The sequence below is a fragment of the Hymenobacter citatus genome, assembly GCF_014333615.1.
GTDB lineage: Bacteria > Bacteroidota > Bacteroidia > Cytophagales > Hymenobacteraceae > Hymenobacter > Hymenobacter citatus.
The window spans coordinates 1-114,509 of sequence record NZ_JACSCY010000002.1; the positions used below are offsets into that span (position 1 = coordinate 1).

The 114,509-nt window shown below is 58.6% G+C and carries 101 protein-coding genes and 1 tRNA gene; 56 read left to right on the top strand and 46 right to left on the bottom strand.

Features of this window, described 5'->3' with window-relative positions:
* The first annotated feature begins 160 nt into the window (after positions 1 to 160).
* From H8B15_RS02310 to H8B15_RS02340, 7 genes are all read left to right on the top strand, one after another.
* A complete protein-coding gene (locus H8B15_RS02310; protein WP_187318056.1) occupies positions 161 to 928 on the top strand; it encodes a TatD family hydrolase in 768 nt (255 codons plus the stop codon).
* 148 nt (positions 929 to 1,076) lie between these two features.
* Complete coding sequence (locus tag H8B15_RS02315; RefSeq protein ID WP_246455293.1) at positions 1,077 to 2,156, top strand: asparaginase; 1,080 nt, start codon at positions 1,077 to 1,079, stop codon at positions 2,154 to 2,156.
* A 106-nt stretch (positions 2,157 to 2,262) separates the two neighbouring features.
* Positions 2,263 to 2,350: transfer RNA gene (locus H8B15_RS02320), tRNA-Ser, on the top strand.
* Positions 2,351 to 2,707: 357 nt separating this feature from the next.
* Positions 2,708 to 3,457, top strand: a complete 750-nt coding sequence (locus H8B15_RS02325) for a hypothetical protein (protein ID WP_187318057.1) — start codon at positions 2,708 to 2,710, stop codon at positions 3,455 to 3,457.
* Complete coding sequence (locus H8B15_RS02330) at positions 3,454 to 3,864, top strand: hypothetical protein (protein ID WP_187318058.1); 411 nt, start codon at positions 3,454 to 3,456, stop codon at positions 3,862 to 3,864. The genes H8B15_RS02325 and H8B15_RS02330 overlap by 4 nt, the downstream gene beginning before the upstream one ends.
* An 80-nt stretch (positions 3,865 to 3,944) precedes the next feature.
* A complete protein-coding gene (locus H8B15_RS21225) occupies positions 3,945 to 4,886 on the top strand; it encodes a histidine kinase (protein WP_187318059.1) in 942 nt (313 codons plus the stop codon).
* A 6-nt stretch (positions 4,887 to 4,892) separates the two neighbouring features.
* Entirely contained in the window at positions 4,893 to 5,585 is a 693-nt protein-coding gene (locus tag H8B15_RS02340; protein ID WP_187318060.1) for a LytR/AlgR family response regulator transcription factor, read from the top strand.
* 95 nt (positions 5,586 to 5,680) lie between these two features.
* Here the strand turns inward: H8B15_RS02340 and H8B15_RS02345 are convergent, their stop codons facing one another.
* The 3 genes from H8B15_RS02345 to H8B15_RS02355 form a co-directional block, all read right to left on the bottom strand.
* Positions 5,681 to 6,007 (bottom strand): HesB/IscA family protein, encoded by a 327-nt coding sequence (locus H8B15_RS02345; protein WP_185280586.1) that lies wholly within the window; start codon positions 6,005 to 6,007, stop codon positions 5,681 to 5,683.
* Positions 6,008 to 6,186: 179 nt separating this feature from the next.
* Positions 6,187 to 6,603, bottom strand: coding sequence for a Fe-S cluster assembly scaffold IscU (iscU, locus tag H8B15_RS02350; protein ID WP_187318061.1), 417 nt, complete (start codon positions 6,601 to 6,603; stop codon positions 6,187 to 6,189).
* A 114-nt stretch (positions 6,604 to 6,717) separates the two neighbouring features.
* Entirely contained in the window at positions 6,718 to 7,932 is a 1,215-nt protein-coding gene (locus H8B15_RS02355; RefSeq protein ID WP_187318062.1) for an IscS subfamily cysteine desulfurase, read from the bottom strand.
* Between the two features lie 146 nt (positions 7,933 to 8,078).
* On the opposite strand from H8B15_RS02355, the gene mce reads away from it, so the two are divergent.
* Positions 8,079 to 8,489 carry a methylmalonyl-CoA epimerase gene (gene mce, locus H8B15_RS02360; protein WP_187318424.1) on the top strand — a complete coding sequence of 137 codons (411 nt, stop codon included), beginning with the start codon at positions 8,079 to 8,081 and terminating at the stop codon, positions 8,487 to 8,489.
* 34 nt (positions 8,490 to 8,523) lie between these two features.
* Here mce and H8B15_RS02365 read toward each other — a convergent pair whose 3' ends face one another.
* The gene (locus H8B15_RS02365; RefSeq protein ID WP_187318063.1) at positions 8,524 to 9,909 is read right to left on the bottom strand and encodes an ArnT family glycosyltransferase; all 1,386 of its coding nucleotides are present in this window, start codon (positions 9,907 to 9,909) and stop codon (positions 8,524 to 8,526) included.
* Between the two features lie 326 nt (positions 9,910 to 10,235).
* Here H8B15_RS02365 and H8B15_RS02370 point away from each other — a divergent pair, with 326 nt between their 5' ends.
* The 3 genes from H8B15_RS02370 (at position 10,236) to H8B15_RS02380 (ending at position 12,719) form a co-directional block, all read left to right on the top strand.
* Positions 10,236 to 10,808, top strand: coding sequence for an L-threonylcarbamoyladenylate synthase (locus H8B15_RS02370; RefSeq protein WP_187318064.1), 573 nt, complete (start codon positions 10,236 to 10,238; stop codon positions 10,806 to 10,808).
* Positions 10,809 to 10,904: 96 nt separating this feature from the next.
* Complete coding sequence (locus H8B15_RS02375) at positions 10,905 to 11,174, top strand: hypothetical protein (RefSeq protein WP_187318065.1); 270 nt, start codon at positions 10,905 to 10,907, stop codon at positions 11,172 to 11,174.
* 126 nt (positions 11,175 to 11,300) lie between these two features.
* A complete protein-coding gene (locus H8B15_RS02380) occupies positions 11,301 to 12,719 on the top strand; it encodes a CCA tRNA nucleotidyltransferase (RefSeq protein WP_187318066.1) in 1,419 nt (472 codons plus the stop codon).
* Between the two features lie 327 nt (positions 12,720 to 13,046).
* On the opposite strand, the gene H8B15_RS02385 is transcribed toward H8B15_RS02380, so the two are convergent.
* Complete coding sequence (locus tag H8B15_RS02385; RefSeq protein ID WP_187318067.1) at positions 13,047 to 15,743, bottom strand: GIN domain-containing protein; 2,697 nt, start codon at positions 15,741 to 15,743, stop codon at positions 13,047 to 13,049.
* 51 nt (positions 15,744 to 15,794) lie between these two features.
* Positions 15,795 to 16,148 carry a PadR family transcriptional regulator gene (locus H8B15_RS02390; protein WP_187318068.1) on the bottom strand — a complete coding sequence of 118 codons (354 nt, stop codon included), beginning with the start codon at positions 16,146 to 16,148 and terminating at the stop codon, positions 15,795 to 15,797.
* Between the two features lie 305 nt (positions 16,149 to 16,453).
* Here H8B15_RS02390 and H8B15_RS02395 point away from each other — a divergent pair, with 305 nt between their 5' ends.
* Entirely contained in the window at positions 16,454 to 17,557 is a 1,104-nt protein-coding gene (locus H8B15_RS02395; RefSeq protein WP_187318069.1) for a putative type IX sorting system protein PorV2, read from the top strand.
* Positions 17,558 to 17,606: 49 nt separating this feature from the next.
* Positions 17,607 to 22,121 (top strand): putative type IX secretion system sortase PorU2, encoded by a 4,515-nt coding sequence (gene porU2, locus H8B15_RS02400; protein ID WP_187318070.1) that lies wholly within the window; start codon positions 17,607 to 17,609, stop codon positions 22,119 to 22,121.
* A gap of 196 nt (positions 22,122 to 22,317) precedes the next feature.
* On the opposite strand, the gene H8B15_RS02405 is transcribed toward porU2, so the two are convergent.
* The 3 genes from H8B15_RS02405 to H8B15_RS02415 all read right to left on the bottom strand — a co-directional run bounded on the left by H8B15_RS02405 (position 22,318) and on the right by H8B15_RS02415 (position 25,193).
* Positions 22,318 to 22,803, bottom strand: a complete 486-nt coding sequence (locus tag H8B15_RS02405; RefSeq protein ID WP_187318071.1) for a dihydrofolate reductase — start codon at positions 22,801 to 22,803, stop codon at positions 22,318 to 22,320.
* Between the two features lie 111 nt (positions 22,804 to 22,914).
* The gene (gene fmt / locus H8B15_RS02410; protein WP_187318072.1) at positions 22,915 to 23,877 is read right to left on the bottom strand and encodes a methionyl-tRNA formyltransferase; all 963 of its coding nucleotides are present in this window, start codon (positions 23,875 to 23,877) and stop codon (positions 22,915 to 22,917) included.
* 95 nt (positions 23,878 to 23,972) lie between these two features.
* Positions 23,973 to 25,193: an exo-beta-N-acetylmuramidase NamZ family protein gene (locus H8B15_RS02415; protein WP_187318073.1), complete on the bottom strand. Its 1,221-nt coding sequence runs from the start codon at positions 25,191 to 25,193 to the stop codon at positions 23,973 to 23,975.
* Between the two features lie 50 nt (positions 25,194 to 25,243).
* Here H8B15_RS02415 and H8B15_RS21230 point away from each other — a divergent pair, with 50 nt between their 5' ends.
* On the top strand, positions 25,244 to 26,461 hold the full coding sequence (locus tag H8B15_RS21230; protein ID WP_187318074.1) for an FtsX-like permease family protein: 1,218 nt from the start codon (positions 25,244 to 25,246) through the stop codon (positions 26,459 to 26,461).
* 113 nt (positions 26,462 to 26,574) lie between these two features.
* On the opposite strand, the gene H8B15_RS02425 is transcribed toward H8B15_RS21230, so the two are convergent.
* Both H8B15_RS02425 and H8B15_RS02430 read right to left on the bottom strand, forming a co-directional pair.
* The gene (locus H8B15_RS02425; protein ID WP_187318075.1) at positions 26,575 to 26,973 is read right to left on the bottom strand and encodes a GxxExxY protein; all 399 of its coding nucleotides are present in this window, start codon (positions 26,971 to 26,973) and stop codon (positions 26,575 to 26,577) included.
* 57 nt (positions 26,974 to 27,030) lie between these two features.
* Entirely contained in the window at positions 27,031 to 27,732 is a 702-nt protein-coding gene (locus H8B15_RS02430; RefSeq protein WP_187318076.1) for a peptidoglycan DD-metalloendopeptidase family protein, read from the bottom strand.
* Positions 27,733 to 27,940: 208 nt separating this feature from the next.
* On the opposite strand from H8B15_RS02430, the gene H8B15_RS02435 reads away from it, so the two are divergent.
* The 5 genes from H8B15_RS02435 to thiL all read left to right on the top strand — a co-directional run bounded on the left by H8B15_RS02435 (position 27,941) and on the right by thiL (position 33,757).
* A complete protein-coding gene (locus tag H8B15_RS02435; RefSeq protein WP_187318077.1) occupies positions 27,941 to 29,050 on the top strand; it encodes a ferredoxin--NADP reductase in 1,110 nt (369 codons plus the stop codon).
* 31 nt (positions 29,051 to 29,081) lie between these two features.
* Entirely contained in the window at positions 29,082 to 29,720 is a 639-nt protein-coding gene (locus H8B15_RS02440) for an NUDIX hydrolase (protein WP_187318078.1), read from the top strand.
* Positions 29,721 to 29,812: 92 nt separating this feature from the next.
* Complete coding sequence (locus H8B15_RS02445; protein WP_187318079.1) at positions 29,813 to 31,555, top strand: M3 family oligoendopeptidase; 1,743 nt, start codon at positions 29,813 to 29,815, stop codon at positions 31,553 to 31,555.
* Between the two features lie 266 nt (positions 31,556 to 31,821).
* Complete coding sequence (locus H8B15_RS02450; RefSeq protein ID WP_187318080.1) at positions 31,822 to 32,496, top strand: LEA/WHy family protein; 675 nt, start codon at positions 31,822 to 31,824, stop codon at positions 32,494 to 32,496.
* Positions 32,497 to 32,728: 232 nt separating this feature from the next.
* Positions 32,729 to 33,757 (top strand): thiamine-phosphate kinase, encoded by a 1,029-nt coding sequence (gene thiL, locus H8B15_RS02455; RefSeq protein WP_187318081.1) that lies wholly within the window; start codon positions 32,729 to 32,731, stop codon positions 33,755 to 33,757.
* Between the two features lie 85 nt (positions 33,758 to 33,842).
* Here thiL and H8B15_RS02460 read toward each other — a convergent pair whose 3' ends face one another.
* Positions 33,843 to 36,047 (bottom strand): PAS domain-containing sensor histidine kinase, encoded by a 2,205-nt coding sequence (locus H8B15_RS02460; protein WP_187318082.1) that lies wholly within the window; start codon positions 36,045 to 36,047, stop codon positions 33,843 to 33,845.
* Positions 36,048 to 36,228: 181 nt separating this feature from the next.
* On the opposite strand from H8B15_RS02460, the gene H8B15_RS02465 reads away from it, so the two are divergent.
* The 6 genes from H8B15_RS02465 (at position 36,229) to H8B15_RS02490 (ending at position 42,458) form a co-directional block, all read left to right on the top strand.
* On the top strand, positions 36,229 to 36,888 hold the full coding sequence (locus H8B15_RS02465) for an MBL fold metallo-hydrolase (RefSeq protein WP_187318083.1): 660 nt from the start codon (positions 36,229 to 36,231) through the stop codon (positions 36,886 to 36,888).
* A gap of 255 nt (positions 36,889 to 37,143) precedes the next feature.
* Positions 37,144 to 38,742: a protein adenylyltransferase SelO gene (locus H8B15_RS02470; protein ID WP_187318084.1), complete on the top strand. Its 1,599-nt coding sequence runs from the start codon at positions 37,144 to 37,146 to the stop codon at positions 38,740 to 38,742.
* A gap of 599 nt (positions 38,743 to 39,341) precedes the next feature.
* On the top strand, positions 39,342 to 40,142 hold the full coding sequence (locus H8B15_RS02475; RefSeq protein WP_187318085.1) for a HipA family kinase: 801 nt from the start codon (positions 39,342 to 39,344) through the stop codon (positions 40,140 to 40,142).
* Positions 40,120 to 40,506, top strand: coding sequence for a DUF3037 domain-containing protein (locus H8B15_RS02480; protein WP_187318086.1), 387 nt, complete (start codon positions 40,120 to 40,122; stop codon positions 40,504 to 40,506). Before H8B15_RS02475 ends, H8B15_RS02480 begins: the two co-directional genes overlap by 23 nt.
* Positions 40,507 to 40,542: 36 nt before the next feature.
* On the top strand, positions 40,543 to 41,118 hold the full coding sequence (locus tag H8B15_RS02485) for a DUF416 family protein (RefSeq protein ID WP_187318087.1): 576 nt from the start codon (positions 40,543 to 40,545) through the stop codon (positions 41,116 to 41,118).
* A gap of 20 nt (positions 41,119 to 41,138) precedes the next feature.
* A complete protein-coding gene (locus tag H8B15_RS02490; RefSeq protein WP_187318088.1) occupies positions 41,139 to 42,458 on the top strand; it encodes a leucine-rich repeat-containing protein kinase family protein in 1,320 nt (439 codons plus the stop codon).
* 212 nt (positions 42,459 to 42,670) lie between these two features.
* Here the strand turns inward: H8B15_RS02490 and H8B15_RS02495 are convergent, their stop codons facing one another.
* Positions 42,671 to 43,375 (bottom strand): SGNH/GDSL hydrolase family protein, encoded by a 705-nt coding sequence (locus tag H8B15_RS02495; RefSeq protein WP_187318089.1) that lies wholly within the window; start codon positions 43,373 to 43,375, stop codon positions 42,671 to 42,673.
* 249 nt (positions 43,376 to 43,624) lie between these two features.
* Here H8B15_RS02495 and H8B15_RS02500 point away from each other — a divergent pair, with 249 nt between their 5' ends.
* The 3 genes from H8B15_RS02500 to msrB all read left to right on the top strand — a co-directional run bounded on the left by H8B15_RS02500 (position 43,625) and on the right by msrB (position 45,384).
* On the top strand, positions 43,625 to 44,614 hold the full coding sequence (locus H8B15_RS02500) for an ABC transporter ATP-binding protein (protein WP_187318090.1): 990 nt from the start codon (positions 43,625 to 43,627) through the stop codon (positions 44,612 to 44,614).
* 106 nt (positions 44,615 to 44,720) lie between these two features.
* Entirely contained in the window at positions 44,721 to 44,861 is a 141-nt protein-coding gene (locus H8B15_RS02505; protein ID WP_187318091.1) for a hypothetical protein, read from the top strand.
* A gap of 13 nt (positions 44,862 to 44,874) precedes the next feature.
* Positions 44,875 to 45,384 (top strand): peptide-methionine (R)-S-oxide reductase MsrB, encoded by a 510-nt coding sequence (msrB, locus tag H8B15_RS02510; RefSeq protein WP_187318092.1) that lies wholly within the window; start codon positions 44,875 to 44,877, stop codon positions 45,382 to 45,384.
* Here the strand turns inward: msrB and H8B15_RS02515 are convergent.
* Positions 45,332 to 45,859, bottom strand: coding sequence for a DUF421 domain-containing protein (locus tag H8B15_RS02515; RefSeq protein WP_187318093.1), 528 nt, complete (start codon positions 45,857 to 45,859; stop codon positions 45,332 to 45,334). The genes msrB and H8B15_RS02515 overlap by 53 nt on opposite strands.
* Positions 45,860 to 46,109: 250 nt before the next feature.
* Here H8B15_RS02515 and H8B15_RS02520 point away from each other — a divergent pair, with 250 nt between their 5' ends.
* On the top strand, positions 46,110 to 46,823 hold the full coding sequence (locus H8B15_RS02520) for a GAF domain-containing protein (RefSeq protein WP_187318094.1): 714 nt from the start codon (positions 46,110 to 46,112) through the stop codon (positions 46,821 to 46,823).
* A gap of 4 nt (positions 46,824 to 46,827) precedes the next feature.
* Here the strand turns inward: H8B15_RS02520 and H8B15_RS02525 are convergent, their stop codons facing one another.
* A complete protein-coding gene (locus H8B15_RS02525) occupies positions 46,828 to 47,388 on the bottom strand; it encodes an O-acetyl-ADP-ribose deacetylase (protein WP_187318095.1) in 561 nt (186 codons plus the stop codon).
* Between the two features lie 157 nt (positions 47,389 to 47,545).
* On the opposite strand from H8B15_RS02525, the gene H8B15_RS02530 reads away from it, so the two are divergent.
* From H8B15_RS02530 to H8B15_RS02555, 6 genes are all read left to right on the top strand, one after another.
* Entirely contained in the window at positions 47,546 to 47,821 is a 276-nt protein-coding gene (locus H8B15_RS02530) for a 2TM domain-containing protein (RefSeq protein WP_187318096.1), read from the top strand.
* 242 nt (positions 47,822 to 48,063) lie between these two features.
* Complete coding sequence (locus H8B15_RS02535) at positions 48,064 to 48,528, top strand: ATP-dependent zinc protease family protein (protein ID WP_187318097.1); 465 nt, start codon at positions 48,064 to 48,066, stop codon at positions 48,526 to 48,528.
* 71 nt (positions 48,529 to 48,599) lie between these two features.
* The gene (gene rimK, locus H8B15_RS02540; protein ID WP_187318098.1) at positions 48,600 to 49,532 is read left to right on the top strand and encodes a 30S ribosomal protein S6--L-glutamate ligase; all 933 of its coding nucleotides are present in this window, start codon (positions 48,600 to 48,602) and stop codon (positions 49,530 to 49,532) included.
* Between the two features lie 109 nt (positions 49,533 to 49,641).
* Positions 49,642 to 50,625: a succinylglutamate desuccinylase/aspartoacylase family protein gene (locus tag H8B15_RS02545; protein ID WP_246455294.1), complete on the top strand. Its 984-nt coding sequence runs from the start codon at positions 49,642 to 49,644 to the stop codon at positions 50,623 to 50,625.
* A 239-nt stretch (positions 50,626 to 50,864) separates the two neighbouring features.
* Positions 50,865 to 51,512: an OmpH/Skp family outer membrane protein gene (locus H8B15_RS02550; protein ID WP_187318099.1), complete on the top strand. Its 648-nt coding sequence runs from the start codon at positions 50,865 to 50,867 to the stop codon at positions 51,510 to 51,512.
* A gap of 181 nt (positions 51,513 to 51,693) precedes the next feature.
* Complete coding sequence (locus H8B15_RS02555) at positions 51,694 to 52,092, top strand: hypothetical protein (RefSeq protein ID WP_187318100.1); 399 nt, start codon at positions 51,694 to 51,696, stop codon at positions 52,090 to 52,092.
* Between the two features lie 181 nt (positions 52,093 to 52,273).
* Here H8B15_RS02555 and H8B15_RS02560 read toward each other — a convergent pair whose 3' ends face one another.
* The 4 genes from H8B15_RS02560 to H8B15_RS02575 form a co-directional block, all read right to left on the bottom strand.
* Positions 52,274 to 53,290 carry a LacI family DNA-binding transcriptional regulator gene (locus tag H8B15_RS02560; protein ID WP_187318101.1) on the bottom strand — a complete coding sequence of 339 codons (1,017 nt, stop codon included), beginning with the start codon at positions 53,288 to 53,290 and terminating at the stop codon, positions 52,274 to 52,276.
* A 183-nt stretch (positions 53,291 to 53,473) separates the two neighbouring features.
* Positions 53,474 to 54,520 (bottom strand): DUF6807 domain-containing protein, encoded by a 1,047-nt coding sequence (locus H8B15_RS02565; protein WP_187318102.1) that lies wholly within the window; start codon positions 54,518 to 54,520, stop codon positions 53,474 to 53,476.
* A gap of 215 nt (positions 54,521 to 54,735) precedes the next feature.
* Positions 54,736 to 56,091 (bottom strand): Gfo/Idh/MocA family protein, encoded by a 1,356-nt coding sequence (locus H8B15_RS02570; protein WP_187318103.1) that lies wholly within the window; start codon positions 56,089 to 56,091, stop codon positions 54,736 to 54,738.
* Between the two features lie 38 nt (positions 56,092 to 56,129).
* Positions 56,130 to 57,509, bottom strand: a complete 1,380-nt coding sequence (locus H8B15_RS02575) for a 3-keto-disaccharide hydrolase (RefSeq protein WP_246455295.1) — start codon at positions 57,507 to 57,509, stop codon at positions 56,130 to 56,132.
* A gap of 436 nt (positions 57,510 to 57,945) precedes the next feature.
* On the opposite strand from H8B15_RS02575, the gene H8B15_RS02580 reads away from it, so the two are divergent.
* The 4 genes from H8B15_RS02580 (at position 57,946) to uxuA (ending at position 62,598) form a co-directional block, all read left to right on the top strand.
* On the top strand, positions 57,946 to 58,947 hold the full coding sequence (locus tag H8B15_RS02580) for an FAD:protein FMN transferase (RefSeq protein WP_216859057.1): 1,002 nt from the start codon (positions 57,946 to 57,948) through the stop codon (positions 58,945 to 58,947).
* Positions 58,944 to 60,161 carry a Gfo/Idh/MocA family protein gene (locus H8B15_RS02585; RefSeq protein ID WP_187318104.1) on the top strand — a complete coding sequence of 406 codons (1,218 nt, stop codon included), beginning with the start codon at positions 58,944 to 58,946 and terminating at the stop codon, positions 60,159 to 60,161. Before H8B15_RS02580 ends, H8B15_RS02585 begins: the two co-directional genes overlap by 4 nt.
* A 179-nt stretch (positions 60,162 to 60,340) precedes the next feature.
* On the top strand, positions 60,341 to 61,156 hold the full coding sequence (locus H8B15_RS02590; protein WP_187318105.1) for an SDR family oxidoreductase: 816 nt from the start codon (positions 60,341 to 60,343) through the stop codon (positions 61,154 to 61,156).
* A 260-nt stretch (positions 61,157 to 61,416) separates the two neighbouring features.
* Positions 61,417 to 62,598, top strand: coding sequence for a mannonate dehydratase (uxuA, locus tag H8B15_RS02595; RefSeq protein ID WP_216859058.1), 1,182 nt, complete (start codon positions 61,417 to 61,419; stop codon positions 62,596 to 62,598).
* Between the two features lie 480 nt (positions 62,599 to 63,078).
* Here uxuA and H8B15_RS02600 read toward each other — a convergent pair whose 3' ends face one another.
* The gene (locus H8B15_RS02600) at positions 63,079 to 63,909 is read right to left on the bottom strand and encodes a CvfB family protein (protein WP_187318106.1); all 831 of its coding nucleotides are present in this window, start codon (positions 63,907 to 63,909) and stop codon (positions 63,079 to 63,081) included.
* Between the two features lie 414 nt (positions 63,910 to 64,323).
* Entirely contained in the window at positions 64,324 to 66,219 is a 1,896-nt protein-coding gene (locus H8B15_RS02605; RefSeq protein ID WP_187318107.1) for a BamA/TamA family outer membrane protein, read from the bottom strand.
* Between the two features lie 403 nt (positions 66,220 to 66,622).
* Between H8B15_RS02605 and H8B15_RS02610 the strand changes: the two genes are divergently transcribed.
* The 3 genes from H8B15_RS02610 to H8B15_RS02620 all read left to right on the top strand — a co-directional run bounded on the left by H8B15_RS02610 (position 66,623) and on the right by H8B15_RS02620 (position 69,120).
* Positions 66,623 to 67,888, top strand: a complete 1,266-nt coding sequence (locus tag H8B15_RS02610; protein WP_187318108.1) for a putative DNA modification/repair radical SAM protein — start codon at positions 66,623 to 66,625, stop codon at positions 67,886 to 67,888.
* A gap of 152 nt (positions 67,889 to 68,040) precedes the next feature.
* Positions 68,041 to 68,214 carry a hypothetical protein gene (locus tag H8B15_RS02615; RefSeq protein WP_187318109.1) on the top strand — a complete coding sequence of 58 codons (174 nt, stop codon included), beginning with the start codon at positions 68,041 to 68,043 and terminating at the stop codon, positions 68,212 to 68,214.
* A gap of 45 nt (positions 68,215 to 68,259) precedes the next feature.
* A complete protein-coding gene (locus tag H8B15_RS02620; RefSeq protein WP_187318110.1) occupies positions 68,260 to 69,120 on the top strand; it encodes an alpha/beta fold hydrolase in 861 nt (286 codons plus the stop codon).
* 11 nt (positions 69,121 to 69,131) lie between these two features.
* Here the strand turns inward: H8B15_RS02620 and H8B15_RS02625 are convergent, their stop codons facing one another.
* Positions 69,132 to 69,572, bottom strand: coding sequence for a response regulator (locus tag H8B15_RS02625; RefSeq protein WP_187318111.1), 441 nt, complete (start codon positions 69,570 to 69,572; stop codon positions 69,132 to 69,134).
* Positions 69,573 to 69,767: 195 nt separating this feature from the next.
* On the opposite strand from H8B15_RS02625, the gene H8B15_RS02630 reads away from it, so the two are divergent.
* Positions 69,768 to 70,613, top strand: a complete 846-nt coding sequence (locus H8B15_RS02630; protein ID WP_187318112.1) for a TIGR03915 family putative DNA repair protein — start codon at positions 69,768 to 69,770, stop codon at positions 70,611 to 70,613.
* Positions 70,614 to 70,843: 230 nt separating this feature from the next.
* Entirely contained in the window at positions 70,844 to 71,695 is an 852-nt protein-coding gene (gene rfbD / locus H8B15_RS02635; RefSeq protein WP_187318113.1) for a dTDP-4-dehydrorhamnose reductase, read from the top strand.
* 144 nt (positions 71,696 to 71,839) lie between these two features.
* Here the strand turns inward: rfbD and H8B15_RS02640 are convergent, their stop codons facing one another.
* Positions 71,840 to 72,307, bottom strand: a complete 468-nt coding sequence (locus tag H8B15_RS02640; RefSeq protein ID WP_187318114.1) for a VOC family protein — start codon at positions 72,305 to 72,307, stop codon at positions 71,840 to 71,842.
* A 440-nt stretch (positions 72,308 to 72,747) separates the two neighbouring features.
* On the opposite strand from H8B15_RS02640, the gene uvrA reads away from it, so the two are divergent.
* The 4 genes from uvrA to H8B15_RS02660 all read left to right on the top strand — a co-directional run bounded on the left by uvrA (position 72,748) and on the right by H8B15_RS02660 (position 76,846).
* The gene (uvrA, locus tag H8B15_RS02645; RefSeq protein WP_187318115.1) at positions 72,748 to 75,306 is read left to right on the top strand and encodes an excinuclease ABC subunit UvrA; all 2,559 of its coding nucleotides are present in this window, start codon (positions 72,748 to 72,750) and stop codon (positions 75,304 to 75,306) included.
* A gap of 211 nt (positions 75,307 to 75,517) precedes the next feature.
* On the top strand, positions 75,518 to 76,057 hold the full coding sequence (locus tag H8B15_RS02650; protein WP_187318116.1) for a YfiT family bacillithiol transferase: 540 nt from the start codon (positions 75,518 to 75,520) through the stop codon (positions 76,055 to 76,057).
* A 113-nt stretch (positions 76,058 to 76,170) separates the two neighbouring features.
* On the top strand, positions 76,171 to 76,476 hold the full coding sequence (locus tag H8B15_RS02655; protein WP_187318117.1) for a hypothetical protein: 306 nt from the start codon (positions 76,171 to 76,173) through the stop codon (positions 76,474 to 76,476).
* A complete protein-coding gene (locus tag H8B15_RS02660; RefSeq protein ID WP_187318118.1) occupies positions 76,454 to 76,846 on the top strand; it encodes a hypothetical protein in 393 nt (130 codons plus the stop codon). The genes H8B15_RS02655 and H8B15_RS02660 overlap by 23 nt, the downstream gene beginning before the upstream one ends.
* Here the strand turns inward: H8B15_RS02660 and H8B15_RS02665 are convergent.
* The 5 genes from H8B15_RS02665 to purU all read right to left on the bottom strand — a co-directional run bounded on the left by H8B15_RS02665 (position 76,843) and on the right by purU (position 84,459).
* Positions 76,843 to 77,529, bottom strand: a complete 687-nt coding sequence (locus H8B15_RS02665; protein ID WP_187318119.1) for a haloacid dehalogenase type II — start codon at positions 77,527 to 77,529, stop codon at positions 76,843 to 76,845. The two genes, H8B15_RS02660 and H8B15_RS02665, sit on opposite strands and share 4 nt — an antisense overlap.
* 245 nt (positions 77,530 to 77,774) lie before the next feature.
* Entirely contained in the window at positions 77,775 to 78,794 is a 1,020-nt protein-coding gene (locus H8B15_RS02670) for a type IV toxin-antitoxin system AbiEi family antitoxin (RefSeq protein ID WP_187318120.1), read from the bottom strand.
* A gap of 156 nt (positions 78,795 to 78,950) precedes the next feature.
* Entirely contained in the window at positions 78,951 to 80,468 is a 1,518-nt protein-coding gene (locus tag H8B15_RS02675; protein ID WP_187318121.1) for a T9SS C-terminal target domain-containing protein, read from the bottom strand.
* A gap of 58 nt (positions 80,469 to 80,526) precedes the next feature.
* Positions 80,527 to 83,370: a TonB-dependent receptor gene (locus H8B15_RS02680; protein ID WP_187318122.1), complete on the bottom strand. Its 2,844-nt coding sequence runs from the start codon at positions 83,368 to 83,370 to the stop codon at positions 80,527 to 80,529.
* Between the two features lie 255 nt (positions 83,371 to 83,625).
* Positions 83,626 to 84,459 (bottom strand): formyltetrahydrofolate deformylase, encoded by an 834-nt coding sequence (purU, locus tag H8B15_RS02685; RefSeq protein WP_187318123.1) that lies wholly within the window; start codon positions 84,457 to 84,459, stop codon positions 83,626 to 83,628.
* A gap of 335 nt (positions 84,460 to 84,794) precedes the next feature.
* Here purU and H8B15_RS02690 point away from each other — a divergent pair, with 335 nt between their 5' ends.
* On the top strand, positions 84,795 to 85,805 hold the full coding sequence (locus tag H8B15_RS02690; RefSeq protein ID WP_187318124.1) for an SDR family oxidoreductase: 1,011 nt from the start codon (positions 84,795 to 84,797) through the stop codon (positions 85,803 to 85,805).
* A 105-nt stretch (positions 85,806 to 85,910) separates the two neighbouring features.
* Here H8B15_RS02690 and H8B15_RS02695 read toward each other — a convergent pair whose 3' ends face one another.
* Together H8B15_RS02695 and H8B15_RS02700 are read right to left on the bottom strand one after the other, a co-directional pair.
* The gene (locus tag H8B15_RS02695) at positions 85,911 to 86,801 is read right to left on the bottom strand and encodes an SDR family oxidoreductase (RefSeq protein WP_187318125.1); all 891 of its coding nucleotides are present in this window, start codon (positions 86,799 to 86,801) and stop codon (positions 85,911 to 85,913) included.
* 135 nt (positions 86,802 to 86,936) lie between these two features.
* Positions 86,937 to 87,866, bottom strand: a complete 930-nt coding sequence (locus H8B15_RS02700; RefSeq protein WP_187318126.1) for a helix-turn-helix domain-containing protein — start codon at positions 87,864 to 87,866, stop codon at positions 86,937 to 86,939.
* 64 nt (positions 87,867 to 87,930) lie between these two features.
* Between H8B15_RS02700 and H8B15_RS02705 the strand changes: the two genes are divergently transcribed.
* Genes H8B15_RS02705 through H8B15_RS21165 form a run of 3 tightly spaced genes read left to right on the top strand, consistent with a single transcriptional unit; the run spans position 87,931 to position 88,822 of the window.
* Complete coding sequence (locus tag H8B15_RS02705; protein WP_246455296.1) at positions 87,931 to 88,194, top strand: inositol monophosphatase family protein; 264 nt, start codon at positions 87,931 to 87,933, stop codon at positions 88,192 to 88,194.
* Positions 88,195 to 88,205: 11 nt separating this feature from the next.
* A complete protein-coding gene (locus H8B15_RS02710) occupies positions 88,206 to 88,712 on the top strand; it encodes an NAD(P)-dependent oxidoreductase (RefSeq protein ID WP_187318128.1) in 507 nt (168 codons plus the stop codon).
* Entirely contained in the window at positions 88,697 to 88,822 is a 126-nt protein-coding gene (locus H8B15_RS21165; RefSeq protein ID WP_281383867.1) for a hypothetical protein, read from the top strand. The genes H8B15_RS02710 and H8B15_RS21165 overlap by 16 nt, the downstream gene beginning before the upstream one ends.
* Before the next feature lie 376 nt (positions 88,823 to 89,198).
* On the opposite strand, the gene bla is transcribed toward H8B15_RS21165, so the two are convergent.
* The 3 genes from bla to H8B15_RS02725 all read right to left on the bottom strand — a co-directional run bounded on the left by bla (position 89,199) and on the right by H8B15_RS02725 (position 91,396).
* Entirely contained in the window at positions 89,199 to 89,948 is a 750-nt protein-coding gene (gene bla / locus H8B15_RS02715) for a subclass B1 metallo-beta-lactamase (protein WP_187318129.1), read from the bottom strand.
* Between the two features lie 502 nt (positions 89,949 to 90,450).
* On the bottom strand, positions 90,451 to 90,804 hold the full coding sequence (locus tag H8B15_RS02720; RefSeq protein WP_187318130.1) for a hypothetical protein: 354 nt from the start codon (positions 90,802 to 90,804) through the stop codon (positions 90,451 to 90,453).
* Positions 90,761 to 91,396: a pyridoxamine 5'-phosphate oxidase family protein gene (locus H8B15_RS02725; RefSeq protein ID WP_343069124.1), complete on the bottom strand. Its 636-nt coding sequence runs from the start codon at positions 91,394 to 91,396 to the stop codon at positions 90,761 to 90,763. The genes H8B15_RS02720 and H8B15_RS02725 overlap by 44 nt, the downstream gene beginning before the upstream one ends.
* A gap of 153 nt (positions 91,397 to 91,549) precedes the next feature.
* Between H8B15_RS02725 and H8B15_RS02730 the strand changes: the two genes are divergently transcribed.
* Positions 91,550 to 92,500 carry a DUF2971 domain-containing protein gene (locus tag H8B15_RS02730; RefSeq protein WP_187318131.1) on the top strand — a complete coding sequence of 317 codons (951 nt, stop codon included), beginning with the start codon at positions 91,550 to 91,552 and terminating at the stop codon, positions 92,498 to 92,500.
* A gap of 262 nt (positions 92,501 to 92,762) precedes the next feature.
* Here H8B15_RS02730 and H8B15_RS02735 read toward each other — a convergent pair whose 3' ends face one another.
* The 10 genes from H8B15_RS02735 to H8B15_RS02780 all read right to left on the bottom strand — a co-directional run bounded on the left by H8B15_RS02735 (position 92,763) and on the right by H8B15_RS02780 (position 105,442).
* Complete coding sequence (locus tag H8B15_RS02735; protein WP_425489780.1) at positions 92,763 to 93,863, bottom strand: Fic family protein; 1,101 nt, start codon at positions 93,861 to 93,863, stop codon at positions 92,763 to 92,765.
* Positions 93,864 to 94,210: 347 nt separating this feature from the next.
* Positions 94,211 to 94,612 carry a DUF3592 domain-containing protein gene (locus H8B15_RS02740; RefSeq protein ID WP_187318133.1) on the bottom strand — a complete coding sequence of 134 codons (402 nt, stop codon included), beginning with the start codon at positions 94,610 to 94,612 and terminating at the stop codon, positions 94,211 to 94,213.
* Between the two features lie 3 nt (positions 94,613 to 94,615).
* Positions 94,616 to 99,718, bottom strand: coding sequence for a DNA repair ATPase (locus H8B15_RS02745; RefSeq protein WP_187318134.1), 5,103 nt, complete (start codon positions 99,716 to 99,718; stop codon positions 94,616 to 94,618).
* A 98-nt stretch (positions 99,719 to 99,816) separates the two neighbouring features.
* The gene (locus H8B15_RS02750; RefSeq protein WP_187318135.1) at positions 99,817 to 100,197 is read right to left on the bottom strand and encodes an endonuclease domain-containing protein; all 381 of its coding nucleotides are present in this window, start codon (positions 100,195 to 100,197) and stop codon (positions 99,817 to 99,819) included.
* Between the two features lie 195 nt (positions 100,198 to 100,392).
* A complete protein-coding gene (locus H8B15_RS02755; RefSeq protein ID WP_187318136.1) occupies positions 100,393 to 102,567 on the bottom strand; it encodes a flotillin family protein in 2,175 nt (724 codons plus the stop codon).
* 142 nt (positions 102,568 to 102,709) lie between these two features.
* Positions 102,710 to 103,129, bottom strand: coding sequence for a PH domain-containing protein (locus H8B15_RS02760; RefSeq protein WP_187318137.1), 420 nt, complete (start codon positions 103,127 to 103,129; stop codon positions 102,710 to 102,712).
* Positions 103,130 to 103,141: 12 nt separating this feature from the next.
* Entirely contained in the window at positions 103,142 to 103,804 is a 663-nt protein-coding gene (locus H8B15_RS02765; protein ID WP_187318138.1) for a hypothetical protein, read from the bottom strand.
* 83 nt (positions 103,805 to 103,887) lie between these two features.
* Complete coding sequence (locus H8B15_RS02770; RefSeq protein ID WP_187318139.1) at positions 103,888 to 104,109, bottom strand: hypothetical protein; 222 nt, start codon at positions 104,107 to 104,109, stop codon at positions 103,888 to 103,890.
* A 58-nt stretch (positions 104,110 to 104,167) separates the two neighbouring features.
* Entirely contained in the window at positions 104,168 to 104,875 is a 708-nt protein-coding gene (locus H8B15_RS02775) for a PspA/IM30 family protein (RefSeq protein ID WP_187318140.1), read from the bottom strand.
* A gap of 168 nt (positions 104,876 to 105,043) precedes the next feature.
* Positions 105,044 to 105,442, bottom strand: coding sequence for a YbjN domain-containing protein (locus H8B15_RS02780; RefSeq protein ID WP_187318141.1), 399 nt, complete (start codon positions 105,440 to 105,442; stop codon positions 105,044 to 105,046).
* Between the two features lie 209 nt (positions 105,443 to 105,651).
* Between H8B15_RS02780 and H8B15_RS02785 the strand changes: the two genes are divergently transcribed.
* The gene (locus H8B15_RS02785; RefSeq protein WP_187318142.1) at positions 105,652 to 106,428 is read left to right on the top strand and encodes an XRE family transcriptional regulator; all 777 of its coding nucleotides are present in this window, start codon (positions 105,652 to 105,654) and stop codon (positions 106,426 to 106,428) included.
* 99 nt (positions 106,429 to 106,527) lie between these two features.
* Here the strand turns inward: H8B15_RS02785 and H8B15_RS02790 are convergent, their stop codons facing one another.
* The 3 genes from H8B15_RS02790 to H8B15_RS02800 all read right to left on the bottom strand — a co-directional run bounded on the left by H8B15_RS02790 (position 106,528) and on the right by H8B15_RS02800 (position 109,414).
* Positions 106,528 to 107,316 (bottom strand): TerC family protein, encoded by a 789-nt coding sequence (locus tag H8B15_RS02790; protein WP_187318143.1) that lies wholly within the window; start codon positions 107,314 to 107,316, stop codon positions 106,528 to 106,530.
* Between the two features lie 48 nt (positions 107,317 to 107,364).
* Positions 107,365 to 108,294: a J domain-containing protein gene (locus tag H8B15_RS02795; protein WP_187318144.1), complete on the bottom strand. Its 930-nt coding sequence runs from the start codon at positions 108,292 to 108,294 to the stop codon at positions 107,365 to 107,367.
* Positions 108,295 to 108,511: 217 nt separating this feature from the next.
* The gene (locus H8B15_RS02800; RefSeq protein WP_187318145.1) at positions 108,512 to 109,414 is read right to left on the bottom strand and encodes a histone deacetylase family protein; all 903 of its coding nucleotides are present in this window, start codon (positions 109,412 to 109,414) and stop codon (positions 108,512 to 108,514) included.
* An 845-nt stretch (positions 109,415 to 110,259) separates the two neighbouring features.
* On the opposite strand from H8B15_RS02800, the gene H8B15_RS02805 reads away from it, so the two are divergent.
* Both H8B15_RS02805 and H8B15_RS02810 read left to right on the top strand, forming a co-directional pair.
* Complete coding sequence (locus tag H8B15_RS02805; RefSeq protein WP_187318146.1) at positions 110,260 to 111,789, top strand: TROVE domain-containing protein; 1,530 nt, start codon at positions 110,260 to 110,262, stop codon at positions 111,787 to 111,789.
* Positions 111,790 to 112,860: 1,071 nt separating this feature from the next.
* Positions 112,861 to 114,264, top strand: a complete 1,404-nt coding sequence (locus H8B15_RS02810; protein WP_187318147.1) for an RtcB family protein — start codon at positions 112,861 to 112,863, stop codon at positions 114,262 to 114,264.
* Positions 114,265 to 114,509 lie beyond the last annotated feature (245 nt).

Here is a 114,509-nt window from a genome sequence, read left to right on the forward strand (position 1 = left end):
AGTGAGTGAGTGAGTGAGTGAGTGAGTGAGTGAGTGAGTGAGTGAGTGAGTGAGTGAGTGAGTGAGTGAGTGAGTGAATCGGGGGTAGGAGGGTGCCATAACGGGATGCCTTACCTTTGCACCTCGCTTTTGCCTTTCCACGCTTTACACTTCTCTCCTCGTGCACCTCACCGATTCTCATGCCCATGTCTACTCCGAGCAGTTCAAGCCTGACCGCGACGAGATGCTGCACCGGGCCTTTGAAGCAGGCGTGACGACCATCGTCATGCCCGCCATCGACCACACTACCCTCGATAGCATGCTCGAAACGGAAGCCCGGTTTCCGCAGCAATGCTTTGCCATGATGGGGCTGCATCCTACCTCTGTAAATCAGCATTTTGAGCGGGAGCTGTACGCCGTGGAGGAGTGGTTAGGGAAGCGGCCCTTTGCCGCAGTAGGAGAGTGCGGCCTCGATCTGCACTGGGACAAAACCTACTTTGCTCAGCAGCAGGAAGCTCTGCGTGTGCAGATCGATCTGGCCAAGAAGCACAACCTACCCCTAGTGCTGCACACCCGCGATGCTTTTCAGGAAACTGCCGACCTCATTGAAGCTGCCCAGGATGGCACGCTGCGCGGTGTGTTTCACTGCTTTTCGGGGAGCCCGGCCGAGGCCGCCCGCGCCATTTCACTAGGCTTCAAGCTGGGCATCGGTGGTGTAGCTACCTTCAAAAACGGCGGTGCCGATAAGTTTCTGCCTGGCCTCGACCTGGACCACCTACTACTGGAAACCGACTGCCCCTACCTGGCGCCGGTGCCGCACCGCGGTAAGCGCAACGAGCCTGCCTATCTGCCGCTCATTGCGCACCGGGTGGCAGAGCTGCTAGGAAAAGATGTGGCAGAGGTAGCGGAAGCTACCACCCAAAATGCTCAGGCATTATTCAACTTATAGCGTCGAGCATTGCCTACACGGCGTGTTGTTGCGCTCAGGGCAGGCCAAAAGAGGGGTAGAGTAGAATAGGGAAAGTGCCGATTGCCTGCTAGCTTGCCAACTCGGCCACACGGTTGTGTGGCCGGTTTCGTGCTCTTTCCTGCTGCCTTTGGACTCTTCTTACTTTAACATTGATACGGCTGCGCCGGCCACGCCCGAGGTTTCGGTACTTTTAATTTACACTGGCGGCACCGTGGGCATGGCCTACGACGACGATGGGTCGCTGGTGCCCATGAAGTTTGCCAGCATCATGGGCAATATTCCGGAGTTGCGCCAATTTCGGATGCGCCTGACGGTGCACAGTCTCCCCACACCCATCGATTCTTCCAACGTGACGCCTACCATATGGGCTGAGCTGGTGCGCATCATCACCCATAATTACGACGCGTACGACGGCTTTGTGATTTTGCACGGCACCGATACGATGGCCTACTCGGCCTCGGCGTTGAGCTTTATGCTGGAAAACCTAACCAAGCCCGTCATCTTCACCGGGGCGCAGCTACCCATCGGCCGCATCCGCACTGATGCCCGCAAAAACCTGCTCACGGCGTTGCAGCTGGCTTCGGCTCGCCACAAAACCACCGAGGCGGCCCGTATTCCTGAAGTGTGTATCTATTTCCACAATGTGCTGCTGCGTGGCAACCGCGCAAAAAAGGTAGAAAGCGGCCATTTCGATGCCTTTAAAAGCGAAAACCACCCGCCGTTGGTACGTGCCGGCATCGACCTGGAGTTCAACGATGCGGCCATCCGGCCGATGTCGGTGCTACCCCGCAAGTTCCACCAGCACCTCGACGAGCGGGTCGTGATTCTGAAGCTATTCCCAGGCATCAGCGAGCAGGCTGTGCGCGGTATTTTGGCCATTGATAATCTACGCGGCTGCGTACTCGAAACCTTCGGCTCGGGCAACGCCCCCACGGCGCCGTGGTTCACCGCTGCCCTACGCGAAGCCCTGGACCGGGGCCTACACATTCTCAACGTTAGCCAGTGCGATGAGGGCCGCGTGCAGCAAGGCCGCTACGAAACCAGCGCCCATCTGCGCGACCTGGGCATTATCGGCGGCGACGACATCACCACCGAAGCGGCCGTGGCCAAGCTCATGTTTGTACTGGGCCTCAACCAGGCGGCCCCTACCACCCGTCGCCTGCTAGCCCGCGACCTACGCGGCGAAATCTCCAACTGGGAGGAGTAAGTAGAACCGAATTAGGATAGCCGACCACCGGCTAATTCGGCCCTAAACAGAAAGGCTGTTTGCGTTTCTGGTAAAAGCCGCGTTTCTTTGCGCCACCATTAGCCCTAGAGAGGTGTCCGAGTGGTCGAAGGAGCACGCCTGGAAAGTGTGTATAGCCCAAAAGGTTATCGTGGGTTCGAATCCCATCCTCTCTGCATGTAACCCCATTTCCAAATTGGAATTGGGGTTTTTGCTTTTCAGGGGCTCCATCTATAAGCACAAGTGCTGATACTGCGCTTAGCTTTCTGCTACGTTTCTGGCACAGAAACTAAAAGTTGATACGGTATACCCCGTTGCATCCTTCCTGCATAGGCTGGGCTATAGCCAGTATATAAGCCAAGCTATGTTGTCCTGATGCTGCACGTACTCGGAGTAGGTCCGCCCAGGTCTTTAGGTCAACACCACAAAGTTGGTGGGTTTGCCCACAAACTTTGTGGTGTTGATCACACGCCGTTGCTTGGGTCACGGAACCGGGGTTGCTTTAACGAGTCAACTACTCTCAACCTCCGTATATGAAGCGCTTTTGGTTTGTATTCCTGCTGACGAGCCGAGTGGCCATGAGCCAGACGCCGGACTCCGTAAAGACGACGAGTATTCCACCGAAGAGTAATTTCAAATTCGGTATTGTCAGTTCCATCAGCTTCTCACTCGCCGCTGTCAGTACACCCCACTTACGGTCTTATTTTCGCGCCAATGAAATCAAACCTGCCCCCTTCTTCGGGCAGTTTGCGCATTGGAATGGTGGCTTTCGCTACAAACGGCTCAAGTTTATCTCGCAAGCTGGGCGCGGACTTGATATTTCGTTCATGGAGGGGCGTAAAGACGACAAGCGAGTAGCCCAGCAAGACCATGCAGATTATACGGGTTTTATGCTGGGCTACGATGTGCTGAACGCCCGCAACCGCCGCCTCTACCTCAATGTTGGCACCGGCGCTATCACGTACAAATACAGCGTCTACCGTCGCACTCCGCAGATTGTTGACTGGCAGGACCTGACGCAATACAGCCAGCCGGGTGCTATTCCTTCTCTGACCCTGACCAACCAGTACCTCGACGTCAACTTGGAGTTGACCCAGCGGGAAAAACGCAAACGCAGCGCCGAATATATGCTTCGCGTGGGCTACCGGCGGGGACTGCGCCCGCAGGCGTGGGAGTCGGATGCCTTCTTGCTACAAGGAGCACCAACCGACCGCATTAGCCAATTCTATCTACAGATCGGCTATAACTTTTCCCTCAACTTCGACCGAGTGGCAGACCTATGAAAGCGCACTTGCTAGTGCAGGTGTGGCTGCTCCTGAGCGGCCTAACCTTCGATGCCGGGCAAAGCCGTAGGCCGCAAGCACGCCTCATTATTTATCGCACGCGCGAGTTTGGCGGCGCTACCTATAACATTACTCTCAACGACCAAAAGCTGGGAAAGCTGCCGACCAACCGGTACATGCAGGTTGAGTTACCACCGGGGCGAATAAAAATAGAGTCGATTGGGGATTACTTTACCGAAAATCAGACCTTGTGGATTGATGCTCACCCCAGTCGTACCTATTATGTTAAAGCAATTGAAGAAGTTGATTTCCTAAGCCAGACGCTCCTGCTCGCGCCCGTTGACAACGAGCAGGCCCAACGAGAGTTACAGGGCATCAAACCAATACGTTTGCCCCGCCCCAATTAAGTGTCTTCTATGTCCCTGTCCCGGCAGACCACTGCCTTACTTTTCGGCGTTACGCTCACCAGCCTGCTGGCTTACTGGGGGTGGTTGCTCTACGTGGGGTATGGCAACATGAGGAAGCCGCGCCCGACATCGGAGGCCTAGCCCGGTACCTGCTGGGCATCGGGCTGCTGCTCGCCGGTTTGGGAGCCGTGGCCCACCTCAATTATCGGTGGGCGTTTCGACAGTGGATGCTTCGCCGTGAAACCGTATGGGTGTACTGGACGTGGCTGTGCGGGCTGGCGTGGCTGCTGTTTGAGCTGCTACAGGTTCGAACAGACCATGTGCCCGACTTTATCGACGAAAACCTGCTGGTAACCGCCGTGCTTCTGGCCTTGATCGTGGCCTATGGCTACGTAGCCGATTCGTTTCGGACCCGCCGGGCCCAAGACCACCTGCTACAGCAAAAGATGGAGGCCGAGCTAACGGCGCTCAAGGCTCAGGTGAACCCGCACTTTCTCTTCAATGCCCTGAATACCATCTACAACGAGGCGCAGCGCGTCGATAATGGGACGGTAGCCGACCTGATTCAGCAGCTCGCGGGCATCATGCGCTTCACCCTGCAAGAGTCGAAACAGCCGCTAACGTCTATTGAAAATGAGTTTTCGTTTCTGGAAAAATACCTGGCGCTGCAACGCGCCCGCCTCCCGCAGCGCGACACCCTGCGCGTGTCGACCCAGCTGGAATGGGATGGTCAACCGGCTTCCATTGCCCCGTTGCTGCTGATTCCGTTTATCGAAAACGCCTACCAGTACGGCATTAGCTTCGTTCAGCCATCGTACATCGACTTACAGATAGCCGTAGAGAACCGCCGCTTGCGCATGCGGCTAGCCAACAGTATTGCTCCGGCAGCAGCCCGGCTTGGTCTGGGTACTGGTATTGCCACGGCAAGGCAGCGACTGGCCCTGATGTATGCCAACCGTCATCAACTCGATATCCAGCAAACAGACGATTCTTTCACTATATCTCTTGCCCTTGATCTATAGGTATTTATGCTACATGCCATTGCCATTGATGATGAGCCCGCCGCTCTGGAGGTACTGGAGCGCTATGCCGCCAAGGTGCCCTTTTTGCAGCTCACCCACACCTTTCTCAGCACCACCGAGGCGCTAACCTGCCTGCACACCCAACGCGTCGACCTCTTGTTTTTAGACATTCAAATGCCCGACGTGCTCGGTCTGGATTTTTCCCGGTTGGTAGCACCCTTGCAAAAGCCCATCGTGTTCACAACGGCGTATGCCGAACACGCGGTTGAGGGCTTCGCCGTGCAAGCGCTCGACTACCTGCTCAAGCCCATTGAGTTCGGCCGATTTTTGCAGGCCTGCAACCGGGCATACGCCCACGTAATGCCTGCACGCGAAGGTGCGCCCGGTATCTTCGTCAAAGATGGCTACGATTGGATTCGGGTCAACGTGGAGCAGGTGCTTTACATTCACTCGGATACCAACCTGCTATTCATTCAGGAGCAGGACCGGCAGGTGAGCACCCGCATGACCCTAGCGGACATGCTGGCTACCTTGCCGGCCGAAGAATTCATCCGCATTCACAAATCGTACATCGTAGCGCTAAAGGCGATTCGTAAAATCGAGCGTCATCAGGTGACTGTCGGCACAGTCACGATTCCGCTTGCAGAGAGCTACCGGGAGGCATTGCAAAATCGTTTATTAAAAAAGAACGTTCGTTGAAAGTGGCGACTTGTTTGACTGAGTACCAAGTTTCATAACGAAGAAGGCCTCCATGCTTTTAAGCATGGAGGCCTTCTTCGTTATAGATTCAGCAACTACACTGAGAAACTCTCGCCGCAGCCGCAGGTACGGCTGGCATTGGGGTTGTCAAAATAGAAGCCTTTACCATTTAGCCCGTCCGAGAAATCAAGTTCAGTGCCGGCGAGGTAAAGGAAGCTTTTCATGTCTACCACCACCCGCACGCCTTTGTCCTCAAACTCCTGGTCCATGGGTTTCACTTCATTGTCGAAGTCTAGCTTATAGGACAAGCCCGAGCAACCGCCGCCTGCCACCGATGCACGCAACCGGTAGGTAGCATCCAACTCAGCATCGCGCATGAGATGTTCAATTTTATCTTTTGCCTTGTCAGAAACAGTAATCATGGCAGTAAGGGTAGGGGTAAGCGAAGCTAGCCGATGTGGCCATTCTTATTACAAAAGTACACCTTGAAAGGTTTAGTTTATCTGATACGTTTCTAAATAATAAAGGGTAGGAAGCAATAGCCCTTTCGGCTGCTTCCTACCCTTTACAACATTATCCGTCCGGTGTAACCGGAGCTACCTTAGTGGTGTGACTTCTCCAGCTCTAATGCTGGCAAGCCGTTCTTTACGCGGTAGTCGTTGATAGCCGATTTGATGGCATCTTCAGCCAACACTGAGCAGTGGATTTTCACGGGCGGCAAAGCCAGCTCTTCCACAATCTCCATGTTGTCAATAGCCAACGCCTCATCCACGGTTTTGCCTTTCAGCCATTCCGTTGCCAGCGACGAAGAAGCAATAGCCGAGCCGCAGCCGAACGTTTTGAATTTGGCGTCGGTGATGGTGTTGGTGGCTTCGTCTACCTCGATTTGCAGGCGCATTACGTCGCCGCACTCAGGAGCACCTACTAGGCCAGTACCTACGGTTTTCTTGCTTTTGTCCAGCGTGCCCACGTTGCGGGGGTTGCTGTAGTGGTCAATTACTTTATCAGAGTAAGCCATGACGTTGTCAATTAAGAATTAAAAATTAAGAATTAGAAAATTGAGTTTCAAATCAAAAGATGGTCATGCGGATGAATCACCTTTCGATTTTTAATTCTCAATTTTTAATTGATTCTAGTGTTCTGCCCACTCAATAGAGTTGAGGTCGATGCCTTCTTTGTGCATCTCCCACAGCGGCGACATTTCGCGGAGCTTGGTTACGGCTTCTTTTACGTGGCCGATAGCGTATTCGATTTGCTCGTCGGTGGTGAAGCGCGACAGGCCGAAGCGTAGCGAGGAGTGTGCCAAGTCGTCGCTCAGGCCCAGGGCCTTCAGCACATAGCTGGGTTCCAGCGAAGCCGACGTGCAAGCCGAACCCGACGATACCGCCAAGTCCTTCACGCCCATCATCAGGCCTTCGCCTTCTACATACTTGAAGCTGATGTTGGCTACGTGGGGTAGGCGGCGCTCCACCGAACCGTTTACGTAGCTTTCTTCCAGCGTCAGCAGTTCTTTTTCGAGATGGTCGCGTAGCTTGCTTAGGCGCTCCGCGTCCTGGGCCATTTCGAGGCGGGCCAGTTCACAGGCTTTGCCAAAACCTACGATGCCGGGCACGTTCAGCGTACCGGAGCGCATGCCGCGCTCGTGGCCGCCGCCGTCCATCTGGGCCGTCACCTTCACGCGGGGCGATTTGCGCCGCACGTATAAAGCGCCTACCCCTTTAGGGCCGTACATTTTGTGAGCCGTGAAAGCCATCAGGTCAATGCCGTCAGCGATAACGTCTACAGGAATCTTGCCTACTGCCTGCGTGCCGTCGGTCATGAACAGCGCGCCGTGCTTGTGGGCAATCTTGGCAATTTCCTGGATGGGCTGAATCGTGCCGGTTTCATTGTTGCCATACATGATAGTCACCAGAATCGTTTCGGGTGTCATGGCGGCTTCCAACTCTTCCAGGCTAATCAGACCCTGCTCATTTACGGGCAGGTAAGTAACCCTGCCGCCCAGCTTTTCGATGTGCTTGCAGGTGTCGAGCACTGCTTTGTGCTCGGTAGTAGCCGTAATAACGTGGTTGCCCTTCTGGGCGTACATTTCAAACACGCCTTTGATAGCGAGGTTGTCCGACTCTGTGGCGCCCGAAGTGAAGATAATCTCCTTTGGGTCGCAATGAATCAGCTGCGCGATTTGCTCGCGGGCGTAGTCCACAGCTTCCTCAGCGGCCCAACCAAAGGGGTGGTTGCGAGATGCTGCGTTGCCGTATACTTCTGTGAAGAACGGTATCATGGCATCCAGCACCCGCGGGTCGAGAGGGGTAGTGGCGTTGTTGTCGAGGTAGATAGGTAGCTTGAGCATGGCTCGGAGTCAGTGAGTTCAGCGGAGAATCATTCGCATCTAGAACAGCAAAACTACTAAAGAGGTTTTACTTTGCCAGTGTAAATGTCTTTATAATCCTAATACTGCTATAGAGGCCTTCTATGGCTCCTTCGCTACAACCACGCATGCTCACCAACCTCGAACATTTGGGCCTAGCCGTCCACGACCTGAAAGCTGCCACGACACTCTACACCACGCTGCTCGGCGTGGCGCCCTACAAGCAAGAGCATGTAGCCAGCGAAGCCGTGGATACCGTGTTTTTTAAAGTAGGTGGATCCAAAATTGAGCTGCTAGCTGGCACTTCCGCGGATAGTGCTATCACCAAATACTTGCTCAAAAAGCCCGAGGGCATTCACCACGTGGCGTTTGAGGTAGATGATATTTGGGCCGAAATGGCGCGGCTGCGGGCCGAGGGCTTTGTACTGCTCAGCGAGGAGCCCAAGCGTGGCGCCGACAACAAGCTCGTCTGCTTTGTGCACCCAAAAAGCGCAGCCGGCGTGTTGGTAGAGCTGTGCCAGACTATAGTGGTAGAGTAGCGCCAAGGCCATTTATTTGCTGATGCAGGGTGCGTCAAGGCTGTTCGCTGGCTTTGGGTTGAGGGCGCAGCTTCCACACATGAAAGGCACCTACCCTGGTTATCTGTTGCTCTAAGTACGGCTGCAAGCGAGGGTCTTGTAGGCTGGTGCTGTCGTTGCTATACAGGTAGCGGGCGCCTTGGGCAATACAGGAGGCAATGTACAGCTGGCCACTTGGCGTGGTAGAGGTAAGCTGGCCGGGCCACTCAATACCAAAGCCCTTCTTGTGTAGGAAATAGAAATAGATGCAGCCCGAATTGTCGGGGCCTACTACGCACAAGGCGCCGGGCGGGGTAGCCGCTTCCAGTTGCAACCGGCTAACGGGATTGAAAAGCTCTGGCGGCACATCCGAATCGTGGTGTAGCCAACGGCCGTATCCTACCCGCGCAAATGCCCAAATAGGCTGCACGATTAATAAGAGCAGTAGCCACACTTTAGCTTTTGGGAAACGGCGGAGCCAGGCAGCACCCCACGCCGCCAGCAAAAGCAGCAAGGGTAGGAGGGGCAGCATATAATACGTATGGCCCTGCATCTGCCGCAGCTCAATTACATAATAAGCAGCCAGGGCAAGCCCCCAGGCAAGGCCTGGCCCAAACCACGGATGGCGGACGGGGGGATGGCGCACGAGTCGCCAGCAGCCTACCAGGAGCAAGCCCAAGGCGCCGTAGCCTAACAAGAGCTCTGGCCAGTCAGACAATAAATTGCGCTTGATGATAGAAAGACCAGTAGCCAGGTCGGTAGCCGGCCGGAACTCCAGACCAAAATTTTCGAGGCCTGAAGTATGAATCAATTGTAAGGCGTAGGCGTACCACCACAGCGACAGGCCTACAGACAACACGGCGTAGCCTGCCAGTAAGCCCAGCTGCCGCCAGGAATAGCGGTGCTGAAGCACATCCCGTACTACCCATACCGCAATAGGAAACCCTACTACCAGGTACTGAAGCTTCGTGAGGCCGCCCAGGGTCACGGCAAGAAAGCTCAAGCCCAGATAATGGAAACGCTGCTGTTGCCGCCACTGCATAAACCACAGCAGACCCGCAATGGAGGCCGTAAGTGCCAACACATCCGGCAGCGCATTGATGCCGTGATAGAACAGCTCTGGCGTCCAGGAAAGACACCAGGCCCCAACACCACCCAGCCACGCAGACCCGCTGACGTGTTGTACCAGCCGGTAAAAAGCCACCAGGCCCGCCACATAGATCAGCCAGTTGAGCAGGCGGGGTAGCGCTTCGTGAAAGCCAAACAAATGGTAGCTACCCGCTACCAGCCACTCGTAGGAGGGAAACTGCATACCCGTGATGCCATTGCTGGCCCCTCGTTTATCGACGCGAGGCTCCAGAATATGCATGCCCTCTTCGTAGAAATTGCGGGCAACTGCCATAGTATCGCACTGCCGCCACACGTGAATGCTGGTAGGAGGGAGTTGAAAAAAAGGAGCGTGTAATAAAAAATTTAATCCTAGTAATAGGGGCCAAAACCACCGTGGGAGGAGATTTGTGGCCTGTATAGCTTGACTATTCATGCCGCAAGTTAGAACCGAAAAAGTCCGCTGCGTACGTTACTCAATGAGTAAGCTGAATTTGTGAAAACAATAGATAACAGGGTAGAAGTTGTAGAATAGCAGATGTAACGGCGGTTGAAGACATCAGCCCGCGCTCGTCTTACTTGCGCTGTTTCACAACTTGCACCATCATATTCTGCCTTCCCATGAACCTATTCCAACAAGAAGTGGAAGCAGCTGTAGACGCGCTGCTGCTGCAACAAGTCATTCTCTACCCCACCGATACGGTGTGGGGTCTGGGCTGCGACGCCGAATCAACAAAGGCCGCGGAGCGGCTCTACAAGCTGAAGGGTAGGCCCGAGGGTAAGCCCAGCATTGTACTGGTAGCCGATGAAATCATGTTTGCCCGCTACGCCGCCACCGTGCCCGATAACCTAGCCGAGCTGCTGGCTACCCAGGAGCGGCCCACTACCTATATAGTAGCTGCCAGCCGCTATGTAGCCCCGCAGCTGGTAGGGCCAGATGGCACCGTGGGCCTGCGCATTCCGCGCGATGAGTTCTGCCACAAGCTGGTGCGCCGGCTGGGACACGGGCTGGTGTCGACCTCGGCCAACCGCAGTGGGGAGCCGACGCCGGCCATATACAGTGAAGTAGACAAGCAGATTGACCGCGCCGTTGACTACGTGGTGAGCTGGCGGCAGGACGACGACACGCGGGTAGCTCCCTCGCGGGTGGTGCGGATAAAGGAAGATGGCACGTTGGAAACAGTGCGCGACTAGCCGGGGCAACAAAAAAAGTAAGCACGACAGCGGGTTACATTTGGCAGGGCAGCAGTATGAAGCGTAAACAACTCCTTCACCTTTTCACTTTTGACCATGAAATTCTCGTTCAAATCACTGCTCGTTCTGGCTGCTTTCGCTCCTTTCGCTCTGGCTTCGTGCTCGGAGAAAACGCAGGAAAATGCTGAAGCTACCGCCGAAAGCGCTGCTACTGATGCTGCTAACGCGACTGAAAATGCTGGCGATGCCATCGAAAACACCACTGACAAGGCTGCCGCTGAAATGGCTCCCGAGAACGGCGACACAGCTGTAGTGCGCGATGTGCCTGCTGATAAGATGGTAGAAGAAACTCCTGCCAAGCAGTAATTGCCTGGTAGGCTACTGCCTACAAAAAGCGCCTTCGGAAATCCCGAGGGCGCTTTTTTTGTTATAGCACGTTGGTTTAACGCGTCGGCAAATGCGTCATTCTAGGGGCGTTGCTACCTTTGCGGCATGAACAAACCGCAGCTCCCCGACCTCCCCCTGTTTCATACCATTGCCGAAGCCGCTGGTGAGCTGGACTACCCCGCCTACGTGATTGGCGGCTACGTGCGCGATTTGGTGCTGGCTCGGCCTAGCAAGGATGTAGATGTGGTGTGCGTAGGCGACGGCATCCAGCTGGCGCAGGCTGTGGGCCGGAAGCTACCGGGCAGGCCGCGTGTGACGGTATTCAAAAACTTCGGGACGGCCATGCTGCCTACCCCCGAGATTGAGGTGGAGTTTGTGGGCGCCCGCAAGGAAAGCTACCGCGCCGAGAGCCGCAAGCCCGAGGTAGAAGCCGGCACGCTGGAAGAAGACCTGGCTCGTCGTGATTTCACCATTAACGCGTTGGGCATCAGTCTGAACCCAGCAGACTTTGGTGCGCTGGTAGACCGCTACGACGGCATGGGCGACATCCAGCGCAAGACCATCCGTACCCCCCTCGACCCAGATATTACCTTCTCCGACGACCCGCTGCGCATGCTGCGCGCCATTCGGTTTGCTACCCAGCTCGATTTCGATATTGAGCCGGATACCTACGATGCCATTGCCCGCAACAAAGACCGCATCAAGATTGTGTCGCAGGAGCGCATCACTACGGAGCTGAACAAGATTATCTTGGCCGAGAAGCCTAGCTATGGCTTTAAGCTACTGTTTCAGTGTGGGTTGTTGCAACTGATTTTCCCGAAGATGGCCCAATTGCAGGGCGTGGAACGGGTAGGGCAGCACGCGCACAAGGACAACTTCTACCACACCCTACAGGTGCTCGACAACGTGGTGGCCACCGGCGCCGACTTGTGGCTGCGCTGGGCCGCCATTCTGCATGACATCGCCAAGCCCGCCACCAAGCGCTACGACAAGCGCGTGGGCTGGACGTTCCACGGCCACGAGGACAAGGGTGCCCGCTGGGTACCACAGATTTTTGCCGATCTGAAATTGCCCTTGGGCGAAGAAATGCGGATGGTACAAAAGCTGGTGCGTCTGCACCTGCGGCCCATTGCGTTGGTCAAGGAAATTGTGACCGACTCGGCCGTGCGGCGCCTGCTGTTCGAGGCCGGCGACGACATTGACCGCCTCATGCAGCTCTGCCGCGCCGATATCACTAGCAAGGACCACCAACGCGTGGCGCGCTACCTGCGCAACTTCGATGTAGTAGAAGAAAAGCTGAAGGAGGTAGAAGAAAAGGACCACCTGCGCAACTTCAAGCCCGTCATCACCGGCGAAATCATCATGGAAACCTTCGGTCTGAAGCCTAGCCGCGAGGTAGGCGAATTGAAGGAAGCCGTACTGGAAGCCATCCTCGACGGCCGCGTGCGCAACGAGTACGACGAAGCCTTCCCATTGCTGCTGGAGCTAGGAGAGAAGAAGGGGTTGGCAGTGGTGAAGTTGTGAGGTTGAGAAATTGCGAAGTTGTGAATAGCAAGACGGCTGTCATCCTGAGCGCAGCGAAGGACCTTCTCACACCAGAACAAGTCGTTGTTACGATAATCGTTCAACTGGCAAAAGGTCCTTTGCAAGCTCAGGATGACAGCCGTAATTTTTTACTCACAACTTCACAACTTCACCCTTAAAAAGAGAAAGCCCTTTGCCCTTCCGTTGCAGCGGGGTAGGGAAAGAGCTTTCTCGGGTCACAGGCTCACTCACCACAAACCAGCGACCCACTGACGGATTGTGACAAGGTAGATGGCGGTGGTCGCCAAAGCGTTGCCTAAGCGGTAATTATTCGCGGATAGGAACCAAAGAAGAGCCGCGGCTTACGTCCTTGGAGATGCGGCTAGGGTTGCCGGCATATTGCACCTCACTGGCGCCGCTGAGGTCCACTTTCAAGCGTTCCTGCACGCGGGTTTTGGCATTGCTGGCCCCCGATAGGTCGAAATCAGCGTTGCGGGTGGTCAGGCCCAGGGCGTCTATCTCACAGGCGCCGGAGCCATCCACCACCAAGTCGTTGGCTTGGCCGCGCAGGCGGGTTTGGCAAGCGCCGCTCAGGTCCAGCGACAGGCGCGTTGCATTCACATCGAGGGTAGCGGCACAGGCGCCGTTTTGCTCCACGTTTAGATTGCGCGCGTCGCGAAAGCCGGCTACGTCGGCCTGGCAGGCGCCATTCAATTCCAGTTTATTGAGGATAGGCAGTGTCACGCGCACCAGTACGGGGTTGCGGTTGCCTTTCAAGTTCGACCAGAATCCGCGCTGTTGATGCCGAATTACAAGTTCGTCGCCGCTGGTTGACACCTGCAAATCGCGCAGGTCGCGGTCCTCGCCGGCTGCTTCTACCTTAAACTCGCTACCCTGGCGCACCAATACCCGGTAGGCGCCGTTGGCTTGAATAGTGTGGAAATCGTTGAAGGAATACGTGCGGCGGCCGTCGCCGTAAGAGCTGAAGTCGGTTGGAAACTCTGCCTTCGGAATGTCAATATTCACCTTCACATTGCCATTCTCATCGGTATCTGTATTAATACGAACCCCATCTTCGGATTCATTGACGCGCACGTCTACTCCGTCGTTCTCATCGGTATCCTGCTCGTCATCAGTAGCAAAATCTGAGTTTGTGCACTCAATGCAGTGCAGCTGGGTGCCAATGATTTCGTAGGTGTGTGTGTCAGCGTTTTCAGGCTTTTCGTTGTTCACGAAGTTCTCGCCGTCTAGCCGGTTCGAAAACTCTTTGCTTAGGCGGTAGCGCTTATTTTGGGGTAGGCGCAGGGTCACGTCCAGGTCTTGGTCGCGGAAGCGGGCATCGGGTTGAAAGGAGAAGAAATCATCGAGTATCAGGGTGGCATTATCGGTGGCGCGGGCTGTGTAGCGGATAGAGGTGCTGGCCGTGCGAATAGCTTCCTGCTCCGTGGCGCCGCGCGCCGAGAGGTACTTTACCAGCTCCACTACTTGCCCGCTGTCGGCTTCTGTCAGGTTCAGGTCCACCCACTTGTGGCCGTCGTTGTGCGTGGTGTGGTTATCCAGCAGGATAGTGGAGGCCGTGAGGGTAGGGAAACGCTCGGTCTGCGTCACTTCGCCTTCCATCTGGAAGTCGCGGCTGATGCGCACACCGGCTGCGCTGGCGCCTACCACGCTCAGCAGCCACAAACCTAGTAGCGAGAGTCCCGCAATCCGGCTCAGGATAGAGCGGCGTAAAATCAGCCCCAGGCCCAGCAGGAACATGGCTAATACCGGAATGGCCCCCGCTGCGTAGAAAGCCAGCAGCGCCCAGGAAGGCACGCTATTGGTGAACAGGTAGGGAGGAAACGGGCCCGTGTGAATGAAACCCTGCGACTCAGGAAGTACGCCCAAACCAATGCCCAGCGCAATAGTGAAGGCCAGCAACAAGCCAAACCCAGTTACCACCAGCAGCACACCTGCCGCCACCCGAATTAAGGTGCCCATAAACCCAACGGCGGGGCGCAGATTGCGGCCAGCACCTTCAATGAACGTACCGATAGGACGGTTGCCAGGGGTAACGGCGCCTTCTTCCGACGCACGCAGGTTGCTATCTAAAGCTGAGAGCGTTACGGCATCGCCACGCATCCGAAGACGGTCGGAGGCCGTTTTGGCCTCCGGTACCAGAATCCACAGAATAATATAGAGAAGGAAGGAGAAGCCTCCCGCAAACAAACCGGCCAGAAACAGCACCCGAATCAGCACTACATCGGTACGGAAATAAGCCGCTAAGCCAGCCGATACGCCCCCGATTTTGCCGCTGTCCACATCGCGGTAGAGCTTACGAAAATTGGGGTCCTCGTCGCTCAGCACATTGTCGTAGCGCTTGGGTAGGGCAATCCAGAGTACTATGTAGGCAATCACAGCGAAAGCCGATAGTTTTCCGCCCAACTCATCCAGCCAGCTGATATCATCGAGAGCAGGGCCAGCGAGCAGTAGCCCCACAAATGCCAGCCGGAACCACAGCGGATTGACGGCGAAGTAGCGACCCAGGCCGGCGGCTACCCCGGCTACCTTGCGGTTGGCCATGTCGCGGGTGAGGCGACGGGGCTCATCAAATGGGGCAGTGGTAGCAGGATCGGGGTTGGCCGTGTTCTTGGTGCCGCCGGTGTAAGCCCGGCCGCTGGCGCTGCCTGTGCTACTACCCGTAGTGCCGGTGTAGAAGCCTTCGGCGGTGCCGCTGGCCACGGCCGAGGCCAGAATTTCTTCGTCTTCCTCGGCCTCATCGGCGGCCTGAAAATCGCGTACGCGGCCCATCTTCGCTACCATCTGCTCCACGTCTTCCAGCGAAATAATCTGCTTGCTGGGCGAAAGCCGCGATACAAACAACTCGGCAATGCGGCTCTCAATGTCGGCCACGATTTCTTCGTGTCCGCGGTAGCCAGAGAAGTGGGCTTTCACCTCGGCCAAGTAGCGGCCAAGGACTTCGTATCCATCTTCTTCGATGTGGAAGATGATGCCCTGAAGGTTGATGCTGATGTTCTTTTTCATCTCAGTGCTGCAACTAGTTCAAGTGAAAGGGAGTGGGGAGAGGGCGGCGGGCTAGGCCGCGTCGGAGGAGGGAGTTGGCGAGTGGGAGCGAATAATGCGAATGGACTCTTCTACTTCTTCCCAGGTCAGGCGTAGTTGGTGCAGAAACTCCTGACCAGCTGGCGTGAGCGTGTAGTACTTGCGGGGCGGCCCGCTGGTCGATTCCTTCCAGGTATAGTCCAGAAGGGCGGCATTCTTGAGGCGGGTAAGCAGCGGGTAGAGGGTGCCCTCCACCACAATCATGCGGGCTTGCGTGAGCTCCTCCAGCATGTCGGAGGCATACACCTCGCCGCGGGCAATGATTTCCAGGATGCAGAATTCCAGAATGCCCTTCCGCATCTGCACTTGGGTGTTCTCTACTTTCATGGGCTGAGGACAGATATCGGTGAAGAATGAGACAAATGTAACAGAAGGTACTATGTAACACAAGGTACTGTGTAAATATATTTTTGGTTGTCATTTCAGAAGAATTTTTTGTTCGGTAATGGGAGGGTGAACCAGGCGCGTTGGTTGCCGAACGATTTGACTGTCAGCTAAGAAAGCGCAATACTTTGCATCGGCCCGATTTGTGCTGAGCGCCAAATGGCTGTTTATGCCGAAAGCGCAGGAGAATGAAGTAACTTGCGTGTCGGCCGTAATTGCGGCTGGTCGTTTTACCCTGTTAGGATACTATGATGCACTTCTCCCGCTATGCTGTTCTTAGCGCATTATTATTCGGGTTGTCTTGGGGGCAACAGGCTAAGGCTCAGAGTACTACGCCCAAATACAGCAACGAGTTTCTGAATATCGGCGTGGGCGGCCGGGCGCTGGGCATGGGCAATGTGCAGGTGAGTTTGGCCTCCGATGCCACCGCCGGCTACTGGAACCCGGCCGGCCTCACGCGGCAAAAGAATAAGTACGACGCCGTGCTGATGCACTCCGAGCTGTTTTCGGGCATCATCAAAAACGATTACGCGGCCTTCTCCATGCCCCTCGACGAGCAGAGCGCCATCGGCGCCAGCCTCGTGCGCCTGGGGGTAGACGACATTGCCGACACGCGTAACCTAGTGAACGAGTACGGCCAGATCGACTACGGCCGCATCACCTATTTCTCCATTGCCGATTACGCCATGCTGCTGTCCTACGCCCGCAAAATTGGGAACGTGGAGGGATTGTCAGTAGGGGCCAATGCCAAGATCATCTACCGCAACGTAGGCGACTACGCCAATGCCTGGGGCTTCGGCATCGACGCGGGTGTGCAGTACAACCACGCCGGCTGGCAGTTGGGCCTGATGGCCCGCGACATTACTACTACCTACAACGCCTGGTCTATCAACGCCGATAAGTTTCGGCAGACGCTGGTGCCCGGCGAGGCCATGCCCAAGGGCGGCCCCGAGGTAACGCTCCCTCGCTTTATCCTGGGTGCTGCCCGCCTAATCAAGCTGCCGGGCGAGTTCACCGCCCTACCCGCCTTGGACCTGGAAATGACCACCGACGGCCAGCGCAATACCCTCATCTCGTCCAGCGCCGTGAGCATCGACCCTCGCGCGGGTATCGAAATTGGCTACAACAACCTGGTGTACCTGCGCGGCGGGGTAGGCAACTTTCAGAAGGTCAAGTCCTTCAAAAGCACCACCCAGGAAGACTGGCACGCCCAGCCCAGCCTGGGGGTAGGGGTGGCCCTCAGCGGCCTGCGCCTCGACTTGGCTCTCTCGCGCTTAGCGGTGGAAAATACGGGCGGCAGCGCCTCCCAAACCAACTCTGTTATCGTGTCGCTGGGCTACGGCTTCAAGTAAACGCGGCGTCGACTTTCTTGACTTTTAGCTACTAGAGTATCTGGTTTCTATGAATTACACCTACAAATGGGCAGTACGCGGATTATGGCAGCGTTTGCTGGTTGCATTGCTATGCACGCTGGGTACGCATCAGCTGCTTGCTCAGTCCGGGGCTTACGGTAACGAATGGATTGTGCCCGGACAGCAGTATTATAAGATACAAACCGTGCGCGACGGCCTTTACCGTCTCGATAATGCCTACCTCACGCAGGCCGGCATCAACGGGGTGAATCCTAGTCAGTTTCAGCTGTGGCGGCGCGGCCAGCAAGTAGCCATTCATGTGGGCGGCAACGCCACTACGCAAGATGCCAGCACATACATTGAGTTCTTTGGACAGCGTAATGACGCTAAGCTGGACCGCGAGATGTTTAAGAGGGCAATGGATCAAGCACAGCCCTATTACAGTCTCTTCACTGATACAGCAGCGTATTTTTTGACGTGGTCGGGCGCTACCCAAAGTAAGCGTATGACTCAGCCAACGCCTACCGCACCGGGTACTGCCGCGCCATATTGGCTTCGACCAGAGTTGCAGATACACGGCTATGATTACAACAACGTAGATGAAGTAAGCTCTATATTCCAACCTTGGGGCGAGCCCTCAGAGGGCTTCTTCTCCGGGCAGATTGGGACAGGAGGCTATACCTTTCCTATCGGTACAGAGCAGCGAAAAGGTGGAAACGCACAATTGGAAGTACGCCTAGCGGGTAGCTCTAAAGTTGGGCACATTGTTGAAGTGGCAATTGAGCAGCCAAGCGGTACGCGGCGTTTGTTAGGCACTGAGCGCTTTAATACATATGAAAATAGAGTAGTAAAGTATGCCTTACAGGCAGCGGATATACAGCCTAATGGAACTGTACGTGTGCAGATAAAGCCGACAGCAACAGGGGATGCTGTCCGAATTGCCTATATCAAGGTAACGTATCCGCAAACCGCACGCTGGATAGCCAGCCGTGAAAGCCGGTATTTTACCAATGACTCTACGCTGAATGCGCCGGCTTACTATGTACTTGATAGCATCCCAGGTAGTGTGTATGGTTACGATGTAACAGATCCTTACAATGCACAGCGCATTACAGGTACGGCTACTACTAGCACAAGACGCGGTTTCTATTTCCCCGCTGCTAGTAGCAATAGTACCAGGCAGTTATTGTTGGCAGACACTGAAAATCCCCTGCGGCCTACCTTGCCAGCTCGTCGCGTCAACTTCCTGTCGTTGCAGCCCACAGCCGCCGATTTTTTAATCATTACGAGTCCCGTAATGATGCAGGCGGCAGGGGGAGTGCCCAATGCAGCCCAAGCATATGCCGACTATCGAGCCTCTGTTATTGGCGGCAAACATGATGTGCTGATGGTAACCAGCCAACAATTATATGATCAGTTTCATTACGGAGAAAAATCACCGCTGGCACTACGGCATTTTACGCTGTGGATGCTTACGGATAAAAGCCGGGAGAAATACTTATTACTACTAGGAAAAGGATATTCTGTTAGCCAAAAAGAAAGTGACTATGTCCGTAATATACCCGGTGTTGATTATGTGCCTACTAGCACACGCGCGGTTTCGGATTTGTTTTACTCCGCTGATTGGCAGAATAATAACTATGTAGGTGGTTTAGCCACAGGCCGGGTCGTGGCTAAAAACGCTCAGGAGGTGATGAACTACCTTAATAAGCTGAAAGACCACGAAGCGTTAGGTGTGGAGGGCTGGCGTAAAAACGCTGTGAATATGGTAGGAGGCCAAAACGTTGCCGACTATGCAGAATTCAACAGCTATATGGAGAAGTACAAACAACTAATAGAAGCACCGTGCTTTGGTGGAAAAGTAATTAAAACGTATCGTCGTTCGGAACTTGGTACAGTTGGCTCATTTCCCGTCGGCGTGAGCATTGCTGATGAACTGAACAAGGGTGTATCGTTGCTTACCTATTTTGGACACGGTTCGCCCTCCGTTCTTGATGTTGATTTTGGAAACATCAACGATGCCACGAAAAACTACCGGAACAAGGGGAAATATCCGGTGATGTTCGTAAATGGCTGCTCTGCGGGCAACGTGTTCGTTTTCTATTATGCTTTTAGTTCAGAATGGGTGCTAGCCCCCGACAAAGGTTTCGTAGGCTTTATGTGCGAATCGGGCTTTGGCTTTTCCAACGATTTGAATGAAAGCCAAACGCTGATGTACAAATTGCTACTAAACGACCCAGCCTGGTACGGTAAGCCCGTAGCGCGGGTATGGAACGAGGTAGCGCGCCGCTTGCAGCCCATTGCACAGTATAGCCCATCTACTGCTGCTGGCTTAATGTGCACCATTTGGCAAGGCGACCCAGCCCTACGCCTGTTCTCGCCTGCCAAGCCCGACCTAGTGATTACCAACGACAGCCTGCACATCCCGGCTGCTGCCAATGGGCAGCCCGTGCTAGCTTCAGCCGAATCCTTCAAGCTGGTTATCAACGCGGGCAATCTAGGTAGCCTGTGCGGTGCGGAGAAGGTAGACGTATGCGTAACGCGCAAGTATCCCGCTACTTCCGGCCGCAGAGATGACGCTTATAGCTTCTCCTTCACCTCCACCCAGCGCGATAATATCTACACGGTGGATATTCCGAATACGGGCGATGTGTTCGGCGAGAATACCTTTATCGTGAAGCTCGACTGCAATAACCTGATTGATGAGCTGGATGAAACCAACAACGAAGCGCAGCTGAAATACAACTTCCTGCGCGGTGGCGTTACGGCCCTCACGCCCACGGAGTTTGCGATTGTTCCTTCTGGTGCGGTGCGGCTGGTGGGGCAGAGTAATCTGCTCAGTGCTGAGCCGCGGTTGTTTGATATGGAACTGGACACAGTTCCTACCTTCAATAGCCCTCTGGTGCAGCGCAACAACACCGTTTCGGGGCGGCAATTGGCCAGCTGGGCCGCCACGGTGCCTACCATCGCCGGGCGCGACAGTGTGGTATGGTACTGGCGTCTGCGCCTGCAAACGCCGCAAGCGGAGGAAAGTAATGCCTGGGCTACCAGCTCGTTCCGGGTGATTCCGGGTAGTGCGGGTGGGTGGTCGCAGAGCCACTATGGGCAGTTGCAGCGCAACACCCAGCAGCGTGTGACCGTGGCCGCGCCCAATGGCCGCTGGAGCTTTACCGAAGCCGATGGTGGCAGCGGGGTAGTCACCTCCACACTGATTGGGCCGGCTCAGCAGTGGACTACCCTATTTCATACCGTGCGTACGCAGGAAAACGACAGTTACACGCTGCGCTTGCTGGGCGTAGATGCTACGGGCACTACTACTGTGTTGAATTCCAACGTCACCAGTCGCACCTATTCGTTGGCTGACGTATCGGCTACGCAATATCCCTACCTGCAACTGCAAGTGGTACTGCGCGATACTCTCAGTCACACGGTGCCGCAGCTTAAGCAGCTGCTAGTAACCTACCAGGGCGTGCCCGAAGGCGTAATACGTCCTGATTTGGCAGCCACGGATGTCTACGCGGCTGCTACACTCACCAAGCAGGCAGCGAGCGGTACACTCAGCTTCCCGGTGTATTTCCAGAACATTTCCGCCACGGATTTCGGCACGCCGCTGAAGGCCGAAGTGACCCTGCGCGACGCGGCCAACCGCACCAGCACTACCTTGGTTGAATATAAAGGGGGAGTGCTGAAAGCCGGTGAAACCGCCAAAATTGATGTAACAGCCAACGTGGTGAACCTGGCTACTGGAACCGTTACGGGTTCCGTGAACGTAAATCCGCGTCTGCTGCCTGAGCAGTACTACTTTAACAACCAACTGGTGCTGCCAAGCTTCAATGTGAATAACAGCAGCACGCCGCCTACCCTCGATGTGGCCTTCGACGGACAGCACATCCTGAACGGTGATATTGTGTCGCCCGCGCCGGTGGTGACGGTGCAGTTGCAAAACAACAACCTGCTGCGGCCGGTGAAGGAAGCCAGCAATTTCAGCCTGTTTCTGGTGAAGCCGGGCGAAAGCAATGCCACGGAAATTAATATGAACTCGTCGGCGGTGGCCTTTATGGCCGATTCGGCGAAGGGTCTGGCGCGTATTGAGTACCGCCCTAGCACAGCGCTGGCCGATGGCAAATACACGCTTATCGCGCAGGGTCGCGACGCCTCGGGCAATGCGGCAGGCAGCCAAGAGTACCGCGTGACGTTTGAAGTCATCAACGAATCGACCATCACCAACGTGTATCCCTACCCCAACCCCATGACCAGCAAGGCCAAGTTCGTCTTCACGCTGACCGGGGCGCAGGTGCCGCGCAACATGAAGATTCAGATCCTCAGCCTCACGGGCCGGGTGGTGCGGGAAATCATGATGGCCGAGCTGGGCCCGCTACGTATCGGCAACAACATCTCCGACTACGCCTGGGACGGCACCGACGAGTTCGGCGACCGACTCGCCAATGGCACCTACCTCTACCGCGTGGTGCTCGACGACCCCAACAAAGACTTCCAGCACCGCACCACTGCCGGCGACAAAGCCTTCAAGAAAGACTGGGGTAAAATCGTGCTGCTGCGGTAGGTGGTGAAATGGTGAGTAGTGAAATGGTGAGTGGTGAGTAAAAATTACGGCTGTCATTCTGAACGCAGTGAAGGACCTTATCACGTTAGCACGAGTCGTTCGTACGTATTTCGTTCTGCCGTGATAAGGTCCTTCACTGCGTTCAGGATGACAGCCGTAATTTTTACTCACCACTCACCATTTCACCACTCACCACTTACCTCCTCCGTAGCGTTACGAAGCTGTAGGGAAAGGCGTGCTTGAGGTCGGGCTCGTGCCGTTCGCGGGTTTCTTCCTGCCATTCGGTGCGGTTGAGGTCGGGGAAAAGGGCATCGCCCTCTACGGTTTGGTGCACCTCCGTGAGGAAAATAGTGTCGGCGGCGGGTAGGGCCTGGCGGTAGATTTCAGCTCCGCCGATGATGAAGATATCCTCGTCGAAGGTTTGAGCTAATTCCACCGCGGCGGGTACAGAATTGGCCACTTCACAGCCTGTGGGGTGCCAATCTGTTTGCCGCGTTACCACGATGTTTTGCCGGTTGGGCAGGGGCTTGCCAATCGACTCAAACGTGCGCCGTCCCATCACAATGGGGTGGCCGGAGGTGAGTTGTTTGAAGTGCCTAAGGTCGTTGGGTAGATGCCAGGGTAGGGTATTGTCTTGACCGATAACACCGTTTTCGGCTACGGCTACGATGAGGGCTATCATAAGGTGAAGTTGTGAGATAGTGAGTAAAAAACGTGTGTCATCCTGAGTGCAGCGAAGGACCTTCTCGCGTGACAACGGCTCGTGCACACGTGAGAAGGTCCTTCGCTGCACTCAGGATGACACGTCTTTTTTGTTCAAAACTTCACTATTAAACCCGCGCAGAAAATCCTGCACGGGCATTCGTTTTTTGCCTTCCAGTTGCACATCGAGTAGGTCGAGCATGCCGGCGGTGGTGGCAATGCGCAGGTAGGTGCGGCCGTCGGTGGCCCAGGAGCCGGGTACGGCCGGCTGGGGCGTAACGGCCTCCTCAGGCGTGACCACGCGGGCGCGGAAAACCTTAAGCGTGCGCCCATCGGGCAGCTGCGTGAAAGCCGTGGGGAAGGGCGACAAACCCCGAACACGGTTCACCAGCGCCAGCGCGGGCTGCTGGAAGTCCAGCCGGCCGGTTTCCTTGCTGATTTTGGGGGCCGTGCGCAGGGTAGGGCTGTGCGGCTGGGGCGTGGTGGGCACGTTGCCGGCGGCCACGGCCTGCACTGTGCGCAGGGCTAGGGCGGCGCCAGCTACTTTCAGCTTTTCGTAGAGTGAGCCGAAGTCGTCCTCGGGCTCGATATCGACCACATCCTGCAAAATCAGGTCGCCGGTGTCGATTTCGTGTTGCAGGAAGAAGGACGTGACGCCGGTTTGGGTTTCGCCCTCAATAAGCGCCCAGTTGATGGGGGCCGCGCCCCGGTATTGGGGTAGGAGAGAAGCATGAATATTAAGCGAGCCTAGCCGGGGCATGGCCCACACAGCCTCGGGCAGCATCCGAAAGGCTACGACCACCTGCAAATCGGCGGCGTAGCTGCGCAGCTCCTCCTGAAACGCCGACGACTTCAGGTTGGTGGGTTGCAGCACCGGCACGCCGTGCGCCACCGCCGCCTGCTTCACGGCCGACTCCTGGAGCTGTCGGCCACGTCCGGCGGGTTTGTCGGGCGCCGTTATCGCGGCTACCACTTCGCAGCCGGGCCAGGTAAGCAGGGTTTCTAAAGTAGGCACCGCAAAATCGGGCGTGCCCATGAAAATAATTCGAAGCATATAGGGTAGGGGCGCGTTGCACGCACCCATCGTTGAACAAAAGGTTTGAAAGGGGCTATGATGCAGCGCGGACGACGGGCGCCTGCAAGGCGCCCCTACGATTCAGGATATAGCAAATACTTTTTGCGCAGTTGCTTGTACTGGCTTAGCCCCGGCTCCCACGATTTGCGAATTTCCGCCTCGGTTTTGCCGGCAATAATTTGCGTGCGCAGTTCCTTGGTGCCAGCCAGCCGCTCAAAACCCTTGTTGAAGAACTGGTCTTTGGCGGTGCTTTGCTGGTAGAAATCAAGCAGGTAGCGGAGCGTGAAGCCTTCTGCCTTCGCATCGTGGAGGTTCACACCGCGGCAGGTCTGGCCTTTTTGGGGTGGGTCGGTGGAGCCAGCATTGGGGGTAGGCACAAACGTGAAGGGCCGCGAGGCCGGCTGCCTGGGACTACCCAACACCTCGAACGGCGTGCTGGTGCCGCGCCCTACGCTCACGTCGGTGCCCTCAAACATGCATAGCGAGGGGTAGAGCGCCACGCTTTGTGCAGTGGGTAGGTTGGGGGAGGGGCGCACCGGCAACTCGTAGCGCGTGGCGTGGGTGTAGCCCGCCACGGGCACCACCGTGAGCTTGCACTGCACACCGCCGGCCAACCACTTTTCACCATTCAGCATCTGGGCCAGCTCGCCTACCGTGAGGCCGTGCACGATGGGCAGCGGGTCGAGGCCGACGAAGGACTTGAGCGCCGGGTCGAGCACAGGGCCATCCACGTACCAGCCGTTGGGGTTGGGGCGGTCCAGTACTACTACTTCCTTGCCCTGCTCGGCGGCGGCTTCCATCACGTAGTGCAGCGTGCTGATGAAGGTGTAGAAGCGCGTGCCCACGTCTTGGATGTCGAAAATCAACACATCCAAGTCTTGCAGCATCTCGGGGGTAGGCTTTTTGGTGGCGCCGTAGAGGCTGCGCACCGGCAGGCCGCTGCGGGCGTCTTTACCGTCTTTGATGGTGGCCCCATCGGCCGCTTCTCCCCGAAAACCGTGCTCGGGTGCGAAAATCGTTTTCACGCCTACCCCCTGTGCCAGCAGCGTATCCACGAGGTAGGCCTGGGCCACCCGCGAGGTTTGGTTGACCACCAACCCCACGCGCTTACCCTTCAACTGGGGCACGTAGCGGCCAAATTGTGCAGCACCTACTTGCAATGCGGGTGCCGCGGGAGTTGTGCTAGCAACCGTAGGTTGGGTAGGCGTGGTGGCCGTGGTAGGCGGCGCAGCGCGGCTGCAATCGGTGGCGAGTAGGGCGAGGCTCAGCAGGCCGGGAAGAAAGGAAACTGTCATGACAAGAAAAGGGGCTAGAAAACTGCCCGCAGACGCGTAGCTTTACGGCAGTGAACGTCTCGCAGTACATATCCCACAAGATTGATGGGGCCGACTCAGGTTCTTTTACCTCGTCGGTGACAAAAATAGCCATTATCAGCATTGCCATGGGCTTGGCAGTGATGATTGTGTCGTTTGCCATCCTGGAAGGCTTCCGCAACGAAATTCAGAACAAGATTTTCTCGTTCGGGGCGCACCTGCAAATCACCAAGTACGACACCAACAACTCCCTGGAGGTGGCGCCCATCAACGGGCAGCGGCTGACGCAGGAGCTGCGTACGTTTCCGCAGGTGAAAACCGTGCAGCCGTTTGCCATTAAAACGGCCATCATCAAAACCCGCGATGAGGTGCTGGGCGTGGTGCTCAAGGGCATCGATGAGCCGCAGGCCGGCAGCTCGCCCATGCGCCAGAATCTGGTGGCCGGCAAGTTTTTGACGTTTCCCGATACTGCGGCCAGCGACGACGTGCTGCTCTCGCGCAAGGTGGCCGACAAGCTACGCCTGAAGGTAGGCGACGAGGCCCTGTTCTACTTCATCCAGAACCCGCCCCGCATCCGGCGTTTCAAGGTCAGCGGTATCTACCAGACTGGGCTGGATGAGTTCGACGAGGTGTACGTGATTGGCGATATCCGGCAGATCCGTGACCTGCGCGCCTGGCCCGATTCGCTGGTGGGCGGTATGGAAGTGGTGCTGCGCGACTTCCAGCAGCTCAACCCGGTGGCCGACAATATGTACGAGCAGCTACCCTACGACCTGAAGCTCGATAAGATTACGGAGCAGTATCAGCAGCTATTCGACTGGCTGAAGCTGCTCAATCGCAACGTAGTTATCTTCCTGGTACTCATCATTGTGGTGGCCACGTTCAACATGATTGCCACCATCTTCATCATGATTTTGGAGCGCACCAACATGATTGGCGTGCTCAAGGCCATTGGGGCCACCGATAACCAGATTCGCAGCATGTTCTTCTTCCGCGGCCTGAGCCTCACGGTGCGCGGTATGTTCTGGGGCAACGTGATTGGGCTGGGCTTCTGCGCGGTGCAGTACTTCTTCCACGTCATCCCCCTCGACCCTGAGAACTACTACATGGACCGCGTGCCTATTCACTGGGACCTGTTCATCATCGTGGTCCTGAATGTGGCTACCTTCCTGGCGTCGCTGCTGGCGGTGCTGGTGCCTACCTACCTGATTTCGCGGATCAGGCCGGTGACGGCTATTAAGTTCGACTGATCACGGATTTTAGCGGATTAGACGGATTTATCGGATTTTGTGGACGGTTTCCTTCGATTGGCCAACCTCTTTGTTAGTGTGAGGTAAGCAGGTGGTTAGGTGTCTATTAGACTCTATTGTAATCTGTCGCTGCTGTGGTTTTTGAGGAATCGTTTAAATGTGAGGCTGGGCTCGCCAAAGTTGATGAGCAAGCCGACCTCCAATTGAAAAGCGGTGAGGTAGTTGATAATTTGAGCGTAATGCGATTTGTCTAGCGTTGCCGTAGCTTTCAACTCTATCAACACCGTCTTTTCAACAAGGAAATCGGCACGTCGTGCTCCCATTTCTACCCCTTTGTAATAGACTGGTAGATGAATCTCACGGCTAAATAGAAAACCGGTTGATTCTAGTTCTACAGCCATACTGCGCTGATATATCACCTCTGGAAAGCCATGCCCCAATGTGCTATGCACCCGCATCGCGCAGCCGATAATATCTTTTGTAAGCGCGTTGTGACGGATATCCAGCAGCATAGAAGTAGGAATAGAATAATAGTAAACTGAATCGTCCACAAAATCCGATAAATCCGTCTAATCCGCTAAAATCCGTGAGCGCAGGATCAAATTCGGATCGGGGCACAGCGCCGCCCACTGCTCCCGCTCCTCTGGTGCCGCCACGCCCGGAAAATCGCCCTGGCGGCCTTGCATATCCGCTATTACTTGAAAGTGGAGGTGTGGGGGCCAGTCGCCGTTTTCGGGCGGGGGGCCTACTTCGGCAAAGGTTTTACCTTGGGCGATGGTCATGCCGGGGCGCAACAGGACCGTTTCGCGGCGGGTGAGGTGGCCGTAGAGGGTGTAGAAAATGGTGTCTTCGAGCTGATGTTGCAGGATGACGGTAGGGCCGTAGTCGCCGAAGTTGGCGTTGTCGGCCAGGCTATGCACCACGGCATCGAGCGGCGCCAATACGGGCGTGCCGGCGCGCAGCCACACGTCCACGCCCAGGTGCAGAGTACGGGCCAGGGCGCTGTCGTCGGCGAAGAGGGTAGGGCTGCGGCGGTAAATCACGCGGTTTTCGAAGTAGCCCCCAATGCCAATATCGGCCTGCTGCGCGGCCAACAGGCGCGCCACTAGGTCCGAAAACGCATCCGTATCGCGCAGGTCGGCATCTTTCAAAAGCGGATTAGCGGCAGTGAAATCGAGACGGGCCACATCAGGTGCACTCAAATCAACGGGCAACACCGGCCCACATGCGTGCTGGTGGCGTTCCAGCAATTCGGTAAGAAATGTAGCCATAGGGAGTTGGGGGGCTGAGGGTCTGGGGTGTTGAGAATTAGGTAGGGCAGGATACTATACGGCTGGTGTCGTCCGAAACGCCCGCAAAGCACGTAAATACGGGCATAAGCTACGCCATCCGCCGCGGAATCCCGTACTTTGTACGCCCCAAGCGGCTGGCACGCGCCGCCGTTTTTCATTGAGTTTTCAAGTTTCTAAGTCCCCCCGCATGTCCTACCTCACGCTGAACGTCGTTGACCTGACCCAGGAAACGTCCGACGCCGTTACCATTCATCTTGAGAGCCCCGACCGCCAGCCCATTGCCAGCCAGCCCGGCCAGTTTCTGACCCTGATTCTGCCTTGCGGCCCCGGCGGCAAAAAAGAGCGCCGGGCTTACTCGCTCAGCAGCACGCCCAGCGAGGCCCCGCGCCTAGCCGTCACGGTGAAGCGCGTGGCGGGCGGCTTGGTTAGCAACTATTTGCTGGATACGGTGCGGGTAGGGCAGCAGCTGGAAGCCATGGCGCCGCTTGGCAACTTTGCTTTGCAGCCCAGCCCCAGTGCGGCCCGCTCCTTGGTATTGGTTGGCGCCGGCAGCGGCATTACGCCCCTGATGAGCATGTTGAAAGCCGTGCTGCGCGAGGAGCCTCAGAGCCGCGTGTTGCTGGTGTACGGCAACCGCACCGAGGAATCGGTGATTTTCCGGCAACAGCTAGCCCAGCTGGAGGCGCAGTCGGGTGGGCGCTTGCAGGTGGAGCATGTGTATAGCCAGCCGCACACGCCCGCCAGCGGAAAGCCGCATCAGTATACCGGCCGCCTCAACCGCACCATGTTGCTGCGCATTCTGGAGCAGCGCCATGCCGGTAGCCCGGCCCAATCGGAGTACTACATGTGCGGGCCGGAGGGTATGATGGCCGAGGCCCGCGCCGCCCTGGATTTGCTGGGCGTACCTGCCGCGCAGATTCACCGCGAGAGTTTTGTGGCGGCTGCCGACTCGGCCGAAACCGCCGCCGCCCAGCCCAACGGCCACGGCGACGTATCGACGGCTGACGATGACGACGCTTCCGCTACCCGCCAGGTAACGGTGCAGTACGAAGGCAGCGAGTACCAGTTTGACGTAGCACCCGACCAGACCATTCTGGAAGCGGCCCTCGACCTGGATATCGACCTGCCCTATTCTTGCCAGGCGGGCCTGTGCACGGCCTGCCGCGGCAAGTGCCTGAGCGGCAAGGTACACCTCGATGAGCGCGAAGGCCTGTCCGATTCTGAAATAGAAAAAGGCTACGTGCTGGTGTGCGTGGCGCACCCGCTCACCAAAGACGTGGTGATTGAAATAGATTAGCAGTCGAGCTAGCATTTGCCTACCTTCCGCTATGGATACAACCACGTGGCTGACCGTTGCCCAGCGCTTGCAGGCGCTGGCGCAAGCGGGCCTGGAATACTCGAAAGGCAGCCCTTTCGACCTGGAGCGGTACACCGAAATCAGGGCGCTGAGTGTGCAGATGGTAGCTGGCCTTACGGAGGAACCACTGGAAAAAGTAACAGCTTTTTTCACCTCTGAAACCGGTTACCAAACGCCTAAGGTGGATGTGCGGGTAGTAGTGTTTCGGGGCGAGAATGAGGTGCTGATGGTGCAGGAAAAAATGGACCACAACCGCTGGACCCTACCCGGCGGCTGGGCCGATGTTGGCCTGACACCCTTTGAAGTGGCCGAAAAAGAAGCCGAGGAAGAAACCGGCCTGCACGTGCGCGCCGTGCGCCTGTTGGCCTTGTTCGATAAAAAGCAGCACGCCCACCCGCCGCAGCCGTGGTACGTATACAAGTGCTTTGTGCTGTGTGAGGTGATAGGGGGCGAGCTGGGCAACAACAACGTGGAAACCACTGGCGCCCGCTGGGTACGCGAGGCCGAGTTGGAGGCGCTGGACCTGTCCACCGACCGCGTTACGAAGTCGCAGATGGCCACCATGTTTGAATTTGCCCGTCAGCCCGAAAAACCTACCCTTTGCGACTAAACCCGTAACCCTACCTTGCGGTTGTATACCGATGGCCCGGCGACCAGCGTTGCGGGCCTACCTCTCTTCCGAAAAACGATAAGATACTTCTTATGAATATTGCTCCTGCGCCGGCACATGAGTTGGCAACTGATACGCAGCGTCCCGCGCGCCGTTACCTGCCCGAGGCGTTTGTGGTAACGGACTGGGCCTCGCTGGAATCGTACTTCGAAGAACTGCGCGACCGGACCATTGACTCGGCAGACGAGCTGGAAACCTGGCTGCTCGACCGCTCGGAGCTGGAATCGGTGCTGAGTGAGGACCTGGCGTGGCGTTATATCCGTATGACGTCCGACACACAGAGCCAGGAGCGGGCCGAGGCGTTTCAGTTTTTCGTGAATGAAGTGGAGCCGCAGGCCGCGCCCTACGACCACGCCCTCAACGAAAAGCTCATGGCCTCGCCCTACCTGCCGGAGCTAGACCAGGACCGCTACCGCGTATTTATCCGCTCGGTGCGGCAGGCGCTGGACATTTACCGGGCCGAGAACATTCCGCTGAAAACCGAAATCAGCACCAAGCAGCAGCAATACGCGGCCACGGTAGGCGCCATGACAGTGACCCTGGACGGACAGGAAGTGACCCTGCCCCGCGCCGCCGACAACCTCAAAAACACCGACCGCACCGTGCGCGCAACGGCCTATCAGGCCATTCAGGAGCGGCGCTTGCAGGATGCCCAAGCCCTCGACCAACTCTTTACGGAGCTGGTAACCCTGCGCGACCAGATGGCCCGTAACGCTGGCTTCACCAACTTCCGCGACTACATGTTTGCGGCGCTGGGTCGCTTCGATTACACCGCCGAGGATTGCTTCGACTTCCACCGCGCCATCCGCGAAACCGTGGTGCCCCTCATCGATGACCTCGACCTGGAGCGCCGCCAGGACCTGGGCCTACCTGAGCTGCGCCCCTGGGACTTAGACGTGGACACGTCCGGCAAAGCGCCCCTGCGGCCGTTTGAAACGGGCGAGGAGCTGCTGGAAAAAACCATCACCGTGTTTCAGCGCCTCGACCCCTTCCTGGGCGAGTGCCTGCGCACCATGCGCCAGATGGGCCACCTCGATCTGGAGTCGCGCAAGGGCAAAGCACCGGGCGGCTACAACTATCCGCTGGACGAAACCGGCGTGCCGTTCATCTTCATGAACGCTACGGCTTCTCTGCGCGACGTGGTGACGCTGCTGCACGAGGGCGGCCACGCCGTGCACTCCTTCCTCACGCGTCGCCTACCCCTTTCGGCCGACAAGCACCCGCCATCCGAAGTGGCTGAGCTGGCTTCGATGAGCATGGAGCTGATGAGTATGGACTACTGGGACGAGTTCTTCCCCGACCCCGACGAGCTGCGCCGCGCCAAGCGTACCCACCTCGAAGGCGTGCTGGAAACCTTTCCCTGGGTAGCCACCATCGACAAGTTTCAGCACTGGGTATACGAAAATCCGCAGCACACCGAGGCCGAGCGGCACCAGCGCTGGACGGAGATATTCGACGAGTTCAACCAGCGCACCGTGAGCTGGCAGGGCCTCGATACTTACAAGCCCTACCTCTGGCAGAAGCAGCTGCACCTCTACGAAGTGCCGTTCTACTACATCGAATACGCCATGGCCCAGCTGGGTGCCATTGCCGTGTGGCGCAACTACCGTCAGGATGCGCAGCAAGGCCTGGATGCCTACAAGCGTGCCCTGGCCCTGGGCTACACCGCCCCCATCGGGGAGATTTACGAGGCGGCCGGTATCCGCTTCGATTTCAGCACGGAATACCTGCGCAGCCTGGCCGACTTCGTGCACGAGGAAATGGCGAAGCTGTAGCCTCTCACAAACCGCTGCTTACGACAACGCCCACCTGCGCAAGGTGGGCGTTGTTGGTTGTGAGGGGCCGATTTTGGAATGCCTCGCTCGTGTGAAAACCCGTGTAGCGAGTCTGACAGGCTCTTCCGAGTGAACGGATTCGCAAGGCGCAGCAGTCGTGGAACTTCCTAATTGCCAGCCTTTCAATAACGACGAGAGGCTACATAGTAACTCGTTGGAACTGTAGCCGGTATAGCTAGTTAATGCGCACCCGTTCTCCTCGCTATATGTCGCCCGTACCTTACCCCACCAACTATCGTTTCCCGCTGGCCGTTGTGAGCCTGCTTCTGCTCCTGAGCTTTGCTGGCTGTGGCATCTCCGAACAGGTGCAGCAAGCCAAGGCATTTAAAAATGCTCAGATCCGCCTGGCATCGGTGCAGCAGGCCACCGTGGCCGGCGTTGATGTGATGCAGATCCGGCAGCCCAGCGACCTGAGTACCGTAGACAAGGCCCGTCTGGTGGCCGCCTATGCCACCGGTAATCTGCCCCTGCGCATGCTGGTGAATCTGGAAATCCGCAACCCCAACGACGAGCTAGCTGCCCTCAACGAACTCGACTATATTGCACTCATCGACGGGAAGCAGGTAGCCACCGGGCACTCCACGCAGCGTATTGAGGTAGCGCCCAACGGTGGTACTACCCTGGCGCCTATCACGGTGGAGAGCAATTTGCGTGAAGTGGTTGGTGAGCGGTCTGCAGAAGACCTGGCCGACTTAGTGCTGGGCCTGGCTAACCATGACAACCAACCGGTGCGCCTGACGATGCGCGTGCGTCCTACCTTCGTCACCAGCAGTGGCCGTCGTATCACACCAGCAGGCTACATTACGTTGGATAAGGCGTTTACCGCCGACCAAGTGCTGGATGCAATAGACAAGCGCGACTCACTACACACACGCCCTTAGCCGTAGCACGCGTCTATACTGCGTTACACTGCTTGGCCGGCTCAATCTTTCGGGCCGGGTTTTCTGTGCAGTAAGTGCATTTTATTTAAATAAATAGCTGGAGTAGCAACTGCGTACAAGGAAACAACTGGCGCCGCCGCGTGTTCTGGCTACCTTTGCCAGTGCGCTGGCCAACCGGATAGCAACCTGTTCGGTCGGCCCAGCCCTACCTCCCTAAGACTGCGACTACTATATGAGTTCTGTTACCCCTTTAAATGCCCTCGGCGAGTTTGGCCTGATCAACCGCCTTCAGCAAACCATTACCCTGCGCCAGCCCAGCACCACACTCGGCATCGGCGACGACGCGGCCATTCTGAGTCCGGCCGCCGGGCAGGATACCGTTATCAGCACCGATTTGCTGGTGGAAGGCGTGCATTTCGACCTCACGTTTTGCCCCCTGAAGCACGTGGGCTACAAGGCCGTGGCCGTGAATGTGTCGGACGTAGCGGCTATGAACGCCACGCCTACCCAACTTGTAGTGGGTATTGCCGTGGGCGCGCGCTACTCGGTGGAGGCCATTGAGGAGCTGTACGAAGGCATGCGCCTGGCTTGCGAGGCCTATAGCGTGGACCTGGTAGGCGGCGACACCACCGCCAGCCGCGGCGGCCTTACCATCAGCGTGACGGTGCTGGGCCAGGTGGCGCAGGGGCAGGCTGTGCGCCGCAGCGGTGCCCAGTCCAACGACCTGCTGTGTGTAACCGGCGACCTGGGCGGCGCCCTGCTGGGCCTGCAAGTGCTGGAACGCGAAAAGCAAGCCTGGCAAGCCGACCCCGAGTTTCAACCCGAGCTGGAAAAGTATAGGTATGTGGTGCAGCGCCAGCTCCGCCCCGAAGCCCGCATGGACATCATCTACGAGCTGCGCGAGCTGGGCATCACGCCCACCAGTATGATTGATATTTCGGACGGGCTGGCCTCCGAAACCCTGCACCTGTGCCAGGCCAGCGGGGTAGGGGCGCGCATCTTCACCGAAAACCTACCCATCGCCAACCCTACCCTGGAAGTGGCCGAGGAATTCAACCTCGACCCCATTATGTGCATGCTCAATGGCGGCGAGGATTATGAGCTATTGTTCACCGTGCCCCTCGCCAACCACGACAAGCTCAAAAACCACCCCGATATCACCATCATCGGCCACATGGTGCCCCAGAGCGAAGGTGCCAACCTCATCACCAAAGCCGGACAGGCCGTGCCCCTGCAAGCCCAGGGCTTCAAGCATTTTTAGAGGGTAGGGAAGAATTGCTGATGAATAACGTCCTGCTTCGACAAGCGGACGCCAGATGAAGCAGGACGGACCTTTTGGCTATTCACTATCTTACCACCTCACTGCCAGATAGATACACCCGGAAGGTGGTGCCCTCGCCTACGGTGCTTTCCACGGCAATGCGGCCGCCGGCTTGTTCTACCAGCCGATTGACCAGGTAGAGGCCTACCCCTGTGCCGTGCACGTGGTCGTGGAAGCGGCGGAACATCTGGAACAGGTCGGCGCCGTAGCGGGCCAGGTCCATGCCCAGGCCGTTGTCTTGCACCACCAGCACGGGCGCGCCGGCCGGCATCTGTTCTGCTGCTACCCGAATGAGAGGCGTTCGGTCGGGGTGGGCGTATTTCAGGGCATTGCTGAGCAGGTTATAGAGGATGCTTTGCAGGCTGAGCCGCGCAAAATCGATGGTAGGCACCTCATCGAAATCCAGCGTAAACACGGCGCCAGCCGCTTCTGCCTGGTGGTGCATACTCTGGATAACGGCTTGCGTAAGTGGGCGAAGCGACACTGTTTCGGTGGGCAGCTGGCCGTGGTGGCGCTCCACTTGCACGATTTCGGCTAAGCCTTCCACCGTTTTGTAAATCTGTGTAAGGGCATTCTCAAACATACCCAGCAGCAGCGGCGCCTCAGGGTCGTGAAAGGTAGCGGTGCTCTTCAGCTCCTCAAAGATGCCGGCCATGTTGTTCACCGGCTGCTTGAGGTCGTGGGAGGCTGTATACACAAAGTTGTCGAGGTCCTGGTTGATGCGGGTGAGCTGCTGGTTGGTGCTGCTCAGCTCGCGGTTGGCATCGTCAATTTGGTTGCGGGCTACCACCTGTTCGGTTACCTCGTAGGCAAAGGCCAGAATACCATCAATTGCTCCGTCGGCCCCGGAGCGCGCCTGATACACAAAGTTGAAGTAGATGTCCTCCAGCGGCCCATCATCTGTGCGCGCCGCCCGCACCAGCCATTCGTTGCCCTCGTATGTCTCCCCGGTGTGGTACACCTGCTGCAAAATCGGCCAGATAGGTTGGTCCATCAGCTCCGGAATGGCTTTCCCAATGGGTAGGCCCAGCAGGCGCCTACCTGGAAAAAACCGCTGGTAAGCCGGATTCACTAGCTCATACACCAGCTCGGGGCCATCCAGAATGCAGATGGCTCCGGGAGCCTGCATAAACAGGCGTTCCAGGCGGGCGCGCTGCTGCTCAGCCTCCACCTGGGCCGCCTGCAACTCGCGGGTGCGGTGCTGCACGCGGCTTTCCAGCTCCTGGTTGAGCTGGCGCAGGGCCAGCTGCGTGCTGAACAGCACGTCGTTGTTGGCTCGAATTTCTTCGTTGGCCGCTTGCAGCTCCTCGTTGGCGGCAGCCAGCTCCTCATTCAAGCTGCGTTGCTGCTGCTCGCTGGCTTCTATGCGTTGGCGGGCTACTACCTGCGCCGTTACTTCATAAGCAAACACTTGAATACCATCAACATCGCCCTTGTGGTTGTGGGTAGGCTGGTACACGAAGTTGTAGTAGTTGTGTCCTAATGTGCCGGAGTTGCCGTGGTCGAGTTGTACCAGCATCTCAGTGGCGTAAAACGGCTCCCCGGTCTGGTACACGTTGTCGAGCAGGTCAAAAATGGGTTGCCCTGCCAGCTCCGGCATGGCGTCGGCAATGGGCTTGCCCAGCAGAGGGCGCGGCCCTACCAGCTGCTGGTACAAGGGGTTCACCAGCTTAAACACATGGCGGGGGCCTTCCAGAATAGTAATCATGGCCGGGGCTTCCATAAACAGCCGCTCCAGGTGGCTGCGCTGGGCCTCAGCGTCGGCGCGCGCGGCCCGCTCTCGGGCCTGGCTTGCACGCAGGGCCTCCTCAATGCTGCCAGTGTTATCGTACGCTACGCTATTGCTGAAGCTCACCAGAAGCCCCTCGCCGGCCCGGCGCGCCGAGAGGTAAAAGGGAGTGGTGGTAGTAATCTGATAATCAAGGTGGTGCTTTCCTGGCTGCCGCGAAATAAACGTGTGGCAGTAAAAGTCGAACACGCCATTGGTACGGCTTTGCGGGTAGATGCTCAGCTGCGTGCCAGCGGGGTGCGCCGGAAGCTGGAGCATCTGCTGAGCCACGGTGTTTAGCAGTACAAACTCGAAGTCGACAATCGTATTTTCGGCCCACACTGGCTTCAACAGCAGCATACTAGTATGCGAAACCTCGAGCAAACCGGCCAGCAGTTCGTCGGGTGGGAAGGTAGGCTGAAGGTTGGCAATGGAAAAGGCAGCGGGATCGGGTATCGTCATTGCAAGCAAATAAGAATCGATAGCAGCGGACAACCAAAGGGCATATGACTGGGTAGAAAGTAGGGGAGCTGCCAGCGGTTGGATAAGCAAAATAACGTAAATCCGGCGCGTTGGTCGGTCCGGAACTTTAGGAAAGGCTGGTGGCGAGGCACCCTGCCACTTCTTACCCACACCCTACGCTATGAAAATCACAAAATATATTCACTCCTGCCTGCTGCTGGAGCAAGACGGCGAGCAGCTGCTTTTCGACCCCGGCACGTTCACGTTTGCCGACGGAACCGTGACGCCCGCCACGTTCCGGAACGTGTCCACCGTCGTCATCACCCACCAGCACCCCGACCACCTCGACGTGCAGGCGCTCCAGGAAATTGTGCGGCTGAGCAGAGCCACGGTGCTCTCAACGCAGGAGGTGGCCGACCAGCTAAAGCCCCAGGGCCTACCCGTGCAAGTGGTGGAAGAAGGCCTGCTGACGGTAGGCGCTTTCTGGCTGGAAGCTGTGCCAGTGCCTCACGAGCCCATTCTGGATAGCGAGCTGCCCCAGATGCTGGCCTTTTTCATCAATGATAAAGTGTTGAACCCCGCCGATTCGTTCTCGCCCATTCTACAAAGATACAAGCGGGTAGAGGTGCTGATTTTGCCCGTGATGGCGCCCTTCCTCACCGAAGTGCGGGTAGCCGAGTTTGTCCGGCAGCTGGAGCCGCAGCAGATCCTACCCGTGCACGACGGCTACGTGAAGGACTTCTTCGTGGAGCAGCGCTACGATACTTACGAGCCGCATTTTGCGCAGCAGGGCATTCAGTTTCACCGTCTGAGCCAGCCGGGGCAGTCTGTTACGGTGTAGTTTTTCAGGGAATATCTGCGGCCGTTGGAAACCTGTGAGTCGGCCAGGTGTTGAAGCTTTTTACGGAATTTCAATTTTCTAGTCCTGCTTGATCTGACGTCCGCTTGTCGAAGCATCTCGCGTGCTGACGACAGATAGTATCCTGCATCAGCACGCGAGATGCTTCGACAAGCGGACGTCAGATCAAGCAGGACGTTCTGGTTGCTTTGTTGCCAACCAGCAACTCCCTACCTCGTTCGCCTCGCCTTGTATACTATGTCTCATTCCACTGTTTCCGTCGATCAAGCCTCGTTCCGCAACTCCTTTGCCGAGGAGCTGCGCGGCGATACTACCGGCGAATTAAGCCCACGCCAGGTGCCCGGCTACCATTACTCGCACGCCGCGCCTACCCCCGTGCGCGACCCGCACCTGCTGGCCTGGTCCGAGGAGCTGGCCGATTTTCTGGGCCTGACGCGCCCATCCGAGCGCGGCCCCGCCGTGGACGCGCTGGCCGGCAACCGCCTGGCACCCGGCATGCAGCCCGTAGCGGCACGCTACGGCGGGCACCAGTTTGGCAGCTGGGCCGGGCAGCTCGGCGACGGCCGCGCCATCTCCCTGGGCGAGCTGATGGCCTTGGATGGCACCAGCTGGGAAGTGCAGCTGAAAGGCGCCGGCCCCACGCCCTACTCGCGCCGCGCCGACGGGCGGGCGGTATTGCGTTCCTCGGTGCGCGAGTTTCTGTGCAGCGAGGCCATGTACCACCTGGGCGTGCCCACCACGCGGGCGCTCAGCCTGGTAGGCACCGGCGACGAGGTAGTGCGCGACATGTTCTACTCCGGCAACCCCCTACCCGAGCCGGGCGCCATTGTGGCGCGGGTAGCGCCGTCGTTCGTACGATTTGGGAGCTTCCAGATCCTCACGGCTACCGGCGAAATCGACAACCTGCGCGAGCTGGCCGACTACGTAATCCGGCACCACTACCCCGAACTGGGCGCACCCTCGCCCGAGGTATACCTGCGCTGGTTTGCGGAAATATGCCGGCGCACGGCCGTAATGGTGGCGCACTGGCAAACCGTGGGCTTCGTGCACGGCGTGATGAACACCGACAACATGTCTATTCTGGGCCTCACCATCGACTACGGCCCCTACGGCTGGCTGGAACCCTACGACCCCGACTGGACCCCCAACACCACCGATTTCGGGCAGCGCCGCTATGCCTTTGGGCAGCAGCCGCGCGTGGCCCTCTGGAACCTGATGATGCTGGCCCAGGCCCTGGTGCCCCTGGTAGACAGCCCCGACGACCTAACGCCCGCGCTCAACAGCTACGCCGGCACCTACACCAGCACCTACCGCACCCAGCTGTTCCGCAAGCTCGGCCTCACGCCCCACCCCGACGACCTACCGCTCCTGTCGGCCCTACCCGACGCCCTTACCGCCGCTGAGGCCGATATGACATTGTTTTTCCGCGGGCTCTCCTATGTGGCGCCTATGCTGCTGGAAAACAGTAGTATGGAAGAACAAGCCATACGGGATTTGTTGGAAGCTGCCACCTACACCGCCCCCGGCAGCCCCGCCCACGAGCCCTTGCACCAGTGGCTGGGGCAATACGTAGCGCGCCTGCGCCAGGAAACGGCCGCGCCCGCCGCCATCCGCGAGCAGATGCTACAAGTCAACCCCAAATACGTGCTGCGCAACTACCTCGTCCAGCAAGCCATCGAAGCCGCCGAAACCGGCGACTTGTCGTTGCTGAACACCTTACAGCACGTGCTGCGCACGCCCTACGACGAACACCCCGAGCACGAGGCCCTGGCGGCCAAGCGCCCCGAGTGGGCCAGCACCAAGCCTGGCAGCGCCACCCTCTCGTGCAGCTCGTGAGGGTAGGAGGGTGTGGTGGTGGAAGGTTGCTAAAGAGAGAGTTCACAAAGCGTCTGTCATCCTGAGCCTGCGAAGGACCTTATCACATTGAACGACTTCCGAGCTTCCGCAGTCGCTCGGCTGTGCCGAGTGAGGCCTACGCCCAAGCAGCTCTGCTGCGCGCGTTTGCATCATGTTGAGGCGGCCTCGTTCAAGCGGCGCGGCCGGATTCGGGGCGCAGCCCCTCAGGCGTAGGCCTCACTCGGCGCAGCCGAGCGAGTGCGGAAGGGTAGGAGGGTAGGAAGAAGAGTAAAGGTAAAAAGTGTGTCATCCTGAGCTTGCGAAGGACCTTCTCACGTTGAGCGACTTCCGCATCATCCGCACTCCGCACTCGCTCGGCTGTGCCGAGTGAGCTCTATGCTCCAGCAGCTCTGCTGCGCGCGTCTGCGGCACGTTGAAACAGTCTCAAGCAAGCGGCACTGCCGGAGCGCCGCTCACAACTCATGCTTCACTGCACGATGGCGCGGGGCACAGCCCCGCGCCATCGGTGCGTCCGTAGCTCAGCAAAAAGCTCTACGCTTGCAAGCGTTGCCCGATAAATTCCGAACTATGCACCTATAATGGAAAGCAAACCCGAACTGCGCACCGTGGAGGTGACGCGCTACGTGACGCCGCTGCGCGAGGGCGGCTCCCTACCCGCGCTGGTAGAGGCCGACGACGGCTTCCTGTATGTGCTCAAGTTTCGGGGCGCGGGGCAGGGCCTGAAAGCCTTAATTGCCGAACTGATAGTAGGCGAGCTGGCCCGCACGCTGGGCCTTCGCGTGCCGGAGCTGGTGTTCTGCCAGCTCGACGAAGCCTTTGGCCGCACCGAGCCCGACGAGGAAATACAAGACCTGTTGCGCTTCAGCACGGGCCAGAACCTGGGCCTGCACTACCTGTCCGGCGCCGTCACCTTCGACCCGCTGGTGAACCAGGTGGCGCCGCGGTTGGCTTCGCAGATCGTGTGGCTCGATGCTCTCACGCTGAACGTAGACCGCACCGCCCGCAACACCAATATGCTGATGTGGCACCAGGAGCTGTGGCTGATCGACCACGGCGCCGCCCTCTACGTGCACCACACCGGCCCCGACTGGGCCCAGCCCGGCCGCCAGCGCACCTTTGCGCAGGTGAAAGACCATGTGCTCCTACCCCAGGCCAGCGAGCTAACGGCCGTAGATGCCGAGTACCGTGCCCTACTCACGCCCGAGCGCATCCGCCAGCTGGTAGCCCTGGTGCCTGAAGAATGGCTTTTAGCCGATGCCTCCACCACCGCCTCGCCCGCCGAGCAGCGCGACAACTACGTCCGGTTCCTGACTGCCCGTCTGGCCGCATCCGAAACCTTTGTGCAGGAAGCCAACCATGCCCGACAAGCACTTATTTGAGTACGCCGTGCTGCGCGTGGTGCCCCGCGTGGAGCGCGAGGAGTTTCTGAACGTGGGCGTGATTCTGTATTGCGCCTCCCAAGGCTTCCTGCAAGTGCGTTTTACGGTGCCCGAAGCCCGACTGCACGCCTTCGCTGGCCAACCTCTTGACCTGGCCGACCTGCACGCCCGCCTGCACGCCTTCGAGCGCATCTGCGCCGGCCGCCGTACGGGTGGCCCCATCGGGCAGCTGCCGGTGGCCTCGCGCTTCCGCTGGCTCACGGCCATGCGCAGTACCATCGTGCAAACCTCCGCCGTGCACCCTGGGCTGTGCGCTGACCCCGGCGCGGCGCTGGATCGGCTGTTTGAGCAGTTGGTGGGGTAGAGGGTGAGAAGCTACGCAGATAAAATATCCAGCACAATGTTTCAATCTCTTGACCGGCAGCAATGCGCCTTACTAGCCGCTACTGTATGCGAAAAGCTGTACCCCAGTTATGCATGGTTCACTGAAATCGAGAACTGGGGCGATGTTACTATTTATCAGGCAAGCGTAGAGTTATTATACGGGGCGGCAGCCACTCCTTCTGCCTTCGTTAGTGAAGCGCAGCAGATGCTCACTGCTTTTGAACAGGTTTTTCCGGACCTTGATGACTTCGAGAGCCTTGCTGCCAGCTTCGGCTTCGATGCGAGTTGCGCTTTAGATTCTGCACTAAACTTTTTGATATCGGGTGGTAAAGCGCATATACAAAACTGCGTGCAGTTTGCCTTCGATACGCTTGATATGTATGTGCAGGAAATAGAGGGCCTTGATCCAAATCGGGCTGATTTAAAAGAGATTATTGAGAACAATGAGTACGTGGTACAGGAGAGAAAACGCCAGCAAGAATTATTGATGCTGCTTGACTCTATTGCTGTGCTAACACCTGAAGTTGTTGCGCAACTGAGGTGTCGACAACTAACTGATTCACCGATTATAGAGATAGAACGGTTGTCTTAATAAGCGGTAGAATATTCACCATGCACACCCTCGACCAACTCCGCGCCGGCCAGCTCACCGGCCTCCAGCGCCTCGACCTCTCCTGCGGCCTCACCGAGTTTCCCCGCGAAATCTTCGACCTGGCCGACTCGCTGGAAATCCTGAATCTGTCGGGCAACCGGCTTTCCTCCCTACCCCCCGACCTGAGTAGGCTGCACAAGCTGCGCGTGCTCTTCTGCTCCGACAACCAGTTCACCACCGTGCCGGAGGTGCTGGGCCAACTGCCCCACCTGAGTATGGTGGGTTTCAAGGCCAACCAGATCCGGACGCTGCCCGCGGCGGCCATACCCCCCCGGCTGCGCTGGCTGATCCTGACGGACAACCAACTGGCAGCTGTGCCACCAGAGCTGGGCAACTGCCGGGAGCTGCAAAAACTGATGCTGGCCGGCAATCAACTCACCGAGCTGCCCGAGACGATGGCCGCCTGCATCAACCTGGAGCTGCTGCGCATTGCCGCCAACCGCTTCGCGGCCCTACCCGCGTGGCTGCTGGCGCTGCCCCGGCTGAGCTGGCTGGCCTACGCCGGCAACCCCTTCTGCGACGAGATAGAGGCCCGCGTGGTGGACCGGCATTCCATCCGCAGCATCGAGTGGCAAGATTTGACGATACAGCAGCAACTGGGTGAGGGTGCTTCGGGCGTGATCTACCGCGGCGAGTGGGAGCGAGAAGCCGGGTCGGCGCAGCCGGTGGCCGTGAAGCTCTTTAAAGGCGCCGTGACCAGCGACGGACTGCCGCACAGCGAAATGTCGGCGTGCATCAGCGCCGGCCAGCATCCCAACCTGATTGCCGTGGAAGGCAAGATCAGCCACCACCCCGCCCAGGCCGAAGGGCTGGTGCTGGAGTTGATCGACCCCGCCTTCGGCAACCTGGCCGGCCCGCCCAGCCTGGCCTCCTGCACCCGCGACGTGTATGCGCCCGGCACCACGTTCAGCCTACCCGCTGCCCTGCGCCTGGCCCACGGCATCGCCTCTGCCACGGCCCACCTGCACGCCCAGGGCATCCTGCACGGCGACTTGTACGCGCATAATATATTGAACACCACTACCGGCGAGTGCCTGCTCGGCGACTTTGGCGCCGCCTGCTTCTTCGACGCCGGCACGCCCACAGCACAGCCTTTGCAGCAGCTGGAAGCGCGGGCGTTTGGTTGCCTGTTGGAAGAGTTGCTGGCGCATTGCGAGGCCCCCGCCCCCGCGGCGACGGTAGAAGTTCTCGTAGCCTTGCAGCAGCGGTGCGTGCAGCCAGAGGTTTCGACCCGGCCGCTATTCGCGGAAATAGCGCAAGTGCTGGCCGGGTTGCAGTAGAAACGTACGCCTGCCGGTCCGACGCCGTAGGCGTCCGACCGGTTGCCGCCTGCTGCCGTTGCACGAACGGCGTAAGGACATGGTAGACACGCCAGTCCGTGCGGCTCGGCTGTCAGCAACGACAACCGGTCGGACGCCTACGGCGTCGGACCGGCAGGCGACGACAGACGCTTGGTGCGGAAGTCCTGGATAAGTAACCCACGTTTAGGTTCTTACTTACTCTTCTGCTTGAGCGCCTTCGCCACGGCCTGGTTCAGCAGCGGCTCCATGAGGCGGTAGCCGGCGAGGGTAGGGTGCACGCCGTCGTTGGCATACTGGGCGGGTAGGCCCAGGCGCTCGTCGGCGAGGGCCTTATGGTAGTCGAGGTACACAAAATTGTGCTGCTGGGCGTAGGCTTTGATCTGCTCATTGAGGGCCACAATCTTGGGGCCGGGCGCGAGGCCCTTGCGCCACGGAAACTCGGAGGCCGGCAGCACCGAGCACAGCACCACCTTCACGCCGTGGGCCTGCGCCAGCTCCGCCATCGACTTGATGTTGTTCATCGTAGCCTCTTGATCGTAGGGGCCGGTGTTTTCGGCCACATCGTTGGTGCCCGATAGAATAGCTACCACGGCAGGGCGCAGGTTTAGCACATCTTGCCGGAAGCGTAGCAGCATTTGCGGGGAGGTCTGCCCACTGATGCCGCGGCCAACGTACTCGTAGGGCCGGCCGACAAAAAAGGCCGAATCGGCGCGGGGCCAGGCGTCGGTGATGGAGTTGCCCATCAGCACCACGCGGGGCGTGCCCGTGCTGGGGGCCTTCAGCTGCTGGTTGGCGGGCGCGTAGCGCTTTAGATTGGCCCAATCGGTGTTTTGCTGCGCGAGCAGAGGAGTGGTGAATAGGCTGAACGCCAGCGCCAGCAGGGGTAGGGTTTTCATGAGGGCAGGGAAAAAGGGTAGGGTGAGGCCTGAAGGTAGCAAATGTGCAAAGGACACGCGGAGCGCTACGGACGTTGCCCGCGCGTGGTGCTGGTGCCTGCCCCAATGGTCCAAACAAAAGCCAGTGGCCTCAACTTGTGCCGAAGTCCTGGAGAAGTGAGTACTTCGGGCCAGAAACCACGCAACGCACCCGCCGCTGCATAGCCCAGGGCTTCAGCCCTGGGAGAGAGTAGGGTAGTATTTTTATCAATGAGCTTACTGACTGTATCCGACATTCGGCTGGAAGAACAAGGCAACCTCGCGTTGCAGAACATCAGCTTCACGCAGCAACGCTTCCAGAAACTGGCCGTGGCCGGCGAAACGGGCTCCGGCAAAAGCACGCTGCTGCAAACCATTGCCGGGCTGGTGCAGCCCAGCGCGGGCACCGTGGTGTTTGAGGGGAGCCGGGTGCGCGGCCCCGCCGAAAAGCTGATTCCCGGCCAGGCCGGCATTGCCTACCTCTCGCAGCAGTTCGAGCTGCCGCAGTTTTTGCGGGTAGAGCAGGTGTTGCGCTACGCCAACAAGCTCCGGGGCACCGCCACCGCCGATTTGTACGAGGTATGCCGCATCAACCACCTCATGCACCGCCGCACCGACCACCTCTCCGGCGGCGAGCGGCAGCGCATTGCCCTGGCCCGCCTGCTGCTGACTGCCCCGCGTCTGCTCCTGCTCGACGAGCCCTACTCCAACCTCGACCGCGTGCACAAGCAGATCCTCAAAGACGTGGTGCGCGACCTGGGCGAGCAGCTAAGCATCACCTGCACCCTCGTCTCCCACGACCCGCTGGACACGCTTTCCTGGGCCGATGAGCTGCTGGTGCTGCGAGCAGGGCAACTGGTGCAGCAAGGCCCACCCGTGCACGTGTATCATCAACCCGCCAACGAGTACACTGCCGCCCTGTTCGGCGACTACCATCTGCTGGCCGGCCCGGCAGCCCGCGCCCTCACCAAAGCCGCCGGCCGCCGGCTGCCAAAGGGAAAACAACTGTTGCTGCGCCCCGAGCAGGTACAGCTGGCGCCCGCCACTGCTGAAAGTGCTGTGGCAGCCACCGTGCAGGCCGTACGGTTTTTCGGCAGCTACTACGAAACAGAAGTGGAGCTGCTGGGCAGCCGCTTCACGGCCAAAAGTAGCATGCCCCCCGCTGCGCCAGGAGATGCGGTAGCGGTTTCCTACCCTGGCCCGCAGATGTGGTTTCTGTAGTTGATAGCGCCGCGCTGCGCCTACCCCGGCAAATCGAACTATCTGCCGGGGTAGCTACGTATGGGAAGAATAGCTTGCCATCTTCCCTCTTCTTCCCGCACCGCGCATGAATCTTCCTGGCCTAAAGATGCGGCGCCGCACCGGCGGTGCCCCCCAAGAACCCGACAACTACAGCAAATGGGGCTGGTACGCCATGGCGGTCCTCGCCCTGGCTTGGATTATCTACAACCTGTTTTTTGACAAATAGCCACCGCGGGCTGATGCTGCGCTGGCTTGATGTGGTCACCTTCGCTCGGTACGGCAACCCCGAGCCGCCCCGCCGGGTAGAGAAATCGGCGGCGGAGTGGGCGCAAGAGTTGTCGCCCGAGCAGTTTCGGGTGCTACGGGAGCAGGCCACTGAGTCGCCCTACCGCAACGCCTACTGCCGCCTCTATGAGCCCGGCGAGTATGTGTGCGCCGGGTGCGGTAGCTTGCTGTTTAGCGCTGCCACCAAGTACCACGCTATTTCGGGGTGGCCCAGTTTCACGCAGCCGGCCCACAAAAACGCCATCCGCTACCACTTCGACCACAGTCACCACATGCAGCGCGTGGAGGTACGTTGCAACGTGTGCCGGGGGCACCTGGGCCACGTCTTTCCCGATGGCCCTGCGCCCGGTGGGCTGCGCTACTGCATCAACTCGGCTAGCCTGCGGCTGGTGGCGCCGGAGCAGGAAGAGATTAAGTCAGTGGCTCTTCCGGGGGCGGGTTCTGCTCCTCTTCAAAGCGAATGATGCTGATGCGTCCCGAGGGCTCCATGTAGGCTTCTTTAATGCTGGATACGTCTGTCAGGCCGTTGGTGCGTAGCTCGCTCATCAACTCGCTACGGGTTATGAGCTCCTTGCGCATGTTGTCTTTTTGCAGCTGCCCATTGCGAATCAGCAGGAGCTTATCAGGCTTTATCAGGCGCTGAAAAACAGGATAATGAAAGCCCAGCCAGTTCAGGAAATAGCTCCAAAAGATGATGACGCCGACCAGCAGCACGCCCTCCGTTACGGAGCGGTACTCGCCGGCCATGCCGTTTTGGGCGGCGTCGGCAATCATCACCACAAACAGCATGTCGGTGATGCCCAGCGTGCCGGATTCGCGCTTCAGTACCACGCGCAGCAGCAAAAACAGCCCCAGATAAATAAGCGTACCCCGCACCACAATTTCGAGTAGGGGCGTGTTGGGCACAAAGATGGCATGCCAGTCTACTTGATCAAACATAGCGTGGTAGAGTGAGTGATATACGCTTGCTGTGGTGCCGCGTACCGTAAGGGTAGGGCGCTATACGTAAACAAAAGCTCAGCAGAACTTTATCAACGAAACAAAGCTCGCAGATGCAAAGAAAACCACAGCAAGAGGAAGGGTAAGGCACGCGTAAGCTCAACTTTAATCAGTACTTTTGAAGGTGAAAACCAGACAAGGCCTATAGCAATACTCTAGTTTTCGCTACAGGCCTTGTCCTCCCATTCTTATGTTTGTTCCCTGCGTTCTACGCTCCGCCGACGAAGCGCACCGTTTGCAAGCCCTTCGTCCGTATCAGCTAGTGACTTCCTTATCAGAACCACTATTTGACGAGCTGGTGCGCCTGTCGGCGGCGTTGTTTAGCGTACCTATTGCCATTATTGCTTTGGTGGAGGAAAGCACCGTGCAGTTCCGGCTGAATGTGGGCTTGCCCGCGGGTACGCAACAGGAGCAGCGGGCCGAGAGTCTATGCTCTATTGCCATTACGCAGGAGCATACTACCGTTTTTGAGAACCTACAGACTAATCCTTGTACGCTGGCGCAACCGGGGTTTGTGCAGCAGCTGAACCTGCAATTTTACGCGGGGCACCCGCTGATTACGCCCACGGGCTACCCTATTGGGGTGCTCTGCGTGATTGACCACCAGCCGCGCCCGTTTGCGGCCGAGGAGCAGCAGTTGCTGAGTCGTCTGGCCGATCTGACCATGCGTATGCTAGACCTGCGCGTGCAGGCGCTGGCAGAGCCACTGCTGTCTTCTTTGTGGGATCAGCTCTACAATCAGATTGAAGATTCTGTGACGCGTATTGGTACACTCGCTTCCTTGCTACAGTGGGAGGAAAGCGCCGAAACAGATGGGGCGCGCGCCTACCGGCAGTCGGTGCGGGAAGAAATTAGCCGGGTGTTGGATGCGATGCAGGCGCAGTTGCTGGCCGTAGCCTGCTAACAACTTACTTCAACAATTCCTGCTCGTACACCCAGCGTGCCTCCTCGTCGTAGGCCACAAAAACCACGGTGGCCGGCAGTTCGTTTCCTTTCAAAAATGCCTGCACCTCGCGCACGGCAATGCGGGCCGCATCGGCCTTGGGGTAGCCGTAGATGCCGGTGCTGATGCCCGGAAACGCCACGCTGGTAAGTTGATTCTCGGCGGCCAGGCGCAGGCTGTTGCGGTAGCAGTTGGCCAGTAGCTCAGCTTCGCCTTTGGTGCCACCATTCCATACCGGCCCTACCGTGTGAATCACGTAGCTGGCTGGCAGCGCGCCACCCGTTGTAAGCACGGCCTCGCCGGTAGGGCAGCCGCCCTGCCGCGCCTTAATCTGGCGGCATTCTTCCAGAATAGCTGGCCCACCGGCCCGATGGATGGCCCCATCCACGCCGCCCCCACCCAGCAGGGAAGAGTTGGCGGCATTCACAATGGCGTCGGTATCCACCCGCGTGATGTCGCCCTGATAGAGCAGGATGCGGCCGAAGGTTTGGGCGTCGGGGCGCCAGTTAGCAGCAGTAATAGCCATAGCAGCAAGCGTAAGGTAGGGTAGGATGGCAGTGCCATTCATCCCTGTTGTAAGACGGTTCGGCCCAAAAAGTTGTTGGTTGGGTAATAAAGAATTGTGCTAGGGTAGGCCGTGGGCTATCTTTCCTGCACTGTTTCACCACGTTATCTTCTCTGTCATGGAACCCATCAACCGCGACCCCCAACTCTGGCGCCAGGCCAAAGCCCGTGCCCGCTTCAAAGCCAGTTTGTTTACGTACTTCTGGGTGAATGCCCTCCTCTGGACCATTTGGGTCCTCACGGGGCGCGGGGCCTACCCCGTGCCGTGGCCACTGTGGGCTACCTTCTTCTGGGGCATCGCGCTGCTGGCAAACGGCGCCAGCGTCTACGGCTGGTGGGGCCAGGGCCAGCAAGCCGAGCGCGAGTACGAGCGGCTGCTTCGGGAGAAGAGGTGAAAGGTGAGATGGTGAGATGGTGAGATGGTGAAGTTGTGAGTGGTGAGTGGTGAGTGAAAAAAGGCGCGTGTCATCCTGAGCGCAGTGAAGGACCTTCTCACGGTAGAACGACAGACGTACCAACGACTCGTTCAACTGACGTAGGATCCTTCGCAAGCTCAGGATGACGCGCGCTTTTTTTCACTCACCACTCACCATTTCACCACTCACAATTTCACCTTCGACCCCTTACCTTCGCGGTGATGAAAAAAATGCGAATTCCGAAGCGGGTGATAGGGCGGCGGGAGCTGGTCGATTTTCCGGCGTTTGGGCTGCAAGGCATAGAGGCTAAAGTAGATACCGGCGCGTACACGGGCGCCATTCACTGCTCCGACATCCACGAGGAGCGCCGCGCCGATGGGCAAATTGTGCTGCGCGTGCTGCTACTTGATCCGTCACACCTTAACTTTGACGGCCGGCCGTTGGAATTTACCACATTCTCGCGGCGCGACATCCGCAGCTCGAATGGCGATGTGCAGGAGCGTTACGTAGTAGCAATGGTTATCCGCCTGTTCGGGGAGGATTTTGCCACCGAGTTTTCGCTTTCCGACCGTTCCGATATGAAGTATCCCGTTCTCATTGGCCGTGCACTGCTGTGGCAGGGACGCTTCGTGGTGGACGTAGGGCGGCGCAACGTTTCTTACAAGGCCATGCACAACGCTTCCTAACAGCCGGCCCGTCTCCTATAGTCGTTTTTTGTAATTACTACCCCCGTCGACCGCCCAATCCTTTGTCACCGATGAAATTTGCGATTCTATCGCGCGAGCCGAAATTATATTCCACCCAGCGCCTGGTAGAGGCCGCCCAGCAGCGCGGCCACGAGGTGGTGGTGCTGGACCATTTGCAGTGCAACCTGGTGCTGGAAAAGGGGACGCCGGGTATTATCTACGAGGGCGAGCGACTGCATGATATTCAAGCCGTTATTCCGCGCATCGGGGCCTCGGTTACGTTCTACGGCACGGCCGTGGTGCGGCAGTTTGAGATGATGAAGGTATCGACGGCCGTGAGCAGCCAAGCCATTGTGCGCTCCCGCGACAAGCTGCGCTCGGTGCAGATTCTGAGCCGGGCGGGAATTGGGATGCCCAAAACGGCCTTCACCAACTTCTCTGCCGATGTGCCGACTATGATTGAACATGTGGGCGGCGCCCCCGTGATTATCAAGCTGCTGGAAGGTACGCAGGGGTTGGGCGTGGTACTGGCCGAGTCGGCCAAAGCGGCGCAATCGGTGATTGAGGCGTTTCACAACCTGAAAGCGCGCATCATTGTACAGGAGTTCATTGCCGAAAGTAAAGGCGCCGATCTGCGGGCCTTTGTGGTGAATGGCGAGGTAGTAGGCGCCATGAAGCGCCAGGGCAAAGAGGGCGAGTTCCGTTCCAATCTGCACCGCGGCGGCACCGGCAAGCTGGTGAAACTGAGTCGGGCCGAGAAGGCCGCGGCGCTGGCCGCGGCCAAAGCGCTGGGCCTGGGCATTGCCGGGGTAGATATGCTGCAAAGCAAGCGCGGCCCGTTGGTGCTGGAAGTCAACTCCTCACCGGGTCTGGAGGGCATCGAGAAAGCCACCGGCCTCGACATAGCCGGTAAAATTATTGCCTACACCGAAGACCTAGTGAAAAAGCGCAAGAAGGCCGAAACTACCAAGAAGCGCAAAGCCACCGAAACCGACGAAGGGTAGGGGAGTAGCGGCAGCTTAAAAGCAGTTAGAACGAACTCCCCTCCTTGTTTTAAGGAGGGGAGTTCGTTCTATTTTCAACTCAATAGTTAACACTCAATACATCCAGTACTTGCAGCTAAACGGCCTCACCATTCAGCCCGGCGAGCGGATCATGACCCGCTTGGTTATCTCGCGCCTACCCTCCGGCACCATCATCGACGTGCCGGTGCACGTGTTCCGGTCGCGGGAGCCGGGGCCGACGGTGCTGCTAATGGCCGGCATGCACGGCGACGAGGTAAACGGCGTAGAAACCGTCCGCCGCCTGATTCAGCAGGATTTGCTGTGGCCGTTGCGGGGCACCATCATCGCCATTCCGCTGCTTAACATCTACGGGTTTCTGAACTTCTCGCGTGAGGTACCCGATGGCAAGGACGTCAACCGCTCGTTTCCGGGCAACCCGCGCGGCTCGTTGGCCAGCCGGGTAGCGCACCGCTTCATGCGCGAAATCATGCCGCTGGTAGACTACGGCATTGATTTCCACACGGGAGGCGCTTCGCGCAGCAACCACCCGCAAGTGCGTTGCCTGCTCGACCACGAGCCCAGCGCCGCGCTGGCCCGCACGTTTGCGGCCCCTTTCACGCTGCACGCCAAGCTGCGGCGGGGCTCCCTGCGCGAAGCGGCGTTTGGTCTCGGCAAGTCCATTATTGTGTACGAAACCGGTGAGTCGTTGCGCTTCGATGAGGCGGGCATTGAGCTGGCTGTGGCCGGTACCTACCGCGTGCTGCACCACCTGGGCATGGTAGCGGAGGCCAGGCCCGCCACACAGCCCAGCATCGAGTGCTGGCGCGGGCGCTGGCTGCGGGCGCGCTTTGCGGGACTATTTCGCAGCCAGGTGCGCAAGGGCGACTACATCGAGCAGGGCCAGGTCTACGGCATCATCACCGACCCCTACGGCGAAATGGCCGTGCGCCTGGAGTCGCCGGTGAGTGGCTACGTGGTAGGGCTCAACCACATGCCCGTCGTCAACCAGGGCGACGCGCTCCTGCACATCGGTCTGACGGAACCGGCTCCTGGCCCCACCGAGGATGCAGGTGCCCCGGCCCCGGCTGTATGAATGGTACTTAGTGGTTAACATCTGTCATCCTGAGCGGAGTGAAGGACCTTCTCACGCGAGAACGACTGACATAACAACGTCCTGTTCTAGTGTGAGAAGGTCCTTCGCAAGCTCAGGATGACAGTCTTCTGCGACTGACAGTTACCAACTACCAACTCACAGCTAAAATAACCCGCGGTTTTTCTGTTTCTTTGTTCCGCCCGTAACGGGCTGATCTACCTATTCTCCTTTTTCTGCGAATGAATAAGTCCTCTCAACTCATTGTCAACGTCGTTTTGGCTCTGGCCGTCGCCGTGCTGTTTTACCTGCACTACTCCTCCCGCCCCACCGCTGCCCCAGCCGCCGCTACCCCCAAGGTGGCCATAGCGGCCGATTCCACTGCCGAGGTGGCCGTGGATGAGGTAGCCACCGTGGCTAGTGCTGATACCAACAAAGTGGCCTACGTAGAATCAAACAAATTGCTGGAAGGCTATAAAGGGATGCAGGTAGCCCGCAAGAGCTTCGAGGCCAAGGCCAAAGGCTGGCAGGCGCAAAACGATGCGCTGGTGCGCAACTTCCAGGCCGCCGTGCAGAAGTATCAGCAAACCGCCCAGTCGCTGACCAACGAGCAGCGTGCCGCCACCGAGCAGAGCCTGCAGCAGCAGGAAGCCCAGGCGGGCCAGAAGCAGCAGCAATTGCAGCAGCAGGCAGCCCAGGAAGAAGCCAAAATGACCAAAACCGTGCTCGACCGCGTGGAGAAGCAAATCGAGAAGTATGGCAAAGAGCACGGCTACCGCATGATCCTGATTTCCTCACCGGGCGGCGCCATTGCCTACGCCCGAAAGGAGCTGGATATTACGGCCCCTGTGCTGAAGTACCTCAACGACGAGTACAGCGCCAAGAAATAACTCAGGCGCTTCCTTTCAAATCTAAAAGCCCGGCCGCGTGCCGGGCTTTTTTTGTGGCCGGTGGGTAGCTGGATAATTTATCTGTGCAGGCCGATTAAACCTTTGGGGGGTGGCAGGCGTCTAATCAGTATATCATCAACTAAAAGGCAGTAAGTCCCTGACAAGCTGCTCTCTACATACTATGAAAAAATTTCTGAAAATACCCGCCTTACTTCTCCTTTTTGCCGCTGGCAGCTTGCTGAGCGGCTGCGTAGCCTCGGGTGGCGTGGGCTACGGCGACGTTGGCCCGTATTATGGTGCTGGCCCGTACTACGGTGCCGGTCCGTACTATGGTAGGGCGTATCCCTACTATGGCCGCCCGTACGGCTACCGTCCGTATGCCCGGCCCTACTACCGCAACCACACAACTGTGATAGTGCAGCCCACTCCGCGCCGTGCGCCGCGGGGGGTAGTACGGCAAAACTACGTACGTCCCAACACCACGTACCGCAACACGCCCCGGCCTTCGTACCGCGGCAACAACGTGCAGGGCCAGAGCCGTGGGCCAGTACAGGGTGGCAGCCGCGGCCGGGTGCGCTAAGCAGCTCCCCACAACATGCAAAGCCCCGGACAACAGCTGTTGTCCGGGGCTTTGCATGTTGTGAAACCGCAGGGGCTATACATGGCTGTAGAGACGCATCCTTTCGTCTTGTCGTCCGCGTCGCCGGGGTCGTTCGACCGTAGAGACGCAAGGATGCACCTCTACGGTTGTGGCTAGCTACCTATAAAACCGCCGTGGAGCGGCGCTTGATGAGTTTCGATTTCAGCTCCTGGCTCTGAGTAGGTAGGATTGGGCGATTCTTGAGGATTGCTTTGAACAGAATGCGCGCCGCTTCCCTACCCATTTCGTACGCAGGTTGGGCAATGGTGGTGAGGGGCGGGTCGAGCAGATCAGCAATTTCCAGATTGGAAAAGCTGATGATCTTCACGTCTTCCGGAATGCGGCGGCCCAACTGCCGGCACGCCAGGTAGCTGCTCATGGCCAGCGTTTCGACGGAGGCAAAGATGCCGTCGATAGCCGGATTTTGCTGCAGCAGCTCCTGCACTAAGGTTTGATTACGGTCTTTATCGGAGGTACCGTGCAGCAGCAGGGTAGGGTCGGGCGTGAAGCCGTGGGCCTGTAGGGCGTCGTGGTAGCCTTGCAGCCGCTTTTGCCCAATGGAGAGGCGGTCGGAGATAAGCAGGTGGGCAATGTGGCGGCAGCCGGCCTCCAGCAAATGCTGAGTGGCCTGGTAGCCGCTTTGGTAGTCGTCGGTGGTGATTTTGGCGGTAGCAAACTCCTCGCACACCCGGTCGAAAAACACCATGGGCGTGCGCCGGGCCTGTAGCTTGCCGAAGTGGGTGAAATCCTGCGTGGCACCCGCCACAGAGGCCAGTAGCCCATCCACCCGGCCGCTGGCAAGGTGTTGCACAATGGTGGCCTCCTGCGCGGCATCGTCGTGGGTGAGGTAGATCAGCACGTGGTAGTCGTTTTCGCGGGCTACCTCCTCAATGCCATTGATAGCCAATGAGAAAAAGTTGTTGGCTACTTCCGGAATCACCACGCCAATAGTTTTGCTTTTCTGCCGGCGCAGGCTGCTGGCGTAGGGGTTGGGCTCGTAGCCCAGTTGCCGGGCCAGCTCCTGCACCTTGGCTTTGGTGGTCGCGCTTATCTCGTAGCTGTCGCTCAATGCCCTGGAAACGGTGGATACCGACAGGTTCAGTTCCTGAGCAAGTTGTTTGAGATTGACGGGGTTCATCCCGAAAAATAGCCATTATTTGCGTTTCTGCTTGAAATGACTGTGCTGCGAAGAGCTCTGTGGGAGGACAACACCTACTTCTTGCTCCTGAGCAGTACCACGCAAAAAGCCCGGCCAGTTGGCCGGGCTTTGCAATGGGGGTAGGGCGTTGCCGGGGAAGAAGCCGACGGCCTACCGACAAGCCTATTTAGTTGCGGCCACGCGCTTCTTGGCAAAGCTGGCAGCTGATTCCTCCACTTGTGCCGGTGCCAGCACCTTCGTGCCGTTGCTGATAACGACGCGGTAGCGGAAGCTCACCGACTCGCCTTTTTTAAGCTGTAGGTTTTTAGCCGATTTCCCTTCCGTAAATACCTTCTCGCCCAAAGGGTTGGCAGCAAACAAGCCATAGCCGCGGGCGTGCCAGAAGGTAGGGTAGTTTGGGTTGGCCGGGTGGTCGATGATGGCGACGCTGACGGAGTCGGTGCCCATTTTGCCGTAGGCCATGCACCAGGCGGCGCGGGTGCTCCAGGCGTCGTTGCCGCGCTTGCCGGCGCTGGTGAGGTAGGTGCCGTTGGCTACCTTATCGGTGCCACCCTTCACCACCGTCACGTTGCCTTTATCGTCAGTGAACTTTTGATCTTTCGTCTCCGGGATTTGCAGGGCGTGAGCCAGGCGCAAGCCCAGCATGCCGTCTTTGGCATCGGTGAAGGTGACGGTGGTATTCGCCTTCAGGATAGTATAGCGGTCGATGATGCGCTGTTGGGCAGTGCCGCTGAATTCCAGGCGGGTGGTTTCCTCCAGGAGCACGTCGCGTTGCTGGTTGGTCCAGTTGGCGTGGTAGGCGAGCGTGCCGGTAGGGCCGTTAGTGGTTTCTAGAATCTTATCCGTCCGAATCCAACCGTAACCCGCCTTTTTCTCGGCCGGAATGGCGTAGGAGTTGTTCCAGAAATCCAGGCCGTTCACGTTCTCGAAGTTGAACCACAGACCCAGGTGGTGGGGGTGGTCGGTAGGGTCGTCGGGTTGGGGCGCCACGGGAAAGCCGCGGGTAACTACTGTGCCATTGGCCGCACGCAAGGGGTAGAGCACGGGCTTCTCCAGCGTATCGGGGTAGAGGAAGCTGGTAAAGAGCTGCTTGCCCACAAACACATCGATTTTGTGGGCCTTCGGGTCTTTGGCCAGTCGTACAGGTTGCGCCTGCTGCGCGTGTGCGCTGAAGCCGCTGAGCAAGAGTAGGTAGAGGATCTTCTTCATACAAATCTGGGCAAGCAATGCTAGGGCTTCGCGGCCGAGCTTCCTCTCCACAAAAGAAAGACTATAGCTAACCTGAGTTGCGGAGCAGCCGCGTAGCGGCGGAAGGTTTGTAGAAAAAAGCATTTCCGGACTGCCGCGCCGCGTAGCGGTGCAAGAAACGCCTTTTCTTGCACCGCTACGCGGCTGCTCCGCAACTCAGGTTAGGTAGGAGCTTATCAAATGGTAAACACCTTGCCGCCTACCATCACTTCCTGCGTTTTTTCGTCGAAAGTGGCTTTCAGGCCGGTGTGGCTGGCGGCGGTGGTCATGATGTTGGCAATGGAGTGGCTGTAGCCGGCCTCCACGGGCGCGTTGGTTTCCTTGCGGCTGCGAATGCACTCCATCCAGTTGCGCACGTGGTTGGAGGTCAGCACGTCGCCGCCGGTATTGGCCGAAGCCACCGCCGCTTCGGTGTTCGACAGGCTGAACTCCTGCAACAGGTTAGGCTGCATGTGCATGGCTTCGGCGTGGCGCTTGGTGAGGCCACCGCTAGGCGACACCTTGTTGGTAATCAGGTTTAACTCGCCACCGTTGGAGTAATAAATTTCGGCCGGGCGCTCGTCGCCGTTGTGCATGCGCGAGGCAAACACCACCTGAAAGCCCTGCGACGGGTCGTTCTCCGGGCCATAGTCGAACACCGACGTGATGGTGTCCCAGTTGCGGCGGCCGTCTTTCCACATATAAATACCACCGTTGGCCACCACGCTGCGCGGGTGCTTCAGGCCCGTAAACCAGTGCACGGTGTCAATCTGGTGCGACATCCACTGACCCGGCAGGCCCGAGGAGTAGGGCCAGAACAAGCGGTACTCCAGGTACTTGCGCGGGTCGTAGGCTTCCATCGGGCGGTTCATCAGGTAGCGCTTCCAGTCAATGTCTTCCTGGCGCAGCTCGCTCACCAACTCTGGCCGACGCCATCGGCCCGGCTGATTCACGTTCCAGCTCAGCTCTACCATCGTGATGGGCCCAAACTTACCCGACTTGATGTACTGCTCGGCGGCTTTGTAATTGGCGCCACTGCGGCGTTGCGAACCTATTTGGATAATCTGCTTCGAAGCCTTCACGGCCTTCAGGGCCGCGCGGTTGTCAGCCATGGTTTCGGCAAAGGGCTTTTCCACGTAGGCGTCGCAGCCGGCCTTCACCGCCTCAATGGTGTGCAGGGCGTGCTGAAAATCGGCCGTGCCAATGAACACCGCGTCGATGCCCTTGCTAGCGTACATTTCCTCATTGTTGCGGTAGGCCGCCACGTTATGGCCCATTTTCTCTTTCCACATGGCAGCTCCTTCCTCGCGGCGGCGCTTCCAGATATCGGATACGCCTACCAAGTCGAAGTTCAACTCTTTGTAGTGGTTCAAAAAACAGGGCATGTGGGTGTTGCGGTGGCGGTCGGAAAAGCCGACCACGCCTACCCGCACCCGGTCGTTGGCACCAATAATGCGTTTGTAGCTGCTGGCCGACCACGCCACCTGCGGCAGCATGGCACCGGCACCGGCCACGGCTAATTGTTGAAGAAAAACACGACGGGGAGTAGACATAGTAGTTTGTATTTAGCTGTTCGGGGGTGGGGCAGGGACTATTTCAGTTCTTTTATCTTGATGCTGCGGAAAGAAACGCGGTTGCCGTGGTCTTGCAATAGCAGGTGACCTTTTGGCGCTTCCCCGAAGTTAGGCCACACCTTGTATTTGCTGATGGCTACCAAATCTTTAAAGTCTTTGGAGCCACGCTCGTACTCCAGTACCTTCGAGCCATTGAGGTAGTGCTCCACGTGGTTGTTGGGGTAGACCACCACGCGGCCCACGTTCCACTCGCCAATAGGATGGATAAAGCGCGGCGACTTATCGGCCTTAATCAGGTCGTAGAGCGAGGCTAGGGTGCGGTTGCCGTCGCGCCCAAGCTTGGCGTCGGGGTGCAGCTCGTCGTCGAGCACCTGGTATTCCAAGCCAATAGCCGAGCCTTTCGTTTTCTCGTCCAGGGTCACGAAGTACTTCACGCCGCTGTTGGCGCCGGGCGTCAGCTTGAACTCAAACGACAGGTCGAAGGCGCCGTACTGGTTGTCGCTCACAATGTCGCCGCCGTTGGCTGCCTCCTTGCCTTCCGACGACAGCACCGTCATGGTACCGTCCGTCACCTGCCAGCCCTGGGTCGGGAAGGCGCCACCCTTGGCGCTATGCCAGCCCTTGTTGGTTTTGCCGTCGAACAGCAGCTTCCAGCCGCCTTTCTTTTCGCTAGCTGTGAGTGCGTTGGGCTCAAAGTTTACCACGTACACATCAGCCGGGAAAGGGGTAGGCTGCAAGTTGGTGGTCTTGATTTTGATATCCTTGAAGTAGATTTTCTTGCCCTCCTGTGCTTTGTCGCTGATGCCATGCACTTGCAGGCCAATAAAGCCCTTGGGGTCCAGCGGGTCTACCACGTAGGCCACGGGCACGTTGTTGAGCCACGTTTTCGTCTCGTTGCCGATGCACTCAATTTTGAGGTGGTTGTACTGCCCGGCCTTGTAGGCCGTTTTGGCCTCGGGGTGCAGGTCCAGAGGGTAGAGCCACTGCCGGCGCGCCTCGTCGTAGATGCCACCCGACCAGCTCCGCGCCGAGGGGTCTATTTCCACCTGCCGGCCATACACCTTGCCCTTCTGCTGGGGCGAGTCGAAGTGGCTGCGGGTTTGCACGCCGGAGTTGCCCTCAGTGCTTTCCATTTTGATATCGAGTTCCAGCACAAAGTCGCCGTACTCTTTCTCCGTCACCAGAAACGTGTTGCCGGAGTTCATCACGGTGGTGCCCACAATGGCGCCGTTTTCCACCTTGTAGTCGGCGGTACCGGCCAGTTTCTTCCAGCCCTTCAGCGTTTTGCCGTCGAACAGGTTTTGCCAGGCGTCGGCGGGCGAGGGTGCCGGCGGTTGGTGGAAGGCTGTTAGGCAGAAGGTAGTGGCGCAGGCGGTCAGAAAGGTCGTTGGTTTCAAGGAATAGGGGATAAGGTGGTACAGAGTCGTTGTTGGGGGGGGAGTAAGCTACTCTTTTTTAGAAGCATAGCTCGGCTGCTGAGGCTTCTCGCCGACGAATAGAAACACTGGTTTCCCAATAGTTGCTCGGTAGCCCAGCGCATACCGAGGTGTTGGGTGCTCATCGAATGCCTACCACTGTCTAGCTTACTGCATTGACGCAGGTACGCTAACGTTTGCGGCTCCAGCGAGAACGAAAGAACGATGCTGCACTATGCGAAATAAGATACATGTGAGGCACTTGACGGGATTAGTAAACCTATGGAAAGGAACTTCCACTTCAAAAAAACCGCTGTATAATCTATGCAAACGTTTCCGTAGATAGTGCACAGACAAAGTATAGAGTTCCCTAAAAGGGCTGTAGCTTGTCGACTGCCTCCTGCCTTACCATTCCGTAGTGCGATTTTTACTGCTCATACTAGCTTGTTTCTGGAGCCACGCGCCGGTTCCCGTGGTGCGGGCGTTTCAGCTGCGCGGCTATGCCCAGGGCACTACCTATACCCTCACGTACTACGCTACCGATAGCCTCGTAACCAAGGCCGAAGTGACGCAACAACTGGCCGAAATAGACGCCTCGCTGTCGCTCTACCAGGCAGGTTCCCTCATCAACCGCTTCAACGCCGCCCCGCGGGGCGTGCGCGCCGACCAGCACCTGCAACGCGTGGTGCGCAAGGCCCTGGAGGTGTACCGCGCCACCGATGGCCTGTTTGATGCCACCGTAGAGCCACTGGTGCAGGCCTGGGGCTTCGGCCACCAGCCCGCGGCCGGGGCGCCTACCCCCGCCACTATTAAGACCCTCCTGCGCAGCGTAGGCTCCGACAAGCTGACGTTGCGCGGCGATTCGCTGCTCAAGCAAGTGCCTACCCTGCACCTCGACCTCAACGGCATTGCCCAGGGCTATACCGTGGATGTGTTGGCGGCCCTGCTAGAGCGCCACGGCATTCGGGACTACGTGGTGGAGCTGGGCGGCGAGCTGCGGGTGCGGGGCCACCGGCAGCCGGGCGGCGAGCTGCTGCGCATCGGCATCGAGCGGCCCGATACCAGCGCCTTCGCTGCGCCGGCCTTGCAGCAGGTGATTGGCCTCACGGCGGGCGGCGTCACCACCTCCGGCAACTACCGCAAGTTTCGGCGGGTAGGGGGGCAGCCAGCGGCGCACCTCATCAACCCCAAAACGGGCTACCCCTTTCGCAATGAGTTGATTAGCGTGACCGTGGTAGCCTCCGATGCCCTCACGGCCGACGCCTACGACAACGCCCTGATGGGCATGGGGCTAGACCGCGCCCTGTCGTTTTTGCGACAAAATCCTGATCTTCAGGCTTATTTTATTTATCAGCGCCCTAGTGGCGCCGTGGCTGATACGGCTACTTCGGGCTTTACCAAACTCCTGCTCCATCCATGACAACTGACTTCCTCCGCCGAGATTTTATCAAGAAAACCGGGCTGCTGACCAGTGGGTTGCTGCTGCACAGCCAGATGATGGATGCCTTTGCCGCGCCCGCTGCGGCCGGTAAGCTCAAAGTGGGCGTCATTGGCTGCGGCGACCGGGGCACGGGCCTGCTCAAGATCATCAATGACCTACCCGATAAGTATGAAGTGACGGCCCTGTGTGACGAGCTGCCGTTCCGCCTCACCAATGCCCTGAAGGTGAAATCGGCCGCGAAAGCCAAAACCTACCTCGACTACCGCGCCCTGCTGGACTCGCGCCAAGTGGAGGCCGTGATTATTGCCGTGCCCCTCTACCTGCATTTTGAGGTAGCCAAGGCCTCGCTGCTGGCCGGCAAGCAGGTGTACCTCGAAAAAACCATGACCTACGACATTCCGCAGGCCCTGGAGCTGGTGCAGCTGGCCCGGCAGCGGCCTAACCAAACGGTGCAGGTAGGGCACCAGTACCGTTACTCGCCGCTCTATTATAAGGTGAAGGAGATGATCGACAAGGGCTATCTGGGCAAGGTGACGCAGATTGACTGCCGCTGGGACCGGAACGGCAGCTGGCGCCGGCACGTGCCCGAGCCGGGACTGGAGCGCAAAATCAACTGGCGCATGTACCGCGAGTACTCGGGTGGGCTGGCCGCCGAGCTGCTTTCCCACCAGATCGACTTCATCAACTGGGCCTTCAACACCCACGCCGACGAGCTGTTTGGCACCGGCGGCATCGACTACTACAAGGACGGCCGCGAAACCTACGACAACGTACAGGTGATGGCGCGTTACGCCAAGGAGGGCATGGTCGGCAACTTCGGCGCCACCTGCGGCAATGCCTACGACGGCTACCTGTTCAAGCTGAAAGGCACCCGCGGCACCATCTCCCTGCTCATCGACGAGGGCGTGTACTACCCCGAAAAGGACACGCTGAAAGAGTACGGCACCGTGGACGGCGTGACGGGCGCCACCAAAATCACCTGGGACAAAAACGGCGGCATTCCCATCCAAACCGGCCCGCTGAAGGATGGTTCCTGGTACGCGCTGAACGAGTTTCACCGCACCGTGCACGAAAAAAAGCTGCCCGATTCCAATGTCTTCACCGGGGCCAAAGTGGCCTGCACCGTGCACATGGCCAACCAGGCTATCTACAATCGCACCATTGAGCGGTGGCAGCCCGAATACAACGTGTAGGGTAGGGCGCTGAGTAGCTGTGTTGAACGATGTAGAGACGCATAGTTGCGTCTCGTCGGCCGCGCCGCGTGGCTGGATTTCGTTCAACGACAAGACGCAAGTATGCGTCTCTACATCGTTCCAACGACTTACCGATCTAACTCAAATAACTTCCAAAGCATCATTTTAGCAGCTTTTGCATGACCGATTCGTTTTCCCTGCGGGACAAAGTAATAGTGGTAACCGGCGGCACCGGCATTTTGGGCGACGCTTTCATTAACGGCATTGTGGCGGCGGGTGGCGCCGTAGGCATCCTGGGGCGCAACGCTGAGGTAGCCCAGGCTCGCGCCGAAGCCATTCAGCAGCAAGGGGGTAGGGCCGTGGCGCTGGTGGCCGATGTGCTGGAAGAAACCGAGCTGCAAGTCGCCTGTCAGCAGGTAATGGATACGTTTGGGCGGATGGATGGCCTCGTGAATGGCGCCGGCGGCAATGCTCCCGATGGCGTATTGGACCCCGCCGAGGATGTGTTCAAAATGAACCTGGCCGGTATGAAGCGCGTGATGGACCTGAACGTGTGGGGCACCGTGCTGCCTACCCAAGTGTTCGGGCCGGCCCTGGCCGAGTCGGGCGCGGGTAGCATCGTCAACATCTCCTCCATGAATTCCAAGCGGGCCATTACCAAGGTGCTGGGCTACAACATGGGCAAAGCCGCCGTGGACTGCTATAACCAGTGGTTTGCGGTGGAAATGGCTAACCGCTACGGCGACAAGCTGCGCATGAATGCCTTGGCGCCCGGCTTCTTCCTCACCGAGCAAAACCGTAGCCTGCTCACCAACCCCGACGGCAGCTTCACCGCCCGCGGCGAAAAAGTCATCCGCCAAACGCCCTTCCAGCGCTTCGGCCACCCCGATGAATTGCAGGGCGCCCTGGTATGGCTGCTCAGCGACGCCTCCAAATTCGTGACCGGCTCCATGATTTGCGTGGACGGCGGCTTTTCTATTTTTGGCGGCGTGTAAACCCATCGTGCGAGGTAGGGGCGGCTTGCAGCCGCCCCTTGCGCCGGTACACACGCATCGTCTGCGGCCGTGTGCCGGTCCGACGCCGTAGGCGTCAGACCGGTTGCCGTTGCTGACAGCCGCGCCACCAGGAGGCGGGCTGGGTAGGCATCAGCACGCAGCTCGTGCAACGGCAGCAGGCGGCAACCGGTCGGACGCCTACGGCGTCGGACCGGCAGGCGACGCCTACGTCCTGAATCATAAAAACTATACACTCCACAATGCCCCAACAACCCTATTTCCTGGAGCAAACCATGCGCTGGTTTGGTTCTTCCGACCCCGTTTCGCTGGCTGATATTCGGCAAGCAGGCTGTACCGGCGTCGTCACGGCCCTGCATCACTTACCGAACGGGGTAGTATGGCCGGAGGTCGAAATCCAGCAGCGGCAGGTCGAAATTGAAGAGGCCGGTCTGGTGTGGAGTGTAGTAGAAAGCGTGCCCGTGCACGAGGCTATCAAGACGCAGGCCGCAGGATATCAGCAGTATATCGAGAACTACAAAGAGTCGTTGCGCAACCTGGGGGCGTGCGGGATTCGCACGGTCACCTACAACTTCATGCCCGTACTGGACTGGACGCGCACCGACCTGAGCTACCCCATGCCCGACGGCTCGCGGGCCTTGCGCTTCGAGCGAGCCGCCTTTGTGGCCTTTGATACGCTGCTATTGAAGCGCCAAGGCGCCGAGCAAGACTATACGGCCGCGGAGTTGGAGGCCGCCCGCCAGCGCCTGGCCGGTATGAGCGAAGCCGAGCAGATGCAATTGCAGCGCAACATCATTGCTGGCCTACCTGGCAGCGAGGAAAGCTTCACGCTGGCGCAGTTCCAGCAGGCGCTGGATGCCTACCAGGGCATTGATGCGGCGCGGCTGCGGCAGCACCTCATCCACTTCCTGAGCGAAGTAGCGCCGGTAGCCGAGGAAGCCGGCGTGCGCCTCGTTATTCACCCCGACGATCCGCCCTACGCCATCCTGGGCCTGCCGCGGGTGGTGAGCACCGCCGCCGACGTGGCCGCGCTGTTTGCCGCCGTACCCTCGCCCAGCAACGGGCTGTGCTTCTGCACCGGCTCGTTCGGCGTCATCCCCGAAAACGACCTGCCCGCCATGGTGCGCCAGTTCGCCGACCGCATCCACTTCATCCACCTGCGCAGCACCCGCCGCAACGCCGCCGGCGACTTCTACGAGGACAACCACCTGGAAGGCGACGTGGATATGTACCGGGTGATGAAGGAGTTGGTAGAAGTAATGCAGCAGCGCGAAGTTGCCCTACCCATGCGTCCCGACCACGGCCATCAGATGCTCGACGACCTCACCAAAAAGACCAATCCCGGCTACTCCGCCATCGGCCGCCTACGCGGCCTGGCCGAGCTACGCGGGTTGGAATTGGGGATACAGCGGGGGAGGGTTTAAGGGTAGGGCGTGAGGGTATGGGGGGAGGAGGGTAGGAAGTGTGTCATCCTGAGCATTCCGCGCATCAAGCGGCGACGAAGGACCTTCTCACAGTTGAACGAGTCGTTGGTACGTCTGTCGTTCTTGCCGCACTCGCTCGGCTATGCCGAGTGAGTACTATGCCCAAGCAGCTTTGCTGCGCGCGTTTGCTTCACGTTGGCACGGCCCTCGGCAAGCGGCACGAACGGATTCGGGGCATAGCCCCTCAAGCGTAAGCCTCACTCGGCATAGCCGAGCGAGTGCGGCGGCGGAGGTAGAGGGTAGGGGGTGAGAGGGTGTGGGGGTAGCAGACAATAAGATGTCTGTCATCCTGAGCGCAGCGAAGGACCTTATCACGTCAGAACGAGTCGTTGTTACACTTGTCGTTCTAGCGTGAGAAGGTCCTTCGCTGCACTCAGGATAACACACTTCCTACCCTTACACTCTCTTGTCCTCCTATCCTTATTCCTCTCCCGCCAACCGCGTTTCCAGCGGCGCGAGCGTCACCAATCCTTGCTTGTATAGGCTGCCCAGCGCCTTTTTGAACACCTTTTTGCTCATGCCCAGGCGGCGGTAGATGTCGTCTGGTTCGCTTTTGTCGCCGAGGGGGAGGGAGCCGGTTTTGCGCAGGGCGGCCAGCAGGTCGTCGGCGGCGGCCAGGGCTTCGTCGTAGCCGGGGCGCTGGATGGTGAGGTCGAGCTTGCCGTCGGGGCGCACCTGGCGCACGTAGCCGGTGTGCACGTCGCCGAGGCGCAGGGGCTTGAACACCTCATTGTGGTAGAGCAGGCCCTGGTGGGTGCCGTCGACAATGGCTTTGTAGCCCAGGTCGGTTTCGTCAGCAATGAGCAGCTCGGCGGTGTCGCCGGCTTTGCCGGGGTAGGGCTGGTCGCTGAGGAACCACTCCCACTTGGCCGAGGCCACAATGCGGTCGGTGGTTTCATCGAGGTAGACGAACACGGTGGCCCTATCCCCTGGGCGCAGGGTGCGGCGCAGGTTGCTGTGCGGAATCAGCAGGTCTTTCTCCAGGCCCCAGTTCAGGAAAGCGCCTACCCCTGATACGTCGCGCACGGTGAGGGTAGCGAACTGGCCCACCAGCGCGTAGGGCTCTAAATTGGTAGCAATCAGGCGGTCTTCGGAGTCGCGGTACACAAACACGCGCACCGTGTCGCCTACCCTGGTACCATCTGGTATGTACTTGGCGGGCAGCAGAATGTCGCCGTCGTCGGAAATCAGGTACATGCCGAAATCCACCTCGCGGGCTACCTCCAAATCGTTGTAATCACCTAAAAGCATGCTTTTTAATTAGAAATTAAGAATTATGAATTAAGAATTAAAAAAGCAGAAAACCTTTTCATTCGGGGTGGTTTGGGGAAGGTGAGGCAAGCAAACGCATACGGTACTCTCTGCCGTTTTGGGGCGTCGCGGTCGGGATGCAGCCCGCAGACTGGGCCGGCGCCTTACCGCACGGAACCCCGCCATTCCGTCGGCAAAGGTCAATTCTTAATTTTTAATTCTCAATTTTTAATTCAGATCTACCGCGTGCGTCGTGTGCCGGTCCGACGCCGTAGGCGTCCGACCGGTCGTCGTTGCTGATGCCTGTGCCGTGTGGGTAGACGTCAGCACGAAGCTCGTTCTACGACAACCGGTCGGACGCCTACGGCGTCGGACCGGCACACGACGCGTATGTATCAATTTTCAATTCTCAACCTACTGGTAGGTGGTGATGCTGGGCTGACCGATGCTGAAATCGTTGAAGCCATAATAGGAGCGCGACGACTGGAAAATCCGGAACCCGTCGCCGCTGATTTGACCGCGGGGGTAGTAGCCCAAAAAGAACTGAAACGTGCGCAGCACCGTGTATTCGTTGCGGAAGCGCAGGCCTAGGCCGAATCCGGTGTAGGGCTTATCGGAGAAAGGAATTGCCTGCCCGCCGCCCGAAAGCCAAGCCGCATCGGCAAAGGCCACCGCCGCTACCCGGAAGCCCAGAAATGAGAGGGGCGTAAATACGTTGGCCTCGTAGTTCAGAATAAAGCGGCTCTGCCCGCGCAGGGTTTGGTTGGAGTTGAAACCCCGCAAACCCCGGTTGCCATCAATGACCAGCGGCGCCTCGTCGGTCAAGCGGTTGAAACCCAGAGTAGAGCGGTTCCAGAAAAAGTGGCGCCACTGGAAGTTGCCGGTGCGGTAGAGGGGCGTGAAATACAGCAATTCGGTGTTGAGCTGGCCTTGCTGCCAGCTGTTTTGGGGGCGGAGCAAATAGCTGCTGAACTCGGCATTGAGGTAGAGGTAGCCCCGCAGCGGACTATAGCCCGCATACGCCGCCCTGATGCCATAGTAGTGGCGGTTCTGCTTGGCGTTCAGCTCGTAGCCCGTCGTGAAGCTGTAGATGGAGCCCGTCGGAATGTCCTCCGTTCGGCCAAAACCGAACAGGTATTTGTCTTTATAATAGCGGCGCACGGTGTAGCCCAGCGTGCCATACAGCAAGGTATTGGTGCGATACTCGGGGTAGGGCGAGAGGATAACGCGGGTATTGATGGCCCGCGCCGCCACCACCAGGCGGCCGGGGTTGTCGTAGCCCAGGTCGTAGCTGGGCAGGCGCAGGGAGCGGCCCACCCACACGTCCTGCCGGTAGTAGCGCAACGGATTGTATAGCGTATCGGGGTAGCGGGTGGCGTCTATGTTGTAGTGGTCGATGTTGAGGGCATAGGCGTAGCGCGTGTTCACGGAGTAGAAGCTCCGGTTCAGGCTAAAGCTCTGCTCTTTGTTGCGGTACTCGTCGCGCACGCGCACTTGGCCATACAGAAAGTTGCGGAACGGCACCAGGTAGCTACCCTTGTACGACCAACTCTGGGGTTGATTGCGACCATATTGGTAGGAGTTGCGAAACTGGTGGCCCATGCCCAGGAAGTTGATGTCGCGCAGGTCGACAACAGCCGCGTCCACATCGCGCAGCTGAAAGCCCCCACTGATGCTGAACACGTCTTTGGTGATGACCTCAATATCCACGCTATCGGCGGTAGTGGTGGCCTCGTTCACGAACACGCGGGCGTCCAGAATCTCGGCCGTTTGGCGCAGCAAACGTTCCGATTCGGCCAGATCCAGCGGGTCTAGCTCCTGGCCCGGCCGAAATAGTAGCACCTGCCGCACCCGCGAGCGGGCCGTTTTAATGTGCAGGCTGTTGCCGGCCTTCTCCAGAAAGTTGCGCGGCGTGCGGTTTACGTCGTTGATATTGTAGCCAAAGGCATCCAGCGGCGTGATGTTGATGTGGCGCACGATCTTGAAGTTGTGCTTGGCAAATTGCCGGTCTACCAACTGAGCATCCAGGCCGGCCCGGTCCTCGCGGGGCGGCGTGAAGCGGAACAGCATGGCCGCCGCCTTGCCGGCAATGGTTTTGCGCTTGGTGTACGCCTTCAGGCCATTGAGTAGGCGCTCCTCATCGAAGCCCCGCCGCAGCGAGTCGGGCTGTGCTATTTCAGTGGTGTCGGGGGCCAGCACCCGCACCGGCTGCTGCGCTTGTGCGGGTAGTGCCCACAACAGCCAGCACCCCGCTACCAGCGCAAAGCGCCAGAGTAGTGACAAGCGAAAGAAGGCAACACAGAAACGCATAGGAAGAAAGGCAGCCAATCAGCAACGGGCAAGTTACGAGGATTGTGTGCGGTGTGAAATAGCAGCGCGGCCGCGTAACGGCGGCAAGCGGCCGCAAATTGCGCGTTGCCGGCAATGGCTCATCCACTTTTTATAGTCAGACTGTCATGCTGAGCGGAGTCAAAGCATCTCGCGTGCTGATGATAGGTGGTAATTCGAACGTGAGCACGCGAGATGCTTCGACTCCGCTCAGCATGACGGTCAACGATGCACGCGAGATTCCTCGGCAAGCTCGGAATGACGGGCTATATAGTAGAAAATAGAAGCTCATGTTACGAAACTATTTCTAAAAAAATTAGCTTAGCTATTATCTGGTTTATTGCGAATCAATCAATACTTTTAGGCCCGAAAGGCAGACTTTTACATGAACGAGCGAATCCAGGAAAAACTAAGCATCTTGGCAGATGCGGCGAAGTACGATGTATCGTGCTCCAGCAGCGGCGGCAAGCGCAAAAATGTGGACAAAGGCCTGGGCAACGCCGAGGGCATGGGCATCTGCCACTCCTTCACGGAGGACGGCCGCTGCGTGTCGCTGCTCAAGATTCTGCTCACTAACCACTGCATTTTCGACTGCGCCTACTGCGTGTCGCGCAAGAGCAACGACGTGAAACGCGCCGCCTTCACGGTGGACGAGGTGGTGGATCTGACCATGAACTTCTACCGTCGTAACTACATCGAAGGGCTGTTCCTGAGTTCCGGCATTTTCTCCTCACCCGATTATACCATGGAGCGCCTGGTACGCATCATCAAAAAGCTGCGCACCGAGCACAAGTTCAACGGCTACATTCACGTGAAAGCCATTCCGGGCGCTTCGGAGGAGCTGATTCAGGAGGCTGGCCTGTACGCCGACCGCCTCAGCGTAAACATCGAGCTGCCCTCGGAGATGAGCTTGCAGAACCTGGCGCCGGAGAAAAACTACCAGGAAATCCTGACGCCGATGGCCCAGATTCGGGACGGCATCGTGCAGAATAAGGAGGAAAAGGCGCTGTTCAAGAAAGTGCCGCAGTTTGCCACGGCCGGCCAGAGCACCCAGCTCATTGTGGGCGCTTCGGCCGAAAACGACCGCCAGATCATTCAGCTCACCGACTCGCTCTACAAGGGCTACGGGCTGAAGCGCGTGTACTACTCCGGCTACATTCCCATCACCGACGACGCCCGCCTACCCCAGCTCACGCAGCCGCCCGTGATTCGGGAGCACCGCCTCTACCAAACCGACTGGCTGATGCGCTTCTACGGCTTTCAGGCCGACGAAATCTTGGACCCCGAGCATCCCTACCTCGACCTCGAAATAGACCCCAAGCTGGCCTGGGCGCTGCGCAACCGCCACATGTTCCCGGTAGACGTGAACACGGCGGACTACCAGCTGATTCTGCGCGTGCCCGGCATCGGGGCCAAGTCGGCCAAGCGCATTGTGGCGGCGCGGCGCTTCACCTCCCTCTCCCTCGACAACCTGCACAAGTTTGGGGTAGTCCTGAAGCGGGCCAAGTACTTCATCACCTGCAAAGGCATGGCTCTGGAAAAGCGCGAGTACGACGAGCAAAGCATCCGCCGGCAAATCCTGTTTGGCAGCGGCTCCGTGCGCTCCGCCCTCGTCACCCAGCAGCTCGACCTGTTCGCGCAGGCTGGTTGATGTGCTGATTTTTGATGTGGTGATGAGGTGATTGACTCGTTGATTATCAGTTTATTAATTGATTAGATAACGCGCAACAACACATCAGACATCAACTATCAGCACATTAAGAATCAACACATTAGCTCATCCATCACCAGCACATCAACAACATGACCGTGTCACACCGTGCCAAAGTCCGACAGATGAAAGTAGCGCGCATGGCGTGCTGTTGTAAGTTGAGCGAGTTGCTGCCGCTGGTGCGCCAGCTGCACGAGCAAAGCCGGGCGGCGTATTTGGCTAATCAGCCGCAGACCGGAGGCCAGGAGCGCCCGGAGGCTGCGTAGGGTAGGGGCGTGCAACCTACGGCGGCCGTTGCGGTATAGGGCCGTATGACCTACTTGCTGGAACACTATACCGTGCCCACCAACGGGCAGCAATTGCACGTGGTGCAGTGCGGCCCATCGGAAGGGCCACTGGTTGTGCTGCTGCACGGCTTTCCCGATTTCTGGTACGGCTGGCAGCAACAACTACAAGCGCTGGCCGAGGCGAGCTACCGCGTGTGGGCGCCCGACCAGCGCGGCTACAACCGCAGCAGCAAGCCGCCCCGCCTCCGCGACTACCGCATCGAGGAGCTGGCCGCCGACGTGCTGGGTCTGCTACAGGCGGCGGGTAAGGACAAGGCCACCATCGTGGGCCACGACTGGGGCGCGGCCGTGACGTGGTGGCTGGCTACCCATCATCCTACGCACGTAGAGCGGGCCGCCGTGTTGAATGTGCCGCATCCGGCCGTGCTGGCGCGGGCACTGCGCCGCAACGGCCGCCAGCGCCGCAAAAGCTGGTATGTGTTCTTTTTTCAGCTGCCCCGGCTGCCCGAGTGGTGGCTGCGCTGGCGGCACTACAAAGCGTTGCGCCGGGCGCTGCAAGGCACCAGCCGGCCGGGTACTTTTTCGGAGGCTGATATGGCGGCGTACCGCATGGCCTGGGCGCAGCCCGGTGCCCTGCGCGGTATGGTGAACTGGTACCGGGCCGTGCGCTACCAGCGACGCGCTCCCACTACCCCAATTACGGTGCCGGTACGCATCATCTGGGGCAGTAAAGACGCTTTTCTGCTACCCGAGCTGGCTCAGCAAAGTCTGGCGTATTGCAAGCAAGGAGAGCTGTTTTACTTGCCCGAAGCCAGCCATTGGGTGCAGCACGAAGAGCCCGCGCGGGTAAATCAGCTGCTGCTGGAGTTTTTGGGGCAGCCGTGAGCCGCGTGCGGTTAGGCGTGGCGGGTGTCGCCAGGTAGGCTGTAGTGGAAGTGCGTTTGCAGCACTGTATCGATTTTCTCGCGGGTAAGCGGCTTGCTCAGAAAATCGGCCACGTGCAGCTGTTGGGCGCGTGCCACCTCATGCGGTTGTAGCGAGTTGGTGAGCATCACAATTACGAGGGCCTGTTGCTGCGCCGGCGGAAGCTGCTGATACGCTTGCAAAAACTCGAAGCCATTCATCACCGGCATATTCATGTCGAGAAGCACCAGGGCAGGGTAGGCTTCGTGCGTTTCGTGCGCTTCGTGCTGCTGGTGCAGGAGCGTGAAAGCCTCCCGGCCGTTTTGGGCTACCAGCAGTTGGTCGGCTACTGCCAGACTCTCCAACAGGCGCTGATTTAGGAAGTTGTTCACCGGGTCGTCGTCGACCAACAGAATACACGGTAGTTTTTCCACAAATACAAAAGTAGCGTGTCGGGAGAAAATCTTTTAGATGAGCTGAATAGGGAGGAATACCAATCAGCTACGTAGAATACAAAATAAAGCTGACATACAGCGCCCAGTAGGTGGGTAATACGCTTTAAGTCATTAGAAGTCAAGTGGCTGAAAAAACCAGTCAGAACACGCAAAACAGCATTTTACGGTATTGTTATGATTGCAAATCAGCAGGCAAAAGGACTGGATTACGTCTACGATGGGTCGTTTGATGGCCTGCTGACGGTAGTGCTGGAGATGTACGAGCGCAAAGCGGTGCCCAACAGTGTGCAGGCTGCCGGGAGTGTGCAGGGCGGTCTGTTCACGGCGGCCATTTCCATCGATACCAGTGAGGAAAAGGCCACGCGGGTATGGCAGGGCCTATTGAAATACATGAACGAAGACGCCCGCCGCCGGCTCTACCACACGTTTCTGTCGGAAAGGCCCGACCGGGAGCTGCTCATCTGCCGCTTTGTGCAGCAGGCTGTGGCGGCGCGGGGTAGGGTAGACGTATCCGAGAATCTGGCCGACGACACGGTGCGCCTCATTGCCCACATTAGCCAGCAGTTGGGTAGGGAAAAGCACCGCATGGAGGCCTTCGTGCGCTTCGAGAAAACCCAGGACGAGCTGTTTCACGCCACCATCGAGCCGGATTTCGACGTGCTGCCGCTCATCGCGCCCCACTTCACCAAGCGCTACGCCGACCAGCGCTGGCTGATCTTCGACCGGCGCCGCGGCTACGGCCTCTACTACGACCTGCACCGCACCGACATTGTGCAGTTTGAAGCGCCTACCCCCCAGCGCCGCACCGACGTGTCGGCCACGGTGCTCGACGAGCGGGAACCGCTGTTTCGGCTGCTTTGGCAAACCTATTTCGACCACGCCAACATCCCCGAGCGCCGCAACCTGAAGCTGCACCGCCGCCACGTGCCGCTACGCTATTGGCGCTACCTCAGCGAAAAGCAGCCCCGCGAAACCCGCTTCACGCCTATCGACAACAAGCGCCCCGTCCAGAAACCGTAGTTCGCTATTCAGAACGATGGCGTGGGGCTGTGCCCCGTGTCTACTATTCGCAGGCCTCTGGCCTGCATTCGCCCGAACAATGCCAGCGGCGCGTACCACCGCAGGCCAGAGGCCTGCAAATAGTAGACACGGGGCACAGCCCCGCGCCATTAATGTTGCCTCAAATGCTCTAATTTGCGGGCCATTCCGCCGCTGGTGGCGAGAGAACTTACGCAGCGCTATTGATTTTTATGGGAACTACCCTCGTTTTTGGTGCCTCCGGTCAGTTGGGGCAATGCTTGCAGCACGTAGCGCAGGAGCGCGGCCTCACAGGCATCGTGTTTCTACCCGAGGAGCAAGCCGATATCTTGGACCTGGAAAAGCTGCAAGCAGTTTTTGCCGAGCACCAGCCGGCCTATTGCATCAACTGCGCCGCCTACACGGCCGTGGATAAGGCGGAGGACGAGGTAGCCATAGCCCGCCGCGTGAACCGCGACGGTGCCGAAAACTTGGCCCGCCTGTGTGCCCAGCACAACACCATACTCCTGCACGTCTCCACCGATTTTGTGTTTGCCGGCACCGGCAACGAGCCCCTCACCGAAACCGACCTGGCCGAGCCCATCAGCGTGTACGGCCTCACCAAGCTGGAAGGCGAACAGGCCATTGCCCAGCACACCGACAAGTTTTTCATCCTGCGCACCAGCTGGTTGTATTCTGAATACGCCAACAACTTCGTGAAAACCATGCTGCGCCTAGGCCGCGAGCGGGACGAGCTGCGCGTGATTTGGGACCAGGCTGGCACCCCTACCTACGCCATTGATCTGGCTGGCTGCTTGCTCACCATCATCGAGCAAGAAAGCCAGGAGTACGGTATCTACCACTACAGCAACGAGGGTCTCACTTCTTGGTACGATTTCGCCGTGGCTATTTTCGAGCTAGGCAAGGTAGAGGTGCGTACGGTGCCCATCCGCACCGCCGAATACCCCACCAAAGCCACCCGCCCTGCTTACTCTGTGATGGACAAGAGCAAGGTGAAAAAGACGCTGAACCTCAACATTCCGCACTGGCGCGAGAGTTTGCAGACGTGCATGGGGCGGTTGTAGAATTATAGGGTAGAGAATAAAAGAACGTCATTCCGAACTTGCCGAGGAATCTCGCGTGCTGATGTTGGGTAGTATTCAACATCAGCACGCGAGATTCCTCGGCAGGCTCGGAATGACGTTCTTATTTTATGATTTCCTGCCGTTTCAAAACCGGTCATCATTCACCTCCACCCAAAAGCCATCGGGGTCTTTGAGGTAGACTTGCTTGATGCCATCGGGGCGGGGGGTGGTTTGGTTGGCTTCGCCGGTCCAGCTGCCGTAGGGAATGTGCAGCTGCGTGAGGCGGGCAGCGAAGGCATCCAAATCCTTGACGTGGAAGGCCAGGTGGGCGTTTTTGTCGTGGTCGATAACACCGGTGGCGCCTTGGATCAAGTGCAGCTGCGCGTGCGGACCGAGGCGAAGCCACACGTGCTTGCCATCGTGGAAGGGCTCCGGGATTTCAGGCAGTTGCAGTACGTCTTTGTAGAACGCAACGCTCTTGGGAAGGTCGTACACGTACACAGCAATGTGGTTGATGGTAGGCGTGTTGCGGCTGGCGGTGCAGCTGCTGCCGAGGGCAGCTACTACGAGGCTCAGGCCACAGCCGAGGCGCGAGAGGGTAGGAAGGGGCATACCAGAGAGGGGTAGGATAAGAGAAAGAAAGTAGTGCCGTGGATATGATGTGCAGGAAAGACACAAGATTTTGTGTCTCGTTGTCGAATGACGCACAATGACCTCGTTCGGATAAATAACTTCAGCAACGATGAGGCACAAGATGGTGGGTCTCCACTGCGAAACCTTTCTTAAACATACACAATTGAAGTTTCCCCAGGGCTGTATTTAGACAAGCCGTGCAGTGCACCTATCGTCTTGGCCGGTAGTTTTACTGGTGGTGGGCTTGGTGTGAACGTACGTGGGCATAAGCCCCGAGGGGATGAACCGCCGCTTGGTGGCCGTTAACCAGCGGATCTACACTCGCTGGAAAAAGTCCTTGTTGATTAGCAGGTAGGCAACCACGACAACCTTACAATAACGGCGAGAGTAAGGTAGGACATCAATAATATCCTCTCTCCATGCCTACCCCCACTTCGCCTACCCTCCCTAACTCTTCCGGATTCGTGCAAGTGCGCGGGGCGCGGGAGCACAACCTGCGCAACGTGGATGTAGATATTCCGCGGGATGCGCTGGTGGTGTTTACGGGCGTGTCGGGGTCGGGCAAGTCGTCGCTGGCGTTTGGAACGTTGTATGCCGAGGCGCAGCGTCGCTACCTGGAGTCGGTGTCGCCGTATGCGCGGCGGCTGTTTCACCAGATGGCCGTGCCCGCCGTGGATAGTATTGATGGGCTACCGCCGGCGGTAGCCTTGCAGCAGCAGCGCGGCACGCCCACCACGCGCTCGTCGGTAGGCTCCGTGACTACGCTTTCTAATATGGTGCGGATGCTGTACTCGCGGGCCGGCGACTACCCAGCGGGCCAGGGCATTGTGTACGCCGAAGGCTTCTCCACCAACACACCCGAGGGCGCGTGCCCTACCTGCCACGGCCTGGGTCGCATCTACGAGGCCACCGAAGAAACCATGGTGCCCGACCCCTCGCTCACCATTCGGGAGCGCGCCATTGCGGCGTGGCCCACGGCCTGGGGCGGTCAGAATCAGCGCGATATCCTGGTGACGATGGGCTACGATGTGGACCGGCCCTGGCGCGAGCTACCCCAGAAAGACCGCGACTGGATCCTGTTTACCGACGAGCAGCCGGTGGTGCCCGTGTACCCCGGCTACACGCCCGAGCAAACGCAGCGCGCCCTCAAACGCAAGGAGGAGCCCAACTACATGGGCACCTTCACCAGCGCCCGACGGCACGTGTTTCACTCCTTCGCCAACACCCAGAGCGCCCAGATGAAGAAGCGGGCCTTGCAGTTTATGCGCGGCACCGAGTGTCCTACCTGCCACGGCAAGCGCCTGCGGCAGGAGGCATTGGCCGTCACGTTTGCAGGGCTGGATATTGCCGATTTCTCGGCCCTACCCCTGCAACGGGTGGCAGCCCTGCTGCGCCCCTACGCCGAGGGCACCGCCCCCGGCCGCGCCGCTCAGGACGCCGCACACCCCGAGCAGGCCGAGGTGGCCCGGCGCATCACCCAGGACCTGGTGGCGCGTCTGGGCGTGCTGCTCGATCTGGGCCTGGGCTACCTGGCGTTGGAGCGCAGCACGCCTACCCTGTCGCCGGGGGAGCTGCAACGGTTGCGGCTGGCTACGCAGCTGTATTCCAATCTGTTTGGGGTGGTGTATGTGTTGGATGAACCTTCCGCCGGCCTGCATCCCGCCGACACGGAAGCGCTGCTGGCGGCCTTGGCTAGCTTGAAAGACGCCGGTAATTCGCTGTTTGTAGTAGAGCATAATCTGGACGTAATTCGGCAGGCTGACTGGCTGGTGGACGTGGGGCCGGCTGCCGGCGAGCAGGGTGGGCAGGTGCTCTACAGCGGACCGCCCGCCGGGCTGGCCGACGTGGCGGCGTCGCAAACCCGCCGGTTTTTGTTTGCCGACGAAGCCGCCGCGCCACCCTCCGCGCCGCGCCCGGCCGCGGGGTGGCTGCGGCTGGCGGGCGTCACGCGCAACAACCTGCGCGGGCTGGACGTGGCCTTTCCGCTGGGCGTATTCACCACCGTTACGGGCGTGTCGGGGTCGGGCAAGTCGAGTTTGGTGAGCCAGGCGCTGGTGGAGCTGGTGGGCGCGGCGCTGGGCCAGGCCCTACCCGCGGCCGAGGAAGAAGGCGACTCGCTGGAAGCTGACACGCCAACCGTAAGCGGCGGGCGCATCACGGAAGGCATGGAGCACATCAACCGGCTGGTGCGCGTCGATCAAAAGCCCATCGGCCGCACACCGCGCTCCAACATGGCCACCTACACGGGCCTATTCGACCACGTGCGGAAGCTGTTTGCCGCCACGCCCGCTGCCCGCAAGCGTCGCTACGACGCCGGCCGTTTCTCCTTCAACGTGCCCAAAGGCCGCTGCGAGAATTGCCACGGCGAGGGATTTGTGATGGTGGAATTGCTGTTTCTACCCAGCGTGTACTCGCCCTGCCCCGTGTGCCACGGCACCCGCTACAACGCCCAAACGCTGGAAATTCAGTACAAAAACAAGAACATTGCGGAGGTGCTGAACCTGACCGTGGACGACGCCTGGGCGTTTTTTGACGAAGAACCCGCCGTGCAGCGCGCCCTCACAGTGCTGCGCGAGGTAGGGCTGGGCTACCTGCGTCTGGGCCAGCCCGCCACCGAGCTAAGCGGCGGGGAGGCCCAGCGCATCAAGCTCGCCACCGAGCTGCAACGCCCGCCGCGCGGCCACTCCCTCTACGTGCTCGACGAGCCTACCACCGGCCTGCACCCCGCCGACGTGGAGCGCCTGCTCACGCAGCTGCACGCGCTGGTAGAAGTCGGCAATACGGTGGTGGTGGTAGAGCACACCATGCGCGTAGCCGCCGCCAGCGACTGGGTGCTGGACATCGGCCCCGGTGCCGGCGATGAGGGCGGGCAGCTGGTGGCCGCCGGCACTCCCGCCGAGGTAGCCAAGGCCAAAGGAAGCAAGACCGCGCCCTATTTGCGGCGGGCGTTAGAGGGAGCTTCGGAGAAGGAAAAATGAAAAAAAGAACGTCATGCTGAGCTTGTCGAAGCATCTCTACCGCTTCGCTGGACTATGACTGCAACGAAGCGGTAGAGATACTTCGACAAGCTCAGCATGACCGCCAAATGTTAGTGTTCATTCCTTATGTGGAATGACGTTTATGGCTGTTCCGAGTGTCGTCTGCATGTGGGGTAGGCCAACCTTGCAACCGGTAGCATGTTTGATACCTATGGAAACTACCTCCCCCGACCTGCAATACCCCATCGGCCGTGCGCCTGCCCGCCCCGAAGCACCGCTGACGCCCGCCGAACGCGCCACGTATATCGAGCAGATTGCCGCCTTGCCGGCCCAACTCACGGCTGCAGCACGCCAGGCCGGTGGCGTGCGCCTGGAGCAGCCCTACCGTCCCGGCGGTTGGACGGGCCGGCAGGTGATTCACCACGTAGCCGATGTGCACCTGAACTTCTACCTGCGCTACCGCCTGGCGCTCACCGAAGAAAACCCGACCATCAAACCCTTCGACCTGAACGCCTGGGCCGAGCTGCCCGACGTGGCCGCTACGCCCGTCACGGTGTCGCTGGCGCTGCTGGAGGCCCTGCACACGCGCTGGGTAACGCTGCTCTGGCACCTCACCGAGGCGCAGTGGCAGCGCACGTTTTACCACCCCACTTACGACATCACCTACACCCTCGACCAAGCTTTGGTGCAGTATAGCTGGCACGGGCGGCACCACCTGGCCCATGTGCAGTTGCTGAGTCGGGAGGGGTAAATGCCGCTAGTGGTAGCTCCACTGTACATAGGGGCGAAAAATAGTAGTGTTGCATAGAGCTGCTGGGGCTCTATGCAACACTACAGTCCACAGCACGCGTATGCATAGGGTATATGACCGATACTACTTCCTCTTCCTTTACTAAAAAATGCCCCCACTGCCAGCAATGGTCGGCGTGGAACCAACGTCCCAATGACCGGTGCGAGCACTGCGGCGGTTTTCTGGACCCGCGGGCGCAACGTCGGGTAGAAGACGAAAATCGCAAAGCCAACGAGCCAGAAGCACCATCGGTGTTCGAAATTCAATCGGACGATAATGTGGTGGTGCGGTTTTTTAAGCGAATGGGCCGGGTCGGGCAGGTGGTATTCGGCGCTATTCTGGCATTCTTTGTGGCAGTTGTCACCTTCGCGGCGGGCTAAGATAGGGCTGCGGCCCGGCCCGCGCCGTCTCCTGTTGATGGGCGGGGTGTTGCTCTACGCGGCACTGTATCTCAACCGCCACCTGTGGCACTACCCGCTGCCAGCCTGGCTTTCCTCCCACGGCGCCGACCTGCTGGCCATGCCCATCCTACTAGGCCTCACGTTAGCCGTGCAGCGCCGCCTGTTCCCGCAGTTTCGCCAACTAGTACTGCCCGATGCCTGGCTGCTGGGTGCTTGGCTGGCCGTATCGGTTTGGTTTGAGGGCATACTACCGTATTTCTCGGTCGTAGCCGTGGCCGATGCCCTGGATGTGGCGGCGTACGGGGTAGGCACGCTTGCCTTCCGGCGCTGGTTCAACCGTCCCGACTAATGCTCGATCAGTTGCCTGGCAATGGCGGGTAGGGTAGCCCCGGTATAGGTAGGCGCGGGTGCCAGTGGGTACGTGGCCTGACCCGCCCGGGCCAAAAAGGCTGCCTGCAAGCCTGCCCGCAGGGCCCCGCCCGTATCCCAGCCGTGGGCCGCCACCAGTAGCGCATCGGCAGGGGCTATTTCTAGCTGCCGACACGCAGTGAGGTAGGTGTCGGGGTGAGGCTTGTAGCGCTTCACATCATCAATGCTCAACAGCTGCTCAAAAAAGCTGGTGAGGTCGGCGTAGTCTATCTGCTTGCGCAGGGTAGGGCCGGGCGAGTTGGTGAGCGTCACCATTCGAAAGCCGGCTTGTTGTAGCAGGGTGAGGCCCTCTACCACGTCGGGGTGGGGTGGCAGCTCGGCAATGAGCGTAAGCAGCTCCTGCTTGCGAGCGGCCGGGCGCACCGGCTGCCCCAGGCTTTGAGCCAGCATATCCAGGGCTGCGTCGCCAATCTGCTTGAAATCGTGGTAGGCTGCCGTTACAGTATCTACCAGCGAGTATTGTAATAGCAGCGAAAACCACTGCTTAAACGCAAAATCATACGCAAATTCTTGATTGATGCCTTGCTGCAACTTGCTCATATCGAGCAAGGTTTCGTTGACGTCGAACAACAGCAGCTTGGGGCGGGCAGGAGGGGTAGGCATGAAGTGGAGTTGAGAGGGGATGGTTGGCAGTTGTCAGGGATGAACTAACAAGTAGCGTACGTGTGTGGCCGCAGAGCGGCTACAGGTTGGTAGTCGCTACAACACAAAACCAACCGCGCCGCGAAGTGGAGTAAGAATCTACAAGGTAATCTTGCTCCACTTCGCGGCGCTTAGTTCTGACCACATCACACAACACGGGAAACCTCTAACCGCTCCACAGCCCCAACGCATACCATCACTACCAACTACCAATGCCCCGCCTCCCGTAGCTGCTGGGCCAGCGCCGCAGTGCGGGGTACAGGGCTGGCCAGCAAATCAGCATACACTACCAGCGGTGGTGCGCATTGTTCGGGGTCCAGGGCCAGCGGAGCAAAATACGGGTTCAGCAGCTCCACGGGGCCGCGCTGGCAGGGCACCAGTTGCAGATAGTGCGCCAGCTGGGCACGGGGTAGGGTGCTATAGATGGTGAGCATGGACGGTGGCTCGGCGGAGATGCCCAGCAACCGTTGCGCGGCGGCCTCGCCGCTCCAAACGCAACCCGCGGGTAGAGGGTAGGGCCAAGTGGGCGGAGCGGCCGTCAGCCACCGGTAGCGCTGCGGGTTTAGGCGGTTGCGCAGGGTAGCGGCGTAGTGCCCTACCCAGTGTTCCACCACTGCTGGCCGCAGGGCTGCCCAACCAGCAGGATCGGCCGACCACAGAGCGTGCCCCGCCAGATAAGCCAGCGTGCGCACCACCACCGAGGGCGAGAATCGGGTAGTCTTAGCAATTTCCCGGACCGGGCAAGCCACCAGCGCTGGCGTGCGCAACAGGTGAAATACCAGGCGCATACCGGCCACATTCAGCTGGGTTGGGGGCACGGTGGAAGGTGCTGTTGGCGTAGGGGCGGTTGCCGGGGAGGATATGGCCTGCTGATGGCCACGCAGGGCCACCAGCAGGCCCGCCGCGTGCCGCAGCCAGGCATTGCCAGCGGCATCGGCGTAGCAGATGCCCCGCGCCCGCAAGTGGGTGCGGGCCTGGTGCGATATGCGCTCGGCCACCACCAGCAGCGGCGGCCCCGAGTGCGTAAGACGGTCCAGGGCGCCGGTCCAGGTGGTTTCGGCTACCAGGGGTAGGGCCACTACGCTGAAGCAGGCACTAGCGCCCAGCTGCCAGGTTTGCTGCGCTGCACCGGCTGCCGGCCCCGCGCTGATACGGGTAGCCAATGCCTGCTGCAACCCCAACCGAACCTGCTCCAGTAATACAGATGCAGAGAATAGGGATGACAAAATACGCTGCCGGCGCTACGTGGCCGGAATAATCAGTGGTAGAGGAAAGGAGAGAAAGCAGGTGCGGGAGTGGCCCTAAACAGCAAGACCGGCGCTGGTAGCCAGCCCCGGTCTTGCGTGTGCATCAACGCGGCAAAAGCCGTGTTTTGCGGTAGGCTAGTAATCCGTGTTTTGTGGATCGAAGTTGGTCCAGCCAGTCAGCCAGTTGTCAGCAGTGGTGCCTGTGCCCGAGAAGGCACCGATGTAGCTTACTTTCGTGAAGAAGCTGTCCGTCACTTTGCTGTCCGAGAAATCCGCGGCGCTGCCGGAGGCGGTAGTAGCCGTAGCGGGCGAAGCGCTGCGCGGAATGAAGCTCGGCGCCGTCAGGTTGAAGGGGTTGAGCAGCTGCACGTTATCGGAAGTGGTGTAACGCCTGTTGCTACCGGCCTTCAACCAGGTGAGCGGCCCTACAGCTGCGCCCCAGGCCGAAGAGTCAGAGGCCATTACGTTGTTCACGGTGAGGCTGCCGGCGCCGCCGCTACCGCCAATGAAGATAATGCTGCGCTGACCAGCAGTGGAGTTAGAGCCTGTTAGGCTACCTGCCACAATGTTGTTTTTGAATTTGAGGTTGCCCCCAGCAGCGTTGCCAGCCGTCAGGTTGTGGTCGATGAGCACGTTGGTAGGATAGCCCATGATAATCGAGTTCATGATGCTGATACTCGAATTACGACGGATGTGCGCGCCAGCCGTGTACTGGGGGCTGTAGTTGGCCCCGTTGGCGTTGATGATGGGACCAACCGCCGTCACGTTAGAGAATACCGCAGAGGTCTGGGGGGTAGCCGCAGTTGCCTTACTGTCATTATCCGACTCAAATGCCTTAGAGCCCGATTGGTCAGCCTGCAACGGGTCGCGCAGCGACACAGCGAACTGCACCTTGCCAGCGAAGCCGTTATCAGTGTCGAAGTCATCGTCGAAAGTGCGGTGCGACACCAAGTATTTGGCATTCACCGTGCCACCAAACCACTCAAATGCGTCGTCGCCGCTGAATGATACCTGTACGTGGTCAATAGTAGTGCCGCTACCTACACCGGCCAGCGTCAGGCCGTTCACCTCGTTGTCGGGCGAGAAGGCCACGCCGCCAAACTCAATGCGCACATACTGCAAGGTGCCGGAGTTGTCGGCTGCGTTGGTTCCGCCGTATTTGGTGCGGGGACCACCCTCAATCTGGGGTTGGGTGGTGCCCACCAGCGTATTTACCGGAGCGTTACCGGCAATGATGAGGCCACCCCAGTCGCCGTAGTTGCGCGAGCCTTTGGGCTGGTTGGAAGTGAAGACAATGGGCTTCTCAACGGTGCCCATCGCCATAATCTTCGCGCCAGGTTCAATAATCAGAGCGCCTTTGGTGTCTTTGTCGCCTTTGATGATGGTGCCGGGCTCAATGGTGAGCGTCACGCCCGATTGCACATACACATAGCCCTTCAGCAGGTATTTGTTGCTAGCCGTCCAGGTGGTGTTGGTTGTGATAGGGGCGTCTATCGATACCGCTTGCCCGGTGCTAGGGGTGGTAGGGTTGGTAGGGGTAGTGGTGCCGCCGCCTGTTTGGTTGGGGGCGGGGGTGGTGTCCTCCTTGCTGCAAGATGCCAAGCCAGCGAGTAGGGCGGCTGCCAGGGCCAAGGAACGAGTATGCTTTTTCATATGGGGTGAAATGAAAATGGGCAATAGGGAGTAAGGGAAGACGAAGGGTAGGGAAAGGCTACGGCACGGGGGTGAGCGGACGCGTGCGTGGCTCCAGGTTGAAGCGCAGACCCAGCGTATAGTAAGTGCCGCGGCGGTAGCCCGTCAAGGATGGATCGGAGCTGGAGTACTTCTTGTCGCGGTTGAAGTCCTGCACCAGGTTCACCTTCTGGTTCAGCAGGTCCTGAATACCAGCGTTCAGCGTCAGACGGTCGGTTATCGTCTTAGTCAGCGAGAGGTCCACGGTGTGGCGGGGCAGTTCAATCACATCGGGGTAGTCGATACTGCCGGCAAATAGAATGCGCGGGCCAAACACGTTGTACAGCGCCGATACCTGCCAGCTATTGTCGGGCGTCTGGTAATACAGGCCGCCGTTGAACACGTAAGGCGACTGACCCTGCAAGGCGCGGTGCCGGTCCCAGGCCACCATGCTATTGCTCAGCGACACTTCACTCTTAATCAGCGAAGCGTTAAACACAGCCGACAGGTTGCGTAGGCCATTGGTGCCGAAGGCATCATCCAGGAAATTCAGGCTCTTTTTGATGTCTACTTCCACCCCGTAGGCGTAGGCGCTGGGCGCGTTGGCAAAGGTGTAGGCCAGGTTGGTCGTCAGCACGGCCACGTTCTCGATGGGGTTCGTGAAGTGCTTGTAGAAGGCGCCCACGTGGATCAGCTCGCCGCTGCTGGGGTACAGCTCATAGCGCATATCGAAGTTGTCGATGGTGGCTACTTTCAGCGGGGAATCAGGATTTAAGTACAGCGAGCCGTAGTTCAGTACGTTGAAGTCAAAATCGTAGAAGAAGAACGGGGCAGCTTCGCGGAACTCGGGGCGGTTCAGGCTACGGCCGTAGGCCAGGCGCACCAGGTTTTTCTCGTTGAAGTTGTAGCTGAAGTTAGCCGAGGGCAGCACGAAGTTGGTGGTCACGTCCTGCTCTACCGGCTGCCCGTTGATGCCCGTGGCAATGGACTGCACGTTGCGCTCGTAGCGGGCGCCAGTCACCACCTTTAGCTTGGTAGTCAGCGGAATATTGAACGATACATAACCGGCTTCCAGTTCGTTGGAGGCATTGTAGCGGTAAGTCGAGTTCAGGTCCTCATCCATGCGGAAGCCATCGGTGCCAATGTTCTGCGGATCGAAGATGTTGCCTACTGCCTCGTTGCGCAGGCCCTGGATGCCGTTGGTGTTCAAGGAGTAGCCAAATGCCCGGGCGTTGAAATCACGCTTGCGGTACTCTAGGTAGGTGCCAGCGCCGATTTCCACGGTACGGTCGGCCACCTGCACGTTGTGCTTCAGGTTGGCGTTCAGCGTGTAGCTATGCTCGCTCAGCTTCTGGTAGAGGCGGCCGGCGTTGTTCACGTCTACCTGGCCAGTAGCCGGTGTCAGCACGGTTTCGGTGGGTAGGCCGCCGTCGGTGGTAGCCGGAATCGACTGGTAGGACACGCGGCGCAGGTCGGGCTCGTTGCGGCTGGAGTAGCCGTAGCCGCCTACCCAGTCCAGCTTCGTTTTCTCCTTGTTGAAGGTGTGTTGACCAGCTAATTGGCCGGTGTAGGTGGTGCGGCCCTGGTAGCCCAACAGGTAGTTGTTGCGCACCTGCTGGCCGTTGTTGTCGAAGCCCGTGCGGGTAGTTACCTGGTTGCGGCCCTGCTGGTTGAACAGGTTGCGGAACTCCAGCCGGTCGCCGTTGTCCAGCACCACGTTGAAGTTCTGGATGGCACCCAGGCGGATGCTGTTGGTGGACTGGTTGTCCTTGAACTGGTCGGTACGCTCGCCCGATACGTCGTACAGGTTGCGGTCAATCTGGAAGTTGGTGAAGGTATTGGTGTAGTTCACCGACGTGATGCTGCCAATCTTCAGGTTGCTCAGGTTGATCTGGTCCATGTAGGCCGCGTTGAAGCGGATGTCCGGCATGGCCTTCATCTTGTAGATGGGGAAGGTGTTTTCGAGCTGGCGGGCGTAGAAATCCCGCTCGTACTGCTGGTAGGCGGTGCCCAGGGTAGGGAAGCCGCCCGGCAGGCTACGCTTCACCGCACCAAAGCCAAAAGCGTCGCCGGCCTGGGTTTTGTCGCTGAAAAAGCTCTTGCCCGTGGTGCCGTTGCGGTAGCCCGAGGAGTAGTTCACCGTGAGCAGGCGCTCGTTGAAGTTGGGCTTGCGCAGGTACACTTTCACCAGACCACCGGCAAAGTCGCCCGGCAGCTCCGGCGAGGGGTCCTTGAACACCAGCACGCGGTCGAGCAAAGAGCTGGGCACCACGTCAAAGGAAAACGACTTGCGGTCGGTTTCCGAGCTGGGGGCCGTTACGTCGTTCAGCCACACTGTGTTATACCGGTCGCTCAGGCCCCGAATCTGGATGAAGCGGTTGTCGACAATCGTTACGCCCGGAATGCGACGCACCACCTCGGCCGCGTCGCGGTCCTGGGTTTTCACAATCTGCTCCGACGAAATGCCGCTCACCACCACATTGGCCTGGCGGATTTCCGTAATCACGGCCATTTCGGTGTTGGTACGGCGCACGCCCGTCACCACCACCTCACTGAGCTGCTTGTTGTCCGACTCCAGTGAGGTGGTAATCACCGTGGTTTTGTCGGCTACTACCGTCACTTTCTGAATGGTAGTAGGCTTGTAAGAAACGGAGGTAACCACCAGCGTGTATTCGCCTACCGGTACCTTTTCCAGCAGAAAATCACCTTCCACGCCGGTAGGGGCACCCAGCGAGGTACCTTCCAGGTGTACCGTGCCGCCAATCAGGGCTTCCTGTGTGGTGGCGTCTTTCACGGTGCCCCGAACGGTGCCCGTCTGGGCCAGGGCTGCGAGGCTGCTCAGGTTGAGCAGCAGAAAAAATAGTAGAGTAAGAGGGTGCCGCATAGGTTTGAATTATGCTGCAAAGCTCCCCCGACTAGATTGCCCTAGTTTGTCCCGATTGTTAATTGATTGTTATGGAATACGCGGTTATGTGAAGCTTATATTATCGGTCGGGTAGGGAAATTAATAGGCCGTCATGCTGAGCTTGCCGAAGCATCTCGCGCGCTGATGTAGGATACTATCTTTCGTCAGCACGCGAGATGCTTCGGCAAGCTCAGCAGGACGGTCTTTTTCAAATTCTTCTATTCGCAGAATAGCTTAATCAAAGATGATAGTCTTGTTGCGGTGCACGAACACGTGCTCGTTGAAGACCAGTTGCAGGGAGCGGGCCAGCACAATCTTCTCCACGTCGCGGCCGGCCTGGGCCATGTCCTGGGCGCTGCGGGTGTGGTCAATGGGGATGACACTCTGGGCAATGATGGGGCCCTGGTCGAGCTGCTCGTTGACGAAGTGCGCCGTGGCCCCAATGATTTTCACGCCCCGCTCGTAGGCCTGCGCGTAGGGGCTGGCGCCCACAAAGGCGGGCAAAAAGGAATGGTGAATGTTGATGAGCCGATTGGGGTAGGCCGCCACAAAGTCCGGCGACAGAATGCGCATATACTTGGCCAGCACCACAAAATCGGGCTGGTAGGATGCCAACACGGCTAATACCTCGGCCTCGTGGGCTTCGCGGGTGCGGTCGGTGTGGGGCAGGTAGTGGAAGGGGATGCCGAACTGCTGCGTGAGCGGGCCCAGCACCTCGTGGTTGCTCACCACGGCCAGAATCTCGGCGTTCAGCTCCCCGAAGGCGTGGCGCACCAGCAGCTCGCCTAAGCAGTGGTACTCGCGGGTAGCCAGCAGCACAATGCGCTTGGGCTGGTTATCAGACAGGCGCAGCACCGCAGCAGGCGGCAGCACGGCCCGCAGTTCCTGTTGCAGCGCCTCGGCTTCGAAAGGGCCGCTGAACTCCGTGCGCATGAAGAAGTGGTTGTCGTGGCGCTCTACAAACTCGCCGTTGCGCACAATGTTGAGGCCGTGGCCAAACAGCACGCCGGTAATCTTATACACCAGTCCCGGCGCGTCCGGGCAATGAATCAGCAGGGTATGGGCCATGGCAAGGGTAGGGTAGCGCCGCAAGAATACGGAAATCTGTCTGACGGGGAAATGGTGAAATGGTGAAATGGTGAGTGGTGAGATGGTGAAATGGTGAAACGGTGAGTGGTGAATCAGCAAGCGCGTGTCATCCTGAGCGCAGCGAAGGACCTTATGTCAGTTGAACGAGTCGTTGTGTCGCTTGTCGTTCACACGTGAGAAGGTCCTTCGCAAACTCAGGATGACAGACGCGTTTTCATTCACAACTTCACCACTCACCATTTCACTATCTCACCATCTCACCATTTCACCATCTCACCCCAACCCAAACCCTCTGCTAGCCGTTTTACAGAGCTATGAACGAAGAAAACAAACTCAGCCGCCGGCAGATAATCAGCGGGTTAGGTGCTAGCCTGGCCGTTGCTGCCGCGGCGCCGGTGCTGTCGGCCGAAGCAGCTACTGCTTCTGATAAAGCTGCGCCTGTCCTCCTGAAAGATCCTACCTCGGCCTACCCCAAACCGCCCTTTAAAGCGCAGGAACAGCCCTGGCCGGCTTTAGCCAGTAAGATGGAGCCGCGCCCCGACCACGGCGAAACCAGCTACAAAGGCTCGGGCCGCCTGAAGGGGCTCAAAGCCCTCATCACGGGCGGCGACTCAGGCATGGGTCGTGCGGCTGCCATTGCCTACGCTCGCGAAGGTGCCGATGTGGCTATCAACTACCTGCCCGCCGAGGAAGCCGATGCCAAGGAAGTCATCGACCTGATCAAGAAAGCCGGCCAGAAAGGTATTGCCATCCCCGGCGACCTGCGCGACGAAGCCTTCTGCAAAAAGCTGGTAGACGACGCCGTACGCCAGCTCGGCGGGCTGGATATCCTGGTCAGCAACGCGGCCCGGCAACAGTCGCACGAGTCCATTGCCGATATCAGCACCGAGCAGTTCGACTGGACCATCAAAACCAACATCTACGCCCCATTTTGGCTGATGAAAGCCGCGCTGCCTCACCTCAAGCCGGGGGCATCTATCATCGGTACCACCTCCGTGCAGGCTACCGACCCTTCCGCTAACCTCTTCGACTACGCCCTGACTAAGGCAGCTACTACCAACTTCGTTCGTTCGCTGGCCAAGCAGCTCGGGCCCAAGGGTATCCGCGTGAATGGGGTAGCCCCCGGCCCCATCTGGACGCCTTTGCAAGTAGCCAAAGGCGGCTCGACACCCGAAAAGCAGAAAACCTTCGGCGAGGGCACGCCCCTGGGCCGCCCTGGCCAGCCGGCCGAGCTGGCCGGTATCTACGTGCTGCTCGCCGACCCGCTGGCTAGCTACGCCAACGGCCAGATCTACGGCTCGGCTGGTGGCAGCGGGTTGCCATAGGCAGTGAAATAGCTGAAACCTAACGTGTCTCTACCCTTCTCACTTAGCTACACAAAAAACGCCCCAGCAGCAGCCAGGGCATTTTTTTGTGCCTGAGGCAGCCTGTTAGCGTGCGAAATAATCACCCTGCTCCAGGTCGGCAAGCAAAGTGGTATGGGTAGGGTGCCAGCCCAAGCGCTGCTGCGTGAGGGCGCTGGAAGCGGCCAGGTCGAGACCGACGAAAGCGGACATCCAGCCGAAATGTGCGGCCGCTTCCTCCGGCAACTTGCTCACCACCGGCACCTGCAAGTGACGGCCAATAACTGCGGCAAGGTCGTGCAGGGTAATGCCTTCATCGGCCACACCGTGGTAGCGGGCGCCTGCCACGCCTTGTTCCAGGGCCAGCCGGTAGAGGCGAGCCGCATCGAGGCGGTGCACGGCGGGCCAGCGGTTGCGGCCGTCGCCTATGTAGGCCGCCTCGCCTTTCTCCCGCGCAATATTGATGAGGGTAGGCACAAAGCCATGGTCACCGGCATCGTGCACCGATGCCGCCAGGCGCACCACCATGGCCCGCACGCCTTGGTTTACCAGTGCCAGCGCCGCGTCTTCCGATTGCCGCATGGCCGGTACATTGGGGTTGCGGGTGTCTTCTTCCGTCATCAGCTCGCCCGATTGCGTGAGGCTGGCAAATCCAGACGTTGCAATAAAAGGACGGTTGGAGCCCGCTAGTGCCGCACCTATTACCTCGATAGCCCGACGGTCGGCTTGCGCAGCAGCGGCATACTGCGTGAAATCGTGAATGAAGGCGCAGTGAATGACGCCATCAGCCGCTTCCGCGCCGCGGCGCAGGCTATCCAGGTCGTTGAGGGAGCCGCGGTGCGCCTCGGCCCCGGCAGTGAGGGCCTGGGCGGCTTCTTCTGAGCGGACGAGGCCAAGCACCTGATGGCCGGCCCCGAGTAGTTCCTGTACAACGGCCGAGCCCACAAAGCCCGTGGCGCCGGTAACGAAAATGCGCATGTGTGTGGTTGTATGAAGTGTGCTTTTGACTACTCCACAAAGGTCTGGCAAGCTGGGCGCAGTAAAGTTGCGCGGGGCAAACCATCTACTGAAGAATTCAAATAAGGGGGTAGGGTGTCGTGCAGGCGGGCCGCCTCACCCCCGAAAGGCGCCCGGCACCAACCCCGTTTGGCGCTTGAAGAAATTGCAGAAGTGCGCCACATCGGCGAAGCCCAGGCTGTCGGCAATTTCCGAAACGGTCCAGGTGGTTTGCTTCAGCAGCATCTTGGCTTCCTGAGCTACCCGGCTGGCAATTAGAGTAGTGGTGGTGTGGCCGGTGGTTTCCTTTAGCACCCGGTTGAGGTGGTTGACGTGCACGTTCAGCGCCTCGGCGTAGTCTTTGGCGGTGCGCAGAGGCAGCTGCTGCTGCGGGGTAGCCAGCGGGAACTGCCGCTCCAGCAGGTCGGTAAACAGGGCCGTTACCCGCGCCGAGGCATTGTGGGTAGGAGTGGCGGCGGGCGCCGGTTGCAGCTTCTGGCCCTGGTGAATCAGCTCCAGCAGGTAGGCGCGCAGCAGGTCGTACTTGTAGGCGTAAGTGGACGCCATTTCCTGCTCCATTTTCTGAAACAGAGGGGCCAAGGCGGCATGTTCGTCGCTGCTTAGGGGAAGCACCGGGCAGCCGCCCGGCTGAAAAACGGGTAGTTCCTCCATCGCCAGCGCACCTTTTACGGGAAGCAGAAATTCCTCAGTAAAGATGCAGAAGTACCCCGTTTGGTCCTGGTTGTGGGGGAGCCAGCGGTAGGGCACTCGCGAGGTAGCAAACCACAGAGCCGGCCCCGCTACCTCCACGGCCTGGTCGGCGTACTCGATGCGGCTGCGGCCCTCAATCAGGCTGATTTTGTAAAATGCCCGCCGGTCGAAGGTCATGGGGGGGCGCTCCTGACGGCGGTGCATTAGCAGGGCCACGTTAAACACGTTGAAATGCCCGATTTCCTGCTGCAAATCCGCTGGCGGCATCGCGCTGGGCGCTGCATCATCCTGCTTCGCAATCTTGGTGTAAAAGGCTTCGAGTGAGTTGGGATCCATAGCCAGTGGTTGTAAAAATCAAAGGTATGCGTTTGAGCTATGTGGTTGTGGTGCAGCCCAAAGATTGCTGGGCCGCTACGGGGTGGTGCGCAACTACGGCCCCCACGGCCTACAACTGGCCTACGTGGGCGCCGGCCGTCTTGATGTGTTTCTGCAAGCGGGCCGCGACCTGGAAAACTGGTTGCCCGGCCTGCTCATTGCCCGCGAGGCCGGCGCCGAGGTGCTGACCGCCACCGGCCAGCCCTGGCACTGGTTCGCCGATAGCCTGCTCGTCGCGGCGCCGGGCTTGGGGAGTGCCTTCCAGCAGGCGCAATCAACCATTCAATAAGCTTCTTTGCGATGCATCTGACCATCATTGGGGCTTCCTCGGGGGTAGGGCTGCTGGCCGTTCGGCAGGCCCTGGCCCAGGGCCACCACGTTACCACCCTCTCGCGCACTGTGGCTACCCTGCCCGAGCACCCGCAGCTGACCAAGGTGGTAGGCAGCGCCACCTCGGTGGCCGACCTGCGCCGGGTACTGCCGGGGGCCGAAGCGGTGCTTATCACGGTGGGCACGGCCAAGAAAAACGCCTCCCCGCTCTTCACCGACACGGCCCACGCCCTGCTCGAAGCCACCGCCGATGCGCCCTTGCTGGCTCCCGTGCTAGTGCTCACCGGCTTCGGGGCGGGCGCCAGCGCCCCCTACCTGAGCTGGTGGATGCGCCTGGCCATCCGCTGGTTTATGCAGCCCGAGTACGACAATAAGACGCAGCTGGAAGAACTGCTGGCCGCCAGCACTCTGCGCTGGGAAATTCGGGCATGCTCACCAACGGCCCGCTGGAGCCCTACCAGGTGCTATCCACCCTAGCGTCCGGCATGCAGGTAGGCCGCATCAGCCGCGCCAGCGTGGCCGACTTTCTGCTGCGCCAGGCCCAGCAGCCCACCTTGCTCCGCCACTACCCCGCCCTCACCAGCTAAGCGGGTAGGGACGAGCACAAAGCAGGTCGTCAAGCTGGCCGGGTTCCTAGTGGCTTGGCGGCCGCAGTTGCCGCAGTTTTGGAGTTTGAGTTGTTGCTGGTTGAAAAAGGGGATTCTATGAACTGTGGAAATAGCTCCACTGGCGCGCGTTTAGCGCAGCGTAACTCGTGCCCGGCAGTAAGGTGGAGGTTGTACCTACACTGCCGCGTCAGCGGCAAGCCGGCACTGCGTCGCCTGGAAAATGTGGGCAACGTATTCGTTCTAACGAGGAGGCAAAGCCTTCACTTCAAAGCCAGACACGGGTTACGCTACGCAAACGCGCGCCAGTAAAAAGCATCTCCCATGGCGGCGCTCCAATTTTAGAAAAGGTACTATGCTAGGGTTGCTGAAATAACTGAATCGTGTAGTCGAGTAGGCTTCGGTCCCCGACGTTGCCATGCCCTGGCACGACAACCTTTACGTGCGGATACGCTTTCTTGAGTTTTTGTACCGTTGTTGGCCAAGCCAGCACATTCGCATCGGCGAGGTTGCCTTTGCCCGCTTGCAATTCCTTGATCAAGCACCCCCCAAACAGGACGTTATCGTCCGGGAAATAGCCCACGATGTTGTCTTTCGTGTGGCCTTCTCCCCAAAAAGCGGCGTATACTTTAGTGGTGCCGATGGGTAAAGCCAGACGATTGGTAAAGCTGCGCTGCGGCACAGCGGACTGCTGCTGCTGGGCGTAGGTAATCGTCTTCTTGTGGGCATAAGAGGGAATGTTGTTTCGTTCAAACTCCTTCAACCCACCAAGGCAGTCATCGTGAAAATGCGTGGGGATTACGGCCTTTATCTGGCAGTGAAGATCCTTCTTGATCCACGCAATCAGTTCTTTCGACTCCTGCTCATGGGTCGGCGTGTCAAAGACGACGGTTTCATTACCGTTTTTTACGATGAGGCCGTTGCACGCAACCTGGCCAAAACGCTCCGTATTCAAAAAGGAGGTATGAACAAAGGTGTGCTGAGAAACCTGCACAATGCGTAAGTCAGCCGATTGATACACCACGTTGCTCGCTTCAGGGCTTTTTCCCTGGTAGTGGGGGGTTGCGGCAACGGCAGCCAACAACCAAAGGGCAACGGAAAACTTCATGTTCTGGAAGTAAAAGGAAACGGAGGGGGAGTCCCTTAGGGGGTGGAGCCACAAAATACGCAAGAACAACGCGGCTGCAACCGGCGCGGGTGAGGGGAGACGCAAGCCCCCCAGGCAAACTGGTCGTTACGTAGTAAAAAATGCTCTTTCTATTGCCAACCGATTTCCTCATCAGGGAAGCGTATAGCAGCAAGCACGTCGCTGACGTGGCAGTGGAGGTCCGAAGCCGGACACGCATTACGCTGCGCTAAACGCGCACCAGTGGAGGAACTCGCGTCTGACATGCCGTGCGGCTGTGCTTCCCTGTTTAAAACGAACCGCGCCGCCCGGAGCTTTCCAGGCGGCGCGGTAGTGGCTGACCGTTGCGGCGGCTGTGGAGGCGCAGCCTCCACGTCATGACTGGTCACGCGTTACGCTGCGCTAAACGCGCGTCAAGTGGACCAACACTGGTCACGAGCTACGAACTCGCGCCGGTCGGGTAGCAAACAGTGGCACTAGTGCGTTACTGCGCCTGCTGGGGTAGCGAGGTGCTGGCTGCCGTGAGCACCTCGCCGAGCTGACGTAGCAAGTCACTGACTTCTTCCGTAACGTCTTCTTCTGCGGCTTTGGTGGTGAGTAAGCCCAATTGCTGAAGCGTGTGGCTGATGTTGGCGCTGTCGCTGCTGGCGATGTACTTCTGCAGGTTTTGCAGTTCCAGGAAAATATCCCCTTGCGCACCGGGGCCGCCGATGTTGATCATTTGGGTCCAACTCTCAAGCTGGCTGAGGGCTGCGGGAGCCGTCAGGTCGCCGCCTCGGAGGACCTGGAGGGTATCAATGAGCGAAGAGCTGGCGGAATCGGGAGTGGATGCTGACATAGCGGGGTAGTGAAAGTGAAACGATACAAAGCTTTACTACTGCGCTAGCCGAAAGGTTGGGCTGAGCCCAAATGCCAAAAGCGGCTCCGGTAGTAGCCGGGGCCGCTTTCGTTTTTAGTACTAGCGTAATCAGCTCTTGTTGGCGGAGGTCCTCAGCTTGCCGTCGAGGCTGCGGGTGTGCCAGTACTGCGCCACCTGCTCGGGGCCGCGCTGTCTCATGTAGTCCGTTGCGCTCGGCCCGGTAGTCGAAGAACGGCACGGCCATGCCGCAGGAGGTTTGCACCAGCTCTACCTCCACTACCACGATCTGCCGGGCGCCGGGTAGGGGCGGAAACAGGGGCAGCAGCTCGGCCCACTCCGCATCGCGGGGGTGGTACACGGTGGCGGTGCCGTAGAGGCGCAGGATATTGGGCTTGCCCTCGAAGGCGCACCACATCAGGGTAATGCGGTTGACCGCCAGCAGGTGGGCGGCGGTTTCGTTGCCGCTGCCGGTCAGGTTCAGCCAGGCCACGCGGTTGGCATCGAGCACGCGCAGGGTATCCTGGCCCTTGGGCGAGATATTGACGCGCCCATCCGCAGCGGCCGTACCCACGAAAAACACGTGCTACTGCTCGATGAAGGCCTGAATGTCGGGGCTGATGGTGGGGTATTGCTTGCCCATAAACAAAACAGTATAAGTCTGTAATATTTTAATTATTCTGTTAATATTACAACATTCATGTTCGAAGTATCAATATAAAACAATATGTACGTTGCTAGAAGATTGAACCAGATAGCGAAAGATTTAAATGTTGGACTTTCAGTAATAGTAAATTTTTTAGCTGAAAAGGGTTATGTAATTGAGAATAAGCCGACTACTAAACTGTCTCCTGAGCAAGTAGAAACTTTGTTAAATGCTTTTGAGAATACAGGTGATATTTCTTATTATAAGATTGATCCTGAAATTCTGTCGAACAAAAAAATGGGTTTGTCTAAAAATAACAAACTGTCATCTGTTGAACGGATTGAGGAAATACGACGAGAAAAAGGTGTTCCTAAAACTGTATTTAAGTATTTTGGAACCCAAAATTATAGTTTAGATTGTTTGCGTCATAAGTACTTATATTACTCATCCCCTCAAGATTTTAATGATCCTTTTGATTGTCATACTTGTTTAGTGTCATTTAAAACTAGCAAAAGTAGATACAATGATGAGCAGATAAGTAGATTTAGAAAACGTGCTAAATCATTAGGCGTTTGCTGTTACTCGAGGCGAAAAGACTCAATGTTAATGTGGTCGCATTATGCAGATAAGCATAAAGGCTTTTGTGTAGAATTCAATAACAGTAACAAACAAGGGAGGGTAGCGCCTCTTGATGTAAACTATGTAGATGAATTCATTTCAGCCGATTTTAGGGCCAATGCTGAGGATGCTATATTTAATTTAATATATACAAAGTCGTTAGACTGGTCGTATGAAGAGGAAATGAGGCAAATAGCTTCTTCTTTAATTACCCCGCAGGATAGGAAAATAAAGTTGCATGATGACGATCTAAAAGCTATATATTTTGGAGTTAACTGTGAAGATAAAGTCAAAAAAGAGATAATTAGTATTATTAAAGATAATTATAACAATCAAGTAGAAGTGGAGCTTTATCAAGCTTATATTAAGGAAAATGAATTTAAGATAGAGTTTACGAAAGTTAATTCAGTTTAGAATGCATTCGGATTATATATTTGAAGGTAATAATATGATATGTGGTTAAGTTATAACTCGAGTATCTGCAGGAACTGGCCGGCGCCGGAGTGGCGGAGGTTATCTTAGAAGGAGGCTTTGATTTCCTGCTAACGGGCAGCTTCGGCGGGGTGAGCCAGCCGAGCAGCTCGCGCAGCTTGGCCTCGGTGGCGCTGGTCAGGGTTTGGGCTTTGCTTTCGTAGTGAAGGCAGAACAGAAAGTCAATTCCCCTTTCAAGTGTGCCTTACGCCTCGGGGGCCAAACGGTAGCTAGTACTCCGGCCGCCGGCACTTTCTTTTACGATGATGCCCTTGCTGATTAAGTCCGCAATATCACGGCCGGCCGTATCCTGCGAGCATTTGGCCATACGCGCCCATTTGGACGTGGTCAATTTGCCCTCGAAGCCATTGAGCAAGCGAGTCACCAAGTGCCGCTGCCGCTCCGAAAGAGGCATCTGCTGATGCCGCTCCCAAAACCGGGCCTTCGCCAGCACCTGCCCCAGGGTATGCTCGGCGCTGGTGAGAGCCCGGCCCAGGCAGCTCAGAAACCACGTTAGCCAGGGGGTAAGGTCCAGCGTACTGCTTTGGCTGGTTTCCAGTAAGTGGTAGTAGGCCTGGCGCTCGGCCTGAATCTGCGCCGACATGCTGTAGCACCGTTGCCCGGTACCATCGGCGCGGGAGAGTTGCAGATCGGCAATGGCGCGGGCCATGCGCCCGTTGCCGTCATCAAACGGATGAATCGTCACAAACCAAAAATGCGCCACGGCAGCTTTCAGCACCGGATCCAGGTCGAGGGGCGCGTTGAACCACGCCAGGAACTGCTGCATCTGCTCCTCCATCAGTTCGGCGGGTGGGGCCTCGTAGTGAACCCGCTCCCGCCCCAACGGACCGGATACCACCTGCATAGGACCGGTACGCCAGGCTCCTACCCGCACCGCATACAAGCCGCTGTGGCCAGTAGGGAACAACGCGTGGTGCCAACCAAACAGGCGTTGCGCGGTGAGCGGCTGCTCGGCTTGTTGAGTGGCATCCAGCATCATCGCCACTACGCCTTCCACACGGCGGTCCGCTGGGGGTAGGCCGCCCTGCTCCAAGCCCAGGCGGTGCGCCAGCGACGAGCGCACCGACGCCGGGGGCAGCATTTCTCCTTCAATTTCACTGGATTTGAGCACGTCTAGGGTCAGCGTTTGCAGCGTGGCTTCGGCGCGTAGGTCCAGGCCCAGGCCATCGAGCCGCCCCAGCAGGCGGCCTTGCTGGTGCCGTACGGTGCCCAGTAAGGTTTCTAGCTCGGCGGCTTGCCAAGTGAACTGCGGCCAATCGGGGAGTTGATGGATGTAGGTATATATTCTCCGCATACTATGCGGTAAATATACAGTTTATTCTCCGCAGTTTGGGGTAGCTATTTCCTTGTTTAAAATGTGAAGTAGCCGCGTAGCGGCGAAAGGTTTGTAGTACAATCAGGAAGCAAGGGGACGCGCCGCGTAGCGGTGCAAGAATGGAAGGCGTTTCCTTGCACCGCTACGCGGCGCGGTAGGCCGGAAATGCTGTTTTACTACAAACCTTTCGCCGCTACGCGGCTACTTCGCTACTCCCGTTTCAACGCCTCCCGAATCCCACTCAACCAACCCGCAATGCTTTTTAGCTTCTGCAGGAGCTGACCGGCGCCGGAGTGGCGGAGGTTGTGGGCTAGCGGCTAAGCACGCAGGTAATGTATAATGCCATAAAGGACGACAACAATTCCTGTAAGTACGGATAACCAAGCTGTTATGCCTGATCCTTCGCCTTCGATAGTAAAGTTAGTAGCGTCTACCGGGTCAAAACGCACCTTGACGGTTTGGCCTTCTCGGAAACGGGAGTATTTAATGCCATACCTAGAGCGAACAGTCATCCATTCTTGTTGAGGCGTCCAGAATCGTACCGTCAGGTAGTAAGCTGGTGAACTGATTCCCTCGTAGTCAATCTGGATAATTGTTCCCTCTGCGGTGGTGCCTTCTTTCTTTAGTTTCAGATTCCGTTGTATCATCAGCAGGGAGAAGCCAGTAATTCCTCCACCTACCAATACTGTCAGGATGAAAACGATATCGGCCTTCTCCACTGTTTAGTTAGCTGATGATTCCCGTTTCAGCGCCTCCCGAATCCCGCTCAGGCCCCCGGCAATGCTTTCCAGCTTATCCAGCATCTGTAGGAGCTGGCCGGCGCCGGAGTTGCGGAGGTTGTCGCGGAAGGTGGCTTTAATTTGCTGCCAGCGGGTTTGCTCGGCGGGGGTGAGCCAGCCCAACAGCTCGCGCAGCTTGAGCAGGTTGGCTTCGGTGGCGCTGGTCAGGGTTTGGGCTTCGCTGGCGTAGTGGGCGGCTAGCAGGTCCGTAATTTCCTGGTCGTTCATTACGGGGCGCACTTTCTCGGCCAGCTTGTTCATGTTGCGGTAGGAGCCTTGCAGCTTGAAGGGCGGCTCGGTGCGGTAGGCGTCGGCCTGGGCGGCGCTGGCAATGTAGGCGGCATTTACTTGGGCCACCACGTCGCGCAGGCGCAGCAGCTTTTGCAGCACCGCCACGTACTCGTTCAGCTCTTCGGGCGAGTGGTTGCCCTCGAAGCTGAGGCCGTCCTGCTGCCCGGTTTCGGCGAGGCGGATGAGGGCGGGCACGTCCTGGGGACTTTGGGTGGCGAGGCGGCCTAGAGCGGCGTTGCTGGTGAGGGCGTTTTCGAGGTAGGAGAGGCGGAAGGCTTCCTCGGAGCCCGCCGTGAGAATGTCGCCGAGGTTGTAGATGTCGGCGCGGTTGGCCAGCATGTCGGGCAACTGAAACACGTCGCCGCTTTCGGTGTAGGGGTTGCCGGCCATCACCACCGCCACCTTGCGGCCGCGGAAGTCGTAGGTGCGGGCGCGGCCCTCGTACACGCCCTCAATCTTGCGCTGGGCGTCGCAGAGCGAGATAAACTTCTGCAAAAACTCGGGGTGGCAGTGCTGGATGTCGTCCACGTAAATCATCACGTTGTCGCCCATCTCGAAGGCCAGGTTCAGCTTTTCCAGCTCCTGCCGCGCCCCGGCGTTGGGGGCCTGGGCGGGGTCTACGCTGGTCACGGCGTGCCCAATGGCCGGCCCGTTGATCTTCATAAAGATGAGGCCCAACCGATTTGCCACATACTCCATGAGCGTGGTTTTGCCGTAGCCGGGCGGCGAAATCAGCAGGAGCAGGCCCATCAGGTCGGTGCGCTTGCCCTCGCCCGCCGTCCCGATCTGCTTAGCGAGGTTAGCCCCAATCAGCGGCAAGTACACCTTGTCGATCAGCTGATTGCGCACAAACGACGTGAGCACCCGCGGCCGGAAATCATCCAGGCGCATGTCCTGAGCCGCCCGCACCAGCAGCTGCTTCTTCAACTCCTGAAACTGCTCGAACTGCGGCACCGTGGCGCGGTCGTAGTGCAGCAACCGACGGCGGAAGTCGGGGAAGTTGAGGTGGTAGCTGCGGTCATCGGCGATGCGCGGGTGGGTGCCCTGGAAGCCTTCGAGGGTTTCGAGGGTAGGCGTGTGGACGACGCGGGCGGGGTCGTAGGTGCCGGTGAGCAGGAGCACGGCGGTTTCGAGGAGCCCAGACGGGACCCCACCCCCCAGCCCCCTCCCCTCCGGGAGAGGGGGAGCCTGACGATTATCGTTGGACGAGTTTTGTTCTTGAAGTTGTGCTAGGCCAGTGCCATTTGCTGACGACTGGCTCCCCCTCTCCCGGAGGGGAGGGGGCTGGGGGGTGGGGTTCGCCGCCTGCACCCACTGCCGCATCAACTGAAACTGCGCTACCGGCTGGTCGCGCAATTGCTCAACGGACTGCTGAAACAGCTCCGTGGCCTGGCGTTCCTGCAACTGCTTCTGAAACTGCTGGTACAGCTCGGCGGCTTCCTGGGAGACGATGAACCGGTTTTTGGTTGTTGGTTCTTGGTTTTTGGCCAGTTCTGACGTTGGAGAATTTTGAATTTGTAGTTCTTCCTTATTAAGTATCTGAGTTAGCGAAGCAAAAAGGTAGTCGCCGGCCTCGGCCACTTGGTCTAGGGTGAAGAGGCCGGTTTGTTGGGCGAAGGTTTTTACGGCGGCTTGCAGCTCGGCTTTCAGGGCGTCGAACTCCTGCGAATCGGGGAAGACTTGCAGCAGCAGCCCGATGCCTTGCAGCTGCCGCTCCCAGTGGGCGCGCTGGTCGGGGTCACAGAAGCGCAGCCAGTAGAGTGCCGCGGCGGCGCGGGTGTCGGCGGGGTAGCGGAGTAGGTCGGCGGTGCGGGTGAGGCGCACCAGGGCCGTGAGCAGCAGGGCGGCGTCGTGGTCGTGCACGCCTTTGAGGTAGCCTTCCTGGTAGCGGGCGGCCATAAACTGCTGCACGTAGGCAAGCAGCTCGGCGGCGCTGAGGTGGGCAAGGTCGGCCACCGACAGCACCGCGAAGCGGCCGGCCTCGGGGTTGGCGGGGGTAGGGCGCTGGGCCGCTTGCAGAATGCGCCAGGCCAGAAACTCGGCACGGTACACGTCCTGGTTTTCCGATACTACCGTCTGCTCCCACACGGGGCGCTGGGTGAGCAGGGTAGGGTCGGTTATCTTCTGAAAGAAGTTGGTGCCCGTGAGGTGGTAGTGCAGGGCGTCGTTGCGCAGCACCACGGTTAGCTCTAGGGGCTGGGTGTTCACGGTGAAGGCGTGCGGGCCAAATTTGAGCGTCTGGCCGCCATCGGCAAACAGGTCGGCCCGGTCGCGGAGCTGGCGCACGGCGTCTTCGCGCAGGGTTTTCAGGCGGCTTTGCACGTCGTCGGCCTTCACCGAGTCGCCGAGGGTAAGCAACTCCTGGGCAGTCTGGCGCACCTTCTCCACCATTACATCGGCGGCAAAATACCCGTTGATGTCCGCCACCGATTCCAAGCGGGTGAGGCGACTCTGCACCGCTTTCAGCAACCGCTCGGCGCTTTGCAGCAGGGCCGTAGCGCGCTGGTTGCGGGCCGCCACCAACGCCGTTTTCTTCGACTCAAAAGCTTCTACTACCTGTTCGCGGCGCGTGGTAAGCTGCTCAATAAACTGGTCGAAGTCGGGGAAACGGCCTTCCAGTTCTTCGAGTTGCACCATGAGCTTGGTCAGGTACTCGTCGCACTTGGCGGGCGTGTCGGCCAGGTCGAGGTAGTTGGTGAGGGCCTGCTCCAGCAGTTTGAGCTGGGCCGTAAACTCCGCCTGGGCCTCGGTGCCGGCCAGGGCCTGCCGCCTTCTTTTAAGGGCCGCCCGAATCTGGTTGAAGCGGGCGTACACCGTCGAGATGTTGTCGATGATGGCCGTGGTCTGGGTAGGGTCGGGGATGGGCAGGTTGCTCACCACCTCAATCAGCAGCTCCAGCTCCTGGGCCACGGCGGTGGCCTCCTGCTCGCGCTGGTCGGCCTCCACGGTTTTCTGCACCTGCTCTACGCCGTCGGCAATGGCCTGCACGCGCTGGGCGTAGGGTAGGAGGGCATCGGGCTGAAGCAGGAAGTCCACGGTTTGGGTGGCTACTTCCTGGCTCAGCGTTTCCAACTCCGTGGCGCGCGCTTCCACGGCCGGCAGCTCTACGTAGCGCAGCTCCTTCAAGGAAATCACCTCGCCCCGCACCCCGCGCAGCTCGCCCAGCAGCTGCACAAACTCCGTGACGGTATCGGGTGCCGAGCGGCGGATGCGGCCAATCAGCTCGTCGGCTTTCTGGAAAACGGTTTGGGTTTGCTGGGCGGTGTTTTTGCGGATGCTCTGCACCTTCTCAAACTCCTCCACGGCGGCTGTAGCCGTCTGCCGAATGTCGCCCAGGGGCTCGGCCAGGGCCTGGGCGGCCGGTTCGCGCAGCCAGTGGTAGGCGTCGGTGAGGGCCGTGGTCTGGCGAATCAAGTCGAGGTAAAGGCCGGCGTAGCTGTCGTCCTTGCCGGTCAGCGTCAGGACTTCCTGTACCTCGCTCATGGCCCGCACTATCTCCTTGTTGCCCAGCTTGTAGAGGTAGGAATCGGAAGTAACCGGCAGCTCGAAATCCGGGGCCGTGTAGGGCGTCTGCCAGATCTGCACGGCGTGGTGCTTCTTGGGCTCGTCGTCGGCCCGGAAGTAGCACAGCTCGCCGTTCTCGAACAGGGCATAGCCGTGGCACACAATGGGGTTGTCTACGCGCTGAGCAATGCGGTTGTAGCTCAGCAACAGGTAGATGCCGGTTTCCTTGTTATAGAACACGTACAGGAAATCCTCTCCGTTTGGCGACACCACGCGCTTCTCAAACAGCATCTCCCGCAAGCCGTTGTCGAACAGCTTGTTGTCGCCGGTTTGCAGGTAGAAGCCGTGCGGAAAAATCAGGCCCTGTCCGTCGGGCAGCAGCACGCAGGCATCGGCCAGGGCATCGAGGCGCTGGGCGGTTTTGAGCTTGTGGTTGAAGATGAAGTAGCGGTACTGCTGCTCCTGGTAGGGTCTGATTTTCAGCAGAATCAGGTTGCCCACCACGGCGTAGTAGATTTCCGAATCGTCGAGGGTCTGGTCCTTGTCGTCCACCGGCTCGCTCAGGATGCCGTGGCCGGTGCTGGTGTTATCTTCTACCTTAATGGTGAGGTCACCGCCGATGGTTTCCACAAACACCTTGTCCTCGATGCTGATGTGGGGGTGCTTGCCGCCGCGCTGCATGTCGCGGGTGGCGCGCTTCCACTGGAACTCGTGCTGGGGCGGAAAGGTGTACTCGTGGTCGGAGCGGTTGTCGAGGTAAGTGAGCGTGTCGCCCTGCATCAGCCACTTAAACGTCTTCACATCGGAGGCGCTCTTTCCTACCCGAAACACCATGAACAGGTGCACGCCAATCACCGCAAACTTCACGAACTGGGTGTTCTTATAATAGCGGTAGAGGTTGCGGAACTCCTCCAGAAACTGCGGATTCTGCAACAGCTCCAGCCCCAGCGGCCGGAAATCGTGCTCGGCGTACTCGTACACGCCAAATACATCGGCCAAATCCGGCTCCGCTTTCAACCCCAGCACCACGTTGTACCCAAAGATGAACCGCCGCCCCACCGGCACCATGTCCCAGGCCAGGCAGTTGTTGTCGGTAGTGATGCGGCCGGTGCCGATCAGGCGCGTATCCACGGCCCCGAATACCTGCTTGCGCTCGGTGTTTAGGGCATCGAGGCGCTGGCGGAGGTCGGTGCTGCTTTTGAGCAGGCGGTTGCGCAGGATTTCGTAGGTGCCGGTTTCGAGTTGGTTCATGGGTAGGACCCCACCCCCCGGCCCCCTCCCCTCCGGGAGAGGGGGAGCCTGACGATAGGTGGAGGTTTTAAGTTGATGAGATGCTGGGGTAGCTACTCTTAATAAGTCGGAAGGAGCAGTTTTAGGTGCTCGGTAATGGTTTGCAGAACTTGTGACGTGTTGTGTAGCACGTCTTCGTTGGTGAAGCGTAGCACTAAAAAGCCCGCGTCCTGCAAATTATGCGTGCGGCCGCCGTCATATTCGGCTTGTTCGGTCTCATTATGAATGCTACCATCCACTTCGATGATCAGCCAAGCTTTCAAGCAGACGAAATCGACGATAAACTGCTGAATAGCATGCTGACGGCGAAACTGCACGCCCAACTTGTGGGTGCGCAGTTCTTGCCATAAATGATCTTCAGCGGGAGTAGGGTTCTTGCGGTTAGCACGAGCGTACTCCTTCAGACTTTTAGTCCACCGTTTCGCATCAGTGGTGTACATGCGGTAGGGCTCGTTCACCTCCGGGACCCCACCCCCCGGCCCCCTCCCCTCCGGGAGAGGGGGAGCCTGACGGTTCGCATCTAGGTTTTCCGGATTACAATAAGCATTCATAAAGGGACATAGCACACTAAAAGTATAGTCTTCGCGCCGCCGTGGCTCCCCCTCTCCCGGAGGGGAGGGGGCCGGGGGGTGGGGTTACTTCAACTCCAGCATCCGGGCGGGCTTGTCACTAATGCCCATCACCTGCGCGGTACTGGCTAGCTGCGTAATCGTCGCCCGCGTGGCGTCGTCGCCCGCTTGGTTCATCATCTTCAAAAGCAGGGCCGATACGCTCAGGTTCTTCATGTCCTCACTGCTCAGGCCGAACTGGTCCACGAAGCGGCGCAGGTTGGTTTTGAAGTCGCCACCGCCGTTGCCGTCTACGGAGAAGAAAGCGTCTTTCACGGTGCCCAGCACTTCGCTGTTCTGCACAGCGCGGTCAATCATTTTGCCTTTGGTGATGGAACCGATGATCTGGTCGAAGAACATCGTTTCGCCGCCCACAATGTCGATTTTGGCGGCTTTGAGGGCCTCGCCAATCACATCGGCTTGCGAAGCGGCAATGTCCTTCTGGATGCTGATTTGAGCCAGCTCCACCGATTTCTCCTTGTCGAGGCGCAGCTTGAATTCCTCGTGGTCTTTGCCTACCCCGTCGAGCTTCTTCATGGCGTCGGCCTTGGCTTCGATGCCTTTAGCTTCCACCGCAAACTTCTGCTCCGATACGGCCGCTTCGGCCAAGCCCTTTTTCTGGTCGGCGTCGGCTTTGGCCTGAATGATGTCGGCGTCGGCGAGGCCTTTCTCGCGGTTTACTTTGGCGGCTACCAGGCCCAGCTTTTCGTCGGCTTCGGCCTGCGCACCGGCTTTGGCCTGAATGGCCTGCGCCTCGGCGGTGGCAGTCAGTTGCAGCACGTTGGCTTCCGACTCGCCTTCTTTCTGGCGAGCGGTGGCTTTGGCCTGCATCACCTGCGCTTCGGCCAGGCCCACGGCAGCGGCTTTCGAAGCCTCGGCTTCGGCCAGCGTGCGGATGGCCTGGGCCTTGAACTCGGCCGAGGCTTTCTCGGCTTCGGCGTCAATCAGGGCTTGCTTGGCGCGGAACTCGGCGGCTTGGCGCTCCATATCGGCGTTGCCGACCATGGCTACCGTAGCAGCTTCGGTTTCCTGCTTGGCGGCCGTGAGGGCTACTAGCTTGTCGCGCTCGGCCAGGGCCTGGGCGCGGGTATCCTTGATCTTTTCTTCTTCCTGCACGGTGGCTTTTTCCACCACAATTCGCTCCCGGATAATGGTCTGGATGTTCTTTTTCTCTTCTTCCAGCGCCTTTTCCTTTTCAATCTGGGCCAGGGCCACAATCCGCTCCCGTTCGTTGGCTTCCAGAGCTTTAGCCTGAGCTACCCGCTCGGTTTCCACGGCGTCAGTGCGCTGCTTGTTGCGCTCGGCTACCAGTACCTGCCGGTCGCGGTTTTGCTGGGCAATGCCTACCTCTTCCTCGGTGGCAATGCGGGCGCGCTCCGATTTCAGCTTTTCCTCTTGCTGTACCTTCTCGGTTTCGGCTAGCTCGCGGGCCTTGATGTTGGCAATTTCACGCTTCTGCTTTTCCTGATTTTCAACGAGCTGCTTATCGAGTTGCAGAATGGTTTCCTGGGCTTCCACGTCCTGCTTCTTGATGGTTTTCTGCATCTCGCGGGCAATGGAGTTTGCCTGGATTTTCTGCTCCGAAGTCAAAGCTACAATCTTCTTGATACCCTCAGCGTCGAGAATATTATCCTGGTTGAGCGAGGTGAGCGGCGTCTGCTCCAGGTAGTCGATGGCGCAGTCGTCGAGCACATAGCCGTTCAGATCGGTGCCGATGATGCGTAGAATTTCCTGTTTGAACTGCTCGCGTGAATTGTATAATTCAATGAAATCGAACTGCTTGCCCACTGTCTTCAATGCCTCCGAGAACTTGGCATCGAACAGGTTTTCCAGCGCCGCCGGGTCGGAGGCGCGGCGCGTGCCGATGCTCTGGGCTACCTGCACCACGTCGTCGTGCGTCTTGTTAACGCGAACGTAGAAATTGACCTTCAAATCAGCCCGTAGGTTGTCTTTGCACACCAATCCTTCGGAGCCAGCCCGCTGAATGACAATGGTTTTCAGGGTGATATCCATCACCTCCAGCTTGTGCAATACGGGCACCACGAAGATGCCGGAGAAGGATACTTTCGTATCGCCGAGGCCCGTGCGCACCAAGGCTTCGCCCTGCACGGCCTTTTGGTACATTTTGACGAGCAGCGCAAACAGGCCCAGCAGCAAAAAGCCGACAATGAGCAGCACCGCCCACGATAATTGAGCAACCATAAGAGTAAGGAGTAAGAGTAGGGAAATAGGAGTCGAGAAAACGTTAATCGAAAAGGGTATTCAGCAGGGCCTCTACCAAAGATTCGGCCACGGACTGGCGGAGCCACTGCCAAGCGTGTTTTAGCCGCTGAAGCATGTGTGGCTAGCCTACCTGTATTTGCGGATTCAGCTGCCGCAGGGCTTCCATGAAATCTGCTTTGTCGCGGGGCGATACCAGGATTTCATCGTAGCGGTTGTAGGAAATCTTTAGGCGGTCAAGTGAAAGTGCGGGCGAGGAGAGCACGTTGTGCGAGGGCTTGATGCGGGTGATGCTGGTAACCGGTATCTGCCATGTGAGTGGCCCGGATACGACGCGTAGCATCTGCGTCTGTGGCTGCACTTCATAGTAGGTAGACCGCAACAGCCATATCATGAAGGCTAAAGAAGGCAGCATGAAAACCGGCACGACGTAGGCCCCGTCGGCTATGGCCATTATGCTGATGGCCACTTGCACTAGCAAGATGGACCCAAACAACCACCAGCTGATTTTGGAAACGAACACGCGGGGTAGGGCAGGCGACATGGTAGTGGTGAGTTAAGTGGCTTCGTACGGCTCGATGAGGTAGCAGCGCCGTTGCGCATCAAAGTCGATAACCAGGGCCGAGTCGCCCTTGCGCAGCTCGGTGGCCGAGGCGGCGCGTACGTTGAGCACCAGCGGGGCGCCGCTGGTTTGAGGCACTGCCGCCTGGCCCATTCGCTCGCGGGTGGTGGGTAGGAGCACCGTGCATAACTTGCCGAGCGGCTGCCCGCCGGCATCATGGTCTTTTTCCAGCGCCGCGAATAGCTTCACGAAAGGCGTAGTCAGCACCTTCGCCAGAAAAAGGCTTCCCAGAAGCAATGGAAGCAGAAAAACTATACCTAGTGACCAAGAACTATTGTGAGTATAGTAATTGAGCAGGATGCTGCCAGCCCACAAGGGTAGGGCCACAAAGCTCAAAAACACCATCAGCGGCACACGGCCCAGGTTGAAAAACGCCAGCGCGTTGTTCAGCCAGTCTACCCCTACCTCGCCGTGGTGGAGGTGCGGGCCGGCGTGCGAGTCGAGGTCGAAATCGGCGTCGGTGGTTACGTCCACGTCCAGCGTGTCGAGGTGCACCAGCCCCACAATAACCGTGAGCCAGTAGAGCAGCACGAACACCAGCAGGCCCGTAGGAACCAAGTTGGGCGGCGAAACGGCGGCTTGTAATAGCTCAGTCATGATATAGAGAAGGATGAAAACGGATGGGTACGTTGCGGGCCGTAGCTAAAGGAGCAGGGTAGGATGCAGCGCAACCGTTACCATTACTGTGGCTTCTGCAATGCTGCCAGCCGCTCTTCCAGCTCCGTATTGCGCTGGGCCAGCCGGCCGGCATACTGAGCGTACACCCTATTGGTCAGAATGCTACAGAGCAGTATCGCAATCATGCCCCAACCAGGGTCGAGCAAGTGAAACAGGCGCAGCCCAACTACTACAAGTATGATAAGCGAGGCAGCGTAGTAAAGAAGCTTTTCGGTGGTATTCATGGAGGAGGAATGGTTAGGTGGTTTGCGGGTCAATAGAGGCAGCCCGCGTTGACCATTTTTACTCCGTGAGCCCCAATTTCGCCTTCAGTGCCTGCACGTCGGCGGCGGCTTGGGTGCTGCTGCTACCGGCCAGGGCCTTGTCAATCTCGCCGTCGATGCTCTTGCTTTCGTTGGCGATTTGGCCGTACGACTCGGCCAGGGCTTCCTCCACAGCTACCTTCTCCTTCATGCGCTCCAGCAAAGCCACCGTGCCCGACGAATCGAGCTGGGCGAGCTGCTTGTTGATGGTTTTGGTGGCGGTGCTCACCGTCTGGCGAGCCTTCAACGTTTTCAGCTCATTTTCCCACTGCGAAATGGTCTGCTTGAGTTGCTGCACGTTCTCGCCCAGCTGCGCTGCCGATTTTTCAAACTGCTCCTGATCTTGTCCAGCGCGGGCGGTTTGGGCTTCGTTTTCTATTTTTTTGAGCAGTGCTTCGCCCGCTAGTCGGTCGGCTTCGGCTTGGGCCAGGTCGCCTTTGTGGGCGCGTTGGAGCAGCAGTACAGCTTTGTTTTCGTAGTCGAGCGCCTTCGAGCGGAAGTTCTCACCCTCGTTGCGCGCCCGGATGGCCATGGCTTTCACCTCGGCCAGCGCTTGCAGGCTCTTGTCGAGGTCCTGGCGCAGGTCGCGCAGACCTTGCTCGGTGAGGTGAATGGGGTTTTCGAGCTGATCGACAGCAGCGTGGGCTTCGGATTGACCAATTTTGAAGAGGCGGGATAGAATGTTCATGTTGTTGATTATTAATAGGTTGACTATGTTATTATCTGCTTTCATCATGTGTCATCCTTCATCTGGCGTCCGCCTGCGAAGGACCTTATGACGGTAGGACGACAAGCGTAGCAACGACTCGTTCTCACGTGAGAAGGTCCTTCGCTCTGCTCAGGATGACGGAGAGTCTTAGCCCTTCGCGAAGCCAATCAACTCCTCCGAATACTCGCTCAGCAATAAGCCCAGCGAGTTGAGCACGGCCTCCAGTTCTTGCCGGCCGGTGGTTTCGATTTGCAGGGTATCGCGGAAAATTACCTTGCGACCCGACTCATCCAAGGCAAACGCGCCGTGAATGATGTCGCGGTTTTTTTGGAGCAGCTGCTGGTACACCTCGCACGAGGGCGCGGGCAGCTCCAATAGGTATTGCTCCAGCAATAGCAGCGGATCGGCGCAGCCAATCACCAGATTGCGGATGCCCAGCTCGGGCTTATCGACCACCAGAATACCATCGGCTTCCTCGGCGCGGCGAATCTCAAAGCCTAGCTCCAGCAAGTGGTTTTGAATGGTAGGGAAGTAGCAGTTTTTCATAGGTACAGAAGGAAAAGCAACCTGTAGCAGTGGCAACTTAACCAGATGGAGCCACCGCCGGAAACCGGAACAAACTTCCGGCGGTAACCCAAGCTCAAAAAAATAGCAGCTGTAAGAATGCTTCTGGTTGGATTGTAGTAGCTTTACGATGCAAGGATACTAAAAGTTGAAGATAAGCTCAAACTTTGAGCATAAATATTTTTTCGAGTATGACGTACATCGGAAAGAACATCCGCAAAATAAGAACTGTTAAGAAGCTGAGTCAGGCGGCTTTTGCTGATCTGTTTGGGTTGGCAAGGCCTAGTGTAGGGGCGTATGAGGAAGGCCGCTCGGAGCCCAAAATGGAGACGCTGATTCAAATTGCTCAACATTTTGGCTTATCGGTAGACTTGCTACTAACGAAAGAGCTAACCGTAAATGAGCTCTATAATTTCGATATTTTTCAGGAGGCGCTGAAGGATGCTACCCCCGAAGAAACGGCTTCCGAAGCCGACCGCCAGGCTCTGCTGACACCGTTGGTGCCCGCCCGGCGCCTACTGGAGTATATTGTAAACTACCACGATAAGAGCTTTATCGACGGGTTGCAGCCGCTCACGTTTCCGCATACGCTGGGGCCCGTCACGCGGGCTTTCGAAATCAGCGGGGCCGACATGCAGCCTACCCTGCGCCACCAGGACGTGGTGCTGTGCTGCCGCGTGGACAAGGCTGTGCCGGTGCTGCACGTAGGCCGGCTCTACGCTTTCGTGACTCAGAGCCGGCTGCTGGTGCGCCGCTTGGCCGAGCGCCTGCCCGACGACGTGCTCAAACTACGAGCCGACAACCGCGACTACCCCACGCAGGATTTTGCGCTCAGTCAGGCGCTGGAAATCTGGGAGATTAAAGCACAGTTTACCACCCATTTGCACACGCCTACCCTACTGGAAGACCGGGTGCAGGTGTTGGAGCGCCAGGTGGAAGAATTGCTGACCCGCATTGGAGGAGCATAACGTTCCTCGCACAGAATCAAGGAAAATGAAAACGGGGGAGAAAAGGGGTTCTACCAACGAACTCCTTTTCTCCCCCGTTTTTGCGCCGTACGAAACCAGCTACTCCGCGTTCTGCGCCTGCTTTTGGTGATGAGGAAAGCCAAACAGCCAGGACGTGAGAATAGGCACCAAGAAAATAGCAACTGTTAGAACGGTGAGGCCTACCTCGGCGGCGGTGCTAGCCAGGAACTCGCTCACGGGGTGCTGAGGCAGGAAGTGCTCAAACAAAGAGAGCAGCAGCTTCAGGCCCAGAAGAACGATAATAAGAAATGCGGCCGTTTCGAGGAAAGGATATTTGCCCATGAGCACCACAAATGACTGCGCCACCAGCCGCATGGCTAGGATGCCGATGAACACACCGGCGCAGATCAAAATCAGATTGTTGGTGAAGGCCACGACAGCAAACACGTTGTCAATGGAAAAGGCTAAGTCCATGAGCTCGATGAGGGCTACCGTGGCCCAAAAACCGCCCAGCAAACGCTTGGTATTGCGGTAGATCCAGCTCTTGTCCTTTTCTACGATTTCGGCCTCGTTCTCTTCGGCGGTGGGTCTCTTGCGGAAATGGTCGTAGGCGAGGTACAGCAGGTAGAGGCCACCGATGGGCTTCAGAAACCAGAACTGGATCAGGAACGAGGCAAAAACAATACACAGCGCCCGGAACACGTAGGCGCCAAAAATGCCGTAGCGCAGGGCCTTCACACGCTGGTCGCGCGGCAGGTCGCTGACCATGGTAGCCAGCACGGCAGCATTATCAATGGACAATAAGCTCTCGATAATCACCAAGTTACCTACGATGGCCAGCGAGGGTAGGGGATGTGCGAGGATGTCTTGCAGGTGCGGGAGAAACATAGGGGAGAAACAGTGCGAAGCGCCAAGGTAAGGAAGCTGGCGGAATGGTTAGAGGGTAGCGTGCGTGGCGGCCAGCTCGCGTAATAACGCACGCAAGGCGGTAGGCGTGTGCAGTTGCCGGGCTACCTGGGCCAGATAGTCTGCTTCGGTGCGCAGCTGGCGCTTGAGCTGGCGCAGGCCGGCCTCCTGCTTTTTGGGGGTACTGCCCAGAAAGCTCCACGGGCCAAATTTTACTTCGTTGAGCTGCTGGCGCAGGTCGTGGAGCTGGCGGCGCAGGGCCTCGGTGTAGCGGATGAGCAGGGAGTCGTCGGTGGGTTCGGTTTCGTCTTCGGCCAGCAGGTGTAGCAGGGTGTAGAGGTCGTGGGCCTCGTAGGCTTGTGTGATGCGCTGCATACGGGTGGTTTTTTCGGCGGCCCGCACCGGGTCGCGCTCCAGGTCGGGGTGGTTGGCGCGGGCTAGGCGGCGGTACACGGTTTTGGCATTCACCAGCAGGCTTTGCTGGTCTTGCTCTGCTTGCAAGGCCTCGGCGGCAGCGGCGCGCTCGGCTTTGGTCTGCCGCCGCCGGGGGCGCTCGGGTTCGGCGGCTGGCGTGGCAGCCTCCACCGTTTCGGGCTGCTGGAGAGGGGCGTATTTCAGCAAAATATCCAGGGCCTCTACCCCGAAGCGCTCCTGCAAATCCTGAGCATTGGCTACTAGCAGCTCCGCAATTTGGCGCTCCTCGTCGCGGCTGAATGCGTTCCACAGCAGGGCGTCTTCCAACGGGGCAAACAACGCCTGACGGGCCGTCACCACGGCGTCGGCCAGCGGGCCTACCTGCTGCCAGTAGCGCCGCCGGGCTTCTGCTTGCGTCGTTTCAGCCCGGCGCAGCTGCTCGCGCAGGTTTTCTACCTCCACCAACGCCCGCTGAAAAGCTTGCTGGGTGAACATATTGGCCGTGAACGGACCACTGGAAGGCGTAAAAGAAAGCGGAGCCGACATGCGCGGGTACTAAATCAATAAATTCAACGAGACTACCCTATAAAGCCGTAACCCGGCCGGATGGTTCGGGGAAATACGGAGGAATAGGGTCTTTGCACGTTTACCCCACCCCCGGCCCTTCCCCTCCGGGAGAGGGGTGCTAGACGACACCAGAACGATTCGTCAGAACGCACCCCGGAGGGGAGGGGCTGGGGGTGGGGTCACGGGGTAGGCCTTCCTACCCCCACAGCGCGTACGCGACCCGAAAGGTGTTGCAATGCGCATCTACAATGTCAGCGAGGCGCTCGGAGTAGCCGCCGCCCATGCTCACGGCCACGGGTAGGCCGCGCTGCCGGCACAGGCCCAGCACCAGCTCGTCGCGGCGTTGGCAGCCGGCTTTAGTGAGGGCCAACTTGCCTAGCTTGTCGGTGGACAGTACGTCTACGCCAGCCTGGTAGAACACGAAGTCCGGCTGCACCTCGCTAAGCAAGTGGGGTAGGGTTTGGCTGAGCAAGTCGAGGTAGGCGGCATCGGTGGTGCCCAAGGGTAGGGGAAGGTCCAGATCCGACTGCTCTTTGCGCAATGGATAGTTGGCCCCGGCGTGCATGGAAAAGGTAAATACGCGCGGCTCGTGCTGAAAAATGCTGGCCGTGCCGTCGCCCTGGTGCACGTCCAGATCTACTATCAGCACCTGCCGGGCCAGCTGATGATGCAGCAGGTAGGCGGCGGCAATGGCCTGGTCGTTGAGCACGCAGAAACCCTCGCCCCGGTCGGCAAACGCGTGGTGGGTGCCGCCGGCCAGGTTCAGGGCCACACCCTCGCGCAGCGCGTGCCGCGCCGATTGCAACGTGCCCGCCGAGCTACTAAGCGAGCGAAGCACCAGCTGCGGCGTTTGGGGTAGGCCCAGCCGCCGCACTTCCGCAGGCGATAGTTGCTGGTCGCGCACTTTGGCCCAATACTCTGGTGTGTGCACGCGCAGCACGTCTTCCTCAGCGCACAGGCCGGGGTCGTAAAAATCGTCGGGCGGCGCAATGCCCTGCCACAGCAGCTGCTCCCGAATGAGGGCGTACTTGGCAATGGGAAAGCGGTGGGTAGGGGGTAGGGCAAGCGTGTAGCGGTCGAAGGTAGCAAGGCGGGGCATGGCTCCCTACAGACGTAGCCGGGCACAGCGGTGTTTCGTTGGACTGGCTGCTGCGGGCGGGATAGAGACACACTGTATTGGGTCTCGTTGTTGTAGCGGCTTCTTGCACGATGTAGAGACGCGTATTCGCGTCTCATCGTCCTTGCCGCACGTAGTTCAACGACAAGACGCGAATACGCGTCTCTACATCGTGCAAGAAATTACTGCATTTAATAAAGCGTAGTAATAATAATTAGCAGGGTTAACAATTATTATGAATAATAAAGGCCGTAAGCAGTAATTTTTTCCTCTTGAAAAATAATTTCAAAAATTTATTGACAACTATTTGCTGAATCAAAAAACTCCTTTCATATTTGTGTCATCAAAAGCAAAACACCATGCTACTCAGCCATAATATCATCAGCAAGCAATTCGATATGGAGCCAGCGCTCCATACCCGGTTCGGCCCTGCTCAGTAGTTTCAGACTTTTTCCTGAAACCTCTGCAACCCGAACCTAACCAGTTCGGGTTATTTGCTTTATATCCCCTGCGGTTATGCGCTATCTACTCATTCACAGTAAGCCAGAATTCCAGAATAAGCGGTCCTTTGGACAGCGTTTGGATCGGCATGGCCGGGATTTTTCGTTGGACTATTCACGTCGGTAAATACTACGTGACCTATTCCTGAAAAGGCCCGGCTCTCCAAAAGAGCCGGGCCTTTTTCTATAGCAGAAAAATATTTTTATTTATTCTGAACGGGAAAGGTGTATCTATTTTACGCTTAATTAACTATTAATAAACACGTAGTTTTAAATAAATTAATTGCTCTTCTTTTACTACTTATATCATTCTTACGCCCCTGTACGATGCGCTTCAATTTCAACTTCCGCAAAACAGCAACCTCTACCACAGTTAACCACGAAGGGGCGGTGGCCTATACCCTCACGCCGCAAATAGAGTTGTACGCCGCCGTGGCCACTGCGGCCCTCAGCGACCAGTTCTACGAAAAAGCTGATACACGGCTGGCCCGGCTACGGGAGCTAGTGGCCCAAAACGAACCGCTTTTTGTGGCCCAACTGGCCGTATATGCCCGTGAGCGGCTTTACCTGCGCTCGGTGCCGTTGGTGCTGGCCGTGGAGCTGGCCCGCCTGCACCGCGGCGACAACCTGGTGAGCCGCCTGATAGCCCGCGTAGTACAGCGCCCCGACGAAATCACGGAGTTGCTGGCCTTCTATGCGCAGGCCAACGAGCGGAACGGCCGTAAACTCCTCAACCGCCTGTCCAAGCAGCTACAAAAAGGATTGGCGCTGAGCTTCAACCGCTTCGATGGCTACCAATTGGCCAAGTACGACCGCGCCGGGGTCGTGCGCCTCCGCGACGCGCTGTTTCTGGTGCACCCCACCGCCAAAGACGCCGCCCAGCAAATGCTTTTCGATCAACTTGTGCGCGGGGAGCTGCCTACCCCTTACACCTGGGAAACCGAGCTATCGGCGGTAGGGCAGCGGGAGTTTGCTACCGCCGAAGCACGCGCCGCGGCCGTGGCAGCCACGTGGCAAGAGCTGATCGGGAGCGGCAAGCTAGGTTACATGGCGCTGTTGCGTAACCTGCGCAACATTCTGGAAGCCAACGTTTCGGAAGACGCTATGGAGAAAGTGTGCGCCACGCTGGCCGACCGTTTTGCCGTGGCGCGCAGCAAGCAGCTGCCTTTCCGGTTTTTGGCCGCCTACCGTGAGGTAAGTGCCTTACCCAGCGGTAGGGTAGGGCGGGTGCTCACGGCGCTGGAAACAGCCATTGGGCACGCGGCGCAAAACCTGCGCGGCTTCGGCCCCGAAACGCGCGTGGTCGTGGCTTGCGACGTGTCGGGCTCAATGCAGCAGCCGGTGTCGGCGCGCAGCAAGGTGCTGCTCTACGACGTGGGCCTGGTGCTGGGCATGTTGCTGCAAAGCCGCTGCCAGCACGTGGTGGCGGGTATGTTCGGCAATACCTGGAAGCGGATTAGTCTGCCCCAGGGGCAGGTGCTGCGCAACGTGCAGGAGTTCTACCGCCGCGAGGGCGAGGTAGGCTACAGTACCAACGGTTACTTGGTAATCAAGGACTTGCGCCAGCGCCGGGAGGTGGTCGATAAGGTGATGATCTTCACCGACTGCCAGCTTTGGAACAGCCAAAACAACGGGGATACACTGGCCGCCGAGTGGCGGGCCTACCGCCGCGCGGTGGCCCCGCAGGCCCGCCTCTACCTCTTCGACCTAGCCGGCCACGGCACGACGCCGCTTGCAGTGCGCGAGGCGGATGGGGTAGCCCTCATTGCCGGCTGGTCCGACAAAGTGTTCGACGTGCTGGCGGCGCTGGAAAACGGTGGCTCTGCTTTGACGGAAATAGAAAAAATAACACTGTAAATCAACCATACGCGGCCTGGGGGCGGCAGACAAGCAAGCGGCTGCCGCCCCCTCCCGATTCCCATTTACTTGTATGAAACGCTAAAACAACCTCTTTCTACCCCATAGGCAAGGTGCCGTAGATGGGCGCTACTTCGTGGTTATTTCTTCGGCATAGTAGGGGGCAACCCCCGCAACCGCCTGCGGGTTCGATTCCCGGCTCTGCTACCCAGCGGAGTAAAGAAAAAGTCGCCCGCCGCCTGTTGCCCTTGCCGACGGGGAGAAAGAAATTACTGTGTTGGGTACCGTAGCGGAGCGTTACTTCGGGTCGCGGGTTCGAGTCCCGCCTACCCTACGGGGGTAGTAGCTCAGGTGGTAGAGCAGAACGGCGTTTTGCGCTGTGTCTTTCGCTTCGCGCCTTATTATCCCAACATTCTTCTTGCATCGGGTGCCGTAGGGCAGCCATACTTCGCACTCTTAATGCCCAGGTTGCGGGTTCGAATCCCGCCGGTTGGCAGCAGCCAACTGTAGCTCAACTGGCAGAGCGGGACTGGAGGCTGCGCGCTTGTTGCCCCGATGCTTTTATGTATATCTGACAGGTGCCGTAGCGAAGCCTTACTTCGTTTGGATCGATGGGGTCGGGGGTTCGAGTCCCTCCTGCCGCAAGGCAATAGCTCAGGTGGTTAGAGCACATAGGGGTTTCGTGCTTGTTGCCCTGTCAGATGATAACAAAAGAGAAAGGTGTCGTAGATCAGCCTTCCTCCGTTCTGAAAAACTCAAGCGGCTGGTCGTTTCTTACCCTTGCTCTTTTTTAAAAGCTGGTTGCGTTAGCTACAGGGTGGCCGCAATGATGTAGAGACGCATACTTGCGTCTCGTCGTTGAACGATTTCGTGCACGCGGCGCGGCTGATGAGACGCAAATATGCGTCTCTACACCGTTCAATTATTAACGCAAACAGACTCTTACTTACCGGATGCCTTAGGCCTGCGTTCCTTCGACCTATCACGTTGACTATTAGCCACGCTCGAACCGGCCGTTGCTCTGGTACCAGGTAGCTACTCACCACATCACAATTTCACTACTCACCTCTCATGGCTCAACAACTACGCGGCAACGACCTTCGCCAACTGGGATTCCCGGAAGGTCGGGCCATTGGGCTGGCGCTGGCACAATTGCAGCGCAAGCACCTCAAAAAACTCTCGCATACCGAGCAGCTGACGTTGCTCCAAAACCTGCTCGCCAACCCCAACGATTACCTCACCCACCTCGACTGGAGCCATACGGCGGCGGCCTTGCTACCGCCTCCCTCGCGCCATATCGCCCTGGCCGAGCGCAAGCCCTATGCCCTGTTTGGGGCCGAGCACATCGAGCAGGGTGCTATCCATCAGATGGAAACGGCCATGAAGCTGCCCGTAACGGTGGCCGGCGCCCTTATGCCCGATGCCCACCACGGCTACGGCCTACCCATTGGGGGCGTGCTGGCTACTGATAACGCTGTGATTCCTTACGCCGTGGGTGTAGACATTGGCTGCCGCATGGCCTTGTCGGTGTTTGCGCTGCCGCCCAAGCACCTGGAGCAGCGCGTGCAGGAGCTACGCAAACTGCTGATAGACAACACCCGCTTCGGCAACCGCGACGTGTTTCGCCATGGCCAGAAGCTGGACCACGCGGTGCTCGACCGCGCCGAATTTCAGGAAATTGGCTTTCTGCGGAATAAACTGGACACGGCGGCTACCCAAATCGGCTCGTCGGGCGGCGGCAACCATTTCGTGGAGTGGGGTGTAGTGGACATCCTCGACCCCGCTAATGAGCTGGGCGTGCCGGTTGGGCAGTACCTGGGGCTGCTGTCGCACTCCGGCTCGCGGGGGCTGGGCGCCAGCATCGCCAACCACTACACCAAGCTTGCCAAGGATGTGTGCCAACTGCCCACTGAGGCGCAGCACTTGGCGTGGCTCTCGCTGGAAAGCGAAGCCGGGCAAGAGTACTGGGCTGCCATGAACCTGGCCGGCGACTACGCCTCGGCGTGCCACCACCAGATTCATCAGCGCCTGTCTAAGGCTCTAGGCGAACGGCCTCTGGCGAAAGTGGAAAACCACCACAACTTTGCCTGGAAAGAGCGCTTGGCCACTGGGCAAGAGGTGGTGGTACACCGCAAGGGCGCCACGCCGGCCGGCGCAGGCGTGCTGGGCATCATTCCTGGCTCCATGACGGCCCCCGGCTTTATTGTGCGGGGTAGGGGCGAGGCAACATCGCTGGCATCGGCCTCGCACGGGGCTGGGCGGGCTATGTCGCGCACCCGCGCCAAGCAAGAGCTGGGTGAAGCCGACGTGCGCCGCTACCTCCAGCAGCACCACATCGAGCTGATTGGGGGCGGAGTAGACGAAGCCCCCCAGGCGTACAAAGACATCCACGCTGTGATGGCCAGCCAGCACGACTTGGTGGATGTGCTGGGTACGTTTACGCCGCGCATTGTGCGCATGGAAGGTGGGGTGTAACTGCCAAGTAAAATACACAAAGGGTGCGAATACCTAGGTATTCGCACCCTTTGTGTTGTTGTGTGTGGAAACACTCGCTAATGCTAGGCAAATAGTGTGTTTTGAAGTTTGTGTATGCTACACTGCACGCTGACTGCGGCGCCGGCAGTGTAAGAATCGCTTTGCGCAGGGGTAGGAGCGGGAAGAGGGCCGGGCGGTGACATTACAGACGGAAGAGGTAAGAATGACTCCGCTGGAGAGCAACA

Coding starts and splice junctions, on each gene's coding strand:
- H8B15_RS02720 (WP_187318130.1), bottom strand. CDS start 90,804: ATGTCAGCATCCACTCCCGATTCCGCCAGCTCTTCGCTCATTGATACC.
- H8B15_RS02445 (WP_187318079.1), top strand. CDS start 29,813: ATGAATATTGCTCCTGCGCCGGCACATGAGTTGGCAACTGATACGCAG.
- H8B15_RS02425 (WP_187318075.1), bottom strand. CDS start 26,973: ATGCTGCTGGATATCCGTCACAACGCGCTTACAAAAGATATTATCGGC.
- H8B15_RS02620 (WP_187318110.1), top strand. CDS start 68,260: ATGACCTACTTGCTGGAACACTATACCGTGCCCACCAACGGGCAGCAA.
- H8B15_RS02385 (WP_187318067.1), bottom strand. CDS start 15,743: ATGAAAAAGAACATCAGCATCAACCTTCAGGGCATCATCTTCCACATC.
- H8B15_RS02490 (WP_187318088.1), top strand. CDS start 41,139: ATGCACACCCTCGACCAACTCCGCGCCGGCCAGCTCACCGGCCTCCAG.
- H8B15_RS02550 (WP_187318099.1), top strand. CDS start 50,865: ATGAATAAGTCCTCTCAACTCATTGTCAACGTCGTTTTGGCTCTGGCC.
- H8B15_RS02440 (WP_187318078.1), top strand. CDS start 29,082: ATGGATACAACCACGTGGCTGACCGTTGCCCAGCGCTTGCAGGCGCTG.
- H8B15_RS02390 (WP_187318068.1), bottom strand. CDS start 16,148: ATGAAAGTAGAGAACACCCAAGTGCAGATGCGGAAGGGCATTCTGGAA.
- H8B15_RS02610 (WP_187318108.1), top strand. CDS start 66,623: ATGAACGAGCGAATCCAGGAAAAACTAAGCATCTTGGCAGATGCGGCG.
- H8B15_RS02500 (WP_187318090.1), top strand. CDS start 43,625: ATGAGCTTACTGACTGTATCCGACATTCGGCTGGAAGAACAAGGCAAC.
- H8B15_RS02405 (WP_187318071.1), bottom strand. CDS start 22,803: ATGATAGCCCTCATCGTAGCCGTAGCCGAAAACGGTGTTATCGGTCAA.
- H8B15_RS02795 (WP_187318144.1), bottom strand. CDS start 108,294: ATGTCGGCTCCGCTTTCTTTTACGCCTTCCAGTGGTCCGTTCACGGCC.
- thiL (WP_187318081.1), top strand. CDS start 32,729: ATGAGTTCTGTTACCCCTTTAAATGCCCTCGGCGAGTTTGGCCTGATC.
- H8B15_RS02800 (WP_187318145.1), bottom strand. CDS start 109,414: ATGCCCCGCCTTGCTACCTTCGACCGCTACACGCTTGCCCTACCCCCT.
- H8B15_RS02615 (WP_187318109.1), top strand. CDS start 68,041: ATGACCGTGTCACACCGTGCCAAAGTCCGACAGATGAAAGTAGCGCGC.
- H8B15_RS02505 (WP_187318091.1), top strand. CDS start 44,721: ATGAATCTTCCTGGCCTAAAGATGCGGCGCCGCACCGGCGGTGCCCCC.
- H8B15_RS02690 (WP_187318124.1), top strand. CDS start 84,795: ATGAACGAAGAAAACAAACTCAGCCGCCGGCAGATAATCAGCGGGTTA.
- H8B15_RS02485 (WP_187318087.1), top strand. CDS start 40,543: ATGTTTCAATCTCTTGACCGGCAGCAATGCGCCTTACTAGCCGCTACT.
- H8B15_RS02750 (WP_187318135.1), bottom strand. CDS start 100,197: ATGTACACCACTGATGCGAAACGGTGGACTAAAAGTCTGAAGGAGTAC.
- msrB (WP_187318092.1), top strand. CDS start 44,875: ATGCTGCGCTGGCTTGATGTGGTCACCTTCGCTCGGTACGGCAACCCC.
- H8B15_RS02585 (WP_187318104.1), top strand. CDS start 58,944: ATGACAACTGACTTCCTCCGCCGAGATTTTATCAAGAAAACCGGGCTG.
- H8B15_RS02470 (WP_187318084.1), top strand. CDS start 37,144: ATGTCTCATTCCACTGTTTCCGTCGATCAAGCCTCGTTCCGCAACTCC.
- H8B15_RS02675 (WP_187318121.1), bottom strand. CDS start 80,468: ATGAAAAAGCATACTCGTTCCTTGGCCCTGGCAGCCGCCCTACTCGCT.
- H8B15_RS02605 (WP_187318107.1), bottom strand. CDS start 66,219: ATGCGTTTCTGTGTTGCCTTCTTTCGCTTGTCACTACTCTGGCGCTTT.
- H8B15_RS02640 (WP_187318114.1), bottom strand. CDS start 72,307: ATGCCCCTTCCTACCCTCTCGCGCCTCGGCTGTGGCCTGAGCCTCGTA.
- rfbD (WP_187318113.1), top strand. CDS start 70,844: ATGGGAACTACCCTCGTTTTTGGTGCCTCCGGTCAGTTGGGGCAATGC.
- rimK (WP_187318098.1), top strand. CDS start 48,600: ATGAAATTTGCGATTCTATCGCGCGAGCCGAAATTATATTCCACCCAG.
- H8B15_RS02475 (WP_187318085.1), top strand. CDS start 39,342: ATGGAAAGCAAACCCGAACTGCGCACCGTGGAGGTGACGCGCTACGTG.
- uvrA (WP_187318115.1), top strand. CDS start 72,748: ATGCCTACCCCCACTTCGCCTACCCTCCCTAACTCTTCCGGATTCGTG.
- H8B15_RS02395 (WP_187318069.1), top strand. CDS start 16,454: ATGATGCACTTCTCCCGCTATGCTGTTCTTAGCGCATTATTATTCGGG.
- H8B15_RS02345 (WP_185280586.1), bottom strand. CDS start 6,007: ATGATTACTGTTTCTGACAAGGCAAAAGATAAAATTGAACATCTCATG.
- H8B15_RS02340 (WP_187318060.1), top strand. CDS start 4,893: ATGCTACATGCCATTGCCATTGATGATGAGCCCGCCGCTCTGGAGGTA.
- H8B15_RS02525 (WP_187318095.1), bottom strand. CDS start 47,388: ATGGCTATTACTGCTGCTAACTGGCGCCCCGACGCCCAAACCTTCGGC.
- H8B15_RS02480 (WP_187318086.1), top strand. CDS start 40,120: ATGCCCGACAAGCACTTATTTGAGTACGCCGTGCTGCGCGTGGTGCCC.
- H8B15_RS02520 (WP_187318094.1), top strand. CDS start 46,110: ATGTTTGTTCCCTGCGTTCTACGCTCCGCCGACGAAGCGCACCGTTTG.
- H8B15_RS02760 (WP_187318137.1), bottom strand. CDS start 103,129: ATGTCGCCTGCCCTACCCCGCGTGTTCGTTTCCAAAATCAGCTGGTGG.
- H8B15_RS02790 (WP_187318143.1), bottom strand. CDS start 107,316: ATGTTTCTCCCGCACCTGCAAGACATCCTCGCACATCCCCTACCCTCG.
- H8B15_RS02650 (WP_187318116.1), top strand. CDS start 75,518: ATGGAAACTACCTCCCCCGACCTGCAATACCCCATCGGCCGTGCGCCT.
- H8B15_RS02465 (WP_187318083.1), top strand. CDS start 36,229: ATGAAAATCACAAAATATATTCACTCCTGCCTGCTGCTGGAGCAAGAC.
- H8B15_RS02655 (WP_187318117.1), top strand. CDS start 76,171: ATGACCGATACTACTTCCTCTTCCTTTACTAAAAAATGCCCCCACTGC.
- H8B15_RS02355 (WP_187318062.1), bottom strand. CDS start 7,932: ATGCTCAAGCTACCTATCTACCTCGACAACAACGCCACTACCCCTCTC.
- H8B15_RS02530 (WP_187318096.1), top strand. CDS start 47,546: ATGGAACCCATCAACCGCGACCCCCAACTCTGGCGCCAGGCCAAAGCC.
- H8B15_RS02745 (WP_187318134.1), bottom strand. CDS start 99,718: ATGAACCAACTCGAAACCGGCACCTACGAAATCCTGCGCAACCGCCTG.
- H8B15_RS02460 (WP_187318082.1), bottom strand. CDS start 36,047: ATGACGATACCCGATCCCGCTGCCTTTTCCATTGCCAACCTTCAGCCT.
- H8B15_RS02770 (WP_187318139.1), bottom strand. CDS start 104,109: ATGAATACCACCGAAAAGCTTCTTTACTACGCTGCCTCGCTTATCATA.
- H8B15_RS02775 (WP_187318140.1), bottom strand. CDS start 104,875: ATGAACATTCTATCCCGCCTCTTCAAAATTGGTCAATCCGAAGCCCAC.
- H8B15_RS02695 (WP_187318125.1), bottom strand. CDS start 86,801: ATGCGCATTTTCGTTACCGGCGCCACGGGCTTTGTGGGCTCGGCCGTT.
- H8B15_RS02565 (WP_187318102.1), bottom strand. CDS start 54,520: ATGAAGAAGATCCTCTACCTACTCTTGCTCAGCGGCTTCAGCGCACAC.
- H8B15_RS02810 (WP_187318147.1), top strand. CDS start 112,861: ATGGCTCAACAACTACGCGGCAACGACCTTCGCCAACTGGGATTCCCG.
- H8B15_RS02680 (WP_187318122.1), bottom strand. CDS start 83,370: ATGCGGCACCCTCTTACTCTACTATTTTTTCTGCTGCTCAACCTGAGC.
- purU (WP_187318123.1), bottom strand. CDS start 84,459: ATGGCCCATACCCTGCTGATTCATTGCCCGGACGCGCCGGGACTGGTG.
- H8B15_RS02375 (WP_187318065.1), top strand. CDS start 10,905: ATGAAATTCTCGTTCAAATCACTGCTCGTTCTGGCTGCTTTCGCTCCT.
- H8B15_RS02435 (WP_187318077.1), top strand. CDS start 27,941: ATGTCCTACCTCACGCTGAACGTCGTTGACCTGACCCAGGAAACGTCC.
- H8B15_RS02560 (WP_187318101.1), bottom strand. CDS start 53,290: ATGAACCCCGTCAATCTCAAACAACTTGCTCAGGAACTGAACCTGTCG.
- H8B15_RS02765 (WP_187318138.1), bottom strand. CDS start 103,804: ATGACTGAGCTATTACAAGCCGCCGTTTCGCCGCCCAACTTGGTTCCT.
- H8B15_RS02590 (WP_187318105.1), top strand. CDS start 60,341: ATGACCGATTCGTTTTCCCTGCGGGACAAAGTAATAGTGGTAACCGGC.
- H8B15_RS02430 (WP_187318076.1), bottom strand. CDS start 27,732: ATGGCTACATTTCTTACCGAATTGCTGGAACGCCACCAGCACGCATGT.
- H8B15_RS02665 (WP_187318119.1), bottom strand. CDS start 77,529: ATGCCTACCCCTCCTGCCCGCCCCAAGCTGCTGTTGTTCGACGTCAAC.
- H8B15_RS02415 (WP_187318073.1), bottom strand. CDS start 25,193: ATGACAGTTTCCTTTCTTCCCGGCCTGCTGAGCCTCGCCCTACTCGCC.
- mce (WP_187318424.1), top strand. CDS start 8,079: ATGCTCACCAACCTCGAACATTTGGGCCTAGCCGTCCACGACCTGAAA.
- H8B15_RS02330 (WP_187318058.1), top strand. CDS start 3,454: ATGAAAGCGCACTTGCTAGTGCAGGTGTGGCTGCTCCTGAGCGGCCTA.
- H8B15_RS02755 (WP_187318136.1), bottom strand. CDS start 102,567: ATGGTTGCTCAATTATCGTGGGCGGTGCTGCTCATTGTCGGCTTTTTG.
- H8B15_RS02805 (WP_187318146.1), top strand. CDS start 110,260: ATGCGCTTCAATTTCAACTTCCGCAAAACAGCAACCTCTACCACAGTT.
- H8B15_RS02555 (WP_187318100.1), top strand. CDS start 51,694: ATGAAAAAATTTCTGAAAATACCCGCCTTACTTCTCCTTTTTGCCGCT.
- H8B15_RS02630 (WP_187318112.1), top strand. CDS start 69,768: ATGATTGCAAATCAGCAGGCAAAAGGACTGGATTACGTCTACGATGGG.
- H8B15_RS02730 (WP_187318131.1), top strand. CDS start 91,550: ATGTACGTTGCTAGAAGATTGAACCAGATAGCGAAAGATTTAAATGTT.
- H8B15_RS02600 (WP_187318106.1), bottom strand. CDS start 63,909: ATGCTTTTAGGTGATTACAACGATTTGGAGGTAGCCCGCGAGGTGGAT.
- porU2 (WP_187318070.1), top strand. CDS start 17,607: ATGAATTACACCTACAAATGGGCAGTACGCGGATTATGGCAGCGTTTG.
- fmt (WP_187318072.1), bottom strand. CDS start 23,877: ATGCTTCGAATTATTTTCATGGGCACGCCCGATTTTGCGGTGCCTACT.
- H8B15_RS02700 (WP_187318126.1), bottom strand. CDS start 87,866: ATGGATCCCAACTCACTCGAAGCCTTTTACACCAAGATTGCGAAGCAG.
- H8B15_RS02495 (WP_187318089.1), bottom strand. CDS start 43,375: ATGAAAACCCTACCCCTGCTGGCGCTGGCGTTCAGCCTATTCACCACT.
- H8B15_RS02380 (WP_187318066.1), top strand. CDS start 11,301: ATGAACAAACCGCAGCTCCCCGACCTCCCCCTGTTTCATACCATTGCC.
- bla (WP_187318129.1), bottom strand. CDS start 89,948: ATGAAGTTTTCCGTTGCCCTTTGGTTGTTGGCTGCCGTTGCCGCAACC.
- iscU (WP_187318061.1), bottom strand. CDS start 6,603: ATGGCTTACTCTGATAAAGTAATTGACCACTACAGCAACCCCCGCAAC.
- H8B15_RS02365 (WP_187318063.1), bottom strand. CDS start 9,909: ATGGCAGTTGCCCGCAATTTCTACGAAGAGGGCATGCATATTCTGGAG.
- H8B15_RS02710 (WP_187318128.1), top strand. CDS start 88,206: ATGCATCTGACCATCATTGGGGCTTCCTCGGGGGTAGGGCTGCTGGCC.
- H8B15_RS02785 (WP_187318142.1), top strand. CDS start 105,652: ATGACGTACATCGGAAAGAACATCCGCAAAATAAGAACTGTTAAGAAG.
- H8B15_RS02515 (WP_187318093.1), bottom strand. CDS start 45,859: ATGTTTGATCAAGTAGACTGGCATGCCATCTTTGTGCCCAACACGCCC.
- H8B15_RS02325 (WP_187318057.1), top strand. CDS start 2,708: ATGAAGCGCTTTTGGTTTGTATTCCTGCTGACGAGCCGAGTGGCCATG.
- H8B15_RS02570 (WP_187318103.1), bottom strand. CDS start 56,091: ATGTCTACTCCCCGTCGTGTTTTTCTTCAACAATTAGCCGTGGCCGGT.
- H8B15_RS02780 (WP_187318141.1), bottom strand. CDS start 105,442: ATGAAAAACTGCTACTTCCCTACCATTCAAAACCACTTGCTGGAGCTA.
- uxuA (WP_216859058.1), top strand. CDS start 61,417: ATGCCCCAACAACCCTATTTCCTGGAGCAAACCATGCGCTGGTTTGGT.
- H8B15_RS02370 (WP_187318064.1), top strand. CDS start 10,236: ATGAACCTATTCCAACAAGAAGTGGAAGCAGCTGTAGACGCGCTGCTG.
- H8B15_RS02535 (WP_187318097.1), top strand. CDS start 48,064: ATGAAAAAAATGCGAATTCCGAAGCGGGTGATAGGGCGGCGGGAGCTG.
- H8B15_RS02450 (WP_187318080.1), top strand. CDS start 31,822: ATGTCGCCCGTACCTTACCCCACCAACTATCGTTTCCCGCTGGCCGTT.